General features: G+C 40.8%; 74 protein-coding genes, 2 tRNA genes, 2 other RNA genes, 1 pseudogene and 1 other annotated feature (2 of these 80 cut by a window edge). Of the genes and pseudogenes, 57 read left to right on the forward strand and 22 right to left on the reverse strand.

The window, feature by feature from the left end; translation table 11 throughout:
* The 13 genes from LBN07_01285 to rplL form a co-directional block, all read left to right on the forward strand.
* Positions 1–465, forward strand: partial view of a SpoIIE family protein phosphatase gene (locus LBN07_01285; GenBank protein ID MDR0850099.1) — the end only. The gene continues 1,812 nt to the left of window position 1, outside the view; only the last 465 of its 2,277 coding nucleotides appear in the window; its start codon lies off the left edge, out of view; the stop codon is at positions 463–465.
* Between the two features lie 50 nt (positions 466–515).
* Positions 516–2,279 carry a peptide chain release factor N(5)-glutamine methyltransferase gene (prmC, locus tag LBN07_01290; protein MDR0850100.1) on the forward strand — a complete coding sequence of 588 codons (1,764 nt, stop codon included), beginning with the start codon at positions 516–518 and terminating at the stop codon, positions 2,277–2,279.
* Positions 2,280–2,450: 171 nt separating this feature from the next.
* Complete coding sequence (prfA, locus tag LBN07_01295; protein MDR0850101.1) at positions 2,451–3,524, forward strand: peptide chain release factor 1; 1,074 nt, start codon at positions 2,451–2,453, stop codon at positions 3,522–3,524.
* Between the two features lie 380 nt (positions 3,525–3,904).
* Positions 3,905–5,329, forward strand: a complete 1,425-nt coding sequence (locus LBN07_01300; protein ID MDR0850102.1) for a hypothetical protein — start codon at positions 3,905–3,907, stop codon at positions 5,327–5,329.
* 63 nt (positions 5,330–5,392) lie between these two features.
* Complete coding sequence (locus LBN07_01305; protein ID MDR0850103.1) at positions 5,393–5,914, forward strand: hypothetical protein; 522 nt, start codon at positions 5,393–5,395, stop codon at positions 5,912–5,914.
* A gap of 242 nt (positions 5,915–6,156) precedes the next feature.
* Positions 6,157–6,306: a 50S ribosomal protein L33 gene (gene rpmG / locus LBN07_01310; protein ID MDR0850104.1), complete on the forward strand. Its 150-nt coding sequence runs from the start codon at positions 6,157–6,159 to the stop codon at positions 6,304–6,306.
* Positions 6,307–6,324: 18 nt separating this feature from the next.
* Positions 6,325–6,795 (forward strand): preprotein translocase subunit SecE, encoded by a 471-nt coding sequence (gene secE / locus LBN07_01315; protein MDR0850105.1) that lies wholly within the window; start codon positions 6,325–6,327, stop codon positions 6,793–6,795.
* A gap of 1 nt (position 6,796) precedes the next feature.
* Positions 6,797–7,321, forward strand: coding sequence for a transcription termination/antitermination protein NusG (gene nusG / locus LBN07_01320; GenBank protein MDR0850106.1), 525 nt, complete (start codon positions 6,797–6,799; stop codon positions 7,319–7,321).
* Positions 7,322–7,446: 125 nt separating this feature from the next.
* Positions 7,447–7,884 (forward strand): 50S ribosomal protein L11, encoded by a 438-nt coding sequence (rplK, locus tag LBN07_01325; GenBank protein ID MDR0850107.1) that lies wholly within the window; start codon positions 7,447–7,449, stop codon positions 7,882–7,884.
* Between the two features lie 233 nt (positions 7,885–8,117).
* The gene (gene rplA / locus LBN07_01330) at positions 8,118–8,807 is read left to right on the forward strand and encodes a 50S ribosomal protein L1 (GenBank protein MDR0850108.1); all 690 of its coding nucleotides are present in this window, start codon (positions 8,118–8,120) and stop codon (positions 8,805–8,807) included.
* A gap of 101 nt (positions 8,808–8,908) precedes the next feature.
* Positions 8,909–9,583: a hypothetical protein gene (locus LBN07_01335; protein ID MDR0850109.1), complete on the forward strand. Its 675-nt coding sequence runs from the start codon at positions 8,909–8,911 to the stop codon at positions 9,581–9,583.
* A gap of 44 nt (positions 9,584–9,627) precedes the next feature.
* Positions 9,628–9,766 (forward strand) — a sequence feature (ribosomal protein L10 leader region).
* 20 nt (positions 9,767–9,786) lie between these two features.
* Entirely contained in the window at positions 9,787–10,272 is a 486-nt protein-coding gene (gene rplJ, locus LBN07_01340; protein ID MDR0850110.1) for a 50S ribosomal protein L10, read from the forward strand.
* A 120-nt stretch (positions 10,273–10,392) separates the two neighbouring features.
* Positions 10,393–10,770, forward strand: coding sequence for a 50S ribosomal protein L7/L12 (gene rplL / locus LBN07_01345; protein ID MDR0850111.1), 378 nt, complete (start codon positions 10,393–10,395; stop codon positions 10,768–10,770).
* A gap of 91 nt (positions 10,771–10,861) precedes the next feature.
* On the opposite strand, the gene LBN07_01350 is transcribed toward rplL, so the two are convergent.
* Positions 10,862–11,167 (reverse strand): DUF1540 domain-containing protein, encoded by a 306-nt coding sequence (locus tag LBN07_01350; protein MDR0850112.1) that lies wholly within the window; start codon positions 11,165–11,167, stop codon positions 10,862–10,864.
* A gap of 235 nt (positions 11,168–11,402) precedes the next feature.
* Here LBN07_01350 and rplI point away from each other — a divergent pair, with 235 nt between their 5' ends.
* Positions 11,403–11,846, forward strand: a complete 444-nt coding sequence (rplI, locus tag LBN07_01355) for a 50S ribosomal protein L9 (protein ID MDR0850113.1) — start codon at positions 11,403–11,405, stop codon at positions 11,844–11,846.
* Between the two features lie 107 nt (positions 11,847–11,953).
* Here the strand turns inward: rplI and LBN07_01360 are convergent, their stop codons facing one another.
* From LBN07_01360 to LBN07_01370, 3 genes are all read right to left on the reverse strand, one after another.
* Entirely contained in the window at positions 11,954–12,667 is a 714-nt protein-coding gene (locus LBN07_01360) for a zinc metallopeptidase (GenBank protein MDR0850114.1), read from the reverse strand.
* A 75-nt stretch (positions 12,668–12,742) separates the two neighbouring features.
* A complete protein-coding gene (locus LBN07_01365; GenBank protein ID MDR0850115.1) occupies positions 12,743–13,471 on the reverse strand; it encodes a zinc metallopeptidase in 729 nt (242 codons plus the stop codon).
* A 95-nt stretch (positions 13,472–13,566) separates the two neighbouring features.
* Positions 13,567–14,535 carry a hypothetical protein gene (locus LBN07_01370; GenBank protein MDR0850116.1) on the reverse strand — a complete coding sequence of 323 codons (969 nt, stop codon included), beginning with the start codon at positions 14,533–14,535 and terminating at the stop codon, positions 13,567–13,569.
* Between the two features lie 90 nt (positions 14,536–14,625).
* Between LBN07_01370 and LBN07_01375 the strand changes: the two genes are divergently transcribed.
* The 5 genes from LBN07_01375 to LBN07_01395 all read left to right on the forward strand — a co-directional run bounded on the left by LBN07_01375 (position 14,626) and on the right by LBN07_01395 (position 25,888).
* The gene (locus LBN07_01375) at positions 14,626–14,901 is read left to right on the forward strand and encodes a hypothetical protein (protein MDR0850117.1); all 276 of its coding nucleotides are present in this window, start codon (positions 14,626–14,628) and stop codon (positions 14,899–14,901) included.
* Between the two features lie 53 nt (positions 14,902–14,954).
* A complete protein-coding gene (locus LBN07_01380; protein MDR0850118.1) occupies positions 14,955–18,182 on the forward strand; it encodes a PD-(D/E)XK nuclease family protein in 3,228 nt (1,075 codons plus the stop codon).
* The gene (locus LBN07_01385) at positions 18,175–21,600 is read left to right on the forward strand and encodes a UvrD-helicase domain-containing protein (GenBank protein ID MDR0850119.1); all 3,426 of its coding nucleotides are present in this window, start codon (positions 18,175–18,177) and stop codon (positions 21,598–21,600) included. Before LBN07_01380 ends, LBN07_01385 begins: the two co-directional genes overlap by 8 nt.
* Positions 21,601–21,875: 275 nt before the next feature.
* A complete protein-coding gene (locus LBN07_01390; protein ID MDR0850120.1) occupies positions 21,876–24,347 on the forward strand; it encodes a hypothetical protein in 2,472 nt (823 codons plus the stop codon).
* Between the two features lie 134 nt (positions 24,348–24,481).
* Positions 24,482–25,888 carry an aminopeptidase gene (locus LBN07_01395; protein MDR0850121.1) on the forward strand — a complete coding sequence of 469 codons (1,407 nt, stop codon included), beginning with the start codon at positions 24,482–24,484 and terminating at the stop codon, positions 25,886–25,888.
* Positions 25,889–26,023: 135 nt separating this feature from the next.
* On the opposite strand, the gene LBN07_01400 is transcribed toward LBN07_01395, so the two are convergent.
* The gene (locus tag LBN07_01400) at positions 26,024–26,773 is read right to left on the reverse strand and encodes a hypothetical protein (protein ID MDR0850122.1); all 750 of its coding nucleotides are present in this window, start codon (positions 26,771–26,773) and stop codon (positions 26,024–26,026) included.
* A 282-nt stretch (positions 26,774–27,055) separates the two neighbouring features.
* Between LBN07_01400 and LBN07_01405 the strand changes: the two genes are divergently transcribed.
* The 21 genes and pseudogenes from LBN07_01405 to LBN07_01505 all read left to right on the forward strand — a co-directional run bounded on the left by LBN07_01405 (position 27,056) and on the right by LBN07_01505 (position 58,763).
* Positions 27,056–28,429 (forward strand): SPFH domain-containing protein, encoded by a 1,374-nt coding sequence (locus LBN07_01405; protein MDR0850123.1) that lies wholly within the window; start codon positions 27,056–27,058, stop codon positions 28,427–28,429.
* Between the two features lie 239 nt (positions 28,430–28,668).
* Positions 28,669–28,848 (forward strand): annotated as a pseudogene (locus LBN07_01410) (DUF1858 domain-containing protein).
* 279 nt (positions 28,849–29,127) lie between these two features.
* The gene (locus tag LBN07_01415) at positions 29,128–29,748 is read left to right on the forward strand and encodes a hypothetical protein (GenBank protein MDR0850124.1); all 621 of its coding nucleotides are present in this window, start codon (positions 29,128–29,130) and stop codon (positions 29,746–29,748) included.
* An 84-nt stretch (positions 29,749–29,832) separates the two neighbouring features.
* Positions 29,833–30,150 carry a preprotein translocase subunit SecG gene (locus LBN07_01420; protein ID MDR0850125.1) on the forward strand — a complete coding sequence of 106 codons (318 nt, stop codon included), beginning with the start codon at positions 29,833–29,835 and terminating at the stop codon, positions 30,148–30,150.
* A gap of 51 nt (positions 30,151–30,201) precedes the next feature.
* Entirely contained in the window at positions 30,202–32,313 is a 2,112-nt protein-coding gene (gene rnr, locus LBN07_01425; GenBank protein ID MDR0850126.1) for a ribonuclease R, read from the forward strand.
* Positions 32,314–32,432: 119 nt separating this feature from the next.
* Positions 32,433–32,861, forward strand: coding sequence for an SsrA-binding protein SmpB (gene smpB, locus LBN07_01430; GenBank protein MDR0850127.1), 429 nt, complete (start codon positions 32,433–32,435; stop codon positions 32,859–32,861).
* A 9-nt stretch (positions 32,862–32,870) separates the two neighbouring features.
* Positions 32,871–33,214: a transfer-messenger RNA gene (gene ssrA, locus LBN07_01435) on the forward strand.
* 108 nt (positions 33,215–33,322) lie between these two features.
* Positions 33,323–34,597, forward strand: coding sequence for a hypothetical protein (locus LBN07_01440; GenBank protein MDR0850128.1), 1,275 nt, complete (start codon positions 33,323–33,325; stop codon positions 34,595–34,597).
* A gap of 258 nt (positions 34,598–34,855) precedes the next feature.
* Entirely contained in the window at positions 34,856–39,343 is a 4,488-nt protein-coding gene (locus LBN07_01445; GenBank protein MDR0850129.1) for a hypothetical protein, read from the forward strand.
* A gap of 31 nt (positions 39,344–39,374) precedes the next feature.
* Positions 39,375–45,176, forward strand: a complete 5,802-nt coding sequence (locus tag LBN07_01450) for a hypothetical protein (GenBank protein MDR0850130.1) — start codon at positions 39,375–39,377, stop codon at positions 45,174–45,176.
* 254 nt (positions 45,177–45,430) lie between these two features.
* A complete protein-coding gene (locus LBN07_01455; GenBank protein MDR0850131.1) occupies positions 45,431–46,333 on the forward strand; it encodes a patatin-like phospholipase family protein in 903 nt (300 codons plus the stop codon).
* A 23-nt stretch (positions 46,334–46,356) separates the two neighbouring features.
* Complete coding sequence (locus tag LBN07_01460) at positions 46,357–47,700, forward strand: MBL fold metallo-hydrolase (protein ID MDR0850132.1); 1,344 nt, start codon at positions 46,357–46,359, stop codon at positions 47,698–47,700.
* A 253-nt stretch (positions 47,701–47,953) separates the two neighbouring features.
* Complete coding sequence (locus tag LBN07_01465) at positions 47,954–50,044, forward strand: ribonucleoside triphosphate reductase (GenBank protein MDR0850133.1); 2,091 nt, start codon at positions 47,954–47,956, stop codon at positions 50,042–50,044.
* A gap of 8 nt (positions 50,045–50,052) precedes the next feature.
* Positions 50,053–50,718, forward strand: coding sequence for an anaerobic ribonucleoside-triphosphate reductase activating protein (locus LBN07_01470; GenBank protein ID MDR0850134.1), 666 nt, complete (start codon positions 50,053–50,055; stop codon positions 50,716–50,718).
* A 156-nt stretch (positions 50,719–50,874) separates the two neighbouring features.
* Positions 50,875–51,390, forward strand: a complete 516-nt coding sequence (locus LBN07_01475; protein MDR0850135.1) for a hypothetical protein — start codon at positions 50,875–50,877, stop codon at positions 51,388–51,390.
* A gap of 24 nt (positions 51,391–51,414) precedes the next feature.
* Positions 51,415–52,011, forward strand: coding sequence for a GIY-YIG nuclease family protein (locus tag LBN07_01480; protein MDR0850136.1), 597 nt, complete (start codon positions 51,415–51,417; stop codon positions 52,009–52,011).
* A 33-nt stretch (positions 52,012–52,044) separates the two neighbouring features.
* Positions 52,045–53,967, forward strand: a complete 1,923-nt coding sequence (gene tkt, locus LBN07_01485) for a transketolase (protein MDR0850137.1) — start codon at positions 52,045–52,047, stop codon at positions 53,965–53,967.
* Between the two features lie 76 nt (positions 53,968–54,043).
* Positions 54,044–54,595, forward strand: a complete 552-nt coding sequence (locus LBN07_01490; GenBank protein ID MDR0850138.1) for a hypothetical protein — start codon at positions 54,044–54,046, stop codon at positions 54,593–54,595.
* Between the two features lie 381 nt (positions 54,596–54,976).
* The gene (locus LBN07_01495) at positions 54,977–55,594 is read left to right on the forward strand and encodes a hypothetical protein (protein ID MDR0850139.1); all 618 of its coding nucleotides are present in this window, start codon (positions 54,977–54,979) and stop codon (positions 55,592–55,594) included.
* A 128-nt stretch (positions 55,595–55,722) separates the two neighbouring features.
* Entirely contained in the window at positions 55,723–56,478 is a 756-nt protein-coding gene (locus tag LBN07_01500) for a hypothetical protein (protein MDR0850140.1), read from the forward strand.
* A gap of 401 nt (positions 56,479–56,879) precedes the next feature.
* Entirely contained in the window at positions 56,880–58,763 is a 1,884-nt protein-coding gene (locus tag LBN07_01505) for an InlB B-repeat-containing protein (protein MDR0850141.1), read from the forward strand.
* A 404-nt stretch (positions 58,764–59,167) separates the two neighbouring features.
* Here LBN07_01505 and LBN07_01510 read toward each other — a convergent pair whose 3' ends face one another.
* The 8 genes from LBN07_01510 to LBN07_01545 all read right to left on the reverse strand — a co-directional run bounded on the left by LBN07_01510 (position 59,168) and on the right by LBN07_01545 (position 66,778).
* Positions 59,168–59,932, reverse strand: a complete 765-nt coding sequence (locus tag LBN07_01510) for a hypothetical protein (protein ID MDR0850142.1) — start codon at positions 59,930–59,932, stop codon at positions 59,168–59,170.
* Entirely contained in the window at positions 59,932–60,873 is a 942-nt protein-coding gene (locus tag LBN07_01515; protein ID MDR0850143.1) for a hypothetical protein, read from the reverse strand. The genes LBN07_01510 and LBN07_01515 overlap by 1 nt, the downstream gene beginning before the upstream one ends.
* On the reverse strand, positions 60,866–62,806 hold the full coding sequence (locus LBN07_01520; GenBank protein ID MDR0850144.1) for a hypothetical protein: 1,941 nt from the start codon (positions 62,804–62,806) through the stop codon (positions 60,866–60,868). The genes LBN07_01515 and LBN07_01520 overlap by 8 nt, the downstream gene beginning before the upstream one ends.
* A 10-nt stretch (positions 62,807–62,816) precedes the next feature.
* The gene (locus tag LBN07_01525) at positions 62,817–63,047 is read right to left on the reverse strand and encodes a hypothetical protein (GenBank protein ID MDR0850145.1); all 231 of its coding nucleotides are present in this window, start codon (positions 63,045–63,047) and stop codon (positions 62,817–62,819) included.
* A gap of 114 nt (positions 63,048–63,161) precedes the next feature.
* The gene (dcm, locus tag LBN07_01530; protein ID MDR0850146.1) at positions 63,162–64,271 is read right to left on the reverse strand and encodes a DNA (cytosine-5-)-methyltransferase; all 1,110 of its coding nucleotides are present in this window, start codon (positions 64,269–64,271) and stop codon (positions 63,162–63,164) included.
* Entirely contained in the window at positions 64,261–64,683 is a 423-nt protein-coding gene (locus LBN07_01535) for a very short patch repair endonuclease (GenBank protein ID MDR0850147.1), read from the reverse strand. Before LBN07_01535 ends, dcm begins: the two co-directional genes overlap by 11 nt.
* Before the next feature lie 19 nt (positions 64,684–64,702).
* On the reverse strand, positions 64,703–66,028 hold the full coding sequence (locus LBN07_01540) for an ATP-binding protein (protein ID MDR0850148.1): 1,326 nt from the start codon (positions 66,026–66,028) through the stop codon (positions 64,703–64,705).
* 102 nt (positions 66,029–66,130) lie between these two features.
* A complete protein-coding gene (locus LBN07_01545) occupies positions 66,131–66,778 on the reverse strand; it encodes a replication protein (GenBank protein ID MDR0850149.1) in 648 nt (215 codons plus the stop codon).
* Between LBN07_01545 and LBN07_01550 the strand changes: the two genes are divergently transcribed.
* Complete coding sequence (locus tag LBN07_01550) at positions 66,721–67,305, forward strand: hypothetical protein (GenBank protein MDR0850150.1); 585 nt, start codon at positions 66,721–66,723, stop codon at positions 67,303–67,305. The genes LBN07_01545 and LBN07_01550 overlap by 58 nt on opposite strands.
* Before the next feature lie 51 nt (positions 67,306–67,356).
* On the opposite strand, the gene LBN07_01555 is transcribed toward LBN07_01550, so the two are convergent.
* Positions 67,357–67,430, reverse strand: a tRNA-Gly gene (locus LBN07_01555).
* Between the two features lie 130 nt (positions 67,431–67,560).
* On the opposite strand from LBN07_01555, the gene LBN07_01560 reads away from it, so the two are divergent.
* A tRNA-Gln gene (locus LBN07_01560) sits at positions 67,561–67,635 on the forward strand.
* Positions 67,636–67,751: 116 nt separating this feature from the next.
* Here the strand turns inward: LBN07_01560 and LBN07_01565 are convergent.
* Positions 67,752–69,401 carry an ABC transporter ATP-binding protein/permease gene (locus LBN07_01565; GenBank protein MDR0850151.1) on the reverse strand — a complete coding sequence of 550 codons (1,650 nt, stop codon included), beginning with the start codon at positions 69,399–69,401 and terminating at the stop codon, positions 67,752–67,754.
* A gap of 225 nt (positions 69,402–69,626) precedes the next feature.
* Positions 69,627–70,172 (reverse strand): hypothetical protein, encoded by a 546-nt coding sequence (locus LBN07_01570; protein ID MDR0850152.1) that lies wholly within the window; start codon positions 70,170–70,172, stop codon positions 69,627–69,629.
* Positions 70,173–70,293: 121 nt separating this feature from the next.
* Between LBN07_01570 and LBN07_01575 the strand changes: the two genes are divergently transcribed.
* Entirely contained in the window at positions 70,294–70,761 is a 468-nt protein-coding gene (locus tag LBN07_01575) for an amidase domain-containing protein (GenBank protein MDR0850153.1), read from the forward strand.
* A gap of 155 nt (positions 70,762–70,916) precedes the next feature.
* Here LBN07_01575 and LBN07_01580 read toward each other — a convergent pair whose 3' ends face one another.
* The 3 genes from LBN07_01580 to nifJ form a co-directional block, all read right to left on the reverse strand.
* Positions 70,917–71,513 carry a hydrolase gene (locus LBN07_01580; GenBank protein ID MDR0850154.1) on the reverse strand — a complete coding sequence of 199 codons (597 nt, stop codon included), beginning with the start codon at positions 71,511–71,513 and terminating at the stop codon, positions 70,917–70,919.
* Positions 71,514–71,888: 375 nt separating this feature from the next.
* Positions 71,889–73,118 (reverse strand): FAD-dependent thymidylate synthase, encoded by a 1,230-nt coding sequence (locus LBN07_01585; GenBank protein ID MDR0850155.1) that lies wholly within the window; start codon positions 73,116–73,118, stop codon positions 71,889–71,891.
* A 220-nt stretch (positions 73,119–73,338) separates the two neighbouring features.
* The gene (gene nifJ, locus LBN07_01590) at positions 73,339–76,845 is read right to left on the reverse strand and encodes a pyruvate:ferredoxin (flavodoxin) oxidoreductase (protein MDR0850156.1); all 3,507 of its coding nucleotides are present in this window, start codon (positions 76,843–76,845) and stop codon (positions 73,339–73,341) included.
* 186 nt (positions 76,846–77,031) lie between these two features.
* Here nifJ and truA point away from each other — a divergent pair, with 186 nt between their 5' ends.
* The 9 genes from truA (at position 77,032) to LBN07_01635 (ending at position 103,861) form a co-directional block, all read left to right on the forward strand.
* Positions 77,032–78,309, forward strand: a complete 1,278-nt coding sequence (gene truA / locus LBN07_01595) for a tRNA pseudouridine(38-40) synthase TruA (GenBank protein MDR0850157.1) — start codon at positions 77,032–77,034, stop codon at positions 78,307–78,309.
* A gap of 174 nt (positions 78,310–78,483) precedes the next feature.
* Positions 78,484–78,927 carry a 50S ribosomal protein L13 gene (rplM, locus tag LBN07_01600; GenBank protein ID MDR0850158.1) on the forward strand — a complete coding sequence of 148 codons (444 nt, stop codon included), beginning with the start codon at positions 78,484–78,486 and terminating at the stop codon, positions 78,925–78,927.
* 182 nt (positions 78,928–79,109) lie between these two features.
* Positions 79,110–79,487 (forward strand): 30S ribosomal protein S9, encoded by a 378-nt coding sequence (rpsI, locus tag LBN07_01605; protein ID MDR0850159.1) that lies wholly within the window; start codon positions 79,110–79,112, stop codon positions 79,485–79,487.
* A gap of 133 nt (positions 79,488–79,620) precedes the next feature.
* Complete coding sequence (locus tag LBN07_01610; protein MDR0850160.1) at positions 79,621–80,544, forward strand: FAD-dependent oxidoreductase; 924 nt, start codon at positions 79,621–79,623, stop codon at positions 80,542–80,544.
* Between the two features lie 13 nt (positions 80,545–80,557).
* Positions 80,558–80,788 (forward strand): hypothetical protein, encoded by a 231-nt coding sequence (locus LBN07_01615; GenBank protein MDR0850161.1) that lies wholly within the window; start codon positions 80,558–80,560, stop codon positions 80,786–80,788.
* A 129-nt stretch (positions 80,789–80,917) separates the two neighbouring features.
* Positions 80,918–81,772 carry a polysaccharide deacetylase family protein gene (locus LBN07_01620; GenBank protein ID MDR0850162.1) on the forward strand — a complete coding sequence of 285 codons (855 nt, stop codon included), beginning with the start codon at positions 80,918–80,920 and terminating at the stop codon, positions 81,770–81,772.
* Between the two features lie 131 nt (positions 81,773–81,903).
* Positions 81,904–83,226, forward strand: coding sequence for a hypothetical protein (locus tag LBN07_01625; GenBank protein ID MDR0850163.1), 1,323 nt, complete (start codon positions 81,904–81,906; stop codon positions 83,224–83,226).
* Between the two features lie 189 nt (positions 83,227–83,415).
* Positions 83,416–84,081: a uracil-DNA glycosylase gene (locus tag LBN07_01630; protein ID MDR0850164.1), complete on the forward strand. Its 666-nt coding sequence runs from the start codon at positions 83,416–83,418 to the stop codon at positions 84,079–84,081.
* A 211-nt stretch (positions 84,082–84,292) separates the two neighbouring features.
* Positions 84,293–103,861: an InlB B-repeat-containing protein gene (locus LBN07_01635; GenBank protein MDR0850165.1), complete on the forward strand. Its 19,569-nt coding sequence runs from the start codon at positions 84,293–84,295 to the stop codon at positions 103,859–103,861.
* Positions 103,862–104,094: 233 nt separating this feature from the next.
* Here LBN07_01635 and LBN07_01640 read toward each other — a convergent pair whose 3' ends face one another.
* A complete protein-coding gene (locus tag LBN07_01640) occupies positions 104,095–105,657 on the reverse strand; it encodes a dihydroxy-acid dehydratase (protein ID MDR0850166.1) in 1,563 nt (520 codons plus the stop codon).
* A gap of 71 nt (positions 105,658–105,728) precedes the next feature.
* Positions 105,729–105,992: signal recognition particle sRNA large type (ffs, locus tag LBN07_01645), an RNA gene on the reverse strand.
* Positions 105,993–106,192: 200 nt separating this feature from the next.
* Here ffs and LBN07_01650 point away from each other — a divergent pair.
* The 3 genes from LBN07_01650 (at position 106,193) to LBN07_01660 (ending at position 111,506) form a co-directional block, all read left to right on the forward strand.
* Positions 106,193–106,900 (forward strand): CBS domain-containing protein, encoded by a 708-nt coding sequence (locus tag LBN07_01650; GenBank protein MDR0850167.1) that lies wholly within the window; start codon positions 106,193–106,195, stop codon positions 106,898–106,900.
* A gap of 446 nt (positions 106,901–107,346) precedes the next feature.
* Positions 107,347–110,481: an isoleucine--tRNA ligase gene (gene ileS / locus LBN07_01655; GenBank protein MDR0850168.1), complete on the forward strand. Its 3,135-nt coding sequence runs from the start codon at positions 107,347–107,349 to the stop codon at positions 110,479–110,481.
* A gap of 158 nt (positions 110,482–110,639) precedes the next feature.
* Positions 110,640–111,506 carry a zinc ribbon domain-containing protein gene (locus tag LBN07_01660; GenBank protein ID MDR0850169.1) on the forward strand — a complete coding sequence of 289 codons (867 nt, stop codon included), beginning with the start codon at positions 110,640–110,642 and terminating at the stop codon, positions 111,504–111,506.
* Positions 111,507–111,595: 89 nt separating this feature from the next.
* On the opposite strand, the gene mscL is transcribed toward LBN07_01660, so the two are convergent.
* A complete protein-coding gene (gene mscL / locus LBN07_01665; protein ID MDR0850170.1) occupies positions 111,596–112,144 on the reverse strand; it encodes a large conductance mechanosensitive channel protein MscL in 549 nt (182 codons plus the stop codon).
* Between the two features lie 129 nt (positions 112,145–112,273).
* Between mscL and LBN07_01670 the strand changes: the two genes are divergently transcribed.
* Together LBN07_01670 and LBN07_01675 are read left to right on the forward strand one after the other, a co-directional pair.
* Positions 112,274–113,755: a M1 family metallopeptidase gene (locus tag LBN07_01670; GenBank protein MDR0850171.1), complete on the forward strand. Its 1,482-nt coding sequence runs from the start codon at positions 112,274–112,276 to the stop codon at positions 113,753–113,755.
* A gap of 409 nt (positions 113,756–114,164) precedes the next feature.
* Positions 114,165–115,343, forward strand: the 5' portion of a protein-coding gene (locus tag LBN07_01675) for an InlB B-repeat-containing protein (GenBank protein MDR0850172.1). It continues 5,574 nt past the right edge of the window; the window shows 1,179 of its 6,753 coding nt (coding positions 1–1,179); its start codon is at positions 114,165–114,167; the stop codon falls past the right edge of the window.

The raw sequence follows: 115,343 nt of genomic DNA on the forward strand, positions 1-115,343 counted from the left end.
GAAAATTTTTATAAAGCGGGTTTTGACAACGATACGGTGCTCAGTAGTGTCAATAGACTGCTTAATCTCGGCAGAAGTGATGTGTTTTCGGCACTTGATGTTTGTGTGATAGACCAAAGCCTTGGCCTGGTGGATTTTGTAAAGCTTGGAGCCTCGGCCGGATTTATTAAGCATGGCAATATGACTGACATAATAGAAAGCGGGGCACTTCCTCTTGGGATTTTAGAGGACATTAAACCCAGAATAAGCCGCACCGGAGTTGAAGTAAATGATATGATAGTTTTGACAAGTGACGGAATTTCGGACGCTTTTGAGACCACTGAAAATTTGCAGCAGTATATAAATAATTTGAGTACCAAAAATCCGCAGGAAATGGCAGCAGAAATTTTGGATAGAGCTAAAGAGCTTAATCACGACATTCCAAAAGACGACATGACTGTGCTGGTCTGCCGTATAACGGCCTGAAAAAATTTAATATTTGTTATTATTAGTCCATTTCTGGGCATAATCTGAATATGAAAAGGTTTAAATTTACTCCTCTGGGTTTTGGAATTGTAAACGGTGCATGTGTAGTGCTGAACGGACTCGGAGCATACGCGGTTTTCAACAACCTTGAAACTAAAGTATATTCGGTAAAGGTCTCCCGGTTTATGGGAGGCATAAAGCATGTTCCGATTATCCGTGGCATTATTTTGTTTTTTTATTATATATGGCTGTGGTTTAGGCTGCTGGACATATCATATACTCATTTTGATGTAAGTGCTGCGCGAAAGAGTGCCAAAAACCGGAAGTTTCTTGAAAAGCGCAGCCGCACTTTTTATATAATCTGTACCTGCCTTATTTTGGGGGTGTTTATAGTTTTCCCTATGCTGTTCAATCTTTTGTTGTCTCTAGCTGGAGTAAATGATACCCAGACGCTCACTATAGTCAGTGTGTTTTTTAAGATAGCGTGCTTATTTATGCTGTTTGTTTTGTTAAAGAATATATCTGTCAGCAAAACATTGTTTAAGTATAATTATGCCGTAAACAAGGTGTGCAATGCTTATTCTTACGGCAATTCACTTAAGTATTCAAAGGTTTTGTATGCAAGCCCCTATATGGCCCTATCTCCCTTCAACTTTTTTATATTGAGCCTCATATTGATTTATTCGTTGATTCCCGTTCTCACATTTCTGGGCACGGGTCTTTTGGGGGTTGTTTTTAATATAATCGCCAGCATATTGATTATTTGTCTTGCCTATGAAGTGCTTTTTGTTATAGAATATACAAAAGGCCGCTTTGTGCCGATGAGATATTTTAGCTACCTGTTTGTGTGGCTGAGTTGGTTTAGCATATCCAAGTGCGAAAGCAAGCACCTTAGGATTGCCGAAGCCGCTATGGAGGAAGTTGTGGAACTTAATTTTGACAAGATAAATGGGCTTAATGCAGAAGACTTTGCAAAAGATGACATAAAGTTTAGTTTGGTCTATAACGAGGTTAAGACTGAGCTTTTGAACGCGGGCATTGATGATACGTCAGAAACTGATCTCTTGATTGCTCAGGCTCTAAACCTTAAGCGCAGTGATATATTATTTTTAAGAAAGTTGAGGCCCACGGATTATAATAAAATAAGGGAGCTTTTAAAAAGGCGCCTTACACGTACTCCTCTTGACAAAATTTTGAAGCGTAAAGAATTTTTTAGGGAAGAGTTTTATGTTGATGATTTTGTTTTATCTCCCCGGCCCGAAACCGAAATTCTGGCTGAAAGAGTGGTAAACTATGTCAATAAGAAAAAAGAAAAATTTAATGTGCTTGACATGTGCACAGGCAGCGGATGTATTGCTGTTGCGGTTGCTAAAAACACGAGTGCATCTGTTGTAGGGGTAGATTTCAGCAAGCGCGCACTTGCTGTTGCACGCAGAAACGCCATAAACCTTGGGGCGAATGTAAATTTTGTTTTGAGTGATATGTTCAAAGACTTGAAAGAGACCAAAAGATTTGATATAATAGTGTCGAATCCACCATATGTAGCAACGGGGGAAATTAAAAACCTTGACAAGGAAGTTAGGGAGCATGACCCGATTATGGCGCTTGACGGAGGAGCCGATGGGCTTAAGTTTTATAGGATACTCGCAGCGGAGGCCCCAAAGTTTTTAAAGGAATACGGTAAGCTATTTTTGGAAATAGGAATTGGGCAGGCGGAAGAGATTGTGAAACTTCTGACACAAAACTTTAAGGATATAAAAGTCACTAATGATTATTCAAATATTCCGCGTATAATCGAGGCAACCAGAAAGTAATGTAAGGCGACGCAGTGAATAACTTTCATTAGGGGCTTTAGAAGGGGAACTGAGCAGTTAAGCGAGTTTCCCATCACTGGGGTTAGGACAAATACGTGGTTTGCAGGATTGTTCAGTGATGTATTGCAATGCTTCCATGAGAGAAAAAAGATTTGAAATGAAGGATAAAAGATGTTAGATAAACTAAAGGGGATTTTTGATAAGTATAATGAGCTCGGGGGCCTTATTGGCGATCCGGGTATTATTGCCGACCAAAAAATCTGGCAGAAAATGGTAAAAGAACACAGTGAGCTTGAAGAAGCTGCTGAGTGTTATAAGAAGCTGAAACAGTGTTTCTTTGACATAGAAGCCGCCGAAGAATTGCTTAAAACAGGGCCCGATAAAGATACTACGGAACTATTGAAAACCGAGATAAGTGATGCCAAAGTCAAAATAGAGGTCTTAGAAGAGCAGGCCAAGATAATTTTGCTGCCAAAAGACATAAATGACGACAAAAATGTTATCATAGAAATCAGGGCCGGAGCGGGTGGAGATGAGGCCGGACTTTTTGGGCATGGGCTTATGAGAATGTATACTATGTATGCCGAGCGTCACAAATATAAGGTGGAAATTTTGAACCTTAACGAAAGTGAGCTTGGCGGCATAAAAGAAGCGGTCATTGGCATTGCGGGCAGCGGGGCATATTCAAACCTGAAATATGAAAGCGGTGTTCACCGTGTTCAGCGCGTGCCAGAGACTGAATCACAGGGCAGGGTACATACCTCAACTGTAACAGTAGCTGTTCTGCCTGAGCTTGAAGAGGTGGAGTTTGAAATTCTGGATAAGGACCTTAAAATTGATACTTATCGCAGCGGAGGTGCCGGCGGGCAGAATGTGAATAAAACAGAAACGGCAATACGCATAACGCATTTGCCAACAGGTCTGGTTGTGGCCTGCCAAGATGAGCGCAGCCAGCTTAAAAACAGAGACCGAGCTATGACAATTTTAAAGAGCAAGCTTTATGAGTTTTATCAGGGTCAGAAAGATAAGGAGTATGCCAACACCCGGAAAATGCAGGTGGGCACGGGGGATCGAAGCGAACGTATACGTACATATAACTTTCCGCAGGGGCGCATAACTGATCACAGGATAAATTATACGGCTTATAATCTTACTGACTTTATGAATGGGTTCATTGAAGAGCTTATATCTCAGCTTCATATGGCTGACCAAAAAGCCAAGCTTGAAAATTTGAATATTGACTGAAACTATAAAGAGAGCTATATATTAACACATTGTAATGGAGGTTTCTGAAATGAAAGACTTTGTTGAAGCTGAGCTGTTAAAAATATAATTTGTAAATTAAAACCGCCTTTGGTGGTTTTCTTTATTGTATTTTTTAGCATATTATGTTATAATTTAACGTATTAAGTCAGTGTCATGCTTGAATGAACAAAGACTAACAGAGTTAAGCTTTTAACATAACTTCAGTTATTTTATAATTTAGCTGGAGTAAACCAATTACATAAATAAAGTCTAGCGAACGCAGATTTCAACACAACTGTGCCGGTATTCAGATTTTACTATAGTTGTGAAAAAAATGTGTTATAATAATGCTGAATGAGACTATAAAAGGAGGTAATACTGTGGCAGAAGAAAAAAAAGAGAAAGACACTATTGAGCAGCTGAGAGCTTCCGACCGTGAGCTTTTAGAAAAGCTTATGGGATTGCCTGAGGATGAAAAGCCTGCTGAGCCGCCCGAAGAAAAAGAAATAAAAGATATGGACGTCATAGAAGTTTGCCGCCCGGGTCAGAGAATTGAGGTTATCAACAGCAGCAGGCTGGGCATATATGATCGGGAAGGAAAATATATTATAGAGTCTGAGATTTTAAATGAGCTGCGCTCCCTTCCTAAAGTTGTCACTGAAAAAGTGGTGGATCACGAAAATCAAAGTGACGTCTATATGCTAAAAACAAATATACCCGATATTTTAAGCTTGGAATTTAAGCTTGTGGTTAATATCAATGGGGCAAGGCTTTATCTGGTTGAAAAGGTATATAAAGAGGGCGGCTCATATCTTGAGGTTTATGAAGAAAAAATAGACAGCATAAATTTTATAAAGGTTACACCTACGCACAACGAAATGCTGCTAAGGTTTAATATTTTAGAAAATGAAAAGCCTGATGACGATGACGCCGGTCAGCGGTTTGAAAACGGCGAATTTGATGCTATTGCCTCCAGAAAGCTTTATCTTAAGATGCTTGCAAAAAATATGCGCGATGAAGCGTTATTCCTTGAAAAGAAAGCCTTTGATGAGATAATGGAATATCTAAAGTCTCAGGGCGGGTATGGAAAGAGAGTGCTCAGTGCTTTTATAAAAAGACTTGAAGAAAGAAAGGGTGTTTTTGAAAAGCTTTCGGGAAAGGAACGTTATAAGGTATTAAATGATATACTATTTGCAGCGATGAATAATATTACCGCAAAAGAAGATTTGGCGGACCCGCAGGTGCGAAAGGTTTTTAATAATATAATCAACATAAGAACCGACACTCTGGATTGGGCTTATCAGAATGCAAGACGGAAGGTGACACCCGCCGAAATAAAAACGCGGTTGGAGATTCTGAAAAGCGGCAAAGAAGCGGCACTTAAAAAGATGGCTCCGAGCACATTGAAGCCAATGCTTAAGATTAAAAGAGAAAAAGAGAAGGAAAAAGCAGCAGGAGCTGCATCAGACAAACAAAAACCCAAGCCAAAACCTGTTAAAAAGCCTGCAAAGGCACCAAGCAAAGGAGGGCAGTTTAAGGCCGGTGGTGCAAAAAAAGCTGGCGGCGGCGGAGGTGGGGGGGGAGTAAAAAAACCTGCTCCAAAGAAGAAGGATGAGGGTAATCCTTATGCCGACATATTTATGTATCAAATGATGCGAAGGCGTATGCAAGAAACGCAGCAGCCTCAGGTTACAGAACCTCCTAAAGTAGTAATTGAGCTACCGCAGAAACCGGTGTTGAAATTAAAAGGTGGAGGAAAGATGGAGCCTACTGCTCCCGTTTCCATTCCAACACAAATAAAATGACTATTGACAGATTGACATTACTTTGATAAAATAATAATGATTTCAGGGAGGGGGGCTTTTAATATGGTTAACAGAGCAGGTAATTTTAGAATATTTGATACTTATTATGATTTTAGCTACCCGATTTCTGGTCGTGAGCGGGATTTTAGGCTGTATGGAGATAATCGCGGAAACTTTTATATGGTTCCGTTTGGCAGCAATTGTTCGCCTGTAGATATTCTTTTGGCTGGGGTTTGCAAAGGGCAGCTGGAGGCAAATATGATTAGCAGAAAGCTTTCAGACATAGGGTTGGACGAAAAAAACTTTGGACGTGCGGTGCAGGAAAAAATTCTCAGAGAATATCCGGAATTATTGCGGGCATGGACACAAGAGTATAATAAGCAGTTTGGGCAAAAAGAGAGTTTGACCAATATACAAGGTAAGGTTGTGACTTGTGAGGGAGTTAATAGTGTTAATCGTGCAGAAATGACAGATTATCTGATTGAAAATAGGAGAATGATTCCTGCTATAAGAAAATCAGCAGATGTTTCCGGTCAAGTCAGTCAGTTTAATCAGGTTGGTCAAGTAAGCAAGTTATATCCATAGAAAGGCAGCGATGCCTTTTTTACACGCCGATTTAGACTAATCATAAGGGACTTCTTTAATGTTTTGTTTGTCAGAAATAGTCTGAAAACTTTGGTAAAATTACAAAAAGTAATTGACAATATATATTTGGTGTGTTACAATGTTTCAACACTCGCATCGGGGGTGTTAATTTTTTGGTATTTTAAAAACTAAAAAATGAGAAACTCCGAGAGTGCAAATTTTTAAAAGAAAGGTTTAAGGTTATGAGGACGCAAATAACGCTTGAGTGCACAGTTTGCAAACAACGCAACTATGACACTGACAAAAACAAAAAGACCAACCCGGACAGAATGGAGATGAGCAAGTATTGCAGATTCTGCAAGAAACACACTGCACACAAGGAAACCAAGTAATAACCGGAGGGGTTAATTATGTCTAAAAAGAAGAAGGGTAAGGGTAAAACCAGACTGCCTCAAGGGGTTGCGGCTGCGCCCGAGGCTGAAGTAGAGGAGATTGAAACCGAAGAGACCGAAGTTGAAGCTGAGACAATTGAAGTTGAAGAAGAGGTCAGCAATGTAAACGAAGGCGTGGTTTTAACAAAATCCGAACTCCGTGCCCAAAACAAGGAAGCCAAGCTTGCCGCGAAAGCCGCGGCTGAAGCGGAGCGTGAAAAACAGTTAAAAAAGCAAAGCAAGCCTAAACGAGAGCGCAAATCACTTGTAAAAAGACTTAAGGAAACAGGTAGCGAAGTTAGAAAAGTTACATGGCCAAAGTTTTCAACGGTAGTAAAAAGCACAGGTGTGGTTATTGCGGTGGTGCTGTTTTTTACGGTGGTTCTTTTTGGTTTTGACTCGCTCCTGGGCTGGCTATATAATTTATTTATAGGTGCAATAGGGGGGTAATATGGGCGTAAGAGAAGATGCAAAGTGGTATGTTTTGCACACGTTTTCAGGGTATGAAAATGTTGCAAAGACAAACCTTGAAATGGTTATAAAAAAGTATAACATGACCGAGCGCATATTTGATATTATCATACCTATGGAAGAAACCATTGAAGAGCGCAACGGAAAAAAGAAGCTTGTTCAGCGAAAGGTTATGCCATGTTATCTTATAGTTAAGATGATATATGGCGATGACATTTGGCACAACATAACAAGAACCCGTGGAATAACAGGCTTTGTAGGACCCAAGGGGCGCCCGCTGGCTTTGACCGAGGACGAGATAAGAAAGCTCAGACTTGAAAAGATAACCGTTGACATAGACATCAAACCTAACGACAAAATCGAGGTTATAGACGGACCGCTTAACACCTTTGTGGGAACTGTAATATCAGTTGACCTTGAAGGCAAAAGATGTAAGGCAAACGTTGAAATGTTTGGCAGAGAAACTCCGGTTGATTTGGAGTTCAGTCAAATTAGAAAGATTTAGATGAGTATAAAGGAAAAACATAGAAATATAGGACTATCTTTTAAAAAATAGGCGATTATTTAATAAAGTGGGAGAAATGTAAATTTTTATGCATTTTGCTAAAACCACAAAGGAGGAAAAATATTATGGCAGAAAAAGCAGCAAAACCGGAAAAGACAATTGTAAAACTGCAGTTGCCGGCAGGAAAGGCGACCGCGGGTCCGCCCGTAGGTTCAACCCTTGGGCCGCACGGAATAAACCTTCCGAGTTTCGTCAAGGAGTTTAACGAAAAAACCGCTGACAAGGCAGGTTTGGTTATCCCTGTTGTTGTAACTATTAACGCTGACCGCAGCTTTAGTTTTATTATGAAAACCCCGCCCGCCGCAGTGCTTATCAAAAAAGCTCTGGGGATTGAAAAGGGTTCGGCTAAGCCCGGAAAAAACAAAATTGCAACCATAACCCGCGCTCAGGCAGAAGAGATTGCAAAAACCAAGATGCCGGATCTTACTGCAGCCAGTCTTGAGGCAGCTGTAAACGAAATCGTTGGCGCAGCCAAGAGTATGGGTATCGGATTAGTTGACTAAAAGTGTCATTTTACCAAACTTTGGCATAAAAGGCCGGTTGTACGGGAAGTATCACTTCACTAGGGCTTCGACCACTGCGTGGTCTGCAGAATTGTTCGGTGATACCCCTATACACCAGCCTGAGCAGAGAATGGTTCAATGACACTCATAAACTACCTTTGAGGAAAAAAGGTGGAAAAAAGAAAGTGGGAGGGTGAACAATATTTATAGCCCGCTAACCACAGGAGGAAAAAATGAAAATAGCAAAAAGAATGAAAGAGGCGTTGAGTTCTTATGAAAAAACTCAAAGCTATGAGCAGTCTGAAGCACTTAAGATTGTTCTAGGCAACGCCAAGGCAAAGTTTGATGAAACTGTTGAGCTTCACGTAAAGCTTGGTGTAGATAGCCGTAACGCCGACCAGCAGGTTAGGGGCACGGTAGTGCTTCCGGCAGGAACGGGAAAAAGCAAGAAGGTTTTGGTTATAGCCAAAGGCGACAAGGCAGATGAGGCCACAAAGGCCGGTGCTGACATTGTAGGAGCCGAAGAAATCGTGGCCAAAATTACAGGTGGATGGGTGGACTTTGATGTGTGTATAACTACTCCTGACATGATGGGTGTGGTAGGACGTGTAGCCAAGGTTCTGGGACCCAAAGGCCTTATGCCAAACCCAAAAAGCGGAACTGTTACCACTGATGTGGCCAAGGCCATTGACGAGGTTAAGGCCGGAAAGGTAGAGTATAGGCTTGATAAAAACAACATAATACATGTAGGTATCGGAAAGGCAAGCTTTGGTGTTTCAAAATTACTTCAGAACTTTGAAATGATTATGGCAGCGCTCATTAAGGCAAAGCCCGCAAGTGCAAAGGGTATTTATCTTAGAAGCGTAACTCTGACCAGCACTATGGGGCCGGGCGTTAAAGTAAACTATAAAAGTGCAGTTTAATATTTTATAAAAACTAAGCAAACAGTGCTTAGTTTTTTGTTCTTATAAATTAAGTATTGTACATTGCTGTGTTTTATGATATATTAAAAATAGGAGCGGGTATGAGAGTAGTTTTTGTAGAGGGGCGCAAAGCAACCGGTAAAACAACACTATCTAATATTATGGCTAAGGGCGGTAATGCTTTGTATTTTGATGTAGCACCCACATATAACAAGGCGCGTCAAGGAAATTGGGAACTGCACAGCAGAGCTGCCATGGTTCTTTATCCGGGAGCATATTTGTTAAAAAAGTTTACTTATGAAACTTTTTGTGAGGATATAAAGGAACAGGTGTTGTCGTCGAATGCTGATATTTGTATAATAAGCGGCGTACGCAGTATGTATGGAATAGATTATATTACCGATTACTTTAATTTTGCCGAACAAAAAATAATTTATTTGGATACAGATTTAGATACTGCAAGGCAGGCATATTTAACACGGAAAGATGCAAATAAAGATAAAAGTAAATTGGGTTTTGAGGCATCTTTTATGTATGAAAGTGTTTTGGGAATAGAGAAAATAAAAGAGCATGTGTTGAAAAACTCTGAAAACTGCCTGTATTGTTATAGAGAGGATAAGAATTATAAGATTATACAGGATGCTGTTAAATTTGCCTATGACGGACAGGCTGAAGTAAGTATGGAAGAGATTAATAATTATTTTAATAATAATTCAAGTTTGTCAACCGAGAAAGAAGCCTTAAATGCAAATCAGGCTAAGGGTGCTGTTGAATAATGTGAAAATTTCTTGACAAAAATATTTTTTGTGGTATAATTTGAATATCTAAAAATCTTTTGCCAAAGACAGCAAGTGGGGAAACCCGTAAAACTTTATGGTTGCTTGCCGAGGTAAGTATGAGTTTAAAACTGTGTTTTAAAATCCTATGCTTATTTCGGCGTAGGATTTTTTGATAGAAATTTTAAAGAAGGAGGACATATATGGCAAATATAGATGCAAAAAAGGTTGTTGTTGAAGAGATAAAACAGCACCTTAAAAAGAGCAAAAGCGTAATTTTTGTGGACTATAAGGGCATTAACGTTGAGCAGGACACTACTCTTAGAAAAAAACTGAGAGACAGCGGTGCAGCTTATAAGGTATATAAAAACCGTCTGGTTATGCGTGCACTTGATGAAGCCGGAATTAAGGACTATGACGTAAAGCTTTTAGAAGGCACAACTTCAGTAGTGTTTGGAAGCGATGAAACCACCGCTGCCGGAATACTTTATAAGGCGGGCAAAGAATATCAGAAGCTTGGCATTAAGTTCGGAATTTTAAACGGCACAGTTTTGTCGTCAGCCGAGACAGAAGCTCTGGCGAAAATTCCCAGCAAAGAAGTTCTTATTGCTCAGCTGCTCGGTATGCTTAATGCACCGATTGCAGCTCTTGCGCGTGCTCTCGATGCGGTGGCAAAAAAAGGTGCGTAAGAAACAGACATAAAAAAATAAAAATATCACGCAGGGACGTTCCTGCAAAAAATCATTGCGGATTTCCGCAAAATAAAAAGTAAAGTGGGGAAAGGCCCCGCAAAAAGGAGAAAATTAAAAATGGCAGAATTGAACAAAATTGTTGAAGAAATTAAAAAACTTACCATAGTGGAAGTTGCAGACTTGGTTAAAAAATTGGAGGAAGAATTTGGTGTTAGTGCCGCAGCGGCAGTAGCAGCAGCTCCGGCAGGCGGAGCAGTTGACGGTGCTCCGGCTGCAGCTGAAAAGAGTTCGTTTAACATTACTCTTAAGGACGCAGGCGCAAACAAGATTGCGGTTATTAAGCTTGTTAAAGAAATCACAGGACTTGGACTTGGAGAGGCAAAAGCTTTGGTTGACGGTGCTCCTTCAAAAATTAAGGAAGGCGTTAAGACAGAAGAGGCTAAAGAATTTGAAGTAAAATTCAAAGAAGCAGGCGCCACTATTGAACTTTCTTAATAATAGAAGTTTTCTAAAACAAAAAATACCCCTAAGAGGGGTATTTTTTTTCGCAGTGAGGTGCTACGCTGTTGTATTGACAGGTATTATTTTAAGGCTTTAAAAAGGTAATACACTTTGGTACTTCGTTGATGGGGTTTACGGTTATGCCATTGGCTATGCATTTGCATTGATTGTTAAAAAGGCAATGTGCCTTGCATCTCAGCGTCAGTTTTTTGTTGTGGCGATATTCGGCCACATCCGGCGTTTCGTCAAAAATTTGTCTGGAAATATCCTTGCCGCCATCACCCTTTTCAAACTGTGTGCAAGTGAGGGCGTCGCTTATTGTTATGCCGTGTGCCATGCAGGTAAGCTTATCGTTATACTTACATCCGGTTTTTCTGCATCTGATATCCATATTGCCTCCATAATGGCCATCAATTAACTAAAGCTTACGCCTGTTTTAATTGATATCATTTATAAATATTGCCTAAAAACTCAAGTTTATGCGCACTTGTCTTGACTAAATGCTAAAAAGGCGTTAAAATTAAGCAGAGGCATATATATAAGCTTTTGCAGGAGAAGGTTGGGCTAGAGTGCCTGCAGAATATTATGCTATAATATAAAGAGAATTGGATTATGAGAGGTAAATTATGAAAATAATTTTGATAAGTGACGTAAAGGGTACAGGCAAAAAGGGAGAAGTGCTGGAAGTCAGCGACGGCTACGCCAAAAACTTTTTGTTTAAAAAGGGGTTGGCTAAGGATGCTAATCAGAGCAATGTGCTTGAAAATATGAGCCGTCAGGCATCTGACCAGCACAAAAAACAGCTGGAGCGCGAAGCTGCGCAGGCTGAAGCTAATAAGCTTAAAGGAATCACCATTATTGTTAAAATCAAAGCCGGCGATGGCGGCCGTGTTTTTGGTTCGGTTACAGCGGGAGCAATCAGCGAGGCGCTTGCCGCTAAAAATATTTTTATTGACAAAAAAGATCTTGTTTTTAACGGCCCCATAAAAGCTTTGGGAAGTTTTGTAATAGAAGCCAAAATCCATGCTGGTATCAGTGTCAAATTTAATCTGATTGTTGAAGCGGAGTAAAGGGAAAAATGCTCAACCAAAAGGGTGATAAAGATGAATTTGGGACTTTGGGTTTATAGTAAAATAAAAACACCGGCAAAATTGCGGTGTTTTTTGTTATTTTTTTGCTAACGTCTATGCGCGAGAACTATCAAAAGAAATCTGACAAGGTTCAGCAGAGATATAAGCAGTGCTGCAACATATGTAAGGGCGGCAGCGTTAAGTACTTTTTTGGCCATTACGAGTTCATCCTCTTCAAGAGTAACGCTGTCGCGAAGTACTTTAATTGCTCTGTTTGAGGCATTATATTCAACCGGAAGGGTGACAAGGTTGGCCAGAGTTGCCGAGCCGAAGAGAACCACACCGCTCCATAAAAATATTTCACCTAAAAGTCCTCCGCCTTCAACCGCAAAGCCAAAGATAAGGCCGATTATGACAAGCGGCATAAGCAGCGTTGAAGCAAAGTTGCTCACAGGTATTATTATCTGGCGAAGCTTTAGAGGAATGTAACCGTCTTTATCTTGAAGAGCATGCCCAAACTCATGACAGGCAATTCCGAGAGCTGCTACTGATGAAGAGTTGTATACACCGTCTGAAAGTGCCAGCTCTTTGGTGTGTGAGTTATAATGGTCGGTCAAATGACCCTTAACTTTTTTAATAGTTATATTTTCAAGATAACATACACGCTTAAGATGCTCCAAAAGCTCAGCCGCGGTAGTACCTCTGCGTGAAGTTACTTGCGAATATCTTGAATAGGTGGAATGCACCTTGCTTTGTGCCCAGATGGCAAATATTATTGCAGGCAGTAAGATTATTCCCATTATGTAATATTCTAAAAACATATTTTCTCCTAAAAAGTTTTCCTCTGACGCTATGAAAACTTTTTGCATTTTTTAGTTTATGTAAAAAATTTTTTATTAAGACTGTTTTGTTTTGCTGCGCCGGATGACGAGCCTTTTTATAAATGTTATGCCAAGTATAGTGCTTATAAAGCTTGCTACGTATGTAAACCCCGCCGCACCCAAAACTTTATCAACATATTTCAGTTCGTAGTCGGTGAGAATTTTGTTTTCACTTAAAATCTTTTTTGCCCTGTTTGAGGCGTCATACTCAATGGATATGGTAAGAAGTCTCCCTAATAGCCCAAGCAGCACCGCGCTTCCGGCTCCGACCAATACCCATACGCCGATATATTCGATGTATAAAAAGGGTAGTAGCATGATGAGCCCCGCGATTGTGGCGGGAATTACCAGCACGCCAAACACTTTTGACCAGAAGCCCACAAATCTGTGCATTAAATAGAGGAAGCTGTGGTTTTTGTGTTGCATGGCATGTCCGAATTCATGTGATACCACGGCAAGGGCTGCAACTGAAGTATTGTTATAGGTGCTTTTAGAAAGAGCAATAAGACGTTTTCGCGGAGAGTAATAGTCGCTGAGTTCGCCAAGGGTTAAACTAAATTTAAGTTTAGTCATGTTATATTTTTGTTTGTAAAACCAAAGCAGTTGCTGGGCAGTGATTCCGGCTGAGGCCATAATTACATTATACTTCTTAAATCTGTTTAAGACCGTCTGATTAGCAGAGGTCACAATTGTCAGAAGTATTGCCAGAAATACTATTACCGCTATGGATATGTAAATATACATAGTTTTATTATATATGTTTTGACAAAGTTTACAAAGCAAATTTGAATAATACGAAATTTTTATTTTCTGCCTCAAAAATTCACATTGGTGCTAAATCACTCTAGTTCGGTTATATTATCTATTTTGCCGCCGGTTATGTCAAATTTATATATCCTTGCCGTATAACTCTTGTTGTTTTTAAATATTAGGGCATAGGAGTTTTTGTGTTCGGTAAGGTATCTGTTCTGGCGGATGGTAACCAGATTTTTAAAAAATTCTTCAAGATGCTTATTAGTGAGGCGGTCACTGAGAGTGCGGCTCAGGTATTGCCTTGAAAGGTTGTGGTTTTTGCTCTGCACTGCTTCGATGAAAGCAAACGGGATAATTTGCGAATGATTTGTCATTTGAGGCTGGCCGTTTAGGTATATTGTTTTTTGTGTGATATCAAAGTTATTTTTTTGAAGGTTAATGGTATGTTTTATACCTTGTTTAGCTATATCGTTGTTATATTTTATGGCGGTAACCGTGAAGTCTTTTATTTCAAGCTCGTCAACCGTGCCCGAAAACTGCTGGGTCAGCCCTTCGAAGGATTTGAGTATAATCAGATTTGTACGTGCGCCGAAACCCTCAAATACAATATATTGACCCACCGCACGTGCCCGAAAAGAAGTAAGAGGTGTACTAAACCTGTGGCTATAAACCACATCTCGGTCACTTATTTCAATTATGCTGTTGTCGCCCCCGCTGGTTTTAATCGTGTAAGTATGCCCTGCTACTGTTATTTTTTGGGAGGGCAGCGGAGACAAATTTATGTTGTTGGGTTTCAGAAGAATTTCTATGTGATTTTTAGGGTATGTTACCACCTGCACCTGAGTATTTTTGGTAACTATTTTTGGGTCAAAGTTGACTATGTAGGGCAGTGTTTTTGCACCCATAAATTGAGTTTCGGTTGGCTGATAGGTTATAAATGCGGGAGCGTCAGTTTTAACACTGAAGCTGTCCTCTATTTTGCCGAGATAACAGTGTCGGTTTTCTATTGTCACAACTGCGGGCAGTTGAGATTTTATATGCAAAAAATATTCCATGCTATAATTTATGAAAACCCGCCATAAATTATGCTGCCGCTGATTTTTGGATTATTGTATAAAAGGCGCCGGGCTGTAAATACTCAGGGTATGGAAAAGAAAGTTGTGAATATAAACGAATATAAACCGGAGAAAAAAGAAAATATCGCCACAGAAGAGGAGATAGCGCTGCTTTTTTGCGGACTTGTGAGGCTTATCAGAAATTCTGCCGTAAGCGAGGTGGGCGATACGCTCAGGCAGGAGTGTGAATTTGCTACGCAAAATTATCATGAGGCCATAAAAGTCATAAAACAGAAGAATGAAGAAATAGAAAAACTTAAAAGCATTAACGGAACACTCAACAAAAAGCTTAATAGTATTAAATAGCATTTTGCAACTTTTTGTTTTGTTTTAAGCCTAAAAACTGCTACAATATTTGTATGCTAAATATTTTTCTCTCTCAAAACCCACAAAGCGGCAGAGTTAAACTAATGCAGCAGCTAAAGAATAATTTGAACGACGGTACCCACTCCCTTATTGTGCCCGACAGATTCGCGCTCTTTCATGAAAAGGCGGTTTTTGAGGCACTTGAGGCAACAAGTTTGTTTAATGTGGAGGTGCTCAGTTTTTCACGCCTTACAAAAAAGATTTTGGGGGCAAGCGGCTCGGTTAATAAAATCTCAGGCACTATGATAATAAAAAAACTGCTTGACGAAAACCGAATCAGGTTTAAGTGTTTTACAAAGTCCTTATTTAATTCGGGCTTTGCAGGTGAAGTTTATGCCACAATAGAACAGCTTAAAAGTTGTGATATTTTGCCTGAAACAATATTAAAAGCTGCTGGCGGGCAGGATTACTTATCTAAAAAGATGAGTGATTTAGCATTGATTTATGAAAGCTATAATAAATATCTCTTAAGCAATAATTTGTATGACAGCGGTGACGAGTTTAACAGACTGATTGAAGTGGGCTTTGACAATGATTATTTTAAAAACAGGCATATTTATATATGTGCCTTTGACAGCTTTACCCGTCAGACGTATAGGATTATTGAAAAGCTCATCAGGCAGTGTAAGAGTGTCAGTATCGTTTTGTATATGGACGAAAATAATAAGAATATCTATCCTGCTGACACCTATCAAAACATAATCAATATGGCAAAAAATATAGGGGTTGAAGCAAATATTATTTCAGCTTCAAATGTGTTGAGCGGTCAGTTTAAGCATCTTGGTGACAATCTGTTTAAGTTTAAGCCGGCAGTGCAAAAGATAACAGACAGTCAGATTTTTTTGAGCGAATATAGAGATATTTTGAGTGAAATCACCAAGGCTGCTCAAATAATAAGAAAAGGTGTTGTAAAAGACAATCTGAGATATAAAGATTTTGCCGTCGCCATAAGTAATCTCGAAGTAAACCGGCTGATGGTGAGTAAAGTTTTTGATGAGTTTGGGATAAGCTGTTTTTTGGACACCTCAACACCTTTAAGTGATACTGTTTTAATGCAATTTGTAAACAAGTGCCTTGACACGGTGCGGTTTGGATTCGGGCGCTCGGAGCTTATGTCTTTGGTCAAAAACAATCTTAGCGGAATAAGTTTTTCTGACGCCTGTGATTTTGAGGAAATTTTGACCAAATATAATTTTGAGCGGCAGATGTTTAAAAAAGAAATTATGACTCCTGAAAAGGAATACGCAGTATATAATCAGGTCAGAAAAAATATTTTAAAGGGATTAAAGCCCCTCAGCATAAAAAGCGGAAGTACTGCTGAGTTTTCGGAGGCTCTTAAACAGGTTATGGGCAGCTTTAAGGTTCAGCAGCAGCTGGATGAGTTGTCAGATAAATATAACGAGCAGGGACTGCTTAAACAGCAGCAGCAAAACGGGCAGCTGCTTGGCAAGCTTGGTGAAATTTTAGACAGTATGACAAAGGTTTTGGGTGACAGTAAAATCACCCTTGATGAGTTTGCAGATATATTAAACAGCGGATGCAGCGCCTGCAATGTTTCAAGCGTGCCCATAAGCCTAGACAGTGTGTTTGTGGGGGATAGCAGCAATAGCTTTTTTGAAAATACTCACACCTTGTTTATACTTTCAGCAAACGCCGGTGACATGCCCAAAACGCTTCAGGACTGCGGTATAATTCTGGATAGAGAAATTGATATTTTGAAGGATAAATATAATATCGAGCCCAGCATAAAGACTATCAACTTAAGAGAGAGATTTAAGCTATATAACCTTTGTTTAAGCCCGCAAAAGCGCCTGTTTGTCTCATTTCACACAAAAGGAGCTAACACCAAGGAAGTTTTTTCGCCTTTTGTAGGGCAAATTCGGGATATGTTTTTGTGTGAAGTTAAAGGTGAATATCAGCCCTTGCAAATAGCCGCAGCAGGCGGGTTTAACTTTGTTGAAGAGGCCTCAAATGTGACACTTGCGGTTACTAAATTAAGCGGAGTATTACGTAAAATTTATGACGGCGGAAACGTAATAAACCAGAGGGAATATGCAACTCTTTTAAGTTGTTTGAAAGACAGAAATACATATTTTAAAAATTATCAACAGCTGCTTGATTACAAGAACTTTCATAAGCTTTCAGTCTCAGTTTTGACTGACACAGACAATATCAGCGCGTCAGGAGTTGAGACCTTTTATACCTGTCCTTTTTTATATTTTATAAAGTATGGTCTTAGAATTAGGGAAAAGCTTTCTGAGCAATTTGACGCTATGACAATCGGTAATATTATGCATAAGTTTGCCGAAAAACTTCACAAAGAAATTACGTTGCCGGCAGATGATAAAATGGTTAAGGAAGTAAGTGAAAAGGTTATTGGTCAGGTGCTTGGAGAATATAACCTTTTGCTTCAGTTTCCGGGTAGCAAGGTGCCTGTGCAGGGGCTTAGAAAAGAAGCGGTTCGTTTAGGCACAGCGCTTAATTTCCAAGCAAAGAACAGTGATTTTAAAACACTTCATACTGAGGTCAGGTTTGGCGTGGGCGGCACTCTCGAGGGAATAAAAATAACAGTTGGTAACAAGACGTTGGTGATTTCAGGACAGATTGACCGAATTGATGCTTTGGGCGATTTTTTCAGGGTGATAGATTATAAAACGGGCTCTGCCGAGACAAGCCTGAGTGAGCTATATTTTGGAAAGAAAATACAGCTGTATTTATATCAGGCAGTGCTTAACAAAAAATATAAACCCGCGGGCGGATATTATTTGCCCATAAAAAATAAGCCTGCTGAAAAAGGTAAGTCGCAGCAGTGGATATATCGGTTGAAGGGCTATACTCTTTTTGACCACAATATTATAATGTCGAGTGACAAGGGGCTTAAAGAAGGGGCGAGCAGTGAGATTATAGAAGTCAGACGCAATAGCGACAAAAACGGCGAAGCTACGTTTCATTCTGCTCATTCAAAACTTTTAACACACGATCAGCTTGTGGCTTTTGCGGATTTAGTATTGGAGATGACCAAAAAGGCCGCTGAAAATATTTTAAGCGGAAATTTGGTGCCCAGCCCGCTGGTTTTGTCTAAAAGCCCTTGTGAATATTGTGCATATGTTGGAATTTGCCGCTTTGACCAGAGTTTTGGAAATATTAAAAGAGAGCCTAAACAAAAAATTGATGAGGACTTTGTATGCGCTTCCATAAAAGGAGGTGAGTGTAATGACTGAGCTTGTTAAAAAGAAAATTGAATACACATCTCTTCAAAAAGAAGTTCTGAAGTCAAGCGACAAAAATGTGCTTGTTCCGGCCTCTGCCGGCAGCGGAAAAACCAGCGTTGTGATAGAGCGGGTTTGCCGTCAGCTTTGTGAGGGTGTGGATATAAGTGAACTTCTGGTTGTTACTTTCACCGAAGCTGCCGCTCTTGAAATGTTGAATAGACTTGGCAGTAAGCTGAATGAGCAGGCTGAAAGTAATCCGAATATCATCTCGCAGATTGAGCGGCTGGCCATTGCCGATGTTTGTACATTGCACGCTTTTTGCAAAAAGCTTATAAAACAGTATTTTTTTGCATTGGATATTGACCCTTCATTTAGTGTTTGTGATGAGACACAGAGCAGTTTGTATAAAGCCAAAGCACTTGATGAGGTTTTGCTTAGTGAGGCGCAGGAGTACCGCACCGATTTTGAAGCGCTGATTGAGGCCTTTGATGCGTCACGCAGGCAGGACGGACTTAGAAAAAGTATATTGAACACACATGAATTTTTGTGTTCAATTACGAATAAACAGAAGTTTTTAAAAGAAACTGCCTATTTGTGTTATGACACCAATCTAAATAAAAATCCTGCAGCGCAGATTATTTTAAAAGATATTACGGGCAAAGTAAGCCATTATAAACAAAAATTTGAGAGTCTGTTTGACAAATGCAAAGCAAACGGCTTCATTAAAACAGGCGGACTTGTTCAGACGGTTTTGAATAGTTTGCCTGTTCTCACAAATAATTTTGAAGAGGCTTTAGGGCAGCTTGCTGTGTTTTGTGAGACACCTATGCCGCGAAAGCCCGCCCTCAAAGAAGATAATCCTGAATATGACGCTAAAGAAGAATATGGAGAAATTAAAGAAAAGCTCACAGCGGGCCTTAGAAAAATTGTTGACGATTATAGCGATATAAAAGAATTAAAAGACAAGCTGCAAAGGTCAAAAGAAACTCTGACCAATTTTTTGGCACTGACCGATAAGTTTGAAAAAGAGTATTGCCGCATCAAGAGGCTTAATAACTGTCTGGACTTTTGTGACCTTGAAGAATATACAAGGCAGATTTTGATGGATCCTGTTTTGAGAGCGGGTATTCAAAACAAGTATAAATTTGTTTATGTTGACGAATATCAGGATATTAACGGCGTGCAGGAGGATATACTTCTGAAAGTTTCGTGCGGCGATAACCTCATTATGGTGGGCGACATAAAGCAAAGCATTTATGGCTTCAGAAATTCGGACCCGCAGATATTTATTGATAAATTCAACAGCTATCAAAGCGGTCTTGTCGGGCAGCTGAGACCTCTTAGTGAAAACTTCAGAAGTAACCCAACAATCCTTAATTTTGTAAACCGAGTATTTGAAAAGGTGATGACACCTGACACATGCGGAATTGATTATAATCAAAATAGGCTTATTCCAAGAGGCGAACATCAAAAGACAATTGGTCCTGCGGTGGTTATTGATATAAAAAGCTACAAACAAAAACTGCAGGAACAGACGCAGCCCAAAGTTTATGATATCACTTCGGACTTTGGAGCAAAAACACAGACAGCGGCACAGGCGGAAGCGAAGATTGTGGCAGGTCACATAAAAGAGCTTGTGAGCACCAAAACTATAGGCTACGGAGATATTGCAATACTTTGCAGGCAGCGGAAATATCTGAAGGAATTTGCGCTTGCCCTGAAAGAGTATAAGATACCCTTGTTTTACAGCGACGAAAGCGATTTGTTTAGCAGTCATGAAATTTTGCTGATGTTGAGTTTTTTGAAGCTAATAAATAACCCTAAAGATGACATAAGCCTGACAACGGTATTAAGCTCGGGTATAGTAGACCTGTCGTTTAGTGATTTATATGATATCAAAAGGGCATATAAAAATAAAGATGCTCCGTTTTTTGAGGCCTGCAAAGAGTATTCTAAAAAAGGTGACGCAATATCCGTCAAGATAAACGAGCTGTATGAGGTGCTTGAACAATGCCGGGATATGCTAAATTTCTGTAGTATTTTTGAGGTGCTTAATTTTATAAATTCTCACTATCATATTACTGATTTTTATCTGCTTTTGCCGGATGGCGTAAGAAGAAGTCAGATGATTTCAGACTACATTACAGGTTTTTCGGGGCTTAGGCTTAATATTCCGGAATATTTGAATTATGCTGAAAGCCTCACTATGCCGGGTGGCGGCGATGCAGCCATGGACTGTGTAAGGATTGATACCATGCATTCAAGCAAGGGGCTGGAGTTTAATGTAGTGTTTTTGGTTGGGCTTAGCAGTGAATTTGTAAGTAAATCAGATGCCATGACATATGACCCGGAAATGGGGGCGGGCATCGGATGGTCTCATGCTGAAGAACATCTGAAAGATAATACTCTTGCCCGCAAAGGTATAGACACAAAAAACAAAATCCGCGAGACTCAGGAAGAAATGAGGCTTTTGTATGTGGCCATGACGCGCGCCAAAAACTATTTATTTATGTCGGCTTGTAATGTTAAGGAAATTAGGCCCATGCAGACAGCGTATGAAATAAAATCCGCCAAAAGCCACTTTGATTTTATATCTTCCGCATTTGACGAAAATACCTTGGAATATATTAAAAATGGCGGAGTAATCACTCAGGGCGAAGGTGAAAACTCATTTAGCATAATTATTAATGACGAAGAAGCAAAAGTTGTGCCCTCTATAAAAAGGATTTTATTTGATGAGACCGATATAGATAAAAACCTGAAGCGGCAGATAGATGAATATTTCAGCGCAATATATAAGCATGAAAACGCTGTAAAGATAGCGCAGAAAAATTCGGTGACGGGGCTTATTAATGCTATGGGTGAGGGGTTTGAAAGCATAAACTCTACACCAAAGACTTTAACACTCAGCGAACACAAAACAGTTGACATTGACCACGCAAAACTGGGAAGCGCCTATCATCTGATTATGCAAAAGCTGGAGTTTGAAACAGCGTCTCCTCAAAGCATTGACAAGCTTATAGCTGATTTGGTGGGGATGGGGCAGCTTGAAGAAAAGTATGTCAAGCTTATTGACAAAAACAGTATTTTGCTGGGAGCAAAAGCAATTGTCGGTCTTGGAAGGTTTAATATCTTCAAAGAACAGCAGTTTATGGCATATGTGTCCTATAATCAGTTGGTTGAAAATATGACTATAACCGATAAGGTTTTGCTGCAGGGTGTTATTGACCTAATACTTTCGGGTGAGAAGAATATTATTATAGACTATAAGACCACAAAAGCAGGCAGCGAGAAAGAGCTTTGTGAAAGATATAAAACACAGATGAAGCTTTATAAAAAGGCCGCAGAAGGTGCCCTAAAACAAAAAATTGATAAGGTATATATTTATTCGTTTACGCTGAAGAAGCTAATAGAAGTGTTAGTGTAGCCATAAAAAGACGTAAATAGAAAATATTAGATATTAAAAAACAATTAAAATCTTGATTGTAAGTATTAAATTTTGGCAAAAAATGAGTTAAAATGTTAGTAAATTTCAGTTTTTTGTGTTATAATTCAACGAAGTGAGATAAGTAGCAATGCTTATATTGATACTGTTGAACGAAGTTGAATTTTAACATAACTATACTAATAAATTATTGATAATAGTAAAAGGGTTGTGTTATACTAACCGATGAATTATAGAACCAAAAGAGGAGAAAAATCATGTTTGATGCAATAACATCTGCGCTTAGCGGTATAGCAAATGCACTTGGATTTGCTTATCTTGCGGCTATATTTATAGGAGCTATTCTGGTAGCTTTGTTGATTACGATTTTAATCACACGTATGTCATATGAAACTAAGTTGCTAAAAGCCATAGACGGCTTTAATGCTTATCTTCGCAGCAAGCCCTATGTCGGTGATGACAACCTGATAGAGTTTAACAATCGCATGAAAGCGGCTCCGGGGGTATTGCGAAACCGCTGGCAAATGTTTGTGCTGAACAGAGAGGACGGCATAGCAAAATATATTAACCTTGACAGCTGTGTTGAAAAGCCGCTTCGAACCGGCACTATTGACAGAGTAATTAAAAACTTTACGGCCATAGCCGTGTTTTTGGCGTTTGTGTCGGCGGCATTAAGTGCTGCACTCGTAGCTGAACCCGGTTTGAGCCTGGCTCAGGTTTTGTTTAGAGTTCTGGCAATTCCGGCGATTATTGTTTTGGTTGCGGTAATCGGTGTTATTGTAGTGCGAAGCCTTAAGGGCGCTGTGCAGTCAGACCTTTATGAATACTTCCATATATTTGAAAATAATATCACAAGAGCGGTAACAACGCTTCCGCCTTATGTTGACTACGAAATTTTGTTTACGCGAAAGGAAATCAGAGACAGCATTCCTGTGCTTCAGCAATACCTTGAAAAGCGTGCTGTTATTGAGCAGGAAGAGCTTGAAAAAGCACGTAAAAACGCTATTGAGGTTGAGGGTTATAACTTTGACGAGCTGGGCCTGAATGGGGCGCTGGTTTTGGAACGCGCCATGAGGGAGTGTGAGGTATATCTCGGAACAAAACGACGTCTGAAGCTTGAGTGTGACCAGATTGAAACAGAGCGTGCTAACTATGAAAAGAACTATGAAATAACCTCGAAGGATTATCAGAGAAAGCTGCAAATAAGCCGTGAAAACCTTGAAAGTCTTAAAAAACAGCAGGAATCATCCACTAATCGTATTGAAAGTAACTACATAAAAAAGCAGCAGGCTGACGAAATCAAAAAGCAGCAGCAAATAGAAAAAGATGCTGATGCCGCAGCGCTTAAGTTTAAGGAAGAGCAGGAAGCTCTTAAGACCGAAATAACAAAACGTCAGGATGAGATAGAGACACACCGTGTTCAGATTGAAGATGCGATGAAGCTTGAATTTAAAAACTACGCAAGACTTATGTTTGCTAAGCTTCAGGAGATTGCTGTCGAAAAGATGGGAAGCGATTATAATAAGCTTATTGACGACAACAAAAAGCTGAGGGGAATAGTTAAACGCGCCAAGAGCGGCGGCGGCATTGTTGAAATGGAAACCGTTGCTGATGAACTTGAGGAAGAAGAGCGCGAAAAAGAGGCTATGGAAGGAAAGAGAATTCCTGAGTTTATATCAAAGGGCTTTGACCTTTCGGCAGAAACAAACTTTGACCCACCGGTGGTTAAGCCTAAGCCCGAGCAGCCGAAAGCAGAGGAGTTCAGACCTGAGGTGGCGCAGGCACCGAAGCCGACTGTCTTTAGTGAGCCTGAGCGTGAAACTTTGCAGAAGTTTGACCATGACAAATCTGCTGATGATTTTAGACCAAGTATTAAGACCGACACTGATTCAAGCGAAAAATTGTCCGATGACGATTTTAAGACGCCCGAGTTTAAGTTTGAGCCTGAAGAAGACTTTAAGCCGACCATCAAGATTGTAAACGAAAGTGAGCCTAAAAAGACGACCGATGATGACATTGATGCCGGCCGCACCAAGCAAATAAGTGAGGGTAGTGAGGACTTTTCGTCTCTGTATGATCAGATTTATGACCAAATGAAGGTTGAGAGTGACACTGCCGAAGGTAAGACCTCTGAAAAGGAAGCAATTTCAAACGAGAAATTTAAGCAGGATGATGATACGCTGCTCAGCGTAAGCCAGAAGCTTCAGGAAGAAAACAAAAGACTGAGAGAGCAAAAAGCTGCGCTGGATAGTGAAATTAATGCTACAATTTCGCGCATAAGCGACAAAGCACCCAAACAATCTAAGGATGAGCCTATTGACGATGTGCAGTTTATGTTGGATTCGATGAAAGAAAACCTCAAAAAACAGCAATCGGCAGAGCCCGCAAAATCTGCTGCAAAGACTGCAACTAAGGCAGCCGGAGCAGGTGTTGTTGCTAAGCCTGTTTCAAGACCTACTGCTTCAAGAACTTCTGCGACGAGACCTGCGGCAAGAACTGCCTCAAAGCCTGCCGCATCAGCCAGACCTGCCACAAGACCCGCTTCTGCTTCGTCTAGACCTGTAGCGTCAAGACCGTTGCCGAGAAAAACTACAAGTTCGGGAACAGGAGCAAGAAATACCAGGCCATCTACGACCAGACGCAGAGTGTCACAGATAGATGAAGGGCATAGCGTAGACGATATTGCAGGCGAGATGGATAAACTGATAAACAGCAATAAGAAGAAATGATAAAAAGAGGCAACGGCCTCTTTTTTAAAGTCATGCTGTTTTTTGTGCAAAAGTTTAAAATAGTTGTAAATAATTTTTCGGTGTGGTAATATAACAATATATTAGTGTTTTCACATAAAATTAAGGAGAATAATATGGCAAATAGCGTAACAAAGAGTGAAGCAAAAGAAAAGGATTTGGAATATAACGAAAAGTTTGTGACAGAGGTTGTGGATCAACAGTATATTGACCGCGCCATGAAATTTTGTGAAGGTTATAAGGATTTTTTAAATAATGCCAAAACAGAGCGTGAAGGCGTTAAGACAATCAGGGCTCTTGCCGATAAGGCAGGGTTTAGGGAGTGGGATAGAAAAGGCAAGCTAACGGCCGGAGAGCGGGTATATTTTGTCAACCGTAAAAAAACTATAGTGCTCATTAGTATGGGCAGTGAGGATATTGAAAAGGGTGTAAATATGACAGTGGCACATTTGGATTCGCCGCGTCTTGACCTTAAGACCAAACCGCTATATGAAGATGGCGGTATGGGATATCTTAAGACACACTATTATGGGGCCATAAAAAATTATCAATGGACGACAATTCCGTTGGCACTTCATGGGGTTATTATCAAAAAAGACGGAAGCAGTGTGGATGTGAAAATAGGTGAGGATAAGTACGACCCTGTATTTTGCATAACAGACCTTCTGCCGCACTTGTCACGAAAACAGGACGAAAAGAAGATGAAGGAAGGTATTGAGCCTGAAGGACTTAATATTTTGATAGGTTCAATTCCTCTTAAAGGCTCTGACAAAGACAAGCCGGGCAGTGTAAAAAAGAATATCCTTGAAATCCTTAACAAAAAATACGGTGTTGTAGAGCAGGACCTTGTCACAGCAGAGCTTGAGATTGTTCCGGCCGTTGAAGCCAAGGATATAGGCTTTGACCGGAGTATGGTGGGGGCATACGGACAGGACGACAGAATATGTGTTTATCCTACGCTTCAGGCAATCTTGAATCTTAAAGGCAACCAAAAAACGTCTGTCGTAGTGCTTGCCGACAAAGAAGAAATCGGTTTTTGCGGAATAACCGCACCCACACCGCTGTTTTTGCGAGGAATTATTGAACAGTTGGCAATGGGCAAGGATTTGAGATTGACACTTGAAAATTCTGCCTGCCTCAGCAGTGACGTAAACGCTGCCTTTGACCCGCTCTATGCTGATGTTTTTGAAAGTCGAAACAGCACATATCTTGGCAAGGGGCTTGCTATTTGTAAATATACCGGTTATGCATGGAAGGCAGGAGCATCGGATGCTTCAGCAGAATTTTTGAGCAGGTTTACAAGGCTTTTTGACAAGCATAATATTGTATGGCAGACTGGTGAAATAGGAAAAGCGGGAGCCGGCGGCGGAGGTACCTTTGCAACTGAAATTGCAGCTGCCGGCATTGAGGTTCTGGATGCGGGTGTGGCCATACTTTCGATGCATTCTCCTTTTGAAATAGCCAGTAAGCTGGATATATACAGTTTCTATCAGGGCTGCGAAGTGTTCTTGAAAGATTTTTAAGTGGCGAGGCCCGCCGCGGACTGCTTTAAGACGAGCGAAACATTCAAGGTTGGCGGAGGCAATATATAGTTTTTAGTTGTGGATAGCTAAAAAAATCACCTGTTTAAGGTGATTTTTATATGCGGTATGTTAGTGTCAATTTTTGTTTGCGCTGAAAACGGCGAGTTCGTTGAGTTTGCTGTGAAGGATTGCGGTTTCAATTATTTTCTGAGTTATATTGCCTTCTTTTTTGACTAATATTTCATTATTTATGCCATATATGGTTTTGGTGGCTTTTCGTCCCACCAAAAAGCTTTGGCCTACAATTACGCGCTCGGGAGTTGGGGAAGCATCCACTATATAGGGCTTGTTATAATTTTTGGGTACTTCAATTTTTGGGGGTGCTTCTATCGGCATAATGCTGGCCTTAATATTTTCGGCTTTTGAAGCGCGTTTTAAGAGATTAGATTTTCGCACAAGTTTTTTCCCGCTGGTATTGATAAGCACAGTATTATTGTTAATTGACAGTATTTGGGATATGTCATAAGGAGCTCCGCATACAAACACTTTTTTGGTTGAGTATTTTGGGGTTAATTCCACCTCATTGATTTTGCCAAGCAGCTCACCTTCAAGGTTGTAGGCCACTGACCCAAGCGGGTTGTTTTTGCCCAGCATAAAATTTTCAAACATGAGAGGACTTGAGTCCTTCACCATAATTGCGCTGCTACCAACACTATATATGTGTTTTGGGTTTACTGATATATCGGTTTCAGTGTCATCGCTGAAGGTTATTATTGTTTCAAGGCGCTTGAGTGTTTCGTCAAAGCACAATGCTTTGGCGGTGCCAAGCAGCTGTGCTGAATTTATATCTATAACGGTTTTGCTTAAAAGTTCACTTGCGTTCATATTAATCCTCCTGATTTTTATTGTTTGCTTAATCTATGTTTATGTCCGGTTTTTCAAAATATATCATATTGCCTTTGGTTGAATTTAAATATTTTTAGCAGATTTTGGGAGAGTACCTTGTGACCCTCACTATGGCTTAAACTCCAAGGGGTCTGCAGAATCGCTCGCGGTAACCTATGTCACAAGATTGTATTTGGATATTGAATGGGAATTGTGTTCCCCTTTTTAGTAGTATTTTTTTTGCATTTGTGATATTATAACAGTAAAAGGAAGAGGTGTAGGTTGGGGCTTTTTACGGGGATAAAAAAGTTTTTCGGAAAAACCATAGGAATCGGCGTAAAGCAGGAAGGTCAGCTTGTTTATATGTATCCGGTCAAAAACGGCAGACTTAAACTTAACACTGAGGTCGAAGTTAAGCCCGGATTTGTTGCTGTTGTTATGCACTATGACACCATATGCGACGTTTTGACCGAGGGCAAATATAAATGCTCGTCGGGGCAGATGCCAAAGCTTAATAAATACGTAAAACCCAGACTTACCTTCAGAGGATATATTGCCCCTAAAAAAGTAGTGGCAGATGTATATTTTATTAATCTTGGCTGGTTTGAAAAACTGCCGTATAATGTCAGTGAGCCGGTGCCCGCCGAGTATGGCGAAAAGCGATATGACGTAAAATTTGACGGCACATTTGATATGCAGGTCACCAACGCTATACAATTTATGAAAGCACTTCTCAGAGACCGAGCAACTCTGCGGCACGGCATGGCCGAGGTTGAGAGCGGAAATGTTGTGAGTGAAGAAATATATAAGACGCTGGTCAAGTTTGAGCAGGAGCTTGAGGCTTATATAAATCGTGACAGCAGACTTTTGGGTACCATTGAAGAGGGTCTTAAAGACAACGCCGAGGAAAATGGATTTAGCGTAAAGAATGTCACTGTTAACAATGTAAAGCTCCCCAAACGCCTTCGAAAAAAGCTTGGCATAAAAGAGGAACCCGCTGAGGAAGCAAGCGGCGAAGGAAATCTGGAAGAGTTTAAAAAAGAGGTTTTGCAGACCAAGCAGGCAGGAGAGATTGCCCCCGAACCCCCGAAGCAAAAGGTGTTTGTCGGGGGAGGGAATTCTGAGCCGCCAAGACAGGCAAAGGCGGCAAGCGATTATTATGAAGAGATTGCCACAAAGATGAATAGCGGCGAAATAAAGCCGCAGGCAGAACCTCAAATTTTTAGAAATGATATGAGAGCAGAACCTGCACCTAATATTGATTATGGCACAAATCCGCTTGATATGGTAAGACCTTCTGAGAGCAGCACGCTGTTTAACGCAGACGGAACGCCTTTTATAAGGCCTTCATATACTCCGCCTCCGGTATATGTTCAGCCTCAATATGAAGCTCCGCCCCAGCAGGTATTTGTGTCAGACCAGACATATTCGCCCCCGCCGCCCACCATTGTTCCTCAGTATGCTCCACCTCCTCCTCCACCTGCGCCCAAGGGACCTGAAATCAGATGCCCGCAGTGTTCGTCAGGTGTGCCTGTTGGCAAAAAGTTTTGCCCTGACTGCGGATATAACATGCAAGGATTTGTGGTGTGCTCATCGTGCGGAGCCAAAAACAGGTTTGAAGACAAGACATGTATGGTTTGCAAGAGCCGACTTTGAAAATGGTAATAAAATTATTCTCTTAAAAAATTTTACAGCGTTCGGGGAGCTGCAAAAGTGTAAAAATTTTGTGCATTCATAATTTTATTACCATTTTCAAAGATTTATAGAGAGAAATAAGACAGAAAAATTTGATTTATTTTCTTGATATCTCTAAAATTATTGACAATAAAGTAAAATAGGTATATAGTATATCCACGTAATAATGAAGTCGTGCCTAAAGTAAGGGAGAGTGGAAAATGATAAATAAGGATACTAGGATAGAAGAGGTTTTGATGGGCTACAGCAACGGTCAGCTTATGCTGCAGGGCTTTGGTATGCATTGCTTTGGCTGCCCCATAAGCCGTATGGAAACCTTGGAAGAAGCAGCTCAGGTTCATGGCATTGACCTGAAATTTATGCTTGCTAAACTCAATGAATATCTGGTTGAGGGCAGCCCTGAAATGGCTCCTAAAAAAGTGAGAGCGGGCGGACCTAGCCCCAGCGCGAAAGCACCTGCTAAAAGAACGGGTAAAAAATAAGGCCTTTGCCTTGTTTTAGATAAAGAAATAGCCTGCAGAAATGCAGGCTCTTTTTAGATTAAATAGTTTTTTCGCCTTATTGAAAAGACAAATTGAGTGCTTTTTGCAGCATTTATTGTTGACAAGCATAAATAAGTATGTAATAATGCAATTCAGTAAAAAGGGAGAAATAAAAGCATGCAAAAAGTTGAAGTTGTTTGCGGAGATGGAAGTGTTGCTTCTGCTGCCTGTGTATTTAATCAGGATTTGGTTATGATTATGTCTGCTGTGGCAAGAGCTTATAACAAAAAAGATAAAGAAGACCTTAAAACAGTAAGAAACGGTATGAGTGAAGTAAAAACCTTAATCAAAATATCGGGCGCTGACATTGAAGAGGATTGTGACATGGCTTTTGAATACATGAAACAGAGGGCTGAGGATATAGGCGCCGAGGTTGTTGTTTTTGATGGTGAAAAGGGTTTTAGTCCGCTTAGGGAACTGCTCATTATTGACAATAAGCCTGCGATATGTTTTTTGGATATTGTGGCAGAAGCCGATGCGGAATATAAGGATGATGAGTATTTTATTACCATTGACATAGACAATCAGCAGACTGAAGCTTTGCACTGCTGGTTTTCAAACAATGTAAAAGAAATTAATACAGACAAAATTGAAAAGTCGTTTGAAGTGCTTAAGATTGCTCAGGACTATGAAAATATGAGTGGTGAACCATATTATACTCTTGAGAGCAACAATGCAGAGGTTTATAGTGTGCTTTATAATATATTCAGAAGCGCCGATCATACTCAGGAGTTATAATTTCAAATAGATAGCATTATATTTTAATTGTCAAAAATAAAAGAATGTGATATAATCACAGATACCAATATTTAAGGAGTTTTTATGTTGAATTTATTGCTGGCTGTTCCGGCGTGGGTGAGCAACAGTTTTCCTACAATCAGAATAGTTTTAATGTGTATCATAGCTGTAGGGGCTCTTGCTATGATTGTAATTACACTTATGCAGAGCGCAAGGGGTGAAACTGGTGCCAATGTTATTACGGGTGCTACCAATGACAGTTATTATATGCAAAACAAGGGTGAGACTAAAGACGAGGTTTTGCGCCGTCTGACAATTGGTCTTGCCATCGCTATAGTTGTTTGTGTGCTTATATACCTCACGCTTTTTGCAATCTACCCAAACACTAGTGCAGGAGCATGAGTAAAAGTGTAAAGGGAATGGTTATTCCCTTTTTGTTTTTCAGGAGAGAAAATGGTTTTAATTAAAAATGTTTTGGATTGTATACAGACCAAAGGATTTGCGGGCAATATCAAGGATTTGACCCAAAAGGTGTCGCAGCAGCTTGATGAGCCTGCTACCGACATAATGTCTGCAATCAATAGTTTGATAAAGAGCGGGGATTTGTATGAATATGAGCCCGGGCTTTTTGTTTCGTCTATGGAGGCAGGACTTCTTAAGGGGAAAATTTTGATAAACAGTCGGGGCTTTGGGTTTTTGCAGGTTGACGACGGTGATGATATTTTTGTGCCCGAACGCTGTGTAAACGGCGCCTTTAACAACGATATAGTGCTGGTCAAACTTAACAGAACACGCGGAGATGACAAGTATAAGTTTGAAGGCGCGGTAATGAAGATTTTGGAGCGGGGCACCACGCAGATTGTAGGAAAGTTTCAGCAGTTTAAGGGTTTTGGATATGTTCTTTCAGATGACGCCAAGTTTTCGCAGGATGTGTATGTTGCAAAGGGCAACACCATGAACGCTAAAAGCGGAGATGTGGTAGTTGTGGATATTATTAAGTTTACCCCCAACCGCAACCCTGAGGGTAAGGTTGTTGAGGTTATTGGCGACCGAGGCAAAAAAGGAAACGATGTTCTGGCGCTGATGAGACAATATAAGCTTTATGAAGAATTTCCTAAAAATGTTTTGAAAGAGGCTTTGACCATCCCTGAAGTTGTGCCCGAAGCAAAAAAACAGGGTAGGCAGGATTTTAGTAAGATTACAACCTTTACTATCGATGGTGAGGATGCAAAAGATTTTGATGATGCAGTGTCGCTTGAAATTCTGCCGGACGGAAATTATTATCTGGGCGTTCATATAGCCGATGTAGGCGAATATGTAAAATATCGTAGTATTCTTGATGAAGAAGCTATGAAGCGCGGAACCAGCGTGTATTTTTGCGATAGGGTTATTCCTATGTTGCCGGTTGAGCTTTCAAACGGTATATGCTCGTTGAAGCAGGGCGTAGACAGGCTGACGCTTTCGGTTATGCTGACCATTAACAAAAACGGTGACGTTATAAATCACGAAATTTGCGAGAGCTTTATAAAAAGTAAATACAGGATGACATACACCAAGGTTTTTGGCATAATAAATGAAGATAAAGAGCTTTGCCGACAATACAGCGATATTGTGGATATTGTAAAAAACATGCATAAGTTGTCGCTGATACTTGAAGAAAAACGGCATGAGCGCGGTGCCATAAATTTTGACTTTGCCGAAACTCAGCTTGTTTTGGATGAAAACGGAAGGCTGGTTGACGTAAAAGCACGGGAGGTAAACGCCGCTCACAAGCTGATAGAGACTTTTATGGTAATAGCAAACGAGGTTGTAGCAGAGCATATGTATAAGCTTAAGGTGCCGTTTGTTTATCGTGTTCACGAAAAGCCCGACACCGACAAAATGACAATGTTCTTTAATTTTATTAATGTATTTGGCGTAAAGTATGACTGCGACATATCGAATGTAAGGCCTAAAGACATGCAGAAAATTCTGGAAAAAATTCAAGGGCAGTCATATAAAGATGTTATTGAGATGCTTATGCTGCGCTCACTTAAAAAAGCGAAGTATTTGCCTGAATGTCTTGGGCACTTTGGTCTGGCCAATGTTTATTATTGTCACTTTACGTCGCCTATAAGAAGATATCCGGACCTGACTATTCACCGCATCATAAAGCAGATGCTTAAGGGGAAGCTGTCTCAGTTTGATAAGCATGGGCTTTTGCAGTTTGTGACGGAGAGCAGTGATACCTCAAGTGAGCGTGAGAAGCTTGCCGAAGAAATGGAAAGAGCGGTTGATGACCTTAAGAAGGTGGAGTTTTTAAGCCGCCATCTTGAAGAAGAATATGAAGGCATAATATCAGGCGTAATTGCAAAGGGATATTTTGTGCTGCTCTCAAACACCTGTGAGGGTTTTGTAAGTTTTGAAAATATGCCTGAAGATTATTATGTATATGACGAAACAAAACTGTCGCTTGTCGGAAAGCAGAATTTTTTCAGGCTTGGTGAAAAGGTTAAAATAAAAGTTAAGGATGCCAATATCCGTGAGCGGCGTGTGGCATTCAGCTTTGTGGAGAAAGTCAGATAGACTGGCGTTTTTGCAGATGTAGCGGGCTTTATTGTCTTATAATAAAAACTATGAAAAAACAAAAAAATAAGATTGGGTATTGCAATATTTTTTAATTGTGGTATAATGGAGGTGTCCGAATGAGTGTTGTTTTAAACAAAAAGGCACGGTTTAACTATGAAATATTGTCAAAACTCACTTCGGGAATAGTGCTTAAGGGCTGTGAAGTAAAGAGTGTGCGTGCTGGCAACATAAACATAAACGAAAGCTTTGTGTTTATCAAAAATGACGAGGTATATCTAAGGAATTGTTATATCAAGCCATACGGTGCTGAAAACAACTTCAGCGAAAGCCCGACGCGAGACAGAAAGCTGCTGCTCAACAAAAGCGAAATAATCAGACTTAAACAAAAAGTAGGTGAAAAAGGACTGACATTGGTGGCACTTAAGGTATTTTTTGAAAGAAATTTGGTTAAAGTAGAAATAGCACTTGCCCGGGGCAAAAAGTTGTATGACAAAAAACAAACACTGAAAGAAAGAGACATTCAGCGGGAGACCGGCATAAAGTAACATTGTGTCGGGGGCGACTTGGTTTTGACAGGGAAGTTTAATTCGGGGGAAAGCGTGTAGCAGGCTCGGCTGCTTAAAAACGGAAAAAATTTAAACGCAAACAGAAATGTTACCAGCGCGGTAGCGGCTTAATGCTATCTGTTCTACTCTAAGTTGGTCTCATAGCAAGAGTGGGGCATAAGATATATGAGAAGCCTTTTTTGAAGAAGCCCTATTCAAAAATTGTATCTTGGGCTAGGCTTTGCAAACTTTGCCGGAAGAGTTTGTAAGAGTGACACTAAATATCGGCTACACACGTAGAACACCTTGAATTGCTTTTTTGGACATGGGTTCAATTCCCATCGCCTCCACCAAGCAAATTTCCAAAAGTGGAATTTGCAACTAAATTTGCCTTACGGCAGACGCCGTTTCGATACACTTGACAGATAGTAACACCATTTAACACAAAAGGAGAAATGATTATGGATATCTTCATCAATATTTTGGTAATTTTAGGAATTGTAATAGTAGGTTCGGCTATTATAGTAATTATAACTGACTTGTTCCTGACCTTGCTTGACGGAAACACTAAAGGCATTCTGTTTAGAAGCAAGACTACAGTCGTAAATAGGGAGACAACTGTTTATAATGAACGCCCGAGTATGATTAATGAGCCGGTCAGAGAAAATATCTCTTATGACCAAAACAGAGTGTCTAACAACACTTATGTAACTGAACGTACTACTGTTATTGAAAGGGAGCGTCCTGCTGTTGCGAGCAGTTCGGCTTATTCTGAAAACAGCACCATAGATTTTGACAAGGCTGCCGAAGAGGAACGCATTGTTAAGGCAACTATGCAGGAAACTGATGAAAGATCAGACCGCATAAAACTCATTGAGGCGCGTAGAAAAGAAGCCGAAGAGCGTGAAAGACTTGCTGAGAAAGAAGCAAAGGAAGCCGAAGAGCGAGCAAGAGCCGCCGAAGAAAAGGCAAAAGTTGTTGCTGAAAAGAAAGACGAGGAAGAAGTTGACCGCATTCTTGGTGAAATATTTGATGACGAAGAAGAGACTGAAGAGGAAGTTGTTCAAGAGGCTGCTGAGGATGACAAGGATGAGGACGATGGCAGAAAGATGGTTGCTGTTGATGAGCAGTATTTGAAAGAAAACGAAGAGCTGGTTGAACGCATAAGTGAGCTTGAGAAGAGAATAACCAGCGAAAAAGAAGTTATCAGCAACTTGGAGCGCAAGATTGAAGAAAGCAGCACCGAGACTAAGACCAACACTCACACAACCACCACTATTGTTGTTCCCGGAATGGCTACCGGAAGTAGCGAAGAAATTGAAAACCGTCTTGAAATTTTGAGAGCCAGACTGAAACAGGCCGAGCGTGAGCTTAAGATTAACAAAAAAGAATACATTCCGCTCAGACGTGTAAGCTCTACTCTTGAAAATGACAGCAAGAAGCTGAGACGTAAAGAAGCTGTTGTGGCTAAGCAGAAAGTGATTCTGTATGGTGTTAACAACTATGTTGACATAGACGAAGAGAAGGCTAAGAAGCTGGCTGAAGACCTTGACCTTTTGGAAGGTCTGAGACTGAGTGTTCAGCACTGTGAAGAGGTTATGGCTAAAAACAAAGACAGATACCCCGTGCTTGAGAGAACAAACAAGATACTTGTTAACTTGGTTGCCGAACTTAAGAGCGATATAGCATTGCTTGAAGCTCAGCTGGAACGTATTGCTAAGACAAATGAGGACTGATAATAAAAATAAGAACTGTGCGTATGCACAGTTTTTTGTTTTGTCGCAGATAAAGGCAGATTTCTTGATAAAATAAGATATTTTTGGGTACGCTATTTTATGATAAACATAACTTAATATAGTTTTTTTGTTTGTCAAGCGTTTTTTCTTATAGAAAAAGCGGAATATTTGGGTTTTTTAATAAAAACACGCACTTTTTGTTTTACAAATATGGATGGGATTTGATATAATCATTGAAAAAAGGAGAAAGGGGAGTCTATGAAGAAAAAGGTTAAGGCATTGTCAGTTTCTTTTGCATCGGTGGCAGTGGCCTGTTTTGTGGCTGTTTTTTTAGGGATGGCCGGCTTTACGTTTATGCTTAACGGCAGCGGAGCTAAAGGAATAAATGATAGCAGTATAAGTGCTGCAGGCGTTGGTCCTATTGTCACATGGGCTGGCAATGACGGTGATGGGGATGGTTCGGAGCTAGACCCATACATAATTAAGACCGCAAGCACTTTTATAAGCAGATTGAGAGGGGATACCAACCAATCGGGGGATCATTCGGCCGGCAAGTATTATGTGCTTATGAGTGATATTGACCTGAGCGGGGAGCCCATCTGGACCCCTATCGGGAATAATCAATCGTATCCGTTTAGAGGAAGTTTTGACGGAAACGGGTTTACTATAAGCGGAGTAAAAATTAGCGGAGGAACTCCCGCCGGGCTTTTTGGTTATGTAAGGTCACACACTTTGCAGGGAGGAACTTATCCCGGCTTTGTGACCACAATCAAAAATTTTAATCTCACGAATGTGGACATTTATACCACCAACAGCAATCCGTATTCTGCCGGTGGTGTTGTTGCCAATGTTTTGGGTTACACCAGCCCGCGCAGCTCAAATGCTCAGGTTTTGCTTGAAAACATAGGTCTTAAGAAAACGACGGACTATAGGGATATAATACCTTATGGTCTTTCTGCCAGTGCACCGTTTAATGACCTAAGCAAATATTCAGCATACAGCAGCACCGTAAACTCCAATGGCTGGTCTAACAACAGCGGTGTTACTACCACAGGCAACCGCGTAAAGGGTTATGCTGCGGGCGGTATCGTAGGCATGTCAACAAGTTATTCTGATGTTTTAATAAAAGGCTGTTATAACGAAATTATGGTTGAAAGTGACAGCTATTTTTCGGGCGGTATTGCAGGATGGTCTCAGGGTAACGCTAAGGTTACCGTTGAGAATTGTTATAATGTAGGAACAGTAATCGGCGGAAGCAACTCTTATACCGGAGGTATCTTTGGTCTTATTGAAGGCACAAGTGAAGCTTGGATTACCGACTGTTATAGCATGGCAAACATATTCGGCGGTGATGACACCGGCGGTATTTTGGGTACTTGCTGGAGCGGCAGTGACAAGGCTTGGATTACAAGATGTTTTAGTGTGGGTGGAGTTTATGGTCACCCCGGAAACAATCAGGGCCCGAACTCTTCTTATAAAGGCGGTATTATAGGATATATCGGCGGCGGACAGGTTACTGTAGTAAACAGTTTCTTTGTCGGAACTGTTTCAAACGGCAACACCTCAGGTTTGGGTCAGGGCGGCACAGGCGGGGGAGTTTCGCTTAACAATGGCGGAGAACCGGCTCAGCAAACCCTTGAAAACCTATTTAGTGAAGATTTCTTAGACACCTATTTTGGTGGGGCAAGCGGTGCTTTTGTACTGCTTTATGACGAAAATGGTGACCCATATATAGCACTTAAATACTTTAACCATGTGGGAGCAATTATACTTGACGCCAACGGCGGATGGTTTACAAGCAACGGAGGAATCAATCTTTTGGCAAACGTTGCGATTGACACAAGCTATAATGAAGGAAATTTTGTAAACGGTATTGATGACGTAAACAGTTATATATACATAAAATTTGATTTGGGCGGCAACCTTGACTTTGATGCAATTGATATAGACGGAGTTGTCGGTTACGACCATGTTCTTGGTGTTGCGTTTAACGTTTATATAGGCGAAATCATTACTCAGGATATTCTTAATGAGCTTAACATCGCCGGCTGGACTTCAGGATATAGCGGACCGAATTTTGAGATTCCGGTGGGAACGGCCAATGGCGCCAACAATGACCCGACAAATAACAATATTGAACAGGCCGGATATGTATTCCAAGGATGGTTTAAGGACCCCAATCCTATTCAGGGCGCACAGTCTTACGGAGTGTCAAGTGCTTTTGTAGGTAATGCTGTTGCTGATAGCAACGAGTTTGTATTCTATGCAAAATGGAGAAATCAAACCGTTTATACCTTAAATGTTGACAACACCGGTAATACGGTTGAGGTTGATATAAAGGTTTATTACAGCGGCGGCTCAGGAGACCCAATTCTGCCCAAGGGTGATTATGTCTCCAATGCTGACACCAGCAGAATCGGAGCCAGACCGGTTTCGATTGAGTCCGGATATAGATATGTATTTGAAGCATTCTATTTGTATGATGCAGGTGGAAGTATGGTAGTTACTCCGTTTGGAATTGCATATGAAGCTGATGCCACAGCAAACCTTTGGATGGTTGATTTGGGCCAAGTCGGCACAACAATAGACAGTACATTTGTTTCAACCTACATTAACGGTTCAGAGATTAAGCTTACTGCAGTTTTCAACAGAGTTAAATTGGCTACTTTCACCGTTGAGGCTGAAAGCGGTCAGCAAACATGGGGAAACGCTGAAAAACAGAGAATGCCTGCAGGTGCTGTTGAAGCAATAAGCTATGGCCAAAACATAACTTATGACATTGCTGACGTAAATAACGATGCAAGCGCTGACCCTGTTTCGCAGGTAAAGATAAAGGCAGTTGCTGAACAATACTACGAATTTGTGGGATATAGAATTGGCAGCGAATTTATTGCAATCGGTGCTAATCTTACGAGTGTGGGCATTTTGGGCGACCTTACTGCTGAAGGCTTTGTGTGGTCTGGGGACGACCTGATTGTGGGTTTGGCATATATGGACGGCAAACAGCTTGTTCTGGTATTTGCCGCGGCTCAATATAATATTGAATTTATTGCTGCTACCGAAAATGGCGGTGTTCCGGCTGCAATCGGTGCAGGTGCTCCGGCTATTACGGGCTCGGGCAGTCTTAGTGTGGGCCTTGGCGGCGACATAACCGGTTTTAATGCCGGCATAATCGACGGATGGCGCAGAGCAGAAAAGTTCAGCAACCTCAGAATTGAAAATCAGCAGGATTCAGGTTATGATGCATTTAATACTTTGTCAAACGGTGACATATCAATCGATGAGATTAGCGCCACTTTCCTTGACAAATATCTTGACGGCAGCACAATAAGAATTTATGTAATTTATATAAGACAATATAGCCTGACAATAAATCTTGATGCAACCGACAGTGACACCAAGAGCGGAGCTATAACCTTTAAGGATTTTGCTAAAAATACCAACACGGTAGACATGTCCAACCTTACTCAAACTGTTTGGTTTGACGAGGGGGATGTTGTAAGGCTTGATATAATTCCTTTCAGCGGTGACTATCAGATTTCGACTGTTACTACTCTTGACATAAGTGAGACACTGTTTAACGGCAGGGTTAATATCACTATTGGCAATACAAACAGAACTATTACCGTAGCCTTCCAGAAAAAGGCTGTTGACATTGAGGTGCGTGCAGTTTATATTGAAGAAGGAGCTCAGGTAAATATTGCAAACAGCGAGTTTGTGGGAAGTGTTCCTTATACTACTGCAAGCACACTGACAGGCGTTCTTTCGGGCCAGACGGTTGAAGTGACCAGAGGTGTTACCAACGGCTACAGCTTTGTTGGCTGGAGAAAGCTTGTGAATGGCAATTTGGTTTCGCTTGGCAACGCTTCGATTGAGATAGTGACATATGTTGTAAATGCAAATGATGTAAGTAACTTTACAAACGCAGTTGTGCTTGTGCAGGAATTTGCAAAACAATATCAGTTGAGCATCACTGTTGAAGGTGAATATGAAGGCGTGAGCGACAATGCTTCGCTTTATAGCCTTGAAATGTTTATTGGAGAGGTTCAAATAAGTAATTTTAACCTCAGTGAGCTTGCTCAGAACAGTACAGTTAAAATAACAATAACCAACCCGGCATACCATACTCTTAACCCGATTGTAGGCACTGCGGCAGGCGAAACTACAGTAAATAACCCCAACGGCACACACACAGTGACTATTGTAATTAATGGTTCAAGAGATATTGTAATAAGTTTCAGTCCCATTATTTTTGGCGTAAGTCAGAACAACGACCTAAGCGGAGCCAGAGGAACTCTTAATATAAGCACGGATGAGGTCAAGATAGGTGACAGCATAGTGTTGTCGTTCATTGCCGAATCAGGCTATGACTTTGACAGCTGGAAGATTGGCGGAGCAAACATAAGAGACATAGCCGGTGCTCAAGTCAGCGGCGACGGAAAAACTGTTACGTTTGTTGTAGACAAAGCATTCCTTGATGCTTTGTTGGGGACCAACGGTCAGGTAAATCTTGACAGCACGGTTTCTACTACAATCAACAAAGGGTATCTGGCAGGTATCCTTGTGGGCGTAATACTTGTTCCGCTGCTTGTAATAGGTGCAGTAATCCTTGCAATTCTTAACAGCAGGAAGAAGAAAGAGTATGCTATAGCTCTTCAGAAGCACAAAGAATCAAGTTCCCGTCTGGGTCAGGCCGATCTTATTAAGAACCTGCGAAATGGCGGCGACGGCAGCCAGGGTAACTAAGTTTGAGTATTAAGACAAAAGGAGAGAAGATATGATAAATATTTTAAAGAAAAGTTTATTTAGTGTCACAATGCTCATACTCACGGCGGGACTTGTATTTGGACTAGTGCTTGCTAATGGTGGTTTTCTGGGTTCGACAGGAAACAGAAACCAACAGGTGGCAGGAGCGCATGTTCCGATAACACCGCCAAGTGCCCCTGTTGTCAGCGGCACTTGGCTTGAGCAACTTAACTTTGTAAACAGCGTTGACACAAACAATGTTATCAACGCAAGCGGCCCCAACCTTAATTCAATGGGCGCGCCGGGAACTGCAAGAGGAACTACGGGCGACTATAGTGACGGTTTTGACTTTACTAAAGGCAACACTGTCAGCGGAAATCCGGGCTTTACGGGGGGTATCGGTATAATTATTCCGGGAGACCCGTATATAATTTCAAATGCTTATCAGCTTAGTTATCTTGCCTATATGGTAAATAACGGATATAACAACTTTAGCGGCAAGGAATTTAAGCTCGGAAACAATATAGACCTTACAGGTCACCGTTGGGTTGCCATCGGTAACTACAAAAGCTTTAATAAAGACGGCGGCGGTGTTTATTCATACTGCGGCTTTGACGGAATTTTTGACGGAAACAACAAAACCATAAGCGGGCTTGCTATTTTGAGCAATTATACTGCTCAATACGGGTATGCCACAACGACCACAAACAGTTCATATAGCTTTAATATATATGAAGGTTTGTTTGGTTATGTTGGTTACAACAACTTTCAGGGCACTCAGATTAAAGATTTGACGCTGGATGCTCCGTATATCAGTGTTAGTTCAGACATAGACTTCAGAAGCAATTACAGTAGCAACTATCTATATTTATACAACAACATTTATGCCGGAGCAATTGCAGGTTACTATTATGGTGAAGGCATTGTCAGCAACGTGAATGTTGTTGACCCTTATATCACAACCAGCTCAAACAACAAAGCAGATTCAATGTATGCTACAAGCAGCACCATGTATGTGTATAACTATGACTATGCATATATTGGCGGCTTGTTTGGAGATTATCAGGGCGGTGACGGTATCACCGACTGTCACGTGAGCGGAAACGCTTTGATTGAACAGGGTAGCGGTCAGCTTACTGCAAGTTCAAGCGGATATCCCACCAGAACCAAATATCCTTATTGTTATTCATATTCTTATGTAGGCGGACTTTTTGGTCAGGGATACTTTAATAGCTATTATAATAATGCTGAAGACTATTTTGCTGAGTTGACTGATTGTAGTGTAAACGCTGAAATTCATGGTGGCTATTATGTTGGCGGTATCGGCGGATATGTTTCGGGAGATTGGTATAATCACCTGAACACGCAAAATCTTACATTTAACGGATATATAGATGATCAGGTTACTTATACTACGCTTCCTACTCAGACCAACACAAGCAACAGCAGTTATCTGGGCGGTATCTTCGGATATGTAAGCGAATATGTTAACATGATTGATGTTCACAACTATGGTGAAATTAATGCAACCAAAGGCTATTATGTTGGCGGACTTGCAGGATATTTCTATCACTATGACTATGACCAGGGACGTCCTAATGTATCAATTATTGACTCCACCAACGAGGGTGCGGTGTCAAGCATAAATGTTAACGGAAACAGCGGTTACACCGGGGGATTGGTAGGTTATATTGACTCCTATTATGCTGCGGTTCAGGTTAAAAACTGTCAAAACCTTGGCACTGTAACAGCAAGATACGGGCAGATCGGAGGTCTTATAGGTTACTTCTATGCTTGGAATGACTATATTGCAGTTGAAACTGCTTCTATTGACAACTGTGAAAACCAGGGTAACGTAGAAGCTGTCAGCGGCGGATATATTTATTACTTGGGCGGACTTGTTGGATATGCAGGCGGAATTATTATTAAGGATTCGGTAAACTCTGCATCTATAACAAACTTGAGCAGCAGTTCAAATTATATCGGCGGACTTATTGGTCAGGTGGACAGCGTTACGCTGCTTAATTCACACAACGAAGGTAACATTGCTGCCGGAAACTCAAGTTATGTCGGCGGTGTTATGGGATATATCTATGACAACGGCAATAACATCGTAAACAAGATTGAAAATGTTTATAATACCGGAAATATTACCGGCTCGGGTAGCATCAACTATGTGGGCGGTGTTGCAGGTTATGTATCCAATTACACTCTTGAGGGTGTAAAAAACTTTGGTAATATAACTCTTACAAGTAGCAGTAACTACGTGGGCGGTGTTGTGGGCAGACTTGAGAGAGCAACACTTTATAACAGTTTTAACACAGGCAGCGTAACTGCGGGCAACTATGTGGGCGGTGTTGCAGGCGAAATTTATGGTGACACAACAACCATATCTGTTGTAAGAATGTGTTATAACACCGGCTTTGTAGGCGGACTTGGAACGTATACGGGCGGTATTGTAGGACGTGCTTATTACGGTGCGCTTATTGAAGATTGTTACAACACTTATGGCGGTTATGGTAATACCGCAGGAGTAGTTAATACTCTGAACGGCGGTATTGTGGGCGGCATATACACTCACACTCACATGGAAGTGGATGTTATTGTCAGAAACTGTTATAATGACGTTAATGTAGGTCAGAGCTTGAACAACTATGTGGGTGCCATTGTCGGAACAGTTGAATATCAATATTATTCTTCTGCAACTCAGTCTTTGAACCAACAAAAGAAAGTGCTTATTGAAAACTGTTACAGCAGAGGTATTGCATATAAGACAACTTCAAGCACCTCCAGAATCGGTGGAGCTATCGGAAGAGTTAACTATGGCAACAACGGCAAATACGCTACTGTAGAAGTTAAGAACTCTTTCTGGAACAAAGATACACCCAGCACTTTGCCGGCTCCCGGTTCAACCCTTACGGGTTTGACCGCAGCCAACAACTTTGCAAATGCAAATGTAGGGTATGTGAACTATGCAAACAGCACTTATATTAACACTATTGTAACGGTTTATGGTGTGGCCGATCAAACCACAGGCGCGCCGGCTTTGGCTGCCAAAACCGAAACAGCACTAAAGGATGTAGCAACCTATCCGGTGTTTAACGGAAATAGCGGCTGGAACTTTGGTGAAGTAATAGTAGGAAACAACTTGCTCGGCGTTTGGCTGATTGACCAGACCGGAACAATTAATGATGGATATCCCATGCTCAGGTCGTGGGCTCAGGCAGTGTTGTCGTTCTATGCAAACGGTCAGGTAGTTCACCTGTATGACAACAAGGGCGATACGATTGACATAAGCAGTGCTAATGCCATAGCGGCCAGTGCAAAAATAGGTTACTTGTTCAGCGGCTGGAAGAGTTATGATGACTATACGGTGGGCGGATTTGAATATTATGTTAAAAACGATTTGTATGAATTTCCCGCTGACATTTTCAAAATTGCAGACAGAAGCGCGAGATTTGATGCAACTTATACTACAAAAGCAAAATATGAGATAGAATTTATGACTACTCCCAGCGCTTCGGTGCGAAACAGCGGAGGAACCACGGTAGATTCTTATATTGAAATCGGCACGTCTCAGGGGCAAAAGATGCTTCACACATCTGCATACAGCAATCAGCTGCAATTTGAGGCTATTGCGTATTGGGCAGTATATAACCCAACAAGCGGCAATTGGGACATTTTGGGAAGATATCTTGACCTTGACTTGAGCTTCATTATTCCTGACAACAACAACGGCGTGAGCTTCATTAACACTTATGTTCAGTATGGCGCCGGCACAGTTGGCGGGTTTGACACAGTAGGCACAATTCAGATAAAGCTTGTTGAAATATCAGTAGGCACAACTCCTATTGGTGCAACTTTCTATTCTAACATTGCAGGAGCCGGATATATTACTGTAAACGGAACCATAGTAACTCTGGGGGCTGCGGGTAATGACTATCCCGAGGGCTCGATTGTAACAGTGGTTGCTCATGCAAACGCACACTACAGATTTGTAGGCTTCTTGATAGGCAGCAGTGATATGGGAGGCAACAGTGAAATGTCCCTTATTGCCGGAACTTCGTTTGCAAACGGAGATGAGATAACTGCTGTATTTGAACGTATTGAGTATTTGATTACTATTGTTGAAGAAGAAAACGGCACTGCACTCGGAGTTTCAAGCGGACTTATTGCATATAGCGCACCCGATGTGTCTATCGGAGATACCTCAACAGTATGGCTGTCTGCAACCGAGCAGAACACGAGTTACAGGTTTATATCATGGGCAATCTATAACTATAGCACAAACAGCTATGAAACGCTTTTGGGCGGAGCTCTGTTTGGGGATTATAACGCTGCTATAAATTCAAATTGGATAAACACTTATGTAAGAGAAGGCAGCGCTAAGATTGTGGCAAGAGTTGTAGCCATAAGAGAAGTTTCTATGGGCCTAAATGAAACTGACCAGAGCAAGGGTTATAGTCTTGGAAACATTGAAATTATAGACGAAGAATTTCCGGAACTGTCACTTGAAGCTAGCGGTAGCGTTAATGGGGCATTTGCTACAACCGGCTCAACACTCAGATTTACACTTGACCAGATTGACGAAAATGCCAGATATTATGAGCTTGAAGGCGTTTATACCGCAATCGGAAACAACCCTGTGAGTTTTGTTCAGGAAGGTGACTGGTATGTTGTTACGATTGAAGGAAACACCAACATTTATGTAAGACTTACTTATAAAGCCTTTAACATCGACTTTATTGCAGCTGATACAGACGGCAACGAAATAAGACTTGGTGAAACATTCAGCCCGATTGGTATTACTGCCAAAGTGGGAACGGTGCTTTTGGGAAGTGTGGTGGGAAACACTACTGCTCCGGTTATTCAGGGATACAGATGGACTGACAGCTTCTATCTGAAAGACGGCAGCGGAAACCTTACTCCTATACCACAGAGCGGTTCAGTTGTTCTTGATCTTAACGACATAACAAACAACATTGCCTACGTAGGCGGTTCAGATGTATTCCAGATTGTTGGACAGTACATTAAGACTTATCGTTTGTCAGTGGCTGTTTCGGGAGACATTGGCAGCGGTACACACAACATTAAGGTTAACTCAACAGGAAGCTGGATTGAACCTACGTCTGATCAGCTTGCAAATGGGTTTGACCGTGGCACTCAGATTAAAATCTCTGTAGCCAGCGCAAACTATTATGGTTTTGTCGGCTTCGGCGGTGTTGATGCAGGAGAGATTGTCAGTGGCGACGCAGTCATTACGTTGGACTCAAACAGAAACATAAGCGTAAGATTTAGCGCAACTGAATATACTCTTGGGGGAAACATAGTTAAAAACGGTTCGGGTGAAGTGACTGTAAACAAGCAGAAAGCCAGAATCGGAGAAACTGTAACGATTGTTGCAAGTCCCGCAGACGGACAGGATATAGTTACATTTAAGATTGGCGGCGTAGATGTGCTTGGCGGCAACTTGCCTTTAAACATGACCTATAACAACGGTATTTTGACACTTACACTGACAACAGAGTGGGCAAATGCACACGGATTTGACCTTGACGGTGAAATCGGCTTTGCTCAGAACCCAACTGTATTAATTATAATTGCAGCAGCGGCAGGCGGTGTGTTGATTGCAGCAGTATTGGTTTTGATATTCTTGCTTAACTACAACAAGAAGCGCAAGTTCATCAAGGCACAGCTGATGGCAGAACAAGCAGCCAACTATAAGCTTAACACGGGTTCGTTTATACAAGACCTAAGAGAAGGCAAGAATGTTGGTCAGGTAACTGATGAAGATATTAAGAAAGCTATGAAGGACCGTAAGGGCAAAAAGTAATAATAAACAAAAAATCTAATAAAACTTTCTTGTGTAAACTAAAAAAAGATGCTTAGGCATCTTTTTTTTGCCGAGTACGTGTTCTAATATTGTGTTTCGCTGGTGGTTATCATACAGTAATAAGACTGATTGGATTTGTGCAGGTGTGAGATTTGCTTGATTTTGAGGTGCTTAAATTACTATGCAAAAATGCGATTTTATGATAATATTATAGTAATAGGTCAATTTTATTGACGATAGTTTGAGGTAGAAGTATGGGTTTTTTCAGTTTTTTTAAGCTTAGAGCAAAGAAGCAGGCAGTGGATGACGCAGCTATTCACAAGCACCAAAAAGCCAAGCTTGGACTTGTTTTGGGAGGAGGTGCTACCAGAGGGTTTGCTCATATTGGCGTAATAAAGGCATTTGAAGAATGGGGAATAGATGTGGACTTTATTGCCGCTACGAGTGCCGGCAGCATTGTTGGGGCACTTTATGCTGCAGGGCTTGGATATGAGGAAATATACGCCAGAGCCAAAACTCTTAGGAAGAAGGACATAGTATCCAAAAAATTATTTTTGCTGCCTTCAAAAACTACGGGACTTGAAAATGTTATGAAAGATACCATAGGAGACCTGTCGTTTAGTGAGCTTAAAAAACCGCTTGCTGTGGTAGCAGTGGACCTTGTCAGTGGCGAAGAAGTTGTTATAACGAAAGGAAAGGTGTGCAAAGCTGTTGCGGGCAGCTGTTCGGTTCCGGGCTTTTTTGTGCCTACTGAGTTTGAAGAAATGCACCTTGCTGACGGAAGCCTGCAAAACAATATTCCCGCAGATGTGGCCAGAAGTTTTGGTTGCAATTATGTTATTGCGGTTGACGTGAACTCAACAAGAGGCTCCGGCACCGAATCGCTTAAAATGACCGATGTGCTCAGCAGTGCGCTGGGGATTTTGATGAAGAGTAACTCTGTGAAAGGTTATATGCACAGCGACATAATGCTGCAGCCCAACATGAAGCGGTTCAGTTCGCAGAAGATAGAAGGGCTGGAAGACATGATAGAAGAAGGTTATAGTGCCGCAATAGAGCGTATGGACGAAATTGAAGCGCTTATTTCAGGCAAGCCCAAAGCCAAAAATCAGAAGGAAAAAAGTTTCAGTAGCATATATAAGGCGCGCATAATTTAAAAACTCAAACTAAGGAGAAAATTATGGCAAACAACAGCAATAATAATAAAAAAAATGCTCCAAAGAAAAGCATTAATATAAAAACAACGAAAGGGGGCATTAAAATAACAACGGGCAGCAGTTCTAAAACAACAAAGAGTGCCAATACAAAAGCAAATACAAAGACAACAACCAAATCGTCCGCCGGCAGTTCCTCTAGTGCCGCTAAGCTTTCGGGCATTAAGTTCAGCGTGCCAAGAATAATTGTATTTTGTGTGATTGCGGTGCTTTGCGGAGTAAGCTTTGTATTCAGCGCACCCCTTGAGCGTCTGATAAATTTTAATTTAAACAACATAAATTATGACATGGCAGCAGCTAGTGATGCTTCTTTACGTGTGCATTATATCGATATAGGGCAAGGTGATTGTACGGTTATAGAACTGCCGGATGATAAGGTTATGATGATAGACTGCGGACTTGAGCTTAGCAACCGCAGTAAAAACGCTACCAAAACAATGAATTATCTTGATGAAATTGTCTTTGCAAACAGAGCGGTTGCCAGAATTGATTATTTTATTATTACTCATCCTGATTTTGACCATATTGCTGCAGCCGAACAGGTGCTTGACAAGTATGATATAGGCATAGTTTATAGGCCGCATGTTTATTATTATAAGGCCGGTGACGCGGGGAGCGAAATTTTTGACAGCTCTTTGTATGGAAGCGATGACACATTGACATGGAAAGGCACCGTAAGAGCAATAAATGATAATGCAGAAAGTGTAGAATTTAACAGCAAGGATTTAGGCACAGCTATATCGTATGATGACTCCAATGATGCAAAGGATTATACTTTCACTTTTTATGGTCCTGTTTCTCAAAAATACAGTGACAAAAATGATTATTCTCCTGTGATGGTTCTAAACAACAACGGCAAAACTTTTATGTTTACGGGAGACGCTTCAAAGGCTATTGAACAAGCGGCTGTAAATTATGTAAACGAACTCGGAGGGCCGCAGATAAGTGAACTTGATATTGACGTTTTACATTTAGGTCACCACGGCAGCGACACTTCATCTTCAGCGGAGTTTTTGAGCGTGACCACACCTATATATGCCATTATTAGTGTAGGTGCCAACAACACTTATGGACATCCAAACAATAAGGTAATAAATAGAGTGAACGATATTGGTGCCACAATTTTACGCACCGATATCAGCGGCAGTATTGTCGGTTTTGTGTCAGCTTCAGGTACAATAGAATTTGTCTTGGGCTCCTTTGACCCAAACCTGTATCACATTAAGTGGAGCTATATTGCGATAAGTATAATAGTGGTTTCAGCGGTGGTGTGCTTCATTCCTAAAAAGAGCATAAGCAAAAAACAATAAATAATTCTAATTTACGGATACCTATCAGGTTATCCGTTTTTTATGTTCTGATAAGATGAGGTGAGGTGAACCTCGCCGGCTATAAGTACGTTTTTTGCAACCCGCCGAGCGCCGCAAAAAAAGTAAAGTATTTTTTAAGGTAACTTTATTTTTGTGCAAAAGCACAATATGTAGTAGATATATTAAATATGTTGACACAATATATTGTGTTATGTTAGGATTTTAGGAATATCAAAAATCGTGGAGGATTCGTATGATAAAACAAGTTTTGAAAAGAGACGGCACAACACAAGAGTACAACAAAAAGAAAATCGCGGACGCTATATTTAAAGCGGCGGTTGCATGTGACGGGCAGGATAGGGATAAAGCTGAGGATTTGGCTGCTCAGGTTGAGCAGATTTTAAACTCTACATATTCGGGCAAGACACCAACCGTTGAACAGGTTCAGGACGTTGTAGAAAAGGTGCTCATTGAAAACAGACATGCAAGGGTTGCAAAGGCCTATATTCTATACCGTGAAAAGCGCACCATGGCACGTGAGTCAAACGCTTTGATAGGTGCTACTATAGGGCTGTTTTCAAATTACCTTAACAACGACGATTGGGTCATCAAAGAAAACGCCAATCAGGGATATAGCATAGGGGGTCTCAACAACTACGTCAGAGAAGCTTTCACCAAAAACTATTGGCTCAATGAGGTCTATCCCGTTGAGGTGCGCGAAGCGCATACAAGCGGTATTATACACCTTCATGACCTCGGGTTTTTCGGACCTTATTGTGCGGGCTGGGATTTACGGCAGCTTTTGACCGACGGCTTTGGAGGAGTTCCCAGAAAGGTAACCAGCAAGCCAGCCAAGCACCTGCGCTCGTTTTTGGGTCAGATAGTTAATGCAACCTTTACTTTGCAGGGCGAGGCTGCTGGAGCACAGGCATGGAGTAACTTTGACACATATTGTGCACCCTTTATAAGATTTGATAACATGACATATAAGCAGGTTAAGCAGTGCTTGCAGGAGTTTATTTTTAACATTAATGTGCCTACCAGAGTAGGCTTTCAGTGTCCGTTCAGCAATGTTACGCTCAACATTACTTGCCCCAAAACCTTGAAAGACCAGCCGGTTGTTATCGGCGGCAATATGATGGATACCAACTACGGTGATTATCAAGTTGAAATGGATATATTCAACAAGGCCTTTTGTGAGGTTATTTTAGAAGGCGATAGTAGCGGCAGGGTATTTACTTTCCCCATTCCTACAATCAATGTTACGAAAGACTTTGATTGGAACAGTGAGGTAGTGAACTCTATTATGGATATTACCTGTAAGTATGGTATTCCGTATTTTGCAAACTACGTAAACTCTGACCTGAGCCCCGACGATGCGGTTTCAATGTGCTGCAGGCTGCGTCTTGATGTAAGCGAACTGCGAAAACGCGGCGGAGGATTGTTTGGTTCAAACCCGCTTACAGGCTCAATAGGAGTTGTTACGCTCAACCTTCCCAGAATCGGTTATCTTGCCGACAGTGAAGAAGAATATTTTGCGCTTGTTGACAAATATTGTGATGTTGCAAAAAGCTCGCTTGAAATTAAGCGAAAAATTGTTGAAAAGCAGACCCGCAACGGGCTGTATCCTTACTCTAAGTTCTATTTGAGGGGAGTAAAGGAGAGAACCGGCAACTATTGGAGCAACCACTTTAACACTATAGGTATTGTTGGTATGAACGAAAGTCTGCTTAACTTTATGGGCAAAGACATAACCACTGAAGAAGGACAGGCGTTTGCGGTAAAGGTTATGGAGCACATGAGAGACAAAATGAAGGAATATCAGAAGCAGACGGGTAACCAGTATAACTTGGAAGCAACACCTGCCGAAGGCGTAGCTCCGAGATTTGCTAAGATTGACAAAAAGAGATTCCCTGAAATAATTACCGCAGGCAAGGAAGAGGTGTGCTATACCAACTCCACTCAAGTGCCGGTAGGGTTCAGCAACGATATATTCAAGGTTATAAAGCTTCAGGATACCCTTCAGTCGCTGTATACCGGAGGAACGGTTTTGCACCTTTATCTTGGAGAAAAGATAGAGGACAAAGAGACCGCCAAAAAGCTTTTGCAAAAGATTTTTTTACAGACCAAAATGCCATATATATCAATTACGCCTACATTCAGTGTGTGCGAAGAGCACGGGTATATTGCGGGCGAGCACTTTGAATGTCCTAAGTGTGGCAGAGAGGCTGAGGTCTGGAGCAGGGTTGTAGGGTATCTTCGCCCTGTTCAGGATTATAACGAAAGCAAATTTGACGAATATATGACAAGGCAGAAGTTTAGAATCAATGAGGATGACGCTTAGGAGAAAAAATGAGGATAGCGGGTTTTGTTAGAAATTCACTGATAGACTATCCGCACCATATTGCGTGCGTTGTGTTTACACCGGGATGTAATATGGGCTGTCAGTATTGCCATAATAAGCATTTAAATGTTCAGAACATAAATATAGCCGAGCAGGAGGTCTTTGACTATCTGACGCAAAACAGAGGGTTTTTAGAGGGTATTGTAATAAGCGGCGGTGAGCCTACGCTTCAAAAAGACCTAGGTGAGTTTATAAAAAAAGTTAAGGCTCTGGGGTTTAAGGTTAAGCTAGACACCAACGGCACCAATATTAAAGCGGTAAAAAAACTTATGGACCAAAACCTGCTGGATTTTGTGGCAATGGATATCAAGGCTCCGTTTGAAAAATATAAAGAGGTTACTTATACAGACGACGATATGCAATCTATTGTTGCGCTTAAAGACTTTCTTTTAAATGGCTCGGTTGACTATGAATTTAGAACGACATTTATAAATACGCTGACGATAGAAGATATAATTACAATAGCAAAAAGTATATCAGGCGCCAAAACCTTTGCTATTCAAAAATACAGGCCCAATCTTGCCGGCGAAACTACACACGATGATAGTGAGCAGAACGAGGCGGCAAGGGCAGCCGGACAGTTTGTCGGGACTGTTATAAACCGCGGACTGTAGCAAAAAAGGGGTAAAGCTTCCCCTTTTTTAGTTGGCAGAACGCTTAAAAAGTGTTATTATTAATACGTTTACAAACTGATTATTGAGGTTGTGGAATATATAAATAATTAATGTATATAGTATTGTCAGGATTGTGTGTTTAAAAGGAGATTTAGGTTGAAGGCGAATATTGCACTTGTGTGTGCTTTAGAGGATTTTAATAAGGAAGTGGGCGGCAAGCTTGCCGGAAAATTGGATTTTTATTTTATGGATGTGGAGGATTATCTGCAATTTAATATGATTGACCCTGAAGAAGTTATTGAAAAGTGTGGAGTTGATTATTTAAATGAGCTGCGGGCCAAGACTATAACTGAGGTTGCAGCTTATTATGATACGGTTATTTCGGTGAACCTGGACCTTGCTATGCAGGATGAGCATCTTAAATGTCTTAAAAACAGGTGTTTTATGGTTTATCTGGCGGTGGGGGAAGCGGCTCTTAGAAAACTTGCTACAAAAGAAAAGGATGAAAAAAAGAAGCTGGAAATAGAGACGGGACTACTTGCATTTGGAGCGAGAGATTTGCGTGCAAAAAAGGACTGTGATGTGGTTATTGATGCCGGTAAAATGGATATAAAAAGTATGCTTAAAAAGATTGAAAAAGAAGTGGGAAAAAAGCTAATTGCTGCAAACTGACAAACAAAAACAAAGGAGTAATAAATGGAATTTATTATTATAGGCATTGTTGCAGGTTTGGCGCTTTTAGCATTGGCAATTTTTCTGTTTTTAAGAAATAAAAAGAAGGATGAAAAAAAGCCAAAGGAAGTAGAGGTTAAGGAACAGAATATTGCAGCTCTGGCGGCTTTCGTTCAGGCTCAAAAAGAGCAGCAGGAAGAAGAGCTAAGGTTGAAGGACTTAAAAAAAGCTGAGATGAAAACTAAGCTTGAAACCTTTAAGCAAACCAAGGAACAGCTGAAAGGCAAACTAAGAAATCAGATTGACCAGAAAGAATGGAAACCCCTTGAAGCTATTTTAAAGAGTGCCGACAAGGGCGGAGTGGGAATATACATAATTTATAACGAAACAAAAAACAAATATTATGTAGGTCAAGCCAAACAGCTGCTTAAAAGAGTAAGAGACCACTTTGCGGTTGAAGAGATAGCCAAGGACTTTATGTCGGGTGATAAAATGCAGGTTAAGTTTTTGACAGCAAACGAGCTTGACTCTGATTATAGACTCGACCATATAGAAAAAACGGGTATAGAAATTTTTGATGCAGAAACGAGCGGATATAATAAAACAGCGGGCAACTTATAATGTTTTTAAGTTTTGAAATCAATAGGAGGATATATGGAGAAAAAGTGTGCCGATTTTTTGAGGGTAAACTCGCTTAATATGATTTTAAATGCCCGGTCAGGTCACCCCGGAGTGTGTCTTGGGGCAGCGGATATTATTTTCTCAATTTTTAAAAACGCGCAATTTAATCCCAAAGACCCTTATGACGGCAGAGATCGTATTGTATTTTCGGCGGGACACGCCAGCGCAATTATATATTCAGTGCTTAAGCTTTTTGGATATAACTATAGCTTTGACGACCTGAAAAATTTCAGACAGCTTGGCAGCAAGACCACGGGGCACCCTGAGCGTGATATAAAAGACGGCATTGAAATCACCACCGGCCCACTCGGGCAGGGGGTTGCTAACGCTGTGGGCTTGGCTCTAACCGAGCGGCATTTGGCTTCAAAATATAACAAAGCAGGTCTGGATATATTTAATAACTACACCTATTGTTTTTTAGGTGACGGCTGTCTTATGGAGGGCGTAGCACTTGAAGCGATTTCGCTTGCCGGAAACCTTAGACTTAACAAACTTATTATGTTGTATGACCAAAACAACAAAACTATTGACGGCAAGCTTAACATAACCAACACCGAGGACACTAAAAAGAAGTTTGAAGCATGCGGCTTTTCTGTTTTTGAGTTGCCTCACTTAAGCAAGGTGTCAGATATAGACCGAATGATTTTAGAAGCCAAAAAGAGTGACAAGCCAAGTGTTATTATAATAGAAACATATATCGGTTTTGGTAGTGAACTTGAAGACAATGAAAAATCTCACGGCACGCCGTTTACGGCGGGGCAGGTAGATTTTGTAAAGAGTAGACTTGGTTATAACGAGCCAGATTTTACGTTGCCTAAAGATGTTGAAAAATATGTTGAAAACCTGATGAGACCCAAACTGAAAGAGTATGAGGTCTGGCAGAAAAAACTTGAAAGGTATAAAAAAGAGTATCCCGATGAGTATAAAGCCCTTAACACAAAGGAAGTTGATTTAAGCGGACTTATTGATAAGGAAATAACATCAAAGGCTTATTCGACAAGGGACTTTAGCGGAATTGCGCTTGACAGAATTGACAAAGTTGTGCCCAACTTAATCGGAGGCTGTGCCGATCTTGTGGCCTCTACCAAAGCGCAGATTAAAGCAGGAGGGTTTATTGCGCCCGAAGCTTATGGTAGACAAAACATACATTTTGGCATAAGAGAACACGCCATGGGGGCAGTTTGCAACGGCATATGCGCATATGGCCATATGAATGTGTTTTGTTCTACCTTTTTTGTGTTTGAAAATTATATGACCCCGGCCATTCGTATGGCAGCACTGATGAAACTTCCGGTGATTTATTTGTTTTCTCACGATAGCATAGCAGTGGGTGAGGACGGCCCTACGCATCAGCCAATTGAGCAGATTGCAACGCTTCGTGCTATGCCCAATATGTTTTTGTTTAGGCCATGTAATTTTGAGGAGCTGCTATACGCTTTTGAATTTGCATTGAATGAAAAAAGCCCCGCTGCGATTTTGACCTCCCGTCAGATATTGGAGCTTATAAACAGCAATTATGCTGATGTCAAAAAGGGTGGGTATATAATTTCGCAGGCCCAGAACCCTAAAGTAACCTTGGCTGCCACGGGCAGTGAGGTGGGTCTTGCGCTTAAAATACAAGAAAAATTGAAAGAGATAAAAGTATCCGCTCAAGTTGTAAGTTTGCCTTGCCTTGAAATTTTTGATATGCAAACCGAAGAGTATAAGAAAAAGATACTTTGCGGCAAGGTATTTACACTTGAAGCCGGCAGCGACAACATATGGTATAAATATACTTCGCCGGCTAGAGTGATAAAGCTCAGCGATTTTGGCAAAAGCGGCAGTGCCGAAGATGTGGCACGTGTTATGGGATTTAGTTTAGATGAAGTTTTTGCCAAAATTAAAAATAATCTTTAAATTATAGTTTTTGGTTTATTTTTCTTAGGTTTTATGATATACTATTAAAGTATTCTTTATAAATTGGGAGGATTTTATGAGTAAGAAACTTAGCGGAACGCTGCTTGGTATTTTGACAGGACTTGCGGGCATAGCTCTTTATGTAGTGCTTTATGCTTTTGTGGGGCTTATTCCGGGTATTGCTATGATTTTGGTTGCTTTTGGTTTTTATGGAGTTTATATGAAACTCAATCCGACAGACAATTCGTGGTATCCTGTAATTATAGCAAGTATACTTACAATTGTAGGTGCAGTGTCAGGCATGTTTTTGGGCCTAGTTATAATTGCTGCTCAATATGATGTTATACTTGGCGAGGTTCTCCATGTGCCGGAGGTTCAGAGCGCACTTACCTCCGACTTGATATTCACATTAGTATTTGCGTTTGTGGCTGTGGGGCTGGTGATATTAACAAAAGTTAAAGCCTCAAAAACCGCACAAGGTTCAGCAACGTTTCAGCAGGGGGCGGCTCAGCCTGAAATCGCACAGCCCGAAGTTGCTAAGACTGAGACAAGGTCGCAGCCCGAAGAAGGCGAGGCGTACAGTGCAAGTGCTGAAGCTGCCAAAGAAAAACCGACAAACCAAGATTAAAAAACTTAAATATAAAATAAACTTCCGAGTCTTTTTGTGGATAACCCGACTTGAAAAAGTTGGGTTATTTTTTGTGTGATACCTCCGCAATAAAATCAAAAACCACAGGCACGAAGCCTGTGGTTTTGAGAAGTAAGGAATTATATTTGCCTTACTGAGGTTATTATGTGCTGCATCAAAAATATTATGCAAAAAAATTTTTCCAAAATTTGGGATTATTTTTCCATCCCAAATAGTTTGCAATAAAAAATGTCAGTATTGGGTATTTGGAACGGGGGTTAATCCTGATATTAATTTAGATTTTTAATTAAATTATGGTTAAATACTTGATTGTTTTTAGATTTTTATGTTATACTAAACAACATAGGAGAAAAAATTATCATGGAAAAAACAAAAAATTTAAAAGTAAAATTAGTGGCTTCAATTGTAAGTATAATGGCATGCTTATTAATCGTTGTAGTTTCGGTGTTTGCCGCCGCAACACAAAATGTTACAGTTTCGGACTCAATTACCATAACAACTGCGGGTCAGGCAAGGGTAGATGTAACAGTCTCGGCAAAACATGGGCAGGCTGATGGAGTTTTGCTAGGTGACACAGGTGCAGATTATACCAAAATAGAAGCTGCAGGTTATACCGAATTAGCTCATCTTGCGTATGACAACACTACCGGTAGTGCAACGGGAAGTGGGCTTACTCCGGTATTTTCGCTAGCACATCAGTACACATATTATGCTTATAAAATAGACTTAGTGAATCATGGAACAACAAGTGCGGATTATGCAATTGCTATTAACAATCTTGCATTAGGTAGCCAGCTTGAGTATGTTTATGCAGATGACACTGCAATAGGAACTTCCTCTCTACTTGGAGGAACACTTGCTGCAACAAACGGTACGGCACAAGTATATGTGGTTATAAGACTTAATACTGCGCTTGCTAGTTTGGTAGATGTGGCAACGGACCCATTTACATTGACAGTAAATATATCGTTAGCTTAAAAAGTATAAACCTATAAATCATAAACCACAAATAGGTTTGTGGTTTATTTGTTTAAGAGGTATACAGAGTTAAATTTAGTTGATAAAATGTTGTTGCGTTTAAATTTGTGAGCAACAAAAGGAAGGAGATGGAGACAAAGGTTCCCAATAAAAAAGTGCGGAAAGAACCGATAATTGTTGAAAATAAAGAGGCTATTGAACAAGGAATTACTATAGATTTAAAGGCTAGAAAAAATAAAATTTGGCAATGGCTTTATTTTGCTATCAATATTCTTACTTGGATTATAATTGTATTTATTTTATCTGCGGCGCTATCAATGTATATTTCTAACAAAAAGACGGGTCTGCCTGCTGTTTTTGGTCTCGTTATTGTGCAAATTGCATCAGGAAGTATGGTTGATGCTGGTTTTGAAGTGGGTTCTCATGCGCTTATTCGGCAGGTTTCTTTTGATAGTTTAGAAGTTGGCGATTATATTGCATTCAGATATTTTGTAACAGCAGGTGCATCTGCGCCGGGGGATGTTTCGCCTACACATAAACCTCTTCAGGAGGCCCCAAGGGGTACAAAAATTATTTTTCACGAGATTAAGGAGATTATAACAGATGTTAATGGGCAGCGTTGGTTTATAACTAAGGGCACAAACAACGCGGCAGAGGACCCCTTTCCGATATACGAGAATTATGTTATTGGCCGCCATGTAGACATAAGCAGAACAGCCGAGAATTTCCTTAGTTTTATCTTCTCTCCTATTGGCACAATGGTGGTGGTAACCCTTCCGGCTACATTGATTATGGGATTTGATATTTACACAGTTATAATTGTTGGTGTAGAGTTAAGAGAAAATAAGCGTAAGAAGAAATCTGATGAACGTGAAAAAATCTAGCCGATTTAATATGGTTGGTTTGGATATTTGGTAGTAAAAATTATAAAATCTGTAGGGAGATTATTGTGAAACACTTATTTAAACTATCAATACTTGTTTTAATAGTTGCTTTTGGAATGGCTTGTTATGCCTCTGTTTCTGTTTTTGCTGCCGGAAGTCAAAATGTACAAATTTCAGATACAATAACCATAGAGGAAACTCGTGTAGATTATAATATAGACTATTATACTGAGAGTCTTAATGGTACTTATGAGGTCACTTCAACCGTTACAGGTTCTGGGCGAGTGGGAGAGACCATTACTGCTTCTACAAATTTAATGCAGGGTTTTACATTAAATTTATCGCATTCAAGCAGCCTTATTTCAAAAACATTAGTTTTTAATGATAATAATGAATTAAGAGTGTATTATAATCGTAATTCATATATCGCTACATATCAGGATCCTCATGGTATTGGCAATAATACTGTAACCTACAAGTATGACGAAGATGTAGATTTACCGGACTTGCTGCATTCAGGATATACCTTTGATGCTTGGTTTTATAATGGTAATGCTGTTTCGTCTCTTAGCATGCCGGCGGAGAATATTATATTAGATTCCAGTTGGATAGTTAATCAATATACAATAACGTATGAAGGTTTGAATGGTGTAAGTAATACCAACCCAACCAAATACACCGTATTAAGTAGCACTATAACATTTGTTGATCCCGGCGATAGAAACGGCTACCTTTTTGACGGATGGTTTGATGCGGCAATCGGTGGAAATTTAATAACGGTTTTAACTACGGGGAGTTTTGGAGATTTGATTCTGTATGCTCAATGGCAAGAAGATGTGCCGGTTATTAATATATCAGGCACCAAATTTAACAGATATTTTGTGCAAGAAGATTATTATACGGGTTTAAATGCAGCCTTAGCTAATAACATGGCGGGGATTCTGGTGGGGGTAGATAGCACTAGAAATATATTTAGCGGTGTTACAGCAGCTGATAATAAAGGCAATAATCTGACAGGCAGTATTACTTACACCTCTTCACCCGCCTTCGACCCAACTGTTGCGGGCACCTATGAGATTACTTTCAATGTAAGCAATTACGGCATTCTGGCCGAGCCCGTTACTTTCAAAATAATAGTCTGGAATTTTGTGAAAATGATGAGCGGCAGATATCACACTTTAGCATTAACCAGTGACGGAACTGTTTATTCTTGGGGATATAATATTGATGGTCAACAGGGGGACGGAACAACAACTCGTGTTTTAACACCTAAAGTTGTAGGCGGAGCGCTTAGTGGCAAGAAAATTGTTGACATTGCTACGAGCTATTCGGATGGTTCATATGCACTGACCGATGAAGGTTTAATATATGTATGGGGTCTTGGCGGCAATTATCAACTTGGCAATGGTTCAACTTCAAGACAAACTTCACCGGTGCTGGCTACTATGCCAACCTTGGAAGCAAATGAAAAGTTTATTACTATATCTGCAGGTTATTATAGTGCAGGTGCTGTAACCAACCAAGGAAGGGTTTATGTTTGGGGTGACAAATCTAATCATAGACTGGGGTTGGGTTCAAATAGTGGAACTCAAAATACACCTACTCTTTTAACCGGACTTAATGGCATTAATATTAAACAATTAAATTTGGGTCGCTTTAGCGGTGCCGCTGTAACTAATGATGGTGCTGTTTATGTGTGGGGAGATGGTAGTTATGGTGGTTTAGGATTGGGTAATACTACAAACCAATCAACACCGGTGCTTTTAGATAGTTTATCAAACATAAAACAGATAGCCGTAGGCTACTATTATATGGTGGCAATAGATAATAGCGGTCAGGTTTATACTTGGGGAAATGGTGACGCTGGCAGACTGGGAACTATTGGCGGCAGTACATCAAATAAAACAACACCGCAAGCAATAGGTATTACAAATGGTGCATATGTAGAGACTATTTACCATTCTACAACCGTGCTAACCACAGATGGTAAAGTGTATATGTTTGGTAATAATGACTATGGTAAACATGGTTCGGGCAATTCTACTAATCATACTGAACCTTATCAAGTACGATTACCGCCAATAAATTCTCCTACATATATAACTGATGCAACGTATACATCAATTGCCCTAGATACTGCGTTTGTACTAGTTAGAGGGACACTAGTTTATGGTTCAGGATGGAACGGTGACGGTCAGATAGGTTCAGGTAATACTACTACAACAAATTTATTTACCTCATGGGCATTCACTCCGCCCGTTTCGAGTAGGGTAGTTGTAGTCTAATATGTAATTAAAATATAACTAGATATAAGTAAAGATAAGTAAAACCCAGCATATGACTTATGGTCATATGCTGGGTTTTAGTATCAATAAAGGATAATAAGCTGTGTTATTCTTCACTTACTGAACGCTTATTACTGAGGTTATATGTAATAATTTTAGACAATTGATATTTTGATTATTTTCATTTGAAATTGCGGCACACTTCTTGATTTTGCAAGATTGTGTTAAATATAGAAGGCAGAGATAACAAAAAAACTCACTACCCAAAAAATAGTGAGTGAATTTGAAGAACTTTCACAGTTCTATTTTGAACCTAATGGAGCACCAAATGGGTTAATATCCGCACCCCTAGTTAGAAAACATTATATAGCAATAGCCATAAAATTGCAAACAAAAGCCGAGAGTTAATGATTTTTGAACCATTCCAACATATACTTTTTTGTTAATTCCGTAACTTCTTCTTCGGAAAGATAATCTAATACCGTAACCGCACCATAACGGTTAAAGTATTTATTGAAGTCTCTGAAACAATCCGAGATACTTTTCTCACCGATTTTTTCTTTTACTCCCTTTACGGCACGCAATACACCTCTGGCAATAGTTTTGTTCATACTGTAAGCTGTATCCGTAAAATCTTTGCAAAACTCTTGTGCGGTAAACAAAACTTCGGTTAAGTGAAACGGATTTGTATTTTTACATTCTTCATCGTAACTTATATACCCGCACCACCATAAGCGTGAAATTGCATTATAATAAATTAAAGATTGTCTTCCTCTTGTCGCAAAAAACCTTTCTTCAAAATTTATCTCTCCGTAATCCTTTTGCCATCTTGCTAAAATATAGGCGGGATAAACCATATGTGCAACTGCGGTCCACATTAAATAATTACTTGCTTGCTGGGGCGAAATCTTGTCTTTTAAGGCACTGTACAGAATTTTTACATTTGTCAAATCCTGTGAGCACTTATCGGCATCGGATAATTTTCCGTTTTCCGTAAGAAGTGTAGGGAAATTTACATAAACCGATGAAGTTTTATAAAATTCCTGTATATCGACTTCCATAAAATATTTTTTTAACCAGTCATCGTTTTTAATATACCTATCTTTATTTTCCTTTATGTTTTCTTTTAAGTTAGAATATGCACTGTTGGTAAAGTACGGTATGTTCATTAGTCAATACCTCCTATTCTTGATTCTTCCGTTACATTTGACCATTCTTTCATTTTTAAAGATAAGTCTTGTATAGAATCCTTTATAACATTTCCAAGAAGTTCGTTCGCCAACTTGACAGACGAGGGGATATTATTATCTTCCAAGTCAATCTCAAGTTTTTTTAAATTGGCAAGAATGGAATCTGCCCAAACTGTTCCCTTATAAGAGGTTCTATCGGTATCTTCATCGGTTACCGTTAATTCATACTTTAATAAATCTATAGCTTCAATTATTGCGGGAAGCATTAAAGCATTTTGTAAAAATCGCTTGATACCGAGCTTAGCAAATCTGCTGCGAATAGTATGATATTCGGTGTATTCGGCTTCGGGTAAACGAATATGTATCAATCCGTCCGAATCATCGTCTGTACTATTTGAAAATTTTATTTCAGTCTTAGAGATTTCTTTTACTAAGTCAATTATTATAATTGATGATATCTGCTTTTCCAGCTCTGATTCCAACGGAATGAAAATTCCAGGAACATCTGCCAGAATATCGCTCTTTTTAATCTTAAAAGCTTTTTCGTGGAAATAGGCGTTGTTATGTTCTTTTAAAAGAAAATTATCAATATTTGTTTTAGCAACAATATAAGCCGAAACTTCAATATTCCCAGACAATTCTTTTTTGTTTATGCTTACGATTATTTCTTGCTTTTGTCCGAAAATATATGCTTTTCTAAATAATGTTGCTCCGCTGATTACTCTCAAAACCACTTCGGCTTTACCGTCTTTAATCAATTCCTCTAAACCTACACACGACAATTCATATTTTACACCGATTTCAATATTTCCAGTGTTGTCTGTACAATCTGTTATTGCGATAGAAAAACCGCAATCAACATAATCTTTTAAATATTCGTTTAACACAGGATGCGGAAATTCAATAGCATTTCTAGCCATTTTCAACCTCCTTTGTAATTATTGTTTCAATTGCCAACGATTCCTTTGTGTCAAACTCAATAAACACTTCGTTAAGTGTGTTGGCTTTCAAAGTTATAGGACCTATTTTATTAGCTTTGACAATTGTCTTATTCTTGTTGTATGTATAGGCAAGAATAACAAGAGGCTCTTGTCGTAAATCATCTCGTGCAGCTTGGCAACGAATATAAATATTTTCATAATCCGTAGATGAGCTTATAATAGCTTTGTAAAGATTCTCTCTAATTTGATAAATTCGATGGTCGGTCAAATCGGGCGTCGTAATTTTCAATTTACTATCCCCAAGTGTTACGCCCTTTGTTGTACCTGTTCCCGGAGTTACCACTTTCAAACGCTTTTTTCGGTGTCTATGTCGCTTCTTGCCGTCTTTTACTGCCGACTCATTATTCTTTACGCCCTGAGCACTGTTTGATTTTTGCAATGAGCTGCATATAAAAATTCGTCCGTTTTTATCTCTCGGGTGGTCTTTAATTTTTAAATCAGAGTTAAATTCGTCATCGCCGTTTATCCTATTGGTAGATACATCGGCGGCGTTTGGTAAATATTCACCTATATCTCCGTCCAGACTCTCGGATATTGTTATCCTATTGTATTCATCAATAATAGTTTGAATTTCTTTCTTTATATTATCAAGAGCTTTCTTGCACTGCAAGCTTCGCTCCTTATCTTTGATTCGTTTATAATCCCATTGATTATGTCTTTGCGGTTCCGAATCCCTTAATAATTTACTGAGTCCGTTGTTCTTTGATTTATTTACTTCAACAACAATAAAACAACGCAATAAACTCCTTATTAATATTGCGTCTATCCTCATTCCCGTTTCACGATAATGAACTTTATAATTTGAAAACTTATCATCAAATTTAATGTATACGGTTACATCATTTTCTTCTAAAATTTTTATTGTTCTTTTTTCGGTTGGAGCAGTCAGTGTCATATACGCTTCACGGGCAAAGACAACTTCGGCATCTGTTTTATATTTTTCCGTTAACATATTTTCTATCGTATTATTTGAAATCTCAGATACTGGTTTTCCGTTATCAATAATACGAACTTTCAGTTTATTTTTAATAAAAGCCAAAGTAAAATTGTTTAGAAGTGCTTTTACAAATTTATCTTTCCAATCATTCTCTTCGTCTATCTTAAAACCGACTACAATTATATCCGTTCCTATTTTTTCACGCGGAAACAAATCACGAAAATCACACTTATCGTCTGGGAAAATCGGATGCCACTCTTTCTTGTCATCACTGATATATAAGTATTTTCCTATCCCTTGCGTTGGATTTCTTTGTTCATCATATAATGTCGCAGCCCGTGCAACACCTTGAAATGCTTTTCCTCCGTCTTCCGCATATGTATTGTAAAAAACCATACTGAGAGATGAATAGGCGAAAGGTGCGTTTTTCCCGATACCGAAACTTCCTCCGCCGTTGTCTCCTTTATCAACCGAAATTCCGTCCATATTAGCAAGACCTTCCCAAACAGACTTTTCATCCTGTGATTTTACACCGATTAAGCCTTTTGTATTAAAATCACGCATTATCATAAAAGGGATAGTAGTCTGACTTAGTGAAACTTTAACTCTTGCTAAAAAATCTCTGAGATTTTTGTCATCGGTACGGTCTTTCCAAAATTCTTCACATCCTTTTATCCTGTCCTCAAACTCTTTAAACAAAGCATATTTACTTTTTTCCACATTCAATAATTCAAATTCAACGATTACCGGCTCATCGGTATGTTCGTTTTTGGCATCCAAAGAGTTTTGACATATTTCTCTAACCAAATTATCTGTAAGTTCCCTTCCTTCAAACACAGTTATTCCAGCATTTGTATATCCTTGCTTGTTTCCCGTTCCCAGCAAAGGGAAATTCCAACAAATTTTTCCTCCCATATTGTCTCCTTTATCTTAAACTAAATTTTTCTTCTCCCGTTTCCGAGCCCAAAAATCTGTTTTTTGTATTTCGTAATTCTCTTTCAAGAACAATAAATATTTTCTTAACATCTTCATCGGTATAATCGTAGTTTGTTTTTACCGAACAATTACCTAACAGTCTAAGCATTTCCAAAATTTTATTTGTTCTTCCTTCGGCTATTCGTATGAAACGGTCTTTTTTTGTTTCTTTTTCTTTCATAGTATCACTCCTTTTATATTGGGAGTATATCATATAATTTATATATTGTCAATATATTTTTAATATGTATAAGATATACATCATCATATTATAAAAATAAAAGCACAGACAATTTTACTCTGTGCAATATATATCTAAAATACTTTTCATATATTTAGCCAATGTTTCAATAACAGGTATTGTAACGGCATTTCCGAAAACTTTATATTTGGCTGCATCTTTTATTCCATCCGGAAAGGCGAACATATCCTTATCGTTTGTTATAAATGCATAATTGATAAATCCTTGAAGTTTTCCCCATTCTTCCGGAGTCATTACTCGGATATGTTTACTGTTCAAAGGTGTGTGTTTACCTTGAATTATTTTCCCCGCAACTCCTTTTTTTTCATCGTATATTAAGTTTCTTTCTTTTCCGGAGCCACCTGTGGCGAGAAGGGTATTTGCAATCGGTCTCTCAATTTCTTTTGAATTTACAATTCTATAACCATATCCGTTTCCGTTTAATTTTTGTCTTGCTTTATGTTTTTCCAATGTTTCTAAATAGCCGGAAGACATAAAATACCTATCCTTAACATCGGTATACAAAACATCTGTTAGGCTGTTATAAACAGTGAACTCGGATTTTAACGGTAATTCAAAGTTTGAATTACCGAAGTTTTTGGCTATATCGTTTCTAAAACCCATAAGATAAATTCGTGGACGGTTTTGAGGAACACCAAAGTTTTTAGAATTCCGCACAAGTGTTTTCGCAGAGTATACCATTTTTTTATTCTCGGTTTCCGATACTCCTATAATTTTGTATTTTAAATCTTTTGTAAGAGTATTTAATATATGTGCAATGGTATTACCGTCATCGTGTGTAAGTAAATGGTCAACATTTTCCAAGAGAAAAGCTTTTGGCTTGGTATCTCTAATGATTTCTTCAATATGATGAAAAATAATGCCTCTTTCTTCATCTTCAAACCCTTTTTGTTTACCGGCACGACTAAATGCCTGACAAGGGAACCCAGCTAACAGAATGTCATAATCAATTTTTTTAACTTTATCTTTAAACTCGGTTTTCGTTATATCGTTGTAAGGGTCATCCCCAAATAAGTGCTTATAAATTTTGCAAGCCGTTAAATCATTTTCGGCAGACAGAACATTTACAAAATTTCCGGCTAATTCATATCCTCGCCTCATACCGCCGATTCCGGCACACAAATCAATGGTTTTATAAGTCATTCTCAACCTCCTTAAAGGCAGCTTCTATTTTATCTACGCAACTTGCCACATTTTTCTTTATCTCGTATCCCCAAAATCTTATTACCGTCCAGCCGTCTTTCTTCAATAAATCATTTACTTCTTGGTCTCTTTGAATTGTTCTCTCTATTTTCGGAATCCAAAAATCTTGATTTGACTTGATTTCAAGTTTTTTGTTCTCCCAATCATACCCGTGCCAAAATTCACTATCGCAAAACACCGCAATTTTCTTCCCTTTAAAAACAATATCCGGCTTACCTGTAACATCCGTCGCATTCTTTCTGTATCTTATATTTCTTTTTCTCAGTTCCGTACGCAGAAGCAGTTCTATTTCGGAATCTTTATTTTTAACCATTCGCATATTTTTACTGATTTGTTCGGGTGTTTTTTTCATCTGTCTGTTTCCTTTTTAATTACCTAATACACCAAACAGCATAAAGCGGAACGCTCTTAATGTTGTTTTCAAAGCCGAAGTTTTTTGTTGAAACCCTTATTGAATATACAGGTTTAAACTGTTCTACAAACTTTGTAAGACTTCGTGAGCGAGTATTCTCCGCAGATTTGCATTCAAGTGGAATAAAATCACTTTTTAATTGTAAAATGAAATCAACTTCTGCAATGCCGGAAGATTCCCAATAATAAAGGTTATGTTCATTTGCCGTTAACTCTTGTGCTAAGTAATTTTCTGTTATAGCACCCTTAACTTCGCCTGCCAAGTTGATGTCTGTTAATATCATTTCCGGTGTGGCGGTTAATTTTGAAGACAAAAGCCCAACATCACTTAAAAATACTTTAAAACTAAAATTATCTTTATATGCTTCCAATGGGAGTTTCATTGCATTTTTTACAGGAACTAAATAACTAAACAACGCAATACCGGCTTTTTGCAGCCAAAGAACAGAATCTTCGTAATCTTTTGCTCTTGCTCCGCTTTTAACAATTGCGTATTGAAATTTTTGATTTTCTTTTAAAAGTTGTGAAGGCAAACTGTTATAAACCGCTTGGTGGCGGTTCGCTTCAATTCTACTTGAATACTTAACCATATCCGTTGTGTAGTCGCTATATATTTTAATTTGTTTGCTTTTAACTAAATCAAAATCTTTTCTGTCTATATATTCCAAAACACTTGCTGGCATACCGCCGACAACTAAGTAGGTTTTAAATAATTCTAATGCCTTACTGTGTAAGGCTTCATTCATCGGGGTGAAATTAGTGTAATGATTTTTTATTTCATCGGCAAGTTTATCAAAACCTATTGCCCATAAAAACTCTTGAAAGTTCATAGGAAACATTTTCAAATGGTCAACTTTCCCGACGGGATATGAAAAAGTCTTTCCGCTCTTATTATCTTGTCTGTTTAGTGCTACGCCAAGTAAACTTCCAGCACAAATGATATGATATTCTGGTTCGTTTTCGCAAAAATATTTTAAACTTGTAATTGCTCTTGGACAATCTTGAATTTCATCAAAAATAATTAGAGTTGAATCCTTACTTATAGTTTTGCCCGAAGTAGCAATCAACTCCCTTAATATTCTTAAAGCGTCCAAATCGCCTTCAAATATATTTTGTAATTTATCGTTTCCTTCAAAATTGAAATAAACATAATTGGTATAGTGCTCTCTGCCAAATTCTATCATAGAATGTGTTTTACCGATTTGTCTTGCACCGTCCAATATAAGCGGCTTTCTGTTCTTCTCATTTTTCCAATTTTGTAGTTTTGTTTCAATTAAGCGTTTCATTTTAATACTCCTCTTTGATAGAAACATTATATCACATAAATAATTAAAGTCAAACATAAAATACACTTTTGTCAACATAAAAATGTAATTTTATGTCGTTTGTCAAAAAGGCATATCATCATCAAGTTCTTTTGGGTCGGTTATGGGAATTAATTTAGGAGGCAAGGGTTTTTGTTGCGTTGGTTTTGGCTGTTCGTGCTTTTGTGGCTTTAATTGATTGCCTATATCAAAATATCGTCTGCCATAGGTTTCGTAAAATAGTAGGTCATATGCTCGGCTTATGTTAGAAATCATATGTATTCGTTTTGGCTTTTTCTTAATTAAATCGTGCCAAGTTATTTGCCCATTAAGTAAGTCCATAAGGTCAATATAAAGTTCGGCGTTCTCGTCAATTTTTTCCTCGCTTGTTAAATCATCAATAGTGCTTATTCGCTCGCTTATAGGGTATAGATATTTATCCTGTTTTTTGGCATTTGGTGTATCGTGTATCAAATAATCAAATGCGGCTTGTGGGTCATAACTGGGTTTAGGGAATATAATGCCCATATCGTCCGTTGAAAATCTCTTAAACCAAGAGCCCCTTTGCGTTCTTTGAAATTGAATTAAAAAGTGATAATGAGGTTTTTTAAGTTCCTCACTATTTTCTTGTTTGTCTTTATCGTGTAAGATGTAGGCATATGCTTTAATCTCACTTGAAGATATTATTTCATCAAGTTGTTCCCTATGATAACAAACGCCTGTGGTATAAATGTGGCAAGAAGAAAGACGGCAAAGGTGAATGTGAGAAAACCCAAATCACAAAACAGGTCCTTGAAGATTTAGTAATTAAAATAATTGTTGAAAAAGTTTTAATACCCAAAACAATAAATCAAATTGCGAAAGACATAGTGGCGAAGAACAACGAATTAAACGATCATACCAAACTTGATAATTTAGAACGAGAATTAAAAGCGGTTGCGAGTAAACTTGATAATCTAATTGAAATGGTTGCAAGCGGAATTAAAAGCGACACCACGAAAGATAAGATTTTAGAATACGAAAGCAGAAAAGCAGAACTACAATTTGAAATTGCCGAAGAAAAGTTAAATATCCCAATAACCCTAACCGAAGATATGATTTTATTTTGGCTTGAAAGTTTTGTCAGTGGCGACATAAACGACCCCGATTTTAGAGAACGACTTATAGATTGCTTTGTTTGTAAAATTATTCTCTACAACGACAAAATCATAATCGTATTTAACATTAAAGGCAGAGATAACAAAAAAACTCACTATTGAAGAGATAGTGAGCGAATTTGATGGAATTGACCATTCCGATTTTGAACAACATGGAGCGGGTGAAGGGAATCGGACCCTCGCAACCAGCTTGGAAGGCTGGGGCTCTACCACTGAGCTACACCCGCAGAATTATAAGGTTTAAATAAAAATTAAGCGTGTCAATACTATACCATAAGTTTGCTGAACTGTCAACAAAAAACGGTCTAAAGTTATTGACAATGGGCCAATGTTGTGTTACAGTATTATCACACACAATGGGGTATAGCCAAGTGGTAAGGCACAAGACTTTGACTCTTGCATTCGTAGGTTCAAATCCTGCTACCCCAGCCATTGAAAATTTGTCCGATAAAGAATTTGGGTAGCATTAATAAGGCATATATACTTTCTTCTCTTTATTTAGAATTGTAAATACAAACAAAATGAAAAAATCGGCATATGCCGTTTTTTCATTTGATTTTACCGTCTTTAAGGGTAAAGATATTGTCAAAAACCTCATAGGAGTTAAGCTTGTGAGCGATGACGAGAATAGTTTTTGATTTTTTTAGCTTGGCAAGTACTTGAAAGAAAAGGGTTTGGTTTTCTTTATCTAGCGCTGAGGTTGGTTCGTCAAAAAGAATGACAGGGGTATCCTTTAAAATAGTTCTTGCGATTGCAATACGCTGCTTTTGTCCGCCGCTTAAATTGGCTCCGTTTTCACAAAGTTGGGTGTTATAGCCTTCAGAAAAGCCTAAAATCTCATCATGAATGTTTGCGCTATTACAAGCTTTAACAACTTCATCACGGCTGGCCGAAGGTTTAACAATTCTTATATTTTCTTCAACTGTTGCATTAAAGATAAACGGTTCCTGATTTATGATGCAGAGGGCTGAGCGGAAGCTTTGTTCGTCAAATGAGTTTATATCAAGGCCATTAAAAAAGATTTTTCCATCCTTGGTATCTAAAAGTTTTGAGAGCAAACCAAAAAGTGTGCTTTTGCCACTTCCGCTTGAACCTACAAATACCGAGCAGGAATTGGGAGCAATTTTAAACGAGATATTATTCAGAACCAATTGGTCGCCATAACCGAATGAAAGGTTTTTAACTGTTATGCCCGCAGGAAGAAGGGATATGGCTTCAGAACCAAATTGTTCGGCGTCTTTAGTGTTTATTACCTCTAAAATTCTTCCGGCTTGATAGTCGCCCTGCACATAATATGATTTAATTTTTGAAAAGAAACCTACAGTGTCATACATGAGGCTTTTGTAGTTTAGAATAATAAGCAAAACAACAACGGTGATTTGTCCGGTAGGGAACAGCCAAAAAGCGCAGAGAAGAACAAGGCAGGCGTCAATAGTCCACTGCAAAAAGGTCTTGACGCGGCTTAAGAACTCAAAGGTGTGAACACGGGCAACATTTTGCTTAGCCAAACGAGAGTGGATTGTATTATTGACACTAATTACTTCACTTTTTAGACCCAGGCCTTTTACATCTTTGATTCCGCGAATAAGTTCGTTAAATTTGGAATTTGACTGTTCGGTGGTTTTTTTGACGCCTTGCAGGTGCTTAAGGTCCTTTTTGACTTTTATGGCATCAACGACAAAGAGCAGAGAAGCACCAACAGTGAAAAACAGGCCACACTGCCAATTGAGAAAATAGATAAGCAACAGAAAGCTGCAATTTGTGAGAACATCCACCATGGTGCTGGCAACATTGGTTAGAAACGAGCTCACCTCGTTGGTGTCGTCGTTCAGGCGCTCAATATAGTATCCGCTCGGATTTTCTTTTATGGTTTGAAACTTTGTGCCTAGTGTTTTGGATATGAGATTTCGGCGTATATCGTTGGCTACATAGTTTGATAGCACCGCTCCAAAGCGGCTCCACAAAAACCAGCAAATGTGGTGAATAAGCACAGCGGCCATAATCAAAATGGTAAACTTAACCATTTGGTTTATATTTTGATTTGTTATGCCGACCAGCTGCTCACTCATAAAATAAGCTATCACCATGCCGAGCGAGCTTGCAATCACGGCAACAATAAGCAGTGAGATGGTAAGAGGCATATATTTTTTGAAATACGGCTTCATTTGCCGTAAATTTTTGTAACGTTTAAAAAACATAAAAATTCTCCTTTGATTTGTATTTTGCCTTTTAAAAAATGGCAACAAAAAACACGGAAGAAGCCCTCCGTGTTTAAATACAAAAACAAAAGGAGAACATTCTTCTATTCAGCGGCAGTTGCCTTTATCTTGTTTGCTAAAATATTTGGACACATAGTAATACACTCCTTTAATGATAACAGTATAATATAAAGTTCTGACAAAGTCAAGAGGGGGAAAAGGCTTTTAAGTACCATGCAATTGAGAAGGTGCAAAGGTGTTTGTCGGGGCGGGGGTGTCGTTTTGAACAAGTTCAGTTATATATTCATTACGGGAGATATTAAAGTCTTCTATTTGGGTTTTTAACGGAAGTGAGTTGTATGTGGATGTAAAGTATTCTCTGTAGCTTGGAGCAGGGTGGCCCATCATTTGTTCAACAATTTCAGGGGTAGGAGATAACGGGTTGCTTGAAATAATCTGTCCAAAACGGATACCTTCAAAAAGCAGTCCTTTTATGTCTTGTGGCACATCTTGCATGGCATCAAGGATGGTTCTGATATTTGCAGAGATATTATTTGGTGCGGGTGCAGTTTCTTTGTTGTTTTTTTGTGTTGTGTCGCTGATTGTGTATAAACTTTTATATAAATTGTTATATGCATAGGGGGCATCCGATTCGTTAATAAAACCGCTAAGTCTTTTTGCGGCATCTTTTATTTCAAGGGTTTTTATGATTACAGGTAATATGTATGTATGATTGTTGTCATAGGCTTCTATTTTAATTTTGTATATCACAGTCTTTCTCCTTACAGATTTTTATATCCGTATTATATCACATATCACAAGCATTGTAAATGGGGGACTCAAATCTGCGCTTTCAGGTTGCAAACGTGGAAACACTTGCATATATGATAATATGTATAACCGAACGAAAGCCATAGAATATGCTCTTAAATGGGCAGATGGCCGTAACAGCATATATTCTGATTTCACCAAAATGGGCGGAGACTGCACCAATTTTGTGAGTCAGGCACTTCATGCCGGAGGTATTGAGATGGATTTTACTCCTCTGGGTTGGTATTATGTAAACCTGAACTCAAGGGCTCCGGCATGGTCGGGAGTAAATGAGTTTTATAATTTTGCCACAGAAAACACTTCGCTTAGGGGTGTAAGGGCAAAAGAGGTTGATATAAACCAAATTGAAGAGGGTGACGTTGTGCAGCTGGGTGACGGCACAAGGTTTTATCATTCACTGTTTGTGACTAATATTGCTGATAATACCTTTGACGGCATCTTTATAACCGCCCATGATTTTGACAGTAAAAACAGGCGACTTAGCACCTATGTTTTTGAAACTGCCAGATTTTTGCATATTCTCAATTGATTATTTCTGCTTTTTATGTGCTCAAAAATTAAATTGCTTTCATTGTCGCCTTATTATAAAACTCAATAAAAAAACCAACACTTAAGTTTATGTGTCGGCTTTTAATTGAGTTTAATATAAAAATTTTTTGATGAAGAGCAAGCGGCGGAGATTTTTTAGTCGGCGGTTTCGTCGAGGTAGGTTGCCTGAATGTCGGCTATGTGAAAGAGTGCGGCAATTGGAAATTTATAAAACGCTGTGCTCATGGCGTAACTGCCGCCTACAACTCTGGTGTCAAAGCCTCCCATGTGCCAATTTATGGCCATGGCTTCTTCACGTGAGAGTTTAATAAAGGCAGAGGCGATATACACCGATTTTTCGCCATGCCCATAAGGAAGGCCGTCGTCAACGGTATAGTAGGGCTGCTGCTCCCACACGCCGTCGATTTTGACGTTTCTCATTTCTTCTTTATAAAAATCGATTTTGCAAATATCATGCAAAAGCGCAATCACGGCAACGCTTTCGTCGCTGACATTTTTTTGATGTTTTTCACCATATTCATCAACAATGAGTTTTTTAAACCGTTTGTACGCATTGAGAGTATGAAAGAGAAGTCCGCCTCTGAAAGCTGAGTGAAATTTTGTGGAGGCGGGTGCCACAAAGAAGTCTGAGTTTTTTATCCACTCCAAAAGTTTGTCGCCGCCTTCGCGTTTTATGTTTTGCTGATAAATCTGCATAAATTCTGCTTCAAGCTTTTCTAAGTCCGGTTTCATTTTATCCCCCTACAAGTGCGCATATGTGCACTTGTTGCATTGCTATAATAATTATACTTTAAAATATGGACAAAAGTCAAACTATTGTGCGCTTTAGGGTTTTAGCCTGTTTTTATCAATTTGACCCCGGATAGCTTTTTGTGATATACTAAAAATTAAGGGAGCTTATGAATATTGTATACATACACCACGCGCACCGCGACAACAGCAAAGGATTTGGCGGAATGCAGGCTGTTGGCATTTGTCCTATAATATTTAAGTTTGACAAGGTGGGTTTTGAGGCGAATTAATTGTATGCGGGTAGTTTAATTTAGAATGTGATTTTTGCAGAAAAGAATAATAAAAACGACTGAATTCAGCCGTTTTTTGTTTTTATTAGACCATTCTTGTCATATTTATGCCTTCTTGAAATCCACATGGGGTGGTGCATTCGCGAATACCGCTGCGGCATCCGGCGCCTTTAAGCACAGGTTTAAGCTCATATGCCCGCGGGTGGCCGGTTTCAACAAGGGTGTCATAATAGCGTTGTGCAGTGTCAAAGGTCTGCATGCTTATTTCCTGCTGCGCCTGTGAACAAAGCCGTTCTCTGCATTTGCTGTTTATAAAATCATCCAGAACGCCGCTTTCGTTAATGCTAAGGAGTGTACCTTGAGGTATGTCTCCCTCCTTAAACTGCCCGAGAAGATCTTCGTTCCATTCCATTGTCAAAGATTTGTCTCCTCGAAGAACGGGAGGTACAAAGAAGCGCGGGTTATGTGTTTTTACGTCACCGTCAAAGTAGCCGGTGTAGGTGCCGAATTGATTTGTGCGGTGTCGGTGTGCCTGCGCAAGTTGGGCGATGCTGCCATAGTAGTTGGTTTGGTATACATCACTGAACATAGGTTCATATTTGTGCGGGCTGAAAAACTTTAGTCTTCGGCCGTGTGTAGCCTCAGCAAGGGCGGGTTTGTATAGCCCCAAATTTTGTATTTGACCAACAAATTCTTGCATTTCACTCTTAAGATTGTCATAAACGATGCCTTTTACGGGAGGCTGAGCAATAAACTTTTCCATAAGTCCGCAAAGGATGTTGAGCTGACGATAAGAAAAAGTGTGTATCATTGTGGTGCTGGGATTGAAATAAGATGAAGTGTACCTTGCGTTTTCCTGAGAAAGCTTCTGAATTTTGTTTTGAACAAACGGTGCATCAGAATAAGCTCCATTTATCTCTTTTTTCAGTATTTTATCCCATTTATCAAACAGTTTCTGCTGTTCACTCGGCAGTTCCATTTTTGTAAACCTTGCTGATTTTTCGCTGGTGGCATAATCTTGCTCATCATTAAGTATCATTGCAAGTTGCTTTGAAATGCCGTCAAGCTCCAAAGAGATATGTGCATGGTCAAACGGGCTGTGGTGGTAGCTTGTTTCTATTTGCTTTAGTCTGTCACGAGTTTTTTGCAGGTCTTCTGCCAGAATTGTTTCAACATTTCCTCTCATATAGCAAACATGTGCTGAGGTGGCAGCAAGCTGTTCCGGCACCGAGATTTCGAAGATGCCATCTTTTTTGTTTAAAATATCTTTGACCCAATCTTCAAACTGAGTTTGGGCAATTATTTTTACTTCCATTTTATTTCCCCCTAAGTCTCATCATTGTAACACGAAGGGGGGGGGGGTGTCAATACCCACTTTGCGGATGAAGGCGGACGCATATTTTATCTGAAGCGTAAAAAAAACCGACGGGACGCGTCGGTTTTTTATTGCGAAGCAACAAGGTTTTTTGACAGGCAGGTTCTTGTTGTACGGCAACAGGACTTATGGGTCTACAGTGATGCGAAACAGGAACTTATCAAAATTTCTTGTTTGCCAACTCTAAATATCTTTTATATCGCTGCTCGGCAGACTCTTTGCTAAGCAGGTGAAGCTCTGTTGCTAGTTTTGGGTCAATCTTTTTAAGAGCAGCATATCGGCTTTCACCTTCCAAGAATTCGAGATAATCTCTTGTTGGTGGGTTACTATCAAGAGTAAACGGATTTTTATTCTGTTCTAAAAGCGATGGGTTATAGCGATATAGGTGCCAATAACCACACTCGACAGCTTTTTTGATTTCGTTTTGTGCTTCGTTCATATTTATGCCGTGGTTAATGCAGGGTGAGTAGGCGATAATGATACTTGGCCCGTCGTGCTGCTCAGCCTCCCACATAGCCTTTACTGTCTGGTTCATATCAGCGCCCATTCCTATTTGAGCAACATATACATTGTTATATGTCATAGCAATCAGCCCCAGGTCTTTTTTTGGAGTTCGCTTTCCGCCCATGCTAAACTTTGCAGTGGCACTGAGCGGAGTAGATTTTGAGGTTTGACCGCCGGTGTTGCTATAAACCTCGGTGTCAAGCACCAGAATGTTTACGTTTTCGCCGCTTGCCAGAACATGGTCGAGGCCGCCAAAGCCTATATCATATGCCCAGCCGTCGCCTCCGATAAGCCAGGTGCTTTCTTTTGTGAAACTGTTTTGATACAAACTAAACTCGGCGATATCCTTTGTTATAGGCGTCAACTTTTGTGCGAGCTCATAAGACTTTTCACCGTCATCAAAGCTTTGCAGCCATTCATTTAAAAGAGTTGTTGCTTTGTGTTCGGGGTTGGTTTTAACAAATTCGGTCACACGGGTTTTTAGTGCCTCACGGTCTTTCTTTTTGGCTAGGTATATACCAAGCCCGAACTCTGCGTTGTCTTCAAACAGACTGCTTGCCCAAGCGGGGCCGTGACCCATTGAGTTCTGTGCATATGGACAGCTGGGGGCCGAGCCTCCGTATATGCTGCTGCAGCCTGTGGCGTTGGCGATAAGCATACGCTTTCCAAACAACTGTGTTGCAAGTTTGATATACGGCGTTTCGCCGCAGCCGGCACATGCACCGCTAAATTCAAACAGAGGCTTGATAAACTGACTGCCCTTGAGTGTGTTTGATTTGAATATGGTCTGTGGGTTTTCAGGCAGTGTTTGAGAGAAGTTATAATTTGTCTCTTCGGCTTTGTTGAGCTTTACGCTGTTTGTCATCTTGAGTGCCTTTTCTTTGGCGGGGCACACTTTGACACAGTTTTCACATCCCGTGCAGTCAGCGACGTTGATTTGTATTCTAAACTGATGCTCCGGCACGCCCATGGCATGGAGGGTGTCAAAAGTTGATGGGGCATCTTTTATATCGCTGTTTTTTACAAGAACAGGCCGTATTGCTGCGTGAGGGCAAACGAAGGAACACATGTTGCATTGAATACAATTTTGTTTTATCCAGCAAGGGCTTTCGATTGAAATTCCTCGCTTTTCAAACTTGGAGGTATTTGTGGGAACTCTTCCGCGCGGGTCAAACTGTGACACAGGCAGAGTGTCTCCAAGCTTACGCTCAATTGGCAGTATAAATGAATTGTAGTATTCATCATTGCTTTTTTGTTTTAACTTGCTGCTTGCCGTAAATTTACTTAGGTCAACCCTGACAAGGCCTGCGGTAGTTGCTTTTATCGCTGCTGTATTGGCCCGAAGTATGGCTTCGCCTTTCTTCTTATATGTTTTTTGCGCGGCGTCAATCAGAAGTTCTTCAACTTTTGAATAGGGCATGATTTTTGTAAGGTAAAAAAAGCTCGCCTGCATAATTACGTTAATGCGTCCGCCCAGACGATTTTCTTGGGCAATCCGGTTGGCGTCTATTATATAAAAGTTGATTTTCTTTTGTTTGAGCTGCGTCAAAAAGTTGTCGGGTAGAATTGTGCCTAACATATCTGCTGAATAAGGGGAGTTAAGCAGGAAGGTGCCGCCGCTTTTGAGGTCGTTTAGCATATCATATTTGCCTATATAATTTATGTTGTGACAGGCCGCAAAATCGGCATTGTCTATGAGATAGGGTGCATCTATGTCAAGCTTTCCAAACCGCAGATGCGAAATGGTGAGACTTCCTGATTTTTTGGAGTCAAACTCAAAGTATCCCTGACAATTGAGGTCAGTGTTTTCACCTATTATTTTAATGGAGTTTTTGTTAGCACTGACTGTTCCGTCGCTGCCAAGCCCATAGAACTTGCAGGAAGTGCCGCCGCTGTTTAGGTTAAATTTTTCAACCGGCAGAGAGGTGTGTGATACGTCATCGGTTATGCCGACAGTAAACTTTTGTTTGGGTGTTTTGCTTGCCATGTTGTCAAAGACAGCTTTGACCATAGCCGGAGTAAATTCCTTTCCGCCAAGGCCATATATACCGCCGAAGACATTTATTTCACGAAGAAAATTGGATTTTGATGCAAAACAGGCACTGCCAGCGGATGCCCCACCGTCAAGCATAGCTGTGCATATGTCCTTATATAGCGGTTCACCTCCGGCGCCGCATTCCTTTGTGCGGTCAAGCACCGAAAGGTTTTTTACAGTTTTGGGCAGGGCCTTTATAAAACTGTCGGCTGGAAAGGGCCTGTAAAGCCTGATAAGCACTACACCTGTTTTTTTGCCGAGCTTGTTAAGTTCAGCTGCCGTCTGTTTAGCGGTGTGATATCCGCTTGCCATAATTACGATAATGTCTATGGCGTCAGGGGCACCGAAATATTCAACGCTGCTATATTTCCGCCCTGTTAGATTAGCAAACTCCTCAAAGGTATTTTTAAGATGCTTTTCTACGCTTGAATAATAGGTGTTTGAAGCTTCTCTGTTTTGAAAGAATATATCAGGATTTTGAGCGGTGCCCTGCTGGTGTGGCTTTGTTGAACTTAGACCCCGTGCTTTGAAAGCAATCACTGCGTCCATAGGCAGAAGTTTTTTTAGTGTGCCTTGTTCAAGGTTGTCAATTTTGTTGATTTCGTGGCTTGTTCTGAACCCATCAAAAAAGTGTATAAACGGCACGCTGCTTTTAAGGGCGGTTATATGAGCAATCGCCGCCATATCCATGGCCTCCTGCACCGAGGTGCTGTTTAGCATTGCAAACCCTGTGGCCCTGCACGCCATAACATCGCTGTGATCGCCAAAGATGGATAGGGCATGGGTTGAGAGTGTACGCGCTGAAACATGGAATACCGCGGGCAAAAGCTCACCTGCGATTTTATACATATTGGGTATCATAAGCAGCAACCCCTGCGAGCATGTGAAAGTTGTGGCAAGAGAGCCGGCACTAAGTGCCCCGTGAACAGCGCCCGCTGCACCCCCTTCGCTTTGAAACTGAGTGACACTTACCGTTTCATTAAAAAGATTTTTTATCTGACGGCTCTGCATTTCATCAGCAAGCTCTGACATTGCCGAGCTTGGAGTAATGGGATAAATCGCTGCCATATCACTGAAGGCATATGCGGCCGTTGCCGCTGCCTGATTTCCATCTACTGTAATTTTCATAATTCCTCCAAATATTGTGTGTTGCAAACAAAGACGATACTTTGTTTTGGCAAAACGGCAAAATTTAAAATTTTGCTAACACATCATAATTATAAACAATAGCTGACAAAATAGCAAATAACTTTTAGAGTTTTGAATTTTTTTGATGTTGTAAAATTTGAGCAGATATGATATAATTAAATCGTTATGAAGAATATTCAATTGATTTTAGAATATTTAGGCACCAATTATAACGGATATCAAAAGCAGAAAAACGGAAAAAGCGTTCAAAGTGAACTCGAGCGGGCAATAAAGGAGGCCTTGGACGAGACGCCTGTGATTTATGCCAGCGGCCGGACGGATGCCGGCGTTCACGCCAAGGGGCAAGTAGTAAATTTTGTGACAGATACAACTATTCCGTCTGACAAGATAGCTGTCAAGCTTAATATGTATTTGCCAAAGGATATCAGTATAATTGAAAGCAGAGAAGTGAGCAAGGATTTTAATGCCCGCTTTTGGGCTGTTGCCAAGGAATATCAATATAGAATATGCAAGAGTGAGCATATGAGCATATTTGAAAAAGACAGGGCTATGCATTACCCCTATAAGCTTGATATGGACAAGCTGAAAGAAGCTGCCGGCAAGCTTGTCGGCGAGCACGACTTCGGCGGATTTCAGGCAAGCAAAAGCGACCTTAAGGGGGATAGCATACGCAAGATTATACGCGCCGACTTTGAAGAAAAAGACCACGGTATTTTGATTTTTAAGATAAGAGGTACGGGATTTTTGTATAATATGGTGCGCATAATTGTGGGCACTCTTCTTGATATTGGCAGCGGCAAAAAAGATATGGGTATAATCGACAAAATTTTTGAAACTAAAGATCGTACTCTGGCCGGAAAAACCGTTCCTGCTTGCGGACTATATTTGAAGAGAGTATATTATAACAACGGCGAAGCAAAAACGCTGGATGAAAACTCATATTCGTATCAGCGGGCAAAGTTGTATTATAAGCATACTGTTGAAGGCACGGTATTTAAAAAAGCCAGAGGTATTATTGTTGATGGTAATGAGATTGTAGCTATTTGTGAGATAAAGCCCAAAGGCAAGGTATATTTTGTGACAGGCGGCGGCGTTGAAGAAGGTGAGGCTCCCGAAGCTGCGATGGTGCGCGAAGCCAAAGAAGAGATGAACGCCGACGTAAAAGTAATAAAACTGCTGTATATTTTAAAAGAACGTTTCGTTAAGCAGATGTTTGAGTTTAAGATAGATTGTGAGAGGCATACATACTATTATCTTTGCTGTCTTGTTGGCGGCGACCTTGATATAATTGGGCGGGAAGAGTTTGATGGCGACCAATTTGAGGTTGCAAGACTTCCTAAAAAAATGGTAAACAAGCTCCTAATCCCCAGACCTGTTCAGAAAGCCTTTTTCAGAAACGAAAAGATAAGAGAAAAGAGACGAAATAAGCACGAACCTTTATAGGTCACTCCTGTGTAAACTCATAAAATTCCCTTGACAAGAGGGGATTTTTGTATTAGAATAATCGCAAGTCCCAAATTGGGGGATTATTTTCTATTAGGCCATAGATTTACACAAATTAGCCCTTGTTTGAATAAAGGAATAAGAGAAAATCACAAATTTTTAAGGAGAAAAACAATGAAAACATATATGGCAAAGCCGGGACAGGTACAGAGTTCATGGTATATTGTTGATGCTGCGGGAATTCCTCTGGGTAGAGTTGCTACTCAGGTGGCAACGCTTCTACGAAGCAAACACAGACCTGAATATACTCCGCATGTTGATATCGGCGACAGCGTAGTGGTTGTGAACAGCGACAAGTTGGTGCTTACGGGTAACAAATTGGAGCAGAAAATACACTATACTCACTCAGGCTACCCGGGCGGACTTAAAAGTACTAAGTATGCTATTATGATGGAAAAAAAGAGTGATGAAGCGCTTAAGCTTGCCGTCAAGGGCATGCTTGCAAAAAACAGCATCGGAAGAAAACAAATCAAACGCCTTAAGGTTTATAAAGACGGCACTCATCCGCATGAGGCTCAGAAACCTGTGGCTGTTAAGTTGAAAGGAGGCAGAATCTGATGGCAGAAGAAGTAAAGAAAACCGCAGCTAAAAAGCCTGCGGCAGAAGTTAAATCCGCAAAAGAGGTTAAAATAGCTCCTGCAAAAGAAGTGAAGGCAGCTCCCGCAAAAACAGCGGAGAACCCCACCCCCGCAAAAATTGCCGTAAAAGTTAAGGCCGTAAAATCAAAACCCGGCCAGACGATTTCAACGGGCAGACGTAAAAAATCGGTTGCAAGAGTAAGACTTTACGCCGGCGGTAGCGGAAAAATCACTATCAATGACATTGACATTGACAAGTACCTCAACCTTGATACTCTTAAGCTTATTGTAAGGCAGCCTATGGTACTGACCGGAACTGCTGACAAATATGACGTGATTGTAAATGTTTACGGCGGCGGACAGAGCGGACAAGCCGGAGCTATAAGACACGGAATTGCAAGAGCGCTTTTGAAAGAAAGTGAGACCTATAGAGCCGAGCTTAAGAAAGCAGGTTTCCTGACTCGTGACAGCCGTATGAAAGAGCGTAAAAAATACGGTCTTAAAAAGGCAAGAAGAGCACCGCAGTTCAGCAAGAGATAATAATAAAAGAACACCAAATTTTGGTGTTTTTTTGTAGATTGGGTGCCTCACTAGATTTTTTTTAAACCTGCCCCTAAAGTTTTACAAAACTTTATTTTTTTGATACAATATATATATCAACTTGGAGGAAGTAATGAACAGTTTTGATTTGCTTATTTTGGGGGCGGGACCTGCGGGATTTTCTGCGGCGATTTATGCTAAGCGCGCAGGGTTGAATGTAGGTATCATTGAGAAATCGGTGCCGGGTGGGGCCGTAGCCATTACACAGGAGGTGTGTAATTATCCGGGTATAAAGTCAATTGGAGGCATGGAGCTTGCCGCTCAAATGTTTGAGCATATGACAAGTCTGGGCGTTGAAATTATTTTTGATGAGGTTGTCTCCACAGATTTTAGCGGTAAAGAGAAGTTCATAAAATGCCTTAAAGGTGAATATACTGCAAAGACTGTGCTTATAGCAATCGGAGCTGCGGCCAGAAAGCTTAATCTGAATAATGAAAGAGACTATCTGGGCAGAGGGCTGAGTTATTGTGCCACATGCGACGGAACATTGTTTAAAGGCAAGACGGTGGCGGTTGTAGGCGGCGGAAACAGTGCACTTGAGGATGCCGTTTATATGAGCGGACTTGCAGATAAAGTATATTTAATTCATCGCAGGGGTGAGTTTAGGGGAGATGATATCCTCGAAAAAACAGTGAGAGCAAACCAAAATGTGGAGCTGATGCTGTATAGCCGCATCAGTGCGCTTGAAGGAAAGCCAAACCTGAAACAGATTGAACTTGAAAATATTCAAGACGGCACCACAAAAAAACTGAATACAGAAGGGGTATTTGTGGCAATAGGCAGGGGCCCCGACACTGAAGTTATAGACAAAAACGTGGCTAAGAATGAAGCTGGTTATATTATTGCTGACGAAAAGATGCGGACAAATATTGAGGGTGTATATGTTGCAGGAGACATAAGAGATACGCCGCTGCGTCAAATTGTAACAGCAACGGCCGACGGGGCTATTGCTGCAACAAGCGCTTTTGGTTTTATCAAAAGCGGAAAGTTTAGATAAAGGAGGGGGGAACATGAGAGCACTATTTCAAATTCTGATAGCAATTGCAATTGGTATTGTGGGCGTGGTAGGACTGCAGATGCTGACATTCTGGATTTCTGGTGGAGATATGTCGGGCACAACATTTGCAAGCGTCTGGGAAGCAGTTAAAGAAGTTGCAACAAAACCAATATATTATGCTCAGGTGCTGGGACTTGCGGGCTTTGTGGGCTTCTTGATGGTTGTAGGTCACAGACACAAATAAAGTTTTTAAAACACAAATAACTTAACCGCCAAATTTGACGGTAGGTTTTTTGGTCAAAAAATGCTAAGTAAGCCTTAGTATTTTTTTGTTTGATAGCATAATTAAATTGAATATAATCAAACTAAAACTATGCAAAGAAATAACATTTTTATAAAAAATAAAATCTTAATATATTTTTTGGTTTTGTCTCTTGGTTTTTCTTTATTATTTTTTGGTTTTACAAAAAAATTAAGGGCGTTTGCTGAAGATGAGCAAAGCGGAACTATAGCGCTTCCTATTCTTATGTATCATGCGGTCTTTCCTGACGGTTGTAAGCTTGTGCCGTATTCAATACATATTTCTTCACTTCAACAAGATTTGGATTTCATCATAGAGCAAGGCTATACAACAGTGCTGACCTCTGACCTCATAGCTTTTGTTGAAAATAAAGGAGCTTTGCCTCCAAAACCTATTATGCTCACTTTTGATGATGGCTTTTATAATATACTGCATCTTGTTTTGCCGGAGCTCGAAAAAAGGAATATGAGGGTCGTTTGTTCGGTCACCGGAATTTTCAGTGAAAAAGAAGCACGCGATGATGACCGCTATGGCTATTTGAGCTTTGAAGATATAGCTAGGCTTCAAAACAGCGGCCGTGTTGAGATTGCCAATCATTCATACAATCTGCACCGTTTATACCGCGGACAAATTGGTATGAAAAAGATTTTCTCCGAGCAGGAAGAAGATTATAAAAAAAGATTTACGCAAGATGTCATGAAACTTCAGGATAAACTTAAAAATTTTGGTGTTGAACCGATTGCACTTGCTTATCCTTACGGTTTTTTTGAAAAGACAAGCGACCAATATCTTAAGGAACTTGGTTTTAAGGCCAGCTTTATCTGTTTTGAAAAAGTGAACAGGCTGAAAAGGGGCGACAGTCTTTTTGGGCTCTCGCGTTTTAACCGTGACCGTCAGACTGCTCAGCAAATTTTAAGTAAAATCTAAAACAAAGACGCGCCTTTTTGTTGGCCTTTGTCTTTTTAATTTTTTATTGTCTTAGGTTTTCACATTTTTGTTAAGACTTAAATATATTATTTTCATAAAACTGTCTAGTTGAGGTTTTTGTGAGGTGTAATATGTTTGGAACAGACGGAATAAGAGGTGTTTTTGGGCAGCAGATAACCTGCAGTTTGGCCTTTGAGGTGGGCCGGGCTCTTGGAATAAAATGCATAAAGCATAAGGGTAAAGGTATTATTGTTGGAAGAGATACCCGCCCAAGCGGTGTGGCGTTGTCAATGGCCATCATCAGCGGCATTCTCAGTCAGGGTGTAAATGTGACCGATGCGGGGGTTGCGACTACGCCTGCGGTAGGATTTATGGCACGTCAGGGTTATAATTTTGGAGTTGTGCTGACCGCAAGTCATAATCCCAGCGAATATAACGGTATAAAAATATTTAATAAAATGGGTATGAAGCTCTCGGCAAAAGAAGAGAGTGATATAGAAAATGTTCACAAAAATATTAACAGATATGCCTATAGCAAAGAAGTAGGAAAACTAAAAAATATAAAGACTAAGCCTTATTTTGAGTTTTTGGCTTCAGTTTTGGAAAAGAAAAAGCTTGACCTGAGTGTGTGCTTTGACTGTGCTAACGGTGCTGCCGGAGGTGTTGTAAAAAATGTGTTCAAAGACAGATTTAAGGAGTTATTTTTGATAAATGTAGGGGTGAACGGAATTAATATTAACAAAGGCTGCGGGGCGACTTCGGTGGGGGCTCTTAGGCAGTTTGTGGTGTCAAAGAAGCTTGATTTCGGATTTGCTTTTGACGGCGACGCTGATCGGGTGGTGATGATAAACAACCGCGGAGACACAATAGACGGTGACGGAATTTTGTGTATTCTGACAGAATATTTTTTAAGTCTGGGCGGATTTTCAGGTCCGGTTGTAGGAACTGTTTTGACAAATCTGGGGCTTGAAAATTATCTGAGTTTAAAGGGTATTGAGCTTTTTAGAACTCCTGTCGGAGATAAGTTTATAAGTGAACATATGTTCAAAAATAAACTTGTGCTTGGCGGGGAGCCTGCAGGGCATATAATTTTGTCGAAATTTAACCCTACGGGTGACGGAATTTTATGCTCTATTTTGTTGATTTTGGCGGCCGTTAGACAAGGCAGACACCCAGAAAAAATGCTTTTAGGCTATAAACAAATTCCGCAATATTATCTGAATATAAAATATGAACCCGACCGCTCGGTCGGAAATGCCGAACGTCTGGATACCGCTGAAATAGTGAAGAAATACGTCAAGAAATTAGATAAAAATTGCCGACTAGTCGTTCGGAAAAGCGGTACTGAACCGGTAATCCGTGTTATGATTGAAGGAGAAAATAAAGAAAAAATTGAGCGGATTTTGTGTGAAATTGAAGAAGAGCTGGACAGTATGAATGTTCCCGTTCACTAAAGCTCAGGTTTATAGCACTGCTACTCACTTAGCTTCCCCTGAGAAAAGGAAGAAATATGACGGCCGGCTGGGTTTTCTTTAGATACACATAGACACTTGTCACATGCAGGATGTGAGGAGTGCTGCAGTTTTTTTGGCGAAACGTGTAAAATAGTTGGAGATTTTTTGTGTTTTTGCTAAAATATAGTTGTGTTTTATATAACAAAAAATTGGTATGATATTTTGAAGGGTGAGTTCGACAAGGACTACTTTAAAACACTGCAAAAATTTTTGAAGGAAGAATATAATGGGCAGACAATTTATCCTGAAGCAAAAAATGTTTTTGCAGCACTTAACCTTACAAGATTTAATGACGTAAAAGTTGTTATAATCGGGCAGGACCCGTATATCAACCCCAGGCAGGCGCACGGACTTTGCTTTTCGGTTGAAAGCACCGAGCCTCCGCCGAGTTTGAAGAATATTTATAAAGAGCTTATGGATGATTGCGGCTGCAGTTTGCCAAAAGGAGGAAACCTTACTAATTGGGCAAAGCAGGGTGTGCTTTTGCTAAACAGTGTTTTGACTGTCAGAGCAGGAATGTCATTCAGTCATAAGGGCAAAGGGTGGGAAGAGTTTACTCACAAAATAATTGAGCTTTTGAGCAAGCGTGAGGACCCTATTATATTTTTGGTTTGGGGGTCGGGAGCAAGAAAAATTTTGGAGGATATTGACATAAGCCGGCACAAGGTGTTGTTTGCCGCTCACCCAAGTCCTCTGTCGGCACAAAACGGTTTTTTTGGTTGCAGGCATTTTTCAAAGGCTAATCAGATTTTGAAAGAGTGGAACAAGCCCGAGATTGATTGGCAGATAGAATAATAAAGGGGGCAAATGCCCCTTTTTTTAATCCCCTTCAAAGGTGTTCTGAGGAGAATTTAGTCTTTTAAAGATTTTGTGAAAAATGTGTATAAAAATTTGCTAATTTAGGGTATTTTTTGGTATACTACAAATAAGTATTATTCTAACTATAGAAAAGCCGCTTAAAGCTTTGGGCGGTGTGCGCGGATTTAGGATAAAAGAGGTGTGGATTATGGCTGATGAAAAGATAAAAGTAAGACGGACCTTTATTGCAGTTGTGCTTATTATCTTGCTATTTTTGGGAGCTGTGCTTACGGCTGTTTTGCTGACTGTATCAAGGCCGCAAAACATAACGGTAAAGCTTTTGATTGGCGGAAGTGAAATTACCAAGGAAATAAAGCAGGGCGATTATATTGAGCGGCCAAATCCTCAAGAGATTGAGGTGCAACAGGGGTTCAGCTTTGACAATTGGTATCAAGATGAAGCCTATACCGTTCCGTATGATTTTTCTAACCCCATAAACAAAAACACCAACATCTACGGCCGCCTTATCCGCAACAAATATCAGGCCGAATTTAAATATAACTATACGGGCAGTGGAATTTTGCCAAGTGACAGCTTCAAAAGTCTGACAGGAGACTTTGGCGTTGATTTTCAAATTCCGACGGATACGCCCCTTAGAACTAACTATCAATTTATCGGATATACCAGAACGGAACTACCCGAACAGGGCAGTTATTTCTATTCTTTGGGCGAATGGGTAAATATGCCTCTTAGCGGTATAACTTTTTATGCTCAATATAGAGGCGAAGCAAAATCGGTCACCATTAATTATCAGGATGCCCGAAAAAACGGACAGATAATAAACGAAACTGAGTTTACGGCATATTTCAGCGAGGATTTTGTTGTGCCTGACACAACAGGTATTCACCACAAAGACTACACCAAAGTGTTTTTGGGCTATACCATAGCAGGCGGTGACGGCACTGTTTATGCAGGCGGCTCTATAATTGACAAGGAAATTATAAACGGACTGCCTTTGGCAATTACGCTTAATGAAGAATGGGGTAACCCCAGCGGTGAGGTAACGCTTAATTGGAATTTATCATCTTTAGGAGGTCCTTATGTTTCACTTCAGTTTGTTGAAGGGTATGTGTTTACACTTCCGACGGCTGAGAGTGATGGTGTTAACTATCCGCACTACGACTTTGCAGGCTGGATTAGGGACGACGATTTTAACACGGTATACACCAGCACCTATGTTATGCCCGGGACGGCCGTTCAGCTTAACGCTCTTTGGGAGAGAAAGCAATATACTGTGACTTATAACGGCAACGGCTCTACCAGCGGAATAACGCAGTATGAAACCAGAGCTTATGACACATTGGTTACCGTTAAACCGTCAATATTCAGCAAAACTAACTATACATTTACGGGCTGGAACACCGAACCAGACGGTTTGGGCACAAGCTATGCTGAGGGCAGCACCTTTAACATAAGCTCAAGCTTTACACTTTATGCGCAGTGGGAGGGGAATTTAAAAACTGTTAAGTTTAAGGACCTCTATCTGCTTGAATCCGGCTATATGGCGGACATAAGATTTGATACCGTTCAAGTGAATTTCGGCAATTACTTTATATTGCCTTCAAACCTAAACTTGTCAAATGATTTGTTACGCACGCTTTCAAACAGTGATTATAACAAGTGGTTTGACGGTGTCTATATCGAAGGCTATCCAAGTGTGATTTATGGAGCCAGCAGGCAGCACGATGAGCCCGGAAAAACATACAGCAGCGCAACCCAGATTGAGATAACGGGCGACCTGTCGCTTTATCTTAACTTTGCTGTAAGCGGAAACAGACTGAGATTTGTGGCTAATGCCGACGATCCTACATGGGCACCGGCGGACTATACATACGTTACGGGATATCTTACTTATGCGCCGATTTCAATACCTTATCGAAATGGTTATAACTTCCATGGCTGGAGCACCGCTTCAGACGGAACGGGTACGGTATATGCTCCGGGCGCATCCTTGACGATGCCTGAGGGCCTTAATAGTTTTTATGCAAAATGGCAGGGGCAGGAACGTACCCTGATATATAACGGCGGTTTGGGCGGCACACTTGTAGGGGACAGTACAAAAGGTTTTATTACCCATTATGATGCCACATATTGGTTAACCGGTGAAAGTGAGTCTGTATATGAAGGTGATACAATCACAATTGTAAATATCAGTTTTGAAAAAGACGGCTGGCACCAGATTGGCTGGAACACCAAAGCTGACGGCACCGGGCGGGACTATGCATTGTTTGATACACTAAATCCTAATAATCCCGACAGTAAGATTGACATAACCGAATATGGGGACATTACGCTTTGGGCGGTTTATGCCGAAAACGCACTGACTTTCAGTTTTGAGGGTGGACTAGGCAATGTCACAGGTTCGGTTGCTAATGTTTCTGCGGCATATCAGCAATTTTCATATTTGCCCAACAATGGCTTTAGCAGGCAAAACTATGTGTTTGCGGGCTGGAGTGAAAACATAAACGCAGTTGTAGGCTCAAGCGAGGTTTTTGCCGAAGGGTTTGGATATTTTGCAACGTCAGACAAAGCCTTCTATGCTATCTGGACAGGAAGTTTGATGACTGTTTATTATAACGCAAACAAAGAGGGCACTACCGGTGTGATAGGACCGAGTATAGGATATTATAACGGCAGTCTTGTCATAGAAAACGGTTCAGGGTTCACCAACCCCAACTTTGATTTTGTAGGATGGAACACTCAGACTGACGGACTTGGGGATAGTTATGTAGCAGGAACTTTGAATAATATACAATTTACTTCTGACTTCACACTTTATGCAGTTTGGGCCCCCAAAGCCAAGACTGTAACTTATATTGCTAACGACGGCACAAGCACTGAGATTACAATAACTAATCATGGCGGTGGCGGCTCAACAATAAGATACGGCGACCAATATGAAGTGGAGGGTATGAGTTTTGTTAACTCCGGCTATATCTTTGCGGGCTGGAATGACCGAAGCACAGGGCTTGGAAACAGTTGCGCTATAGGCTCAACGCTTTTGATAACCGGAAATATGACATTGTATGCAATGTGGACTCCGGCAATTAGAACCATAACAATAGATTTGAGTGATGTTGCAAGTCTGAGCGGACTGCTAATTAATGGTGATCCGATAACTTTAGAGCAGCAGAGCAGTCAGGAGTTTGTAGATTATGTTGCCAATAACGGCTCAATAGTTCTGCCAAACCTGACCCACACAGGCGGACCGATTTTCTCACTGACCAGTCAGTTGTATGCAGGCTTTGAGGTTGTGGCGGGAGATATTGTAGGCAACATATATATTAACGGCGGCACCATTGCAGGTGTGACCGGTGATATTGAACTTATATTGTCGTGGACAAACACGGGCGTAACCCGCGTTGACTTTGACAGCAACGGCGGAACTCCGGGATATTCCAGCATACCGCAGGGCTCTTTGACCCCGTCCGGACCTGACTTCTTGGTTGACCTGCCTGTTTTGGAACCAACCAGAGAAGGTTTTAGCTTTTTGGGCTGGAGCAGTGACGGCGGCACTACGCTTTATAATGCAGGAGAAACCGGCATTTTGGTCATCGGCGGAAGCATTACCGCATATGTTGCTCAGTGGCAGGCAGAAACAAGAAATATTATTTTTAACCTAGGTGCTGGCACCACGGGCTCTGTATCTAACATTATGGGTTCGTATTATAGTGACATTATAACCCTTCCGAACGGAGCAGGGCTAACAAGAATCGGCTACACATTTGTGGGTTGGGGCTTTAGCGACTTTGTAAGCGGCGGGATTGTTGATTTGGATGCCTTTGGTGTGGACAACGCAAAAGTATATGGTCTTGCGCTTCAGGCGCTTTTGGGAGTAGGTTCACCTAACCACGCAATCAACATATGGGGCAACGGAAGTTTTACCACTATAAACAGTATATTTGATGCAGGAACCGATTTCTTGGTGCTTGACAACGGACTTAGCAGCTCTGACACATATATTTATGCCGTGTGGCTGCCGGATACCGTAACTATCCGCATTGAAGGCAACGGCGGCGCAACCTCAGGGGGACTTGGATATGTTGAATATCAAGTTGTTTTTGACGGTTCGCTTTCGATAAACAATGTATTTAATGTTCCGAGCCAATATTATACTTTCTGGGGTATTGCTGATAATGCAGACGGCGCTCTTGGTGCTAACTTAAACGGCACCTCAGTCAGCCCTAAAACTGCGGGACTTACCATAACAGGCGGTGTTATCAAGCTTTATGCACGCTGGACACCAAAAACGCTGACAGTGCACTATAGTGACATACTTGACACCAATGTTGACCTTGAAACAACTGCAGCATATGGTAGCAATTATACACTTTTAGATATCGCCGGAGTTGAAGCTCTTGATTTATCTTATTTGGGAATATACGACGCGCGTCTGGTTCTTTATGATTTTGCCGGCTGGAAGATGGCAGTACAGCCGTTTGCGGTTTATCAGGATGGGTATATAATAAATGGCCTGGGACCTGATACAGCCGGAAGCTTTGAAGTGTGGTTCTATGCCACATGGACAGGAAAGGCCATAACCATAACTTACAGCGATAATGATGCTTCACCTTCAACCAGGACTGTCAGCGGAAACTACGGTGAAAATTATACCTTTGAAGGGCAGGGAGCCTTTACTGTTCCTTCGTCTCTTGGCAACGGCACATTTAGAGGCTGGAGCCTTGTGAGCAGTTATCAGGAAGGAATTGACCTCCTGTTTGAGGCCGGCAGCGAGGCTAGACTTGATGAAACACTCAGCCCGACTATTATGAGCGGCGTAACTTTCTATGCTGTTTGGGCTGCGGAGCAGATTATAATTACATATAATATGAACGGCGCGTCATCGCCCAACATTCAAATAATAGTTGACTATGACGGCGACCACTCGATTATAGCATTTATTCCGATTAGAACAGGCTATGTTTTCAAAGGTTGGACTAATAATTCATCTTACAAAGATGCTGTATTTGCATTAATTCCAAGTCAGTATTGGTTTATTGATGACGGCAACACTTCCACTTATGAGCTGACCAACCTAACAACAAATGTTACGCTTTATGCGGTGTGGGCAGCAAATGATATGTCAATAGTAGTCTATGGCAGCGGCGGAACCTTTGCACATAATAATTCAGATACACTCTTAATGATGTGTAATTATGGCTCTAGTTTAAAGTTTTCTGACCTTATTGGAAACGGTTGTACTATGGCCCTTACACGAACAAACTACACACTTGTGGGACTTATAGACGGCAGCGGAACTTCCTACGACATAAATACGGCATTTATTGTTACGAGTAGCATGAGTTTTACTGCAGTGTGGAGCGCAAATGAAATTCACATAACTTATCACGGAGAGGGCGGCAAGACAGGTCAGCCTTTGGGTGAGATATGGGTGGGCACGCTTTTTGCGGGCCAGAGTGTGACCCTGCTTGACTTTGGCTTCACACGAGAGGGCTTTGAGTTAATTGGTTGGAGCTATACATCCGGCGGTCCTGTTGACAAAGCTTTAAACAGCACATTTACACCCGGCGGCGACATGGATTTGTATGCCGTGTGGCAGGGTGAAGAAAAAACGATTACCTATTATTCTAACAATGGTTCGGGGCAGTTTTATGAAGCAAACGGAACTGCGGGTGCCACCTATATCGTAAAAGATATTGATGATGCATATCTGGGCTGGACCCGTACGGGCCACACTTTTGTGGGCTGGGTAACTGCACAATATGCTAATGCTACGGATTGGGCGTCTATCCCATCAACCAATAAGTTTGAGGCATATGATACTTTCACTATTACTGATGGTATACTTTTGTATGCTTATTGGACACCCAACCTATATAATATCACCTTTGCAATAGGTCAATATGATGCTGACGGTTATGAAATTTTAGGAAATACTTCGGGCACTATGAACAATGGCGGAGCGGGATATTCACAATACTACGGTTACGGGTTTATTATCCCCGCCAATGGCTTCAGCGGTGACTTTGTTGAGTTTGACTACTATAGTCTTAATTCAAACGGCAGCGGGGTTAAATATTATTCCGGTCAAACTTTGACAATTAGCGGCAGCACAACCGTTTATGCAATTATGAAATACAAGACAATTACTATAATCTTTAACGGCAACGGTTCGGACGGCGGCACTGCACCCATCAGCATGGTTGTGCCCATAAACGGTGCTGGTGCGAGTTATGTTTTCCCAGCAAACACATTCACCAAGACTAATTACACCTTTAATGGCTGGTGGTATCAAACCAGCAAGGGCTCTGCCGGAATTTCAGCAGGTGGCGGTGTTTCACATGCCATGTGGCTTGATAGTGGTGTTTATAGATTGACAGCCACAGCTCTGGAACTGAGTTGGAATTTTCCATCTGTTTCGGCTGTATTGATAGCAGGTGGGTATTCATGGTACGCCCTTTGGGAACTCAATACCACCACAATCACGCTTAACCCCAACAACGGAGTAATGCCTGCTGAGACGCCTGAGGTGTTGACGGTTACTCAAAATCAAAACTACAATCTGCCTGACAACAGTGATTTGACAACACCGTTTACGCCCAGTCAGACTTATTTTAGATTTGCTTTCTGGAGCACCAGCGCTTCTGATGACCCAACGGGCAGCGCAGGACTTGGTGTGTCAAGATACTTTACAGGTGATCCGATTGCAGTGGGCACAAGTGCAATTCAGTTGTATGCAATCTGGATACAAGACACCTTTACCATTACCTTTAAGTCAAACGGCGGCGGTGCTGCCGACATTGTTTGGACGTTTAATAAGAGAGCGGATGCGTATACTGACATAGATACAAACAGTATGAGTTATGGTTTTTATTATCCAAATGCATATAGATATGGCTTTACATTCTATGGCTGGCACACTCAACAAAATTGGGATATAGATATGGACTTTGACGGCACACTAAGCTCGCTCAGCGGCTTTGTTGGCAATAGTGTTTCGCGCTATTTGATAATGCTTGAAACTGTTTTGACCGGACAATATGTGCAGGGCGCAGGGCATGCTTCTGGTGATAATATTTATATACCCGGCGACAGTAGTGATATTACATATTATGCTATTTGGATAACTCAGGCTAGAGTTGCTACTATTGAGCTTTATAAAGTCTCTTGGGGGGGCCCGTGGAGTGTTCACAGTACTATTGTGGTACCGGTTGGTCTTACTGAATTTACTTTCTTAGACGTTGTGGCTTTTTATGGATATTATGAAGTGTGGAACCATGGTTCAGATATAGAAATCTATGACGATATTCTTAGCAATGCAACAGTCTCTAGCATGACGAAAACATTAATGGACTTTAAACAGTTAACGGGCATAAACCTTAGTAGTTTGGCGGGAGATGTTGCTTCTGCGCCAACCGCAAAAGATAAATTAATGGTGTATGACAGTTATTTGAATTTGGGATTGCTGTCAACAGATACTCCGCAGGAGATGTTCTATAAAATTAATGCAGTATATATAGAAGAATGGTTTGACCTTTACTATGTATTATTAGGAGGCTATACAGACGGCGGCCCCGAAGCATGGTTTGAAGGTGAAACTGTGGATTATACTTTTGGAGGGACATTCAACACCTTGACTACGCCTCAGTTTAATCCCATTCTGACTGCTGAAACCAGAAAATATCACACAACGATGCGACAGACTAACTTCACAATTGTATATAATTCAAACAAGCCGGTAGCGGCAACATGGGCTGTCGTAGGCAGCATGCCAAACAGCAATCATAAATATGCAGACCCACTTGTTGATACAATTTCGGCAAATGCATATTCACTGCCCGGATATATCTTTAAAGGCTGGACCAGAGTGCAGTATAAAGATACATTGTGGGGTAGTATAGCTAATAATGCAAACAGCAGACTTGAGGATGAGGCATCTGTGGCTGACATAACACATTATGGGCCTCAATATGTTTCCGGACATGGTGCAAGTTCTGGACAATTTATTAACGGTGCCACTTTCACGCTTTATGCGGTGTGGGAACAAACTGATTATACCGTGACGCTTGACCCCAACACCGGTGCGGTGGGAGCTTACAGCGGCTGGACGCTTGGCAGCGGAATTTTGACTAAAGACCTTAGATATTATACAATTTATAATGCTGCGGGCTTCGCGCCTTATAACAACAACGGTGTAACCAAAACAGGGTATAACTTCTTGGGTTGGTATACTCAGGCCTTAGGCGGCACCCAGATTTTTGACACAACCGGAAAGCTTAACCCGAATATAAACATCTTGGGCGACCAATATAGTGACGCGTCATATAGATGGCTTAAAGCCTCCAACATTACGCTTTATGCTCAGTGGGCTGCGGGTAATTTCACCCTTAACCTTGACTATGGCGACGGCAACCTTAACAATGCCGGTAGCTATCACACCTATGAATTTGGTGAATATCCCAAAACTTATGTTGGGGATAGTTTAAACGCGCAACTTGAAACTTCCTATAACGGCGGTACTCTTCAAAATGGCATGACACTGACCGGCAAAACTTATTCGGCGAATAGCATTACGGGAAGCACCGATATATATATTGAGAAATTAAATAAAGAATACCGATTTAATGGACAACGATATGTACGCGTATCGTCTATTAAGTATTCTTCTGGAGATCAATATGCATTCAGTGATGGAACAGCCATGGGCGTAACGGGCACATATTATTGGTTTAAAGTGGAACCCATTAAGTGGATAATCGCTAACTATGATGATCTCCCCACATCAATTAACCCCTTGGGTAGTGGTACCGCCACAACTATTATATTAGTGGCAGAAGATACCATAATGTCAGGTATTCCGTTTTATCCCAATAACGCTGATACTGACATAACAATGTGGCAGAATAGTATAATTCGCGGATGGCTGAACGGCATTGACACAAGCAGTGTTAATCCGGTTGGAGCCCCTGCGGCACAAGACTTCACCAGCCAAGGTAGTTTTATGAACGACGCCTTTAGCAGCACAGAACAGAGCAGAATACAGCTGACCACAAGCCTTGTGAACAATGGACAAAATGCCGCCGGCGGGCCCGACACTAATGACTATATCTATCTGCTTAACTATGCCGATGTTACTAGTGTAAGTAGCCAATATTACTCAATCTTTAACAGCAATGCCTCACGCCGGAACGCTTCAACTGACTTTGCTAAATCTCACAACGCTTATGTATATGGCACATTAGGAGCAGACTACGGCTATGGTTACTACTGGCTGCGTTCGGCTTATTCATCTACGGGTGTAAGCTTTGTTGGCAGTACGGGTAGTGCGTTTATGAATTATTTTAATCCATACGGTTTGTACTACGGTATCCGCCCCGCACTTAATATCAGTATTGTGGGAATTGGTGACATAACGGGGAACTCGACTACAAGCAAGACGGTAACTTATGACAGTGCAGTGGGCACACTGCCCACGCCTAGCAGGGCGGGTTATAGCTTTGAAGGGTGGTATAAGGAGTCTGACTTTATCACAGAAGTTACTGACCTTACGGTTTATAACAACAACAACTTTAACACCGACGGCAACTTAAACTCCACAATTTATGCTAGATGGAACAACTCACAATATACCCTGACACTTAACGCTGACGGCGGCTCCGGAGTTTCGCCAACAGTAAATTATAATATCACCGACGCTCAAGTAAGTGTTGGCACGCCCACCAAAGAAGGCTATACCTTTGATGGATGGGAAGTTACCGCTGTGACGGTTGCAGGTAACCTCAGCGTTGGCTCGCCGTGGAGTTTTGTAAGCGGCACAACTCACGGAAGTTATACGCTGACTGCTCAGTGGACAGCCAACAGCGGCACACTCAGTTTTGATTATAATGACAACAGTTATTATACTATTGAATATGGAGAGTATCCTAAGACTTATGTCGGGGATGTTTTAAACGCACAACTTGAAACAGCTTATAACGACGGTATTACGCTTTTAAATGGTATGACTTTAACCGGCAAAACATGGTCGGCAAATAGTGTAACAAGTGGAGCTTACACTGAAAAACTTAACAAGGAATATCAATTGGGCGGGCAGAGATATGTCCGAGTATCGTCTATACGGCAGAACAGCGGAAATCAATATGCATTCAGTGATGGCACTACTATGAATGTAACGGGCACGATTTATTGGTTTAAGGTTGAGCCTATTAAGTGGATAATCCTTAATTGGGCAGAGCTTCCTGCTTCAATCAATCCAAACGGTAGCGGAATTGCTACAACTGTAGAATTGATTGTAGAAAATACTATTATGTCAGGAATTTCGTTTTATCCTAACAGTAGTGATGCAAATAGAAGTATGTGGCAGAATTTGACAATCCGTGGTTGGCTTAATGGCACTAATGTAAATAATCTGCCCACAAACGGCGCTCCAAGCGGGGGAAATTTTACGGGCAAAGGTTTTATTAATGACGCGTTTAGTCCGGCGGAAAAGCTTGCTATTGAAGATACAACTCTTGCAAATTCAGATGATATAGGCACGGGCTATGACAGCCCCACAGGTGCGGGCAGCGCATATGACACAATCGATAAAATTTATTGTCTAAGTGCTTATGAAATTACCGAGCAATACAGCGAGTTGTTTTATAACAAAATGGCGAGAATAAATACTTCAACTGACTACGCAAAAGCTCATTATAATAGTGTAGGAGCAGAGGGCGGTAGCTATTATTTCATGCGTACGGCTTCTAATAATGGAACAATGACTGTTTTTTATGTAAGAGAAGATGGTTCTATAGGGCATGGCCATAACACTTATGTTGGTATTCGTCCGGCTATGCAAATAGCGTTGAGTGCAGCAGGAACGGTAAGCAACAGTAGCAAGATAACAGGAGGGTCGACGACAAGCAAGAGTGTAATTTATGATGACCCTGCCGGTACACTGCCAAACCCAAGCTTAACAGGTTACAACTTTGACGGGTGGTATAAGACTTCGGCCTTAACTAATCCTGCAGTTACTTCTTCAACAACATACAATAGCACCAATTTTGATTTGGATGCTAATTTAGATTCAACAGTTTATGCTAAGTGGACTGCTATACAATATACCTTATATCGTGACCTTAATGGTGGGTCAGGAATCCCATCAAATGGTGTACAATATTATATTAACAGCACTAGTATACCTCTTGGCAATCCTACCAGAACAGGATATACTTTTAATGGCTGGAAAATTACGGCTAAATCTGGTGACGGGAATTTAAGCGTTGGTCAGAATTGGTCATTCGTTTATGGTGTTACTTATGGAAGCTATACCTTGCAAGCACAGTGGACGGCGAATACTTATATCATAATCCTTAACCCCGACGGCGGAACGATAACCGCAGGCGGCGATTGGTATTATATTGGTAGCCAATGGCAAAAGGCGATGACTTATGATAATGCATATGTAGGAAGCTATCATGTGCCGTATGATGACCTGCTGGGCAATGGGCTTAGTTTTATAGAAAACTCCGGCTATACCTTTACGGGCTGGTGGTATGAGGACCTTGTCAATGGTGATTTGTTGATATTTGGCCCCACAGGTATTTTGCAGAATGACAAAGCAGGCTTTACTGCAAATGACAACCTTAAAAAATGGCTACATGCGGGCACCGTTACCCTTAAGGCGGGGTGGATAGCAAATGGCTATACGCTTGGTTATAGTTATAACGGTGCAACCGGTGGAGACGGTGCGTCAAATCAGCCTGTAACTTATGGTCAGGCTGTTGGAACGTTGCCTTCACCCACGCGTGAAGGATACTCTTTTGGCGGATGGTTTAAAGAGGCAGGACTTGTAAACCAAATCACCTCATCAACAATATACAACAGCACCAACTTTAATTTAGACGGCAGTTTAAATTCGACCATTTATGCAAAGTGGACGCACATTCAGTATACACTTACCATAGCACTCAACGGCGGCAACGGCGGACCGGGTGCAAGTGTGAATTATTATATCGATGACTTAAGCGTTCCGCTTACTGAGCCCACTAGGGACGGATATACTTTCACCGGATGGAAGGTTACAACTGTGGCAGTTGGTGTTGCGGGTAACCTCAGTTTTGGCTCGCCGTGGAGCTTTGTAAGCGGCACAACTCACGGAAGTTATACACTGACGGCTCAGTGGACAGTCAATACTTTGTCAATAAGTTACGCCAGCGGCGGCGGGTCAGGCAGCGACCCTGTCAGCCCCACAAGTCAAACATATAACGGCAATGTAACTATGCCGGCAAACCCCTATACCCGCACAGGATATACTTTCACCGGTTGGGCGGTGAGCGGAACAGGCTCAATAGCAGGCACTTATGCTGTGGGAGTGGTTAAGACAGTTGATGAGCTGTCAAGTGCAATCCTTACGGGTGACGCTGGCATAACTCTTACAGCAGTGTGGGCGGCAAACAGCTATATTCTTTATTTTGATGACGGCACACAGTGGGTGTCGGTTGTTGGGGGTTATGATAACACACACGCCATAGACACAGCAGGCAACTTGTGGGCGTGGGGGACAAATAACTACGGTCAGTTGGGAGATGGAACTACAACAGACAGACTTAGTCCCGTAAAGATTACCAATTCTGACGGCACACAATGGGTGTCGGTACATGGTAGTAGGCAACGACACACCTTAGCCATAGACACAGCAGGCAACTTATGGGCGTGGGGGTTGAATAGCCAAGGTCAGTTGGGAGACGGAACTACAACAGACAGGCACAGCCCCGTAAAAATAACTAACTCAGACAACACGCAGTGGGTGTTTGGGGATGGAGGCGCTCGAAACTCTTTTGCCATAGACACAGCAGGCAACTTATGGTCATGGGGGTATAATAACTATGGTCAATTGGGAGATGGAACTATAACAGACAGGCTCAGCCCCGTAAAGATTACCAATTCTGACGGCACACAATGGGTGTCGATTGCTGGGGGTTTTAATAACGCCTTTGCTATAGATACAGCAGACAACTTGTGGGCGTGGGGTAGGAATAACTGTGGTCAATTGGGAGATGGAACTACAACAGACAGGCACAGTCCGGTAAAAATAACTAACTCAGACAACACGCAGTGGGTGTTAGTCAGTACAGCGGGTAATGCAAATGGAGACCACACCTTAGCTATAGACACAGCAGGCAACTTATGGTCATGGGGGTATAATAACTATGGTCAATTGGGAGATGGAACTACAACAGACAGGCTCAGCCCCGTAAAAATAACTAACTCAGACAACACGCAGTGGGTGTCTATTGGTGCGAGTTCTTACCACAGTCTATCAATAGATACAGCAGGCAACTTGTGGGCTTGGGGGGCAAATTACTACGGTCGATTAGGAGACGGAACTACAACAGACAGGCACAGCCCGGTGAAAATAACTAACTCAGACAACACGCAGTGGGTGTCTATTGATCGTGGTCAGTCCTACAGCCTAGCCATAGACACAGCAGGCAACTTGTGGGCATGGGGGTTAAACACCAGCGGTCAATTGGGAGACGGGACAACCGTTGATGGTAGTACCGATCCGGCCAAGCGTATGCCCAACAAGGTGATGCACAACAAGACTGTGACTTATGACAGCGCAGTTGGAACATTGATTACTCCTACCAGAACGGGATATATCTTCGGCGGATGGTATAAGGAAATTGGTCTCAGTACTCAGGTGACTGATCTTACGGTTTATAACAACACAAACTTGACACTTGACGCCAACGGCAACTCAATTGTTTATGCAAAGTGGACACCTGTTCAATATGCTTTGACAATCAACCTGGACGGCGGCTCGGGCGGACCAAGTAGCCCGACAACATATTATATTGATGATTTAAGCGTGAGTTTAGCTGCTCCAACCAAAACAGGCTATACTTTCACCGGCTGGAAGGTCACAGCTGTAACAGTAGCGGGCAATCTGTTTGTAAATGACCCGTGGAACTTTATAAGCGGAAAAACTCACGGAAGTTATACGCTTACTGCTCAGTGGACGGTTCAGCAATATAATATTACTTATCTTGATGTGGGAGGCAGCGCATTCAGCGGCACGCATGTAGGTGTTACACCCGTGACCCATACTTATGGCACACCTACCACCTTGGGAAGTGCCAGCAAGACATACTTTAGTTTTGATGGTTGGTTCACGGCTTCAAACGGCGGCGGCAGCGCGATTTCCAGCCTTGGAGCTACTGATTTCACGTCAGATATTACACTTTATGCTAAGTGGACACAGATTTCTACTGAGGTGACATTTAATACTCAAATTTCTACTATGACAATAAGCAGTGACCCCAATTGGACAGTTGGCAGCTTTGCTTGGATTGCGACCAAAACAATAAACATGGGCACTGACCTGTCGGCAATTCAGCAAGTTCCGTATATGGTGTTGGACAGCTTTGGTTGGGGCACTCCGACAAGCGCCAGCAAGGTAGGCATAGATAATAGTAGTGGTGGATGGATGTTGACAGGATGGTCTACCATTCCAGGCGGAGTACAAATATTTAACGGTGACGGCTCGATTATACCGAATGTTGCAGGGTATACTGATGCAAGCGGAAGGTGGATATATGCCGGTGCAACTCTCACATTATCAGCAAATCCGGGTCAGGCTGTTAACTGGCGTGTATATCTTGACGCTGACGGCGGCACGCTTGACTCAAGCTTTATGAGCAGCAATAGCTGGATAATTGATAACACTTCTGCAGCACCATATAACGGTAAATATTATAGGACCTTTACTATGTCTAGCAATGCTCCCGTTATGCCTACAAACACTGAGATTGCAAACAGCGGCTACACATTTGGCGGCTGGAATGTAAGCGTTAAACCTACTGTGGGAAATCTAAATGTGGATGCCCCATGGACGTATACTAAAGGCACTACATATGGAAACTATCTTTTGCAGGCACAGTGGTCGGAGATGTTGGGCTCAGTAAACTTTGCTCCGCAGACTTATCAAGAGAGTGATGGCACAACAATGCAGATGCCAAGCACTATAAACTTTACATACAACGCCAGCGGAAACAATGTGACCATACCCAACAACGTGACAGCGGGCTCAGGTTACAGAAGAATGCAGACGCAGACGATTTTGACCAATGCAGCCGGAAACAACGGCGGTAGCGGCACAAACCAAAGCTTTCAGGCTTATTCTGACGTAATGTATTATTCGCTTACGCCGTATGCAAGTTATGCCGCGGCAATAGCTGACAAAGCTAATTGGATTGACAAAACCAGCCTGTATACGGGCGCGTCAAAACCCATTTTGACGCTGTTCCCCGACTTTTGGACAACCAAAGGCGGCACGGTTACGCTATATCCTATATGGAGAGACTATCTTCAACCAATTGCCACAGCTGCTGACTTTGACGTATATCTTGTTCAGCATCTTGATAACTTGGGGGATGAGTATGCTCTGAACACCACCAATGGCGGCAAGTTTATCTATTATCAAACGGCAAACATGACGCTTTTCAGTAAAATGACCATAAATTTCTATGGCAAATATTACGGTCAGGGGTACACTTTGGGCACAAACCAGACATGGATATTTGACTATGTTTCAAGTACGACTTCTATTATTAATGGATGCGTGTTTAGTTATACGGTAACAGATGGATGGTCACCAATCAGAAATCCAAATTATACTACGATAACATATAATACATCCGGTGTGGTGTTTAACGGTAGCGGGACTGTAGGTAATAATTCATATCTTGGAGGATTGTTTGGCAAGACAGTTTCGGGGATGAGCACCCTCAGTTATAATATATTTAACGGCACCATAAATTTGCCGTCGGGTTATAGTTTGACAAGCGTAGGAGGAATAATTGGATATAGCTCTCATCAAGTATATATGATGGATAACATATTCAGCGGCACAATAAACCTCAGCGGCAGTGCTTCTGCGACATATATCGGCGGAATATTGGGTTTTGGGGATGTTCAGCAGATTGATACAACCTACACGGGAAATAAATCCACCGGCAGCATTTTGTGGGGCACAGCGCTCAGCAAAGGTACAACTCTTGTAACAAACACTTATGTTGGCGGTGTTTTGGGATATCAAAGTGCGACACTGTTAACAGACTTTAACAATGACTTTAGCGGGACAATTGAGATATATAATTCATCTTCCACGGGAAACTTGTATGTCGGAGGTTCGTTAGGTTATGCGTATGGTAGTACCGTTGTAATTAAAGGTAATATAACTCCCAACATGATTGTTGACGCTGAAACGGGAGATAATTTGTATGTAGGGGGCGTCGCAGCATATCTAACAACAAATGCAAAAATATCAGCAGGCACTTTGGGCGGCAGTATATACGTAAAGAGACCGTCAAAAACTAGTTATGTTGGAGGCGTTATAGGTTATATTACTAACACTATAACGGTTTCTGCGGGAATTGAAAACAACACAGCCATTACATTTGAAAGTGATGTTTTGATTTCAGGCAGTGCCGGCAGTTATGCTATAGGAGGCGTTGTGGGGCACTTGCTTTCCAATATCAATGCCATAAACAATGCAGATATTTATTCTACAGGAAACACATCAATTTCAGGAAGTGCAATGGGTATTGGCGGAATAGCCGGAACGGCAGGGAATGTTGTTGTTCAAGGCGTGAACAAGGGGGATATTTATTCTGACTTATCTGAAGGTATTCTTGGCGGAATTGTCGGGAAAGCAACTGCCGCTGCCATAACAATTCAAGACTCATATAACGCAGGCGATATAACCGGTTTAAACGTTGTTAGTGGAATTTTGGCAAATCTTTATAATTCTTCGTTTACTATTAGCAGGGTTGAAAACAGAGGCAATTTAACAAGTTCAGGATATATTGGCGGAATAGCCGGTGTAAGGTATGGCGGTAACGGCAATCCAACCTCTGTCATTGAATATGCACAAAACAGCGGAACTATTTACGGAAGTGGCGCCTACACGGTAGGCGGAATTATGGCAGGAACAGGCGGCGGTAGTGCACAATATGCTGAAATCTTAACCATAAGAGAAGCGGTAAATTTGGGTGAGATAATTGGAGTCTCGGGCCAACGTAAGGGCGGTATTTTGGGTCAAGCATATTATGGAACACTTAATTTGAGCAATGTTATAAACTGCTTTAATATGCCTGTAGGAACGGGAAACATCGTAGGCCACGTAATAGCAAGCACTAACACTATTAATACAAACAATGTGTATCACCTGAGCGGAGGAGCCGACAGTATAGCCGGCAGTTATTTTGCAGGTAACATTGCGGGGGCGCCGATAAGCGCCGGGCAGATGCAGATTGACCGCACACTTGGCAGTATATATCAGTATTTTGGCACTGACGCCGGGATTGACGGCATCTATGGCACGGGCGACGACATTTTGACTGAAGACTATGGCCCTGACGGGATTTATGGCACTGAGGACGACGTTTGCGTGTGGGACTTTAATGTAGGCGAAAACCCCAGACTGTGGTTTGACTTCACACCACAAATGGAATACGATATCAGATATGACCCCGTGATGGGCTATCACACTGCAAGCTTTGGTAAATATCCCAAGACTTTTGTGGGCACGGATACGACTAAGCCTGTCTACAATGCCTTGCTTGAAAGCTGTATCACAGGCGGCAGCATAAATGCAAACGGTGTCATAGCAGGTTTGACCGAAACCGGCAAAACATATAGTGCAAATAGTGTAACAGCTGCTAGTGGTTATACTGAAAAACTTAATAAAGAGTATAAATTGAATGGCAAGAGGTATGTGCGTGTAGCGTCTATTCCAAATTATACGGCCTATGTTTTTAGTGACGGAACTGTAATTGGTGCAACGGGTACAATACACTGGTTTAAAGTGGAGCCAATCAAATGGATAATTATGAATTGGGATAGACTTCCTGTAACAATTAATCCGTCAGGCGATAGCACAGCAACCACAATAGAATTTTATGCTGAAGACTTAATTATAGCAAATATACCGTTTTATCCCAATAATGCAGATACTAATGGTACAATGTGGCAGAATTCGACAATCCGCGGCTGGCTTAATGGCACTAATGTAAATAATCTGCCTACAAACGGCGCGCCAAACGGGGGAGATTTCACAGGTAAAGGCTTTATTAATGAAGCATTCGGTTCGTCATCAAAGCTTGCTATCGCAGACACGACTTTGGCAAATACTGACAACATAGGCACGGGCTATGACAGCCCCACAGGTGCGGGCAGCGCATATGATACAACAGATAAAATATATTTGCCAAGTCGTTATGAAATGTTTAACAATTATTCTACGTGGAGGTGGTTGTTTGGTAGCAGCGCATCTCGTCAAAAAGAACCAACAGACTATGCTAAATCTAACAAAGCATCAGTTAATTCCATCGGGGGTAATGTTAGTGGCACATACTGGATGAGATCAGCAAAGAGTTCTTCGTCTGTACATTTCGTAAACTATACAGGTAATATCCCTGCTTTTGACCATACACCTTCAACTCTTTCTGATAGTATCCGCCCCGCAATGAACGTTAAGTTTAGGTGGGGAGCGGGGGCAAATGGCATACATCTCAGCCCCAACGGATATCACACAATTGAGTATGGGGAATATCCGCAGTCGTATGCAGGCAGTGCAATTAATAATGTACTGGTTGGGTATGTTCAGCAGGGACCAGCTTATGGTGGAGGCGGTAACAAAAATGTAGAAGATGCTACTGTTACCCCGACAGGAACTGCTGCAGGGCTTGTCAAAACCGGTAAGTATTTCACTGACCCTTATAACGATGAGAAGCTTTATGTATATACCTTTAATGAACAGGAGTATGTGCTCAAATGGAATTGCGGACAATGGTTAATTGTGTTTGACAACGGTGAAGTACCAAATGCGCTGCCAAACACATGGAGTGAGCAAATAGTTTGGATTAAAGTTGAACCGCTTAAGTGGATTATCACTAATTGGAATGAATTGCCGACTAATATCAACCCCGAGGGCGCAGGAACAGCAGACAAGATGCAGCTTGTGGCCGAAAGAGGAATTTTTGGTGGAATTATGTTCCAACAGGATGATACATATCCTGCGAGCTGGGGAGACATGTGGCAGAACAGTATTGTAAGAGGATATCTAAACGGATTTGATATGAGCAATGTCAACGGAAATTCTTCAACATTTTTGCAAATGCCAATGCCTGACTTCAGCGGAGCGGGACTTTATGATGAGGCGTTTAGCAGCCTTGAAAGAGAGCGCATAAATTATAGTCAGATATCAAACACCTATTACGGCGTTGTAACGGCGGGCTATGAGACATATGATTATCTTTACCTTCCGAGTGCAGATGAGTTTACTTCGTGGGTGCCATGGGTGTGGGCTCAGAATACTTATCCGACAGACTTTGCGCTGTTGCAAGGAGCACAACAGGAACGATTAGAAATGACAGGGTTTCTTTTAGTGGCTGTTTATGAAAACTATAATCAACCCCTGACTCAGCTGGAACAACAACAATTAGAGGCCAAGTTGGCACAAATAAATGCAATGTCCTTTTCAGGCATTGGGGTGACAGTTTTCAGAAACAATACAGGATTAGGAGAAATAACGGTAAGCGGGCTTGGTTTTGGGTTATTTAATATTGGTGACTTGGAAACATTTTTTACCGGTATGACCTTTGGGCAGTTTCTTGATTTGTTTGATATTTTTTATATGATGGGGTATGGATCGGCGCAGGTTTTTGATACATACTATTGTTATCGCCCAGCAATGCAAATAAATCTTTGATTAACTAAAAAAACCGCAAACAAATGCGGTTTTTTAGTTTATTATTTTAACTAAGTGTAGAATGTAAATGTGCTATAATAATCATATTTACTTATATTAGGCATTGTTATAATTTAACTAAGTGTAGAATGTAAGTCTATATTATGTTTTGCTTGATTTGTAAGCAGGTTCTGTTGTAATTTAACCAAGGGATTGCTTCGTCACTTAGCTTCTCGCAATGACGGAAATATAATTTATATGTTTATATCATTAAGATAGTGTTTTATGTGGTTGGGGACTACTTGATATTCGCGCACATATTTCTTTTCGCGGTTATTAAATTCTTTGCTGGCTACATCAGCGTTTATACGGCCTTTTGCAAAGTCCAGCTCAATTTCGTCGCCGTCGCGCACATATATAATGCCGCCGGCGTCTTCAGGGCGAACACCTCCCACAACAACCACGCTGTGCTCATCGCACATAACGCCGTCAGTTACAACAATAATATCATTTGTTAGGTTCATGGACGAAATAGCGCAAGCGGTTTCAGAAATTATTTGACCTCCGAAGCCCAGCTTTTTGCCGTTGCGCGAAAGCACTATTACGGTGTTTTTGGACAGAGTCTTTTCGAGCACAGCGGTGGCCGCGTCGTGGTCGCTGTCAAAGCATCGGGCTTTGCCCACAAATTTAGTCATGCCGTCGGGAATGGAAGTGGTTTTAAGATATCCGTTACGCTCGGCAATGTTGCCGCGAAGCACAATAAGACTTTCTTTTTTAACGGTTTCAAATGCTGATTTGGCGTTTGTGATGGTTTCACTTAGAGTTTGTCCGTTATAAAATTTTACGCCTTCGTCAACAGCTTTGGTTTTTGTCATGGCTTTCAGTAAACCGTAGGCGCCGCCTTTTGTTTCAAAATCGCTCATAGGCATATTTGGCTGCACCAAAACAGGAATGTTTTTGATAAGCCCGATTGCTTTTTCGGTGTTGATATCAGCGTCAGCAAGCTTAGCAAGTTCAAGTAATATACCGCCTATAATCATACTGCCGCCCAAGGCGTAGTTGGTAATAATTGCGTTTTGAATGGTTTTTTTGTTAAGCAGCTTTTTTATGCTTGTGTGCGAGTGGGTAAGCGATACAATTGCTTCGGCAGTTTTTGAAACAATTCCGGCCCGCTTGAATGAGCCCGCCGGGGCAGTGGAACCGCCTTCAACCATAAGGCCTATGCTTTCAAGGATTATATTAAATAGGTTTTGAGTGTTGAGATAAACTCCGTCGCCCAAATAGCCGATTTGGGTCTCTTCTGCATTGTTCAGGTCAAACACGCTGTTTTTGCCGATGGCAATTTTTCCCACCATTGTTACAAGATCATTCAGAGCCGCTCCCTTTTCTTCTTTTGATGGGCCCTGACTGAGCACCATAGTTGGAACATTTACGCTGACGGCACCTTTGATGAGACCTGCAATACTGCTAATTCCTCTGGAAACTATCACCAGGCCGTCAAAGCTTTTTTCACTTATAATAAGCTCGCTCATGTTGGCGGTTTGTTCTTTAAACACCTCAATAAAGTTACTTTCATCGGTGTAGGTTTTAAACTTATCCTGAATGATGGGGAAGGGTATGATTTCACATTCTATACCCGGTCGGTTAATTTCGCGTGCCAAATCATGGGCAAGCTTTAGGCTATAGTTATATGACCCGCTCAGGTTGTCAATGCCCACAAGAACGCCGATTTTAGCGCCTTCTTTAAGATTGCTAAGCATTCGCTCCTTGGCACGCTCAGCGATATTCTCAATATTTTTTGCCTTTAGTTTAATCATAAGCCCCCCGAATAGAAAAGGTTTTAATATTTAAAGCAAGCACAAAAAGTGCTTGCGTGATTTTAAAAATACCGTGCATCCTTTGTTGACAATCGGATGAAAGTAGTAAACCATATTTTAGGCTCCATCAAAGCAACCTCATGGCACATCTTTAGGTCCGCTTAGTGCTGCTGCGGTCAGGCTCTGACACGATTCACAGTTAACGATTGCATAAGACCTTGATTTCAGCACCCTAAATATGGCGCTTGCTTCCACGCAAAGGCCGAAAAAGGCATTCAACCCCGCTATAGCGGATTGCGGGTTACAGGGCACCGCTGGCTCCCCGTCTAGCACGGTACTAATAGTATATATGAAGTTTGAAGATTTTGCAAGCCCAAAAGTGGTATTTTTAGCAAATTTACCAATAATTTTTTGATTAAAATTTATGCTTTTTATGTCTAAGACGCCTACACTCACTGTTCGGATTTATTCAAAAGAGTTGCCGTTCTGCCTTTTTTATGGTAAAATATTCCTAAATAATTATGTGGAGGGGACTATGACAAATGCCGAGCGTTTTATTATGGCATATAATGAAATAGATTATTCACTGCGCACAATATACGGCTTTAAGCGCAATATTACCTTTGCTGATATGATAAGAAAGGCGGTAACGCTTAATGCCGTTGTGCGAAAATATGAAGAAGTGCTCATTGATTATGGCAGGCTTCGGAATTCTATTGTGCATAAGTCCAACCCTGACTATGTGATTGCGGAACCCCATGCTGAGGTAGTTGAGGATTTTGAAAAGATTGCAAAGCTCATAAAAACCCCTCCTACAGCGCTTGAGCAGGTGGCTAAAAAGCCTGTTATCTGCGAAAAACACAGCACACCCGTCAGTCAGCTTATCAATGACTTTACTGAAAAGGGTTTTAGCAATGTGCCGGTTTATGAGGACAACAAGCTTATTGGGATTGTAAGACCTATCCATATAATAAAGTATATCGGTCAAAAAATGAACGACCGAAACCTTCAGGATTGTTTGAGGGCACCCATAAAGGTAGTTTTGCCGGGTGAGGATGAAAGGCAATACTTTAAGGTTGCCGACAAAACAATTACAATAGAAAAGGCTCTGAATTTGTTTTATATAGACCGCAAGCTTTTGGCAATAATAATAACAGAGCGGGGTAGCTATAATGAAATGCCGCTCGGCATCATTACTACGGGTGATGTGCTGGATATGAATGCCATCCTTGAAAACTATTAAAATGATTGACAGCGTGTGACTTTGATAGTATAATTTGGATAACTTAATATTTAAAGGCAGTGACTTGGGACAAGTTTTTTGCAGAGAGTTTTTTTAGAGAGTTGTGATAAGGTGTAACACAATAAAACGCTGCATAAAATATCACCCGATAGCCGCTTTGGTGAACCTAACCAGTAAGTAACTAAAGCCGTTTGAGCTCCGTTATAGGCTCGGGATATGAGAGTCCTTTGGCTCTGTATCTTGTTGAAAGTGGTTGAAGACCGATTGTCTTTCTTTTAACGGAAGCAGTCGGTTTTTTGACAGGTAGTTTTTGCATGCAGGAAATGGTCAGCTTTTGTCATTGCGAGCGTGAGCGAAGCAATCTCATAATTGCGCAGCGTTATATTTAAGATTGCTTCGCAATGACGTCAAAAATAAACAAAAATATCAAATTGAGGAGAACAAATATGAAAAAAGAAAATGGAATACCCAATTTTGTTAAGATGGAGCAGGACATGCTCAGATTTTGGGAAGCCGAACAGTGTTTTGAAAAACTGAAACAAAAAAATTCCGGAGGACTTAACTTCAGGTTTTTGGATGGGCCCATCACTGCCAACAATCGTATGGGTGTGCATCACTTTTGGGGCAGAGCTCTTAAGGATATAACTATAAGATATAATGCCTTAAAGGGGCGCGACTGTATGTATCAAAACGGCTTTGACTCTCAGGGCATGTGGGTAGAGGTTAATATTGAAAAGGAGCTGGGCCTCAACGGAAAGCCTGAGATAGTGAAATATGGCATCGATAAGTTTACTGACAAATGTATGGAGCGTGTAAACTATTTTGCCGGTGAAATCACCAGACAGTCAAAGCGTATGGGGCAGATGATGGATTGGAAAAACAGTTATTTTACCAATACTGACGGCAATATTCTTTCTATTTGGAACTTCCTCAAAAAATGCGACGAAAACGGCTGGATAATAAGAAAAAACAGGCCCATGGTCTGGTGCCCCAGATGCGGAACAAGCCTTTCTGAGCACGAAATGACGGGCAGTTATAAGGAAGTTGTACATACAGCTTTATTTGTAAAGTTCCCCGTAAAAAACCATGATTTTAAGATGCTTGCGTGGACGACTACACCATGGACATTATCTGCCAATGTTGCCCTTGCGGTCAACCCAAATAACGAGTATGTAAAAATCGAGACCTCACCAGACGGCGAGAAATTGGTTTTGGGGGCCGAAGCCCAAAGAGCAATAAAAACTCCATATAAGATTTTAGAAACATTTAAGGGTGAAAAGTTGTTGGGACTTGTGTATGAAACTTGCTTTCCGACGCTTGAAAGTCAACAGTTTGACCACAAAATTATTGCATGGAAAGATGTTGACAGCCTTGAAGGCTGCGGCGTGGTTCATATTGCGCCGGGCTGCGGTGAAGAGGACTTTGAATTAGGCAAGCTTTATAATCTGCCTGAGATTTGTCCTATTGATGAACAGGGGGTTATGCTGAGAGACACCGGATTTATGGCAGGTCACAAAACCACTGAGGTTACGCAGTTGATTGTTGACGACTTGAAGCGGCACAACAAGCTTTTGTATAGTCATCCGTATAAGCATAGCTATCCGTTTTGTTGGAGGTGTAAGACGGACCTTGTGTATAAGCTTGTCAACACATGGTATATTAAAATGGATGACTTGAGACCCAGGCTTTTGAAAGCCTTGGATGAGGTAGAGTTCACCCCCGACTTTGCCAAAAAGCGCATGATAGATTGGCTTAACAATATGGGGGATTGGAACATTTCGCGTGCCCGTTTTTATGGTTTGCCTCTGCCTATATATATTTGTGAAAAGTGCGGCAAGATACATGTTATAGGCAGTCTTGACGAACTCAGACAAAAAGCTGTTAATCCTGAAGGATTGAAGAGTATTCCGCATCTTCACAGACCGTGGATAGATGATATAATGATAAAATGCGGCTGCGGAGAAATTGCAAAGCGCATACCTGAGGTAGGGGATTGCTGGCTGGATGCGGGAATAACGCCTTTCAGCACCAAAAAATATTTTGAAGATAAGAAGTTTTTTAAGAACAATTTTCCGAGCGAGTATGTTTGCGAAATGATAGAGCAAATCAAGCTGTGGTTTTATTCGATGCTTGTTATGAGTGTGGTGCTTGAAAATAAGGCGCCTTATCAGAAGGTGGTCACATATCAATATGTTAAGGACGAAAACGGAAATGAATTTCATAAGAGCGGCGGAAACAACCTTGAGTGTGACATAGTGGCCGACAAGGTGGGTGCTGATGCCATAAGATATCTTTATGCTTCGGCAAACCCCAACAATGAAATGCGTTTTGGGTTTAACCTCACCGATGAAGCCAGACGAAAGATGATGGGACTTTTTAATGCATATGCATTCTTCAACACCTATGCATGCATAGACAACCCCGACATAGCAAGCTTCAAACCTGATAAAAACAAGTTTAATATAACCGACAAGTGGTTGATAGAGCGTATTAATCAGTTTGTGAAGGATAGTGACACCAACTATCAAAATTACAAGAGTTTTTTAGTGGTTAAAGACTTTGAAGTCTTGATGGACGATATTTCAAACTTTTATATAAGACTTAACCGCAAACGCTTTTGGAAAACCGATGACGAGGGTGACCAGATGACTGCTTATTGGTGTCTTTATTACGCTCTTAAAAAAGTGTGTATTATTATGAACCCGATAATTCCGTTTATAACTGAATATATTTGGCAGAATATGATAAGAGAGGTTGAAAAAGAAGAAGCGGTTTCGGTTGTATTGAGTGATTATCCTGCTGTATTTAGCTATGGTTTTGGTGATGTAGTGGAAAAATCAATGGCTGTGCGCGAAATAATCACAGCAGCTTTAGCACTTAGAGGCGAAAATCAGATAAAAGTTAAGCAGCCGCTCAAAACCATGTATTTGATAGGAGCGTCCGCCGGAGCTGTAAAAGACTTTGAGCAAATAATAAAAGATGAGCTTAACATAAAAGATATTGTAACAGAAAAAGATAATTCAAAATTTAACGAGCCCTATTTATCGGTAAACTTTAAAACAGCCGGAGCGGTTTTGAAGGGTGAGGTTCAGAAACTTAAAGAAATTTTGACCCAAGCCTCGTCAAAGGACATGGCCAAATGGGTGGGCGAATATCACAAAGGAAGCGTTAATACCGGTGGGTTTGCGGGTCTTGGCAATGATATATTTATACTGAACTTCAAGCCTAAACCAGATTTTGTAATTGCGGTTTTAGGCGGCATAACCATAGTTTTGGATATAACCATTGATGAAAATCTTATGCTTGAAGGGCTGTTTAGAGAGTTGGTGCGTCACGCGCAGGTGCTGAGAAAAGAGGCGGACTTTAAGATTGAGGAGCGCATTAATGCCGACATTAAAACAAACGGCAAAACTATGACGCAGGTTATTAAAAAATTTGAAGAAGCCTTGAAACAGGATGTTTTGATAAAGACCCTGAACGGCGGCATAAAGAAACCTGAAATTTCAAAAACCTTTGATATAGGAGAAGAGGAAGTAACTATTTCTATGTCAAGCGGAGGTGTCCCCGCGGGCTGTTGCTGATTTGTTAGTTTATGATGGAAATATTGTTATAAAAAGAAGCACAATTGTGCTTCTTTAGTTGTTGCTTTTAAAGTTTGATAAATTACGCAAAATATTTGAGTTTTTTTGTAGAATTTGGTATGCTTATAGTAATATATAATTTGAAAGGAGAGGAAATTATGAGTTTGACAAAATCACAAAAGGGAACGCTGGGAGCCATGATAGTGATAGCCTTGCTCGGTATAATTATTGCTATTATACTTACAGTAAGTTTTATAGGTGACAAGGCGCTTTCTGACATAAAAGAAAACGGCACTCAGACCAACGCCACGGTTACAAGCAGTCAGGATCAGCGTGACAGTGACGGCAATTTGAGCGGGTATAAATATACCTATACTTATTTGGACGCAGCATCAGGAAATACTTATACAGGCTCAACACACAATTCTGTCAGCAATATTATAGAAGTTGGCAATACTATTTCAATTTATTATGTAGGTGACAAATCTGTTGAGGCATCATTCAGTCCGATGGATATGGGCATAATATTTATTCCGGCGGGTGTTGCTCTTATTGGAATAATAGGAATTGTTGTGGTATGTCTTCAGGGCAGAGGCCGCGGGCTTATTATGAAAAGGGGCCACGACGGGCAGGCCACATTTGTGTCTTATGAAATAGGAAGAACTTACCAGCCGACGCGAACGTATACCAACGGCAGGGGAGTTTCGGTGACTGTGCCAAACGGGCCTGCGATACATTATTATAAAGTAAGGTATTTATGGAATGCTGACAACGGAAAACAAATTGAAGGTGTTTCACCATCAGATTATTCGCTTGAAGAGGCTCAGAGATTTCAGAAGGCTGCCAAATTTAATATAAGAAGCTTTGCAAATAAAAGCATAGTCATGGGAGTGCCTCAGGTGCAGGTAGCAGAGGCAGTAGCTCAGCCCAAAGAAGAAGTTAAGAAGTCAAAGTTCTGTGAATATTGCGGAGCAAAGCTTGAAGAGGGTAAAAACTCTTGCCCGGGCTGCGGAAAACAATATTAAATTAGTGTATAGATACTCCTTCGCATCTATGAGGGGAAAGCAAAAAAAAGGCCGAACATGTTATGGGCTCTGCAATTAAAAAAGAACGCTTAAGATGCGTTCTTTTTCTTTAGTTCTTCAAGTATTTGTGCCAGCAGGTCTTCGGTGCTAAGCTTGGCTGGAGTGGGTTTTTCTTTAAAGAATTTTCCGACATATCCTGATTTTTTAAGGTGCACATTCTTGTTTTTTAATCGCTTTTTCAGTTTGCCGCTGATAATAAGCTGAGTGATTTTTTTACTTTCTCCAAAGCCATGCTGAAGTTTCATGAGCATGCGAATCATTAGGAATACAAAGAATGCAATCAGCAGGAAATCAATGATTGATTGTAAGAATATTCCATAGTGAACTTCAGAACCATTTACGAAAAAAGACAGTGTTGTTATATCATTTTTGCCGAATATCCCTAGAATCAAGGGCATGACTATGTCGCTGACTAAGCTTGATACAATCTTTCCGAAGGCTGTTCCCATAATTACGGCAACGGCGAGATCAAGCACATTTCCGCGCGTAATAAACTTTTTAAAGTCGCTTCCGAAGCTGTGCAGTTTTCCTGTTCCTTTTTTAAGAAATCCGTTTTTGTCTTGTTTCTTTTTTTCCATAAGAAATTTATCCTTTTTTAAATCTTATATATATTTTAATATAATTCGACGAATTTTGCAAACGGATTTGGGTCCATATTTGGTCTTATGGCAAGATTTTCTTCATAGAAATAGTTTAAGGAGTTTTTTATGAAGAAAAAGATTTTTACGGCAGTCTTTGCCATGATTTTTATAACAGGACTGCTTGTGGGATGCGCCGGCGACTTTGATAATATTTCAAAAAAAATAAGCACCTATACTATTGCGGCTGTGTTTGACGAGCAGGAGAACATTCTCAATGCCACTCAGGAAGTGGAGTATATTAATAGCACCGATGTTGTTTTGAATGAGGTGGATTTTCATCTTTATCCAAATGCTTTTAGTGAACAAGCGCAAAACAAGCCTGTAAACCTCAACAACTCACAGACAGCCTATTATAATGGCATAAATTATGGGTATATTATAATCCAGCATGTTTTTGTTGAGAATAATGAGATAACTTTTTCTATCGGAGGGGAAGATAACAACATTTTGGTGGTGCCCGTTGTGGAGCTTTATCCCAACGACAGCGTCAGCATAAAGATGGAATATGAGGTTAAGCTGCCAAATATCAAGCATAGGTTTGGATACGGTGAAAATGTGTATAACTTCGGAAACTTTTATCCCATTGCGTGCGTATATGAAAACGGCGGTTTTATGACGAGCCCGTATAGCAGCAACGGTGATCCGTTTTATAGCGATATGGCAAATTATAATGTTACGCTTAAGTTTAATAGCGAATTTGTTGCTGCTCACACAGGAGCTTGGAAAAAAACTGAAACCAAAGACGGGATTACAACTTTGAATATTGAAGCTAAGGTGGTGCGCGACTTTGCTTTTGTGCTTAGTAAGCATTTTGAAATGGTCAGCGAGAAGTGGGGCAGTACCACAGTGAACTATTATTATTATGACGACCCAAACTATATGCAGGGTCTCAAGGCAGGGGTTGACGCTCTAAAAACCTTCAGCGAACTTTTTGGAGAGTACCCTTATTCAACACTAAGTATAGTGAAAACAAACTTTATTCATGGCGGCATGGAATATCCGAATTTAGTATATATTTCGGATGCTGTAAGCAGTCAGCAAGAGTATATTAACGTAATCATTCACGAGGTGGCGCATCAGTGGTGGTATAATCTTGTGGGTAGCAACGCCTATACAAGCGCTTGGCAGGATGAAGGGCTGACGGAATTTTCTACCATGCTGTTTTATGAAAATAATCCGAGCTACAATGTTGACGTAAATGCCAGATTGAACAGCGCACTTTCAAGTTATCTGCTGTTTTTGGATATCTATTCGAGTGTGTATACAGACACCAACACGCGTATGGACAGGGCGCTTAATGAGTATAACGGCGAAATGGATTATACTTATACAACCTATGTGCGGGGTATGCTGTTTTTCAGGGATATCAGAGACATTATAGGCGGCAAAGATTTTATTGCTGCGCTGAAGTTTTATTATAAAGAGAATTGTTTTAAAATTGCTTCCCCTGCCGATTTGATTTATGCCTTTGAAAAAATCAGCCATAAAAACCTTGAAGCATATATGATGTCGTGGATAGAAGGAAGAGAAGTTTTGGTTGCAAGATGAAAACAAACATAGAAGTATCCGCTTTGGACTTATGACTGCTGGCATATGGGCTCTAAAATCGTTCGTTTCAAAAATTTTACAGCCCATATTGCAGACAGAGTATTGAATGTGAGCGTTCGGGGGTGTGTGTGCGGCCCGTAGACACGCTGCGCTTGTTTTCTGTAAACCAAACGATTTTTTCGTTTTAGATTTTAACGCGAAATACTGCCCGCAACAGATGACATTAGATTTTGTTGGTCATAAAAACTTCACTAAATAAGGCAACAGATGTTTTACATTTTTTTTAAAATATGATAAAATTATGATTAAGATTAATGGGGTGTTTTTTAGGCACGATTTTTGTAAGAAATTTAAAAAGGAACATACTAACTTATATGTTGGATATTTGAAAACATAAGGAGATAAAACAGTGGCTGAAAAGAGTAAGGTTAACAAACAATATGTGTTTATAGCGATAGCGTTTGTTCTGTGTCTGGCTATTGTTGTTGTGGCCATTTTATATGTAACGCGAACAGTTGCCGAATATAAGGTCACTATATTTGTTTCGTCCAACAACTACACTGAGAAGTTTATTGAAAAGGGCGAAAAACTATCGCGCCCCGTTGACCCTGCAGCCGAAAATGGTTATAGGTTTGGCAATTGGTTTGCAGATGAAAGCTGTAACACTTTATATGACTTTGACAGACCTATCAATCGTGATACCGTAATTTATGCAGGCTTTGTACGTGAAGTTTATATAGCAGTTTTCTATTCTAACTTTGTAGGCACACAGCCTCAGAGTCAGGAGTTTTTGCGTGACTTAAGGGCATATGACAGTTCTTTTCCGGCTGCTGTGACTACTCCAAGTGATCCAAGCGGACATTATGAATTTGTCTGCTGGGCAGACAGTCCGATTGTGGGGCCAAATACTCATACATACGAGTTAGGAGCTCCTGTCACAATGCCTATTGACGGCATAAATCTTTATGCAATTTGGCAGGGTGTGCATCAGACAGTTACATTTGCCTTTAGCGCAGACGCCTACAGTTATGGTCAGCCGCTTGGGCCAAGAGTAGATACCAGCGGAAGATATGGGCAGTCGTATACTGTTCCTAGCGACTTCGGAACCGTTGACCACAAAAATTTTGAAAAATATTTTGTGGGATTTTATAGGCAGGATATAGCAACCGGCGTTGTTGACACAAGCACAATCTACAGAACCGGCAATACTATTAATCTTTTGGGTGATGTATTATTTGTTGAAGCGTGGGAAGCATCAACAAGTAGCGTAATATTCAGTATGGGTGATTATAACGGCGGCACACCGCCCGCTGCTAAAAATTATGTGGCAGGGCATATGTTTAACCTGCCGATTGCTGAGAGACCGCATTATATATTAAGCGGCTGGTCAGACGGCAAGGGCAGTATATGGGCACCCGAAACGGGTTTTGTTATGCCCGAGAGCACAATGACACTGACAGCAGTATGGTCAGAAATGACATATTTGGTGTCGTATGATCCCAATGCCTTAGTTCAGGGGGTTATGAATTCTACCTCTGTGCTTTATAATTCTATTATGTATGTTCCGAACAACGGATTTATCTACCCC

The sequence above is a fragment of the Christensenellaceae bacterium genome, assembly GCA_031260975.1.
GTDB lineage: Bacteria > Bacillota > Clostridia > Christensenellales > UBA1242 > JAISKJ01.

Excerpts from the sequence above, each read along its gene's own strand:
- prmC (MDR0850100.1), top strand. The coding sequence starts at position 516 with ATGAAAAGGTTTAAATTTACTCCTCTGGGTTTTGGAATTGTAAACGGT.
- prfA (MDR0850101.1), top strand. The coding sequence starts at position 2,451 with ATGTTAGATAAACTAAAGGGGATTTTTGATAAGTATAATGAGCTCGGG.
- LBN07_01305 (MDR0850103.1), top strand. The coding sequence starts at position 5,393 with ATGGTTAACAGAGCAGGTAATTTTAGAATATTTGATACTTATTATGAT.
- rpmG (MDR0850104.1), top strand. The coding sequence starts at position 6,157 with ATGAGGACGCAAATAACGCTTGAGTGCACAGTTTGCAAACAACGCAAC.
- secE (MDR0850105.1), top strand. The coding sequence starts at position 6,325 with ATGTCTAAAAAGAAGAAGGGTAAGGGTAAAACCAGACTGCCTCAAGGG.
- nusG (MDR0850106.1), top strand. The coding sequence starts at position 6,797 with ATGGGCGTAAGAGAAGATGCAAAGTGGTATGTTTTGCACACGTTTTCA.
- rplK (MDR0850107.1), top strand. The coding sequence starts at position 7,447 with ATGGCAGAAAAAGCAGCAAAACCGGAAAAGACAATTGTAAAACTGCAG.
- rplA (MDR0850108.1), top strand. The coding sequence starts at position 8,118 with ATGAAAATAGCAAAAAGAATGAAAGAGGCGTTGAGTTCTTATGAAAAA.
- LBN07_01335 (MDR0850109.1), top strand. The coding sequence starts at position 8,909 with ATGAGAGTAGTTTTTGTAGAGGGGCGCAAAGCAACCGGTAAAACAACA.
- rplJ (MDR0850110.1), top strand. The coding sequence starts at position 9,787 with ATGGCAAATATAGATGCAAAAAAGGTTGTTGTTGAAGAGATAAAACAG.
- rplL (MDR0850111.1), top strand. The coding sequence starts at position 10,393 with ATGGCAGAATTGAACAAAATTGTTGAAGAAATTAAAAAACTTACCATA.
- LBN07_01350 (MDR0850112.1), bottom strand. The coding sequence starts at position 11,167 with ATGGATATCAGATGCAGAAAAACCGGATGTAAGTATAACGATAAGCTT.
- rplI (MDR0850113.1), top strand. The coding sequence starts at position 11,403 with ATGAAAATAATTTTGATAAGTGACGTAAAGGGTACAGGCAAAAAGGGA.
- LBN07_01360 (MDR0850114.1), bottom strand. The coding sequence starts at position 12,667 with ATGTTTTTAGAATATTACATAATGGGAATAATCTTACTGCCTGCAATA.
- LBN07_01365 (MDR0850115.1), bottom strand. The coding sequence starts at position 13,471 with ATGTATATTTACATATCCATAGCGGTAATAGTATTTCTGGCAATACTT.
- LBN07_01370 (MDR0850116.1), bottom strand. The coding sequence starts at position 14,535 with ATGGAATATTTTTTGCATATAAAATCTCAACTGCCCGCAGTTGTGACA.
- LBN07_01375 (MDR0850117.1), top strand. The coding sequence starts at position 14,626 with ATGGAAAAGAAAGTTGTGAATATAAACGAATATAAACCGGAGAAAAAA.
- LBN07_01380 (MDR0850118.1), top strand. The coding sequence starts at position 14,955 with ATGCTAAATATTTTTCTCTCTCAAAACCCACAAAGCGGCAGAGTTAAA.
- LBN07_01385 (MDR0850119.1), top strand. The coding sequence starts at position 18,175 with ATGACTGAGCTTGTTAAAAAGAAAATTGAATACACATCTCTTCAAAAA.
- LBN07_01390 (MDR0850120.1), top strand. The coding sequence starts at position 21,876 with ATGTTTGATGCAATAACATCTGCGCTTAGCGGTATAGCAAATGCACTT.
- LBN07_01395 (MDR0850121.1), top strand. The coding sequence starts at position 24,482 with ATGGCAAATAGCGTAACAAAGAGTGAAGCAAAAGAAAAGGATTTGGAA.
- LBN07_01400 (MDR0850122.1), bottom strand. The coding sequence starts at position 26,773 with ATGAACGCAAGTGAACTTTTAAGCAAAACCGTTATAGATATAAATTCA.
- LBN07_01415 (MDR0850124.1), top strand. The coding sequence starts at position 29,128 with ATGCAAAAAGTTGAAGTTGTTTGCGGAGATGGAAGTGTTGCTTCTGCT.
- LBN07_01420 (MDR0850125.1), top strand. The coding sequence starts at position 29,833 with ATGTTGAATTTATTGCTGGCTGTTCCGGCGTGGGTGAGCAACAGTTTT.
- rnr (MDR0850126.1), top strand. The coding sequence starts at position 30,202 with ATGGTTTTAATTAAAAATGTTTTGGATTGTATACAGACCAAAGGATTT.
- smpB (MDR0850127.1), top strand. The coding sequence starts at position 32,433 with ATGAGTGTTGTTTTAAACAAAAAGGCACGGTTTAACTATGAAATATTG.
- LBN07_01440 (MDR0850128.1), top strand. The coding sequence starts at position 33,323 with ATGGATATCTTCATCAATATTTTGGTAATTTTAGGAATTGTAATAGTA.
- LBN07_01445 (MDR0850129.1), top strand. The coding sequence starts at position 34,856 with ATGAAGAAAAAGGTTAAGGCATTGTCAGTTTCTTTTGCATCGGTGGCA.
- LBN07_01450 (MDR0850130.1), top strand. The coding sequence starts at position 39,375 with ATGATAAATATTTTAAAGAAAAGTTTATTTAGTGTCACAATGCTCATA.
- LBN07_01455 (MDR0850131.1), top strand. The coding sequence starts at position 45,431 with ATGGGTTTTTTCAGTTTTTTTAAGCTTAGAGCAAAGAAGCAGGCAGTG.
- LBN07_01460 (MDR0850132.1), top strand. The coding sequence starts at position 46,357 with ATGGCAAACAACAGCAATAATAATAAAAAAAATGCTCCAAAGAAAAGC.
- LBN07_01465 (MDR0850133.1), top strand. The coding sequence starts at position 47,954 with ATGATAAAACAAGTTTTGAAAAGAGACGGCACAACACAAGAGTACAAC.
- LBN07_01470 (MDR0850134.1), top strand. The coding sequence starts at position 50,053 with ATGAGGATAGCGGGTTTTGTTAGAAATTCACTGATAGACTATCCGCAC.
- LBN07_01480 (MDR0850136.1), top strand. The coding sequence starts at position 51,415 with ATGGAATTTATTATTATAGGCATTGTTGCAGGTTTGGCGCTTTTAGCA.
- tkt (MDR0850137.1), top strand. The coding sequence starts at position 52,045 with ATGGAGAAAAAGTGTGCCGATTTTTTGAGGGTAAACTCGCTTAATATG.
- LBN07_01490 (MDR0850138.1), top strand. The coding sequence starts at position 54,044 with ATGAGTAAGAAACTTAGCGGAACGCTGCTTGGTATTTTGACAGGACTT.
- LBN07_01495 (MDR0850139.1), top strand. The coding sequence starts at position 54,977 with ATGGAAAAAACAAAAAATTTAAAAGTAAAATTAGTGGCTTCAATTGTA.
- LBN07_01500 (MDR0850140.1), top strand. The coding sequence starts at position 55,723 with ATGGAGACAAAGGTTCCCAATAAAAAAGTGCGGAAAGAACCGATAATT.
- LBN07_01510 (MDR0850142.1), bottom strand. The coding sequence starts at position 59,932 with ATGAACATACCGTACTTTACCAACAGTGCATATTCTAACTTAAAAGAA.
- LBN07_01515 (MDR0850143.1), bottom strand. The coding sequence starts at position 60,873 with ATGGCTAGAAATGCTATTGAATTTCCGCATCCTGTGTTAAACGAATAT.
- LBN07_01520 (MDR0850144.1), bottom strand. The coding sequence starts at position 62,806 with ATGGGAGGAAAAATTTGTTGGAATTTCCCTTTGCTGGGAACGGGAAAC.
- LBN07_01525 (MDR0850145.1), bottom strand. The coding sequence starts at position 63,047 with ATGAAAGAAAAAGAAACAAAAAAAGACCGTTTCATACGAATAGCCGAA.
- dcm (MDR0850146.1), bottom strand. The coding sequence starts at position 64,271 with ATGACTTATAAAACCATTGATTTGTGTGCCGGAATCGGCGGTATGAGG.
- LBN07_01535 (MDR0850147.1), bottom strand. The coding sequence starts at position 64,683 with ATGAAAAAAACACCCGAACAAATCAGTAAAAATATGCGAATGGTTAAA.
- LBN07_01540 (MDR0850148.1), bottom strand. The coding sequence starts at position 66,028 with ATGAAACGCTTAATTGAAACAAAACTACAAAATTGGAAAAATGAGAAG.
- LBN07_01565 (MDR0850151.1), bottom strand. The coding sequence starts at position 69,401 with ATGTTTTTTAAACGTTACAAAAATTTACGGCAAATGAAGCCGTATTTC.
- LBN07_01575 (MDR0850153.1), top strand. The coding sequence starts at position 70,294 with ATGTATAACCGAACGAAAGCCATAGAATATGCTCTTAAATGGGCAGAT.
- LBN07_01580 (MDR0850154.1), bottom strand. The coding sequence starts at position 71,513 with ATGAAACCGGACTTAGAAAAGCTTGAAGCAGAATTTATGCAGATTTAT.
- LBN07_01585 (MDR0850155.1), bottom strand. The coding sequence starts at position 73,118 with ATGGAAGTAAAAATAATTGCCCAAACTCAGTTTGAAGATTGGGTCAAA.
- nifJ (MDR0850156.1), bottom strand. The coding sequence starts at position 76,845 with ATGAAAATTACAGTAGATGGAAATCAGGCAGCGGCAACGGCCGCATAT.
- truA (MDR0850157.1), top strand. The coding sequence starts at position 77,032 with ATGAAGAATATTCAATTGATTTTAGAATATTTAGGCACCAATTATAAC.
- rplM (MDR0850158.1), top strand. The coding sequence starts at position 78,484 with ATGAAAACATATATGGCAAAGCCGGGACAGGTACAGAGTTCATGGTAT.
- LBN07_01610 (MDR0850160.1), top strand. The coding sequence starts at position 79,621 with ATGAACAGTTTTGATTTGCTTATTTTGGGGGCGGGACCTGCGGGATTT.
- LBN07_01615 (MDR0850161.1), top strand. The coding sequence starts at position 80,558 with ATGAGAGCACTATTTCAAATTCTGATAGCAATTGCAATTGGTATTGTG.
- LBN07_01620 (MDR0850162.1), top strand. The coding sequence starts at position 80,918 with ATGCAAAGAAATAACATTTTTATAAAAAATAAAATCTTAATATATTTT.
- LBN07_01625 (MDR0850163.1), top strand. The coding sequence starts at position 81,904 with ATGTTTGGAACAGACGGAATAAGAGGTGTTTTTGGGCAGCAGATAACC.
- LBN07_01635 (MDR0850165.1), top strand. The coding sequence starts at position 84,293 with ATGGCTGATGAAAAGATAAAAGTAAGACGGACCTTTATTGCAGTTGTG.
- LBN07_01640 (MDR0850166.1), bottom strand. The coding sequence starts at position 105,657 with ATGATTAAACTAAAGGCAAAAAATATTGAGAATATCGCTGAGCGTGCC.
- LBN07_01650 (MDR0850167.1), top strand. The coding sequence starts at position 106,193 with ATGACAAATGCCGAGCGTTTTATTATGGCATATAATGAAATAGATTAT.
- ileS (MDR0850168.1), top strand. The coding sequence starts at position 107,347 with ATGAAAAAAGAAAATGGAATACCCAATTTTGTTAAGATGGAGCAGGAC.
- LBN07_01660 (MDR0850169.1), top strand. The coding sequence starts at position 110,640 with ATGAGTTTGACAAAATCACAAAAGGGAACGCTGGGAGCCATGATAGTG.
- mscL (MDR0850170.1), bottom strand. The coding sequence starts at position 112,144 with ATGGAAAAAAAGAAACAAGACAAAAACGGATTTCTTAAAAAAGGAACA.
- LBN07_01670 (MDR0850171.1), top strand. The coding sequence starts at position 112,274 with ATGAAGAAAAAGATTTTTACGGCAGTCTTTGCCATGATTTTTATAACA.